Raw genomic sequence first — 83,066 nt, 5'->3', positions numbered from 1 at the left:
CGACCGGAACTGGATCTTCGGGTTGTGCTTCGACAGCACCTTGGTGATCGCCGCCGTGAGCGTCGTCTTGCCGTGGTCGATGTGCCCGATCGTCCCCACGTTCACGTGCGGCTTGCTGCGATCAAATTTTTCTTTGGCCATAACTCAGCTCTTAGCTCCTAGCTCTGCCTGCTAGCTTTCAAATCCCCGACGAAACCAGATCGTCTCCGTCGCTGCCCTCGCCGGACACGTAGTACGCGCCCAGCACAGTTTCGCGTTCGTACAGCTCGGCTGCGTGAATCAACTGGCTGAACCGTGCCAACTTCTCTGCAGCCGAACGGCGAAATAGCTCAAACTCGATATGCGAACTCCAGAAATCGGTTACTCAAAACCGGCGTTCGCGTTGCGATTCACAACGGAGCTTCGTTCCCAGATAGCCATCCACCGATTCCAGGAACTTGCTCCACAACCCCGCTACACCGAAGACGCGATCAAACCCGGCTTCGCGTCCTTTACAAACCCAAAACTCCCGTACGACGGCAAAGCGCGAACTACCTGCTAGCCGCGCTTTTTCCCTGCACCCGGGCAATGATCTCTTCCGAAACCGCCCTGGGTACCTCCTCATAACGCGCGAAGTGCATTGAGTAGGTGGCGCGGCCCTGGGTGGTGGAGCGCATGTGGGTGGCGTAGCCGAACATTTCCGCCAGCGGCACGATCGCCTTGATCACCTGGGAACCGGCGCGGTGCTCCATACCCTCGATGTGTCCGCGGCGCGAATTCAGGTCGCCGATGATGGTGCCCATGAAGTCCTCGGGCACGACGACTTCCACGTGCATCACCGGCTCGAGCAGCACCGGGGTGGCCTTGCGCGCGGCCTCTTTGAACGCCATGGAGCCGGCGATCTTGAAGGCCATTTCGTTCGAGTCCACCTCGTGGTAGCTGCCGTCGTACAGGATCGCCTTGATGTCGACCATGGGGTAGCCGGCGAGCACGCCGCCCTCCATGGCTTCCTGCATGCCCTGGTCCACCGGCTTGATGTACTCCTTGGGCACGGTGCCGCCGACGATAGCGTTCTCGAACTCGTAGCCCTTGCCGGGGTTGGGCTCGAGCTTGATCTTGACGTGACCGTACTGGCCGCGTCCGCCCGTCTGGCGGATGAACTTGCCTTCAGCCTGCGACGGCCGGCGGATGGTTTCGCGATACGCGACCTGCGGCTTGCCGACGTTGGCCTCGACCGAAAACTCGCGCATCATGCGGTCGATGATGATCTCCAGGTGCAGCTCGCCCATGCCGCTGATGATGGTCTGGCCGCTCTCCGGGTCGGTGTGGACCTTGAAGGTCGGGTCTTCCTGCGCCAGCTTCGACAGCGCCACGCCCATCTTTTCCTGGTCGGACTTGGTCTTGGGCTCGACCGCGACGGCGATGACCGGCTCGGGGAACTCGATGGATTCGAGCACCACTGGATGATTCGGATCGCTGATGGTGTCGCCGGTGGTGACGTTCTTCATGCCGACGGCCGCGCAGATGTCGCCAGCGTAAATCTCGCTGATCTCTTCGCGCTTGTTGGCGTGCATCTTGAGCAGGCGGCCGATGCGCTCGGTCTTGCCGGTGCGCGCGTTGAGCACGGCGTCGCCGCTCTTGAGCTGGCCTGAGTAGATGCGGATGAACGTGAGCTGGCCGACGAACGGGTCGGTCATGATCTTGAACGCCAGCGCCGAGAAGGGTTCCTTATCGTCGGCTTTGCGAACCACTTCCTTCTCGGGGTGGTTCAGGTCGGCGCCGGTAACCGGCGGAATGTCGACCGGCGAAGGCAGGTAGTCAACCACCGAGTCGAGCAGCGGCTGAACGCCTTTGTTCTTGAACGCCGTGCCACAGATCACCGGGAACAGCTTCAGAGCGATGGTGGCGGCGCGCAGGCCCTTCTTGAGTTCCTCAGGCGTAATGGTTTCGCCCTCGAGGAATTTGTGCAGAAGCTCGTCGTCGTTTTCGGCGACAGTTTCCACCAGCTGAGCGTGGAAGGCTTCCGCCTTCTTGCGCAGGTTCTCGGGAATTTCCTGGACTTCGTACTCGGCGCCGAGTGTCTCGTCGTTCCAGATGATGGCTTTCATCTGGATCAGATCGACGACGCCTTTGAAGGCAGCTTCCTGGCCGATGGGGATCTGGATGGCGACGGGGCGGGCGTTGAGGCGCTTGCGGATGGTGTCGACGGCGTGCTCGAAATCAGCACCCATTTTGTCCATCTTGTTAATGAAGCAAATTCGCGGCACGCCGTACTTGTCGGCCTGGCGCCAAACCGTTTCCGATTGCGGCTCAACGCCGTGCACGGCGTCGAACACGGCGCAGGCGCCGTCGAGCACGCGGAGCGACCGCTCCACCTCGGCGGTGAAGTCCACGTGGCCGGGCGTATCGATGATGTTGATGCGGATGTCGCGCCACGTGCAGGTCGTCGCGGCAGACGTAATGGTGATGCCGCGCTCCTGCTCCTGCTCCATCCAGTCCATGGTGGCGGTGCCTTCATGGACCTCTCCCAGCCGGTGCAGCCGGCCGGTATAGAACAGGATGCGTTCCGTCGTGGTTGTCTTGCCGGCATCGATGTGCGCCATGATGCCGATGTTGCGACAACGCTCTAATGGGACTTGCCTGGCCACGTGTTTCTCTTTTCCCTGTGTGTTACCGAATTCGCTCCTGGCTCTTGGTTCCTGGCCAAAAGCTAGAGCCCCGCTGGTTCTTACCAGCGGTAATGCGCGAACGCTTTGTTCGCTTCCGCCATTCTGTGTACGTCTTCCTTCTTCTTGATCGCCGAGCCGCGGTTGTTGGCCGCGTCGAGCAGCTCGTTGGCGAGCTTGTCCTGCATGCCCTTCTCGGTCCGCGCGCGGCTGTAGCTGATGAGCCAGCGGATGGCCAGCGAGGTGCGCCGGTCGGGATTGACCTCGACGGGCACCTGGTAGTTGGCGCCGCCCACGCGCCGCGTCTTGACCTCAAGCAGCGGCTTGGCGTTCTCGACCGCCTTCTTGAACAGCTTCAGCGCTTCGTCGCCGCCCTTCTTCTCCAGCTCCTTCATGGCGCCGTAGAAGATGGCCTGCGCGGTGCTCTTCTTGCCGTCCCACATCATGCAGCTGATGAACTTGTTCGCCAGCGGCGAGTCGTAGACCGGGTCAGGAGCGACTTCCTTCTTCGCGATGTGACCTTTTCGAGGCATACAAAAGTTCTCAGTTCTCGGTTCTCAGTTCTCAGTCAAAGCTGGGAACAGGAACGGTCATTTCTGGCGCTTGGCGCCGTATTTCGAGCGCGACTGCTTGCGGCCGGCGACGCCGACCGCGTCGAGCGTGCCGCGCACCACGTGGTAGCGAACGCCGGGCAGGTCCTTTACGCGGCCGCCGCGGATGAGCACGATCGAGTGCTCCTGCAGGTTGTGGCCGACGCCCGGGATGTAGGTGGTGACCTCGATCCCGTTGGTCAGGCGCACGCGGGCAACTTTGCGCAGCGCCGAGTTCGGCTTCTTGGGCGTCTGCGTGTAAACGCGGGTGCAAACGCCGCGCTTCTGCGGGCTCTGCTGCAGGGCCGGCGAGGCCGTCTTGTACTTCGGCCGGGTGCGGCCCAGGCGAACGAGTTGGTTAAATGTCGGCATTCTGAGTTCTCAGTTCTCGATTCTCAGTTCTCAGCCACGACGCCGGCGCGGACATCACGCAAACGTCCTGACAGCCTGCGCATTGCTGCGCGGCGTCTGTCACGCCCTTATCCCGCATGCGGGCCTGGCCGGCGATTGACTGGCCATGCATCTTCGAACGCAGGACACACGTCCGGAGAGATTCACGATTCCTTGATGGGCCTTCGACGGTGGCGCCAAGCCTTGCGGACGCGCTCCGTTTCGTTGGCCTCGGCCTGCATATCCCCCGAAGACCGGCGGCAGCGCAGGCGCGTTTCAGCGAGGACGCCTTTACGGGCGGGTAACTCGACTACAGCTTAACCGCAGACCACACTGGTAAGCCCAAGCTAACTCGCAGAACCTGTCTAATATAGCAACGGTAAGAGGGTTACGTCAATCGCGGAGGGCACCCAGGGCTCGGCCCGTGCAGCCTCAGCGCCGCAAGTGCCGCTGCGCTAAAAGAATAAAGCCGGCGAAACGCGGAAACGTTCGCTCAGGCGCTTGATGTGGTCCTTGTTCAGTTCTCGTTTTCCGTTCAAACCCTCAACCGCTTCCAGCAAAGAAATGTAATGCCCGTTTTGCTCATCGGAACGGACAACGTCGGGCGCGGGGACACATTTTGCGAAGTGTCAATTGGAATCAGCAGCCATTGCCGGCCAACAGCGAGAGATAAAGGTCCGCTCTCACTCGGCCAGTCCCGCCCACCGGATGGCGTTGAACAGCAGCTTGAACGTGCCCTCGGTCTGGCCGCGGTGCTGGGCGCGGAAGCCGATCATGACCACCTTGCCCTTGCCCTGCTGGAAGGCGACGACGGCGGCCTTGCGCTCCAGGCGCTCGGCGCCGCGAATCCAGCCGGAGGCGAGGATGTCTTCGGCATCCTTGGGGTACCACGCCACGACGGAGCGCTCGGTGTCGGCCATGGGGAGCGAGGTCTGGTAGGCAATGCCGGAGTCGACGAAAGCGGCGGCGGTATGCGGCATGCCGTAGGCGACCGGGTGCGACGGGTCGAGTTCGATGTTAAGCAGCGAGCCGGGGGCGAGGAACTCTTCGCTGCGGACGCGGGCGAGCGAGTTGCGGACGGGAAGGTTGAAGTCGTCAATGATCAGGTCGCCGGCGGCGGCAAGAGTAATGATGGTGCCGCCCTTGGCGACAAAGTCCTTGAGCGCGGCGACGCCTTCGCGGCCGAGTCCGTCCTGGAAGTCAGGCGGGAGGTCGGGGCGATAGCGCGGGCCGCCTTCGCTGTCGGCTGCGGCAGCCGGGCGCGCCGCGCCAGGTTGTGGCGGACGCGGGCCGTTGAACATCATGTCGCGCGAGAGTGACGGGAAGACGATAGCATCGAAGGCGGCGTTGAGGTTGCCGGCGCGGACCGTCTTGCTGTCGATGGGCTTGGGCGCGAAGCCGTACTGCTCGAGCACCCAGCGCGTCCATCCTTCATCGATGTTGCCGCCGGGAACGGTGGGCTGATAGATGGCGGTGCGGACGGCGCGGAGCTTGGCGGTGGGGACCTTGGGGGCTTCTGGCGTGGCGAAGATGTCGAGGTGGTGTTTTATGGCCAGCTCGGCAACGTCTTCGCCGCCCTGGACGATCGCGGTTCCGGCGGCGAATGACTGAGGGCCAATCTTGAACGTTTCTCGCGCAATGCTGATGTTCGTATTCGGCTTGGCGGCGAGCTCATTCAGCACGATCGCGGCCTCGTTCGCTTCGGGTTTGAGCAGCTTGAATGCGCCCTTGCCCACAGCTTCGCCCTGCGGCCAGTCCTTCTCTGTGAGCGGGCGCATCTTCGAAACGGGCGCGCTGTTCCGGGCGACGGGCACACCCATCAACAGCGGCAGCGACCAGGCCGTCATGTCGTACGGCGGAATGAAGTTTGACCCGGGCACGAGCTTGGTTTTTGGGTATCGCTGGACGCCCAGCATCTCACTCACAAACTTGCCGTAGGGCTGCCCTGCCGGAATGACGTAATCTCCCCGCTCGTCTACGAACACCTCCACGCCGTGGTCGCTCATCAAGTGCGCCAGTTTGGCGGCGACAACCGGATCCGGTGAAGCCGCTGATATTTCAAAATGATCGGACGGAGATGCAGCCGCCGCGATCGCATCCTGCGCCATGCTGGCCACGCCGCGCAGGTAGTCTTCGCGGTTCGCGGCGGCGCGCTCCAGCAGCGCGTCACTGATCACCCGCTCATAGTCCATCACGTCGCGCAGGCGCCAGCGTCCGCCAGGCCAGGGATTGGGGAAGCTGACCTGCGGGCCGTACTCCACCAGGCCTTTGGGGCCGCCGGCGAGCTCGGTGGCGGGGATGTTGACGGGCGTGGCGATGCGAGCGGAGGCGGTCTCGGTCAGCAGGCCGAAAATGTTCTTCCACCAGCCGGTGTTGCGGGTGCCGCCGGGCCAATAGGCGTCGAAATCGAAGCTGTGGATCACGCCGGACTTGTGCTGCTCTTCGAGGCGAAAAGCCATGGTGGTGCCAATCAGGTTCACGCCGCGGAAGATGAGCGGGTTGATCGAGGGCGAATACGGCTCGGCGTAAGGCGGGACGAAGATGCGCGGGCCGGTCTCGCCCATCTGGTGCTCATCGAGCCAGATGCTCGGATACCACTCGTGGTACACGGCGTGGTTGATCGCCTTGGTCTCTTTCTGCGTGAGCATGTACCAGTCGCGATTGTTGTCGTGCCCAACGTAGTGGTGGTAGAGGTACGGCATGGGTCCGCCCTCGAAGCGCGTGCCCACGTACTTGCGGTACCAGTCGGTGACCATGATCTGCCCGTCGGGATTGATCGACGGCATGAGCAGCAGGATGACGTTGTCGAGGCGCGACTTCGTGGCGGCGTCCTGTGCGGTGGCGAGCGCGTAGGCCCACTCCATGGCCATCTGGCTGGCGCCGATTTCGGTGGCGTGGATGTTGCACGTGACCAGCACGATGGCCTTGCCTTCGTGCACCAGCGCTTCGATCTGCTCTTTGGACTTGCCGCGCGGGTCGGCGAGCTGGCGGGCGATTTCCTGGTAGCGCTTCTTGTTCTTCAGGTTCTCTTCCGACGAGATCACGGCGATGATCAGGTCGTTGCCGAGCGTGGTCGGGCCTAGGTTCTCGATTTCCACGCGCTTCGACGCCGCGGCCAGCGCCTTGAAGTAGCTGACGATCTGCTTGTAGTCGGCCAGCTGGCGGTCGGCGCCGACTTCGAACTTGAGGAACTGCGAGGGCGGCGGCGGAACGTTCTGCGCCGCTGCTGCAGGAACAAACAGCGAGGCAATCAGCAGGAGGCTGGTGACGCGCGCCGGGCGGCGGGACGCGAAGGACATTTTGGGGTTCTCCGAAAAGCCGGGCATTGTACCGCACGTGAGTTGATCGTGGTCGCAACAAGCTTCGGACGGCGAGCAGAAATCCCCGCGCAAGCCGGAGGAAGGCTTGAGCGGGCCGCCCATCCACCCGGCGGATTCGAGACACGGGGCCGCCTTGCCGAAAAATGGCGCAGAAACTACACTGAAAGTTTCCAATGTGCCTGCGTTCCATAGACACCCGCGTCTTCGGCGCGGGTGAGGTTTGTAGGCGGGCGGAACCGTCTGTGTCCCAAACGGCCGGACGGGGAGGAGCGATGACGGGTTTCGGGGAACGAGTTCGCCGCGCGCCGGCCCTGGCCGCCGGCATGGCGCTGCTTTGCCTGTGGACAGCCTGCGGCGGCGGGAGCAGCAGCACCACCGATAACAGTCAGAAGCCAGGCTTCCCCAACCACGTGACACTCACACCGGCCACGGTATCTATCAATAAGGGAGGCGTCACCAGCCTCACGGCCCAGGTCCAGGACATCAACAACAACGTGGTCGCGAACCAGACGATTACTTTCACGTCGAGCAACACAGCCGTGGTGAGCATCGCGAACAGCGGGTTGGTTTGCGGCGGGACGTGGGACTCGCTGACCACTCCGGTGGTATGTACGCCGGGGCCCGCGGGACAGGCACAGGTGACGGCGAAGGCGGGGTCGCTGACCAGTCCGCCGGTGACGGTATTCGTTCACGACCGCGTGGACAACATTACGGTGAGTCCGGCGAACCTGAGCGGCTGCCTGTCGAACGCGCAGACCCAGCAGTTCACGGCGCAAGCTTTCGCCAACGGCCAGGACATCACGTCCAGCGTCGGCTCATTCTTCTGGCAGACCACGAACCAGACGGTGGTGACGGTGAACGCGACGACCGGACTGGCGACGGCGGCGGCGCCGGGACGCGCCGGCATTTTTGCCAGCGTGGGTACGGTCAACAGCGCGCCGGTGAACTTCGACACCTGCGCGGTGCAGGCCATCTCGACGCATGTGCAGAACGGAACGGACACAACCGTGACGCTGGCGGCGGCCGCCACGGCACAGCTGGCTTCCGACGTGACCGACAGCGCAGGCGTGACCATTCCTTCGGCCTCGCTTACCTACAATTCCTCGGCCCCGGCGGTTGCGACGGTGGTGGCGGGCGGGTTGATCAGCGGTATCGCGCCGGGCACGGCGACGGTGATCGCATCGTGCACGCCGCCAAGCTGCAACTCGAACCTCGGGCGGGCGGTGTACGGCAATCCGATCACGATCACCGTAACCGGCACGGCGAACTCGACGACGGTGCTGGCGGCCAGCAGCGCGGGCACATCGATGGTGCCGATCGATACCAGCACGAACACGGCCGGCACGGCAATCACTCTTCCCTCGGCTCCCAATTCGCTGCTGATCAACCCGGCGGGCAATCGCGCCTTCCTGGGCAGCGCCGCGGGGTTGATGACGGTTGACCTGACGACCAACGGCGTATCGCAGGTGCCGCAAGTGCCGGGCAAGGTCCTGGCGATTTCGCCCGACGGAGTGAAGGTAATCGTCTCTGACGTGGCCGGCGGGCGCGTGCGCGTGTTCGACACCGGCTCGAACCTGGTGGAGACGTTCATCATCGGCAACGCGATCTCGGCGGACTTTTCGCCTGACAGCTTCAAGGCATTCATCGCAGCGGGCAACACGCTGTTTGTGTACTCGCCGCAACTGGTGCTCAGCAACGTGCCGCCGCTGCCGGTGGCGCCGCGGAGCGTGGCGTTCCTCGACCAGGGATCGTTCGCATACGTGGCGGGCGGATCGGCGTCGGCGATCACGGTGCGCGCCAACTGCGACAACAGCCAGCGCGACACGCTGGCCACGCCGGGTACGGCGACGCTGATGGCGTCGCTGCCGAACGCAACCCAGATGCTCGCCGTCGACAGCCCCGGGATTGACGTGATTACGCCGGCCATCACCGCTTCCACCAGCGGCCAGCAGTGTTTTCCCAACCTGAACGAGGCCCTCGTCTCGCGCGACTTCGGACAGGGCGGCTTCAACGCGACGCAAATCCTGACCACGCTCGACAGCTCGCGCGCCTTCGTGCTGTCGAACAAGCCAAGCATTCTCGTTTACAAGTCGGCGGACAAGACAACGTCCACGATTCCTCTCGCCAACGGCGCGACGCCGTTGACCGGCGGCCTGCTAGTGGACGGCTCGCAGATGTACGTCGGCGCCAGCGACAGCAACGTGCATCGCATCGACCTCGGCGCCAACACCGACGCGCAGCAGATCTCGGTGGGATTTGTGCCCGATTTGGTGGCCGTGCGCCCGAAGTAAAATCCTCTTCAACGCAAAGACGCAGAGGCGGCAAAAGCTCGGCCTGAGGATGACTTCCGCCAGGAATGGTTCGCTCGGCGTGCTCGGTACTCCGGGGTGAATGGCGCTTACGTCTGCGGGACGCGCTTGAGTTCGCGCGCTACGCTGTCGAGCACGCCGTTGATGAACTGCACCGACTCGGGTGCGGAAAAGCGGCGGGCGATTTCCAGCGCCTCATTGATGATGATCGCGGCAGCCGTCTCGGGATAAGCGAGCATTTCGGCTACGCCGGCGCGAAGAATGTTGCGGTCCACGGCGGACATGCGGTCCACCCGCCAGTTTTCGGCGTGCTGCTCGATGAGCTGATCGATTTCCGCAGCGCGCCCGGTGCCCGCCCCAAAAATGGATTCGGTGAAGCCGCGGACCTCGTCGGTGATGTCGGCGCGCTCGGCCCAGAAGGTCTTGCGGACCTGATCGGGCGACTGCTTCGCCATGTCGGCCTGAAAAAGCATCTGCAGCGCGAGCTCGCGGGATTTGCGGCGGGTGCCCATGCTTTCGATAGTAACAGTGATTGGCGACGAGGGATTTGGTCGTCGGTCGTCGGTCGTCGGTTAAAGGCTAAGCCAAAGAAGCAACTCAATGGCGACGGTGTCTGCGTTTGGCCGCTTTGCCGAGAGCCGACTGCCGAGGGCCGACAATGTCTTTCAGATTCGCCATCTCCACCGCCGAGAGCGCCGCCTCGAATCCCTTGTTGCCGCCCTTGAGGCCGGCGCGGTCGATGGCCTGCTCGAGCGTGTCGCAGGTGAGGACGCCGAAAGCATGGGGCACGCCGGTTTCCTGGGCCGACTGGCCGATGCCGCGGGCGCACTCGTTGGCGATCACGTCGTAGTGCGCGGTGTCGCCGCGGAGCAGGCACCCAAGGCAGATGATGGCGTTGAAGCGGCGCGAGGCCGCGAGCTTGCGGGCGGCAATCGGAATTTCGAAGCTGCCGGGGACGTGCACGACTTCGAGGTCGCCTTTTTTCGCGCCGGAGCGGCGCAGAGCGTCGAGCGCGCCCGCGAGCAGGCGCTCAGTGATGAAGGCGTTGAAGCGCGCCACGACGATGCCGAAGCGTTTGCCGGCGGCGGAGAGCGAGCCGGCGTTGCTTGTTGGCTCGGGCTTGGGCTCGTACGAGAACACGGCAACACGCATGCCGCCGGCGGCCTCGAGAATAAAGAGCCGCGCGCCCCACTCCTGGTCTGAAATTTTCTGAACGATGCGCAGCTTGCGATTCTTCGCCAGCTCGAAGTAGGCGTCGGCGCTATCGACTTCCAGCACCAGTTCGGCGTCTGGGAAGCCGCGGCCGTGTCCGATCTCAATACCGCCGAGGGGCGCGCGCAATTTCGCGCCCCGGCTGCGCTTCTCGTTCCACGCATCGCACTGCTCGAGACCCAGCGATTCGAACAATTCAACGACCGAAGAAAATTCGCGCTCGGAGCGGGCGACGCGGAGATGGTGGAGGGAGAGAATCATCTGTCAATTGCCGATTTGCGGAACTGCGGAACTGCCGAATTGAAAGCCGAATGGAAAACCACTGCCGCCGTTCTTGGCAATTCGGCGCTTTCGCAATTCGGCAGTTCGGCGGTGTTTCACTTCCCCTTGAACTGTGCCGGGCGCTTTTCCAGGAATGCGCTGGTGCCTTCTTTCTTGTCCTCGGTGGCGCAGGCGACCGCGAAGAGTGTTGCTTCCAGGTAGAGCCCTTCTGAAAGTGGCATCTCCATGCCGTGGTTCACGGCTTCAAGCGTGTACTGCACGGCGAGCGGCGCATTGGCGATGATCTTCTGCGCGATGGCTTCGGCGCGCGGGATCAACTCGGCGGGCGCCGTGACTTCATTCACCAGGCCGATGCGGTGCGCTTCCTGGGCGGTGATCATGTCGCCGGAAAGCAGGATCTGGTTCGCCAGGCCCTTGCCAACCAGGCGCGGCAGGCGTTGCGTGCCGCCGTACCCAGGAATGATGCCGAGCTTGACTTCGGGCTGACCCAGCTTCGCATTCTCACTGGCCAGACGAAAGCTGCAGGCCATGGCGATCTCGCATCCGCCCCCGAGGGCGAAACCGTTGATGCAGGCGATGACCGGCTTGCCCAGGTTCTCGATCAGGTCGAGCACGGCCTGGCCGCGATGCGTGTACTCCTTGGCGGAAACCGGATCCTGCTTGGCCAGTTCGCCGATGTCGGCGCCGGCGATGAAGGCCTTCTCGCCCGCGCCGGTGAGCAGGCCGACGCGTATGGCCGCATCTTCTTGAATGTCGCTGAAGGCCTGCCGCAGGTCTTCCATCGTCGCCGCGTTCAGGGCGTTGAGGACCTTCGGTCGGTTGACGGTGACCGTGGCGATGGGCCCTTTTTTCTCGAAAATGATGTTTTCAAAGGTCATAAGCGCCAAGCCTGCTTACCACGGATGAACACGGACTACACCGACCACAACCAAAAACCGTACCGCGGACTGACGCGGAGAATTCTGTTCTGATTTCCCCGAATCCTCACTTCTCCCCGGCTCCGCGCCTCCGCGGTTCGACAAAAACCTCAAAACTCCCCCGGCACCGGGTTCTGCGGGTCCGACCAGTCGTAAAACCCTTTGCCCGTTTTCTTCCCGTACCAGCCGGCCAGCACCAGGCGTTTGAGCAGCGGCGGCGAGGCGAAGCGGCGCTCCTTGAACTCGTCGTACATCACGTGGGTGATGTAGTACGTGGTGTCGAGGCCGACGAAGTCGAGCAGCGTGAACGGGCCCATCGGATATCCGCAGCCGAGCTTCATGGCGTTGTCGATGTCGGGGATCGAACCCACGCCCTCTTCGTAGGCGCGGATGGCGTCGAGCAGGTAGGGCACCAGCAGGCGGTTCACGATGAATCCCGTTTTGTCCGAGGTGCGCACCGGAACTTTGCCCAGCCTTTTGCCGAACTCGACGGCGGTGTCGAGGACCGCCGGATCGGTAGCGATGGTACGCACGACCTCGACCAGCTTCATGAGCGGCACGGGGTTGAAGAAGTGCAGGCCGATGAAGCGCTCGGGGCGCTTGGTCGCCGTCATCAGCTCGGTGATGGAGATGGACGAGGTATTGGAGGCGAAGATGGCATCGCGCTTCACGATGGAGTCCAGCGCCGAGTGCATCTTCTTCTTTTCTTCAACGTTCTCGATGATGGCTTCAATGACGATGTCACAGTCGGCGAGGCCGCTCTTGTCGGTGGTACCCTGCAGACGAGCGCGGATTTCTTTCGCCTTTTCGGGCGTGATGCCGCTCTTGTCGGGCTTCTCGGCCAACTTCGCGAGCGACCTCTCGATGCCGGCGAAGCCTTTGTCGAGAAAGCGCTGCTCGGCCTCGAGCACGGTGACGTCGCAACCCGCAGTGGCTGCGACCTGGGCGATGCCGGAGCCCATGAGACCGCAGCCGAGTACGCCGACCTTTTGAATTGCCATAGAGATCAAAACCTCTTACCGCGGCTTTGCTTTGCTCTTAGATCCCGAGCGAAGCGAGGGACCTATACCCCAAGCAAACACTTCGGGCGAAAGATCACGCCATGACGGATTCGTGCCCACAAATAACGCGATTTTCTTCTCGCGACGGTATGCCTTGATCTGAATTTCACGGCGTCGCGCCGCATATGAATCAGTCATCTTTTCGAAGCACATCAAGCGATTGATCTTGTACCGCTTTGTAAACCCGTCGAACACGCCGTCTTTATGCTCGCGCAAACGGCGCGGCAAATGGTCGGTGAGGCCGACGTACAACATCCCTGAGAGACTAGCGAGAATGTAGACGTAGTAGAACAGCCTGCCCTTCGCAATCGGTCGTGGCAAGGTATGGTTCCCTCGCTTCGCTCGGGATAATCTAAGAAAGAGCCTCCACAATCACTGCAATTCCCTGCCCGCCGCCAATGCACGCCGTTGCGAGTCCGTACTTCTTTCCACGCCTGCGCAATTCGTACAGCAGCGTAATCACCAGCCGCGTGCCGGTCGCGCCCAACGGATGGCCGAGCGCGATGGCGCCGCCGTTCACGTTGGTCTTGTTGCGATCGAGGCCGAGTTGCTTTTCGACAGCGAGGTACTGGCCGGCGAAGGCTTCGTTCACTTCGACCAGGTCAATGTCGTCGAGCTTCAGCCCGGCTTTTTGCAGGGCGATCTTCGAGGCCGGCACCGGGCCCGAGCCCATGATCTTCGGCTCGACGCCGGCGATGCCCCAGCTGACGAGGCGGCCGAGCGGCTTGAGTCCACGCTTCTGCGCGCTTTCGAGCGGCATGAGGACGACGGCGGCGCCGCCATCCACGATGCCGCTGGCGTTGCCGGCGGTGACGCTGCCGTCTTTGCCGAACGCGGGCTTCAGCCTGGCAAGGCCTTCGAGCGTGGTTTGCGGGCGGCGGTGATCATCCTCGGAAAACGACTCGCCGGTGGGCTGGCCTTTGCGATCGACGAGCTGCACGGGGACGAGTTCTTCCTGGATGCGTCCGGCCTTGTAAGCCGCGTCGGCGCGCTGCTGCGAGAGCAGCGCAAACTCGTCCATGTGCTGGCGCGTGATGCCGTGCTGGCTGGCGTAGAGCTCGGCGGTGTTGGCCATGTAGAGGCCGCATTGGGTGTCGAGCAGCGCGACCATCAGCGAGTCTTCCAGCTTGCCTTCGCCCAGGCCCAGCCCCCAGCGCGCGCCGCGGATGACGTGCGGCGCCTGCGACATGCTTTCCATGCCGCCGGCGAGCACGGTCTTTGCTTCGCCGAGCTGGATCAGTTGCGCGCCGCTCACAATGGCCTGCATGCCGGAGCCGCACAGGCGGTTCACGGTAAGCGCCGGCGTTTCGATGGGCAACCCGGCTTTGAGCGCGACGTGGCGGGCGCCGTAGAGCGCGTCGCCCGACGTCTGCTGCGCGTTGCCGAAGACCACATGGTCGAACTCGGCGGGCTCGATGTTGGCGCGCTGAATGGCGCACTTGCCGGCGATCGCGCCGAGTTCCTGCGCGCTGAAGTCGCGCAGTTTGCCGCCGTATCGGCCCATGGGCGTGCGCGCCCCGGCGACGATGGCGATGTCCTGCGGCTGGAACATGGAAGACCCTACAGATGAAGTCCGCTTGCGCGGGGAAACACGTCAGTTTAGCAGAAGAGCGATTCACCGCGGAGGCGCGGAGACACGGAAATATTCCATCTCCAACCCGTTCGTGCAGGGGCGGAATGCATAGGTCCTGGGCCGGCAAGAGGCGCGGGCCCAGAATGACCCATCCACTAGCTTGGACACTTCACCACACTCTGCACGCATTCTGCCGCGCCATGGGCTGGCCGGCTTTGCAACTGAAGGCCTTGGCGAAGTCCTCCGAGTTGCTGATCACGTTGTTCACACGGTACTTGTTGAGCGAATGCGGATTGGTCAGGACGACGGTGCGCATGACCTGCGGGCGCAGCGTGCCGCACCACTGGTTGGCATAAGAAAGGAAGAAGCGCTGGCGCGGCGTCCAACCGTCGGCCCCTTTGTCGTCGAGGCCCTTGCCATCCTGCTTGAGCGCCTCGGTGAGAGCCATGAAGGCGATGCGCAGGCCACCGTTGTCGGCTGTGTCTTCGCCCTGGGTGAGCAGGCCGTTGGTCTTCACCCCCAGTTCAGGGACGTCTTCGGTGTACTGGTCGGCGATGCACTTGCCGCGCTTCTCGTACTCGGCCGCGTCCTTCTCCGTCCACCAGTCCTGGAGATTGCCCTTGGCGTCGAATTTGCGGCCCTGGTCGTCGAAGCCGTGCGTGATCTCGTGGCCGATGACGACGCCAATGGCGCCGTAGTTCACCGCTTCGTCGCGATCGGCATCAAAGAACGGCGGCTGCAGGATGCCCGCAGGAAAGTTGATGGTATTGAGCTGCGGATCGTAGTAGGCGTTGATGGTGGGCGGCGTCATCTGCCACTCGCTCCGGTCCACCGGTTTGCCGATCTTGTTGATGTTGCGGTGGAACTCGAAGGCGGTGGCCTGCGCCACGTTGGCCGGATAGTTTTTCGGAACGACCTTCACGCTGGAGTAGTCGCGCCAGCGGTTCGGGTATCCGATCTTCTCTTCGATGGCCTTGAGCTTTTCCTGGGCGCGCTGCTTGGTGCCGGGCGTCATCCAGTCAATCTCCTGGATGTCGCGGCCGAGGGCGTCTTCGATGCCCTTCACCATGCGCAGCATGCGCTGCTTGCTCTCCGGCGGGAAGGCGCGATCCACGTACGCCTGCCCGAGCGCTTCGCCCAGGTCGCGGTCCACCACCCGCACGCAACGGCGCCACTGCGGCTGGAGCTTCTGTGAGCCGAACAGCGTGCGGGCGAACATGTCGAAGTTTTCGTCGATGATGGGCTTGCTCAGGTAGGGCGCGGCGCCGTGCAGCTCGTGCCACCGCAGATACGTCTTCCAGTGGTCCAGCGGATGCGTCCTGAGTGCCGTTTCCAGTCCGCGGAAGTAGTCGGGCGAGCTGACCAGGTAGTGCTTGGTCGCGGGCGTGTTCAGCGCCTTGAAATAGCGCGGCCAGTCGAACGACGGGGTGAGCGCGCGAAGCTGAGCGAGCGACATCTTGTTGTTCAGGTTCTTCGGGTCGCGGCGCTTCACGTTGTCCATCTGCGCCCTGGCCAGATCGGTTTCGATGGCGAGCACCACGCCGGCGTCGGCCGTGGCCTGCTGCTCAGGCTCACCGGCGAGCACGAACATCTTCTTTACGTGCTCCTGGTACTTGGCGCGGATGTCTTTGGAGCGCTGATCGTCTTTCAGGTAGAAGTCGCGGCCGGGCAGCGCGGGGCCGCCCTGGTCAACCTGCGCGACCACGAGCGAAGCGTCGTCGAGGTCCTGTCCGCCGGAGAAGCCGAACAGCGGCGCGTTGGACTGATTGTTGTCGCCCTGCCATGCGCCGGGATAGCTGGAGTGCAGGCGAACGATCACGTCCACGATGCCGGCCTTGCTCTTGAGAGCGGCCGTCTGCGCCAGACCGGCGGCGATGGGCTTGATGCCGGAGGCGTCGCGGTTCTCCAGGTCCATGCACGCGGCGTAGTAGTCGCCGATCTTCTGTTCCACCGCATTTCGATTGGGATTGCTGGGCGAGTTCTTCTCAAGCGTCTGCCGCAGCACGCTCTCATTCCATATCTGCAGCGGGCTGGCGGTGCTCCACGTGGCCTGGTCCGCCGGGATGGGATTCACGGAGGTCCACTTGCGGCAGGCGTATTCGAAGAAGTCGGTACAGGGGTCGGCCGACTTGTCGGGCTGATTGGGATCGAAGTGGTTCAGGGTTGGAAGTGGATCGGAACCGGACTGCGCCGCCGCCGCGAGCGCCAATGCAAATATGGTGATGAGCAACGCCGTCCTGCGCATAGCAAACGCCTCCGAAAGAGCGCGCACAGTTTAGCAGCGGAACCAAGAAATTGGGCGACTGGCGGCTTTTTGCTGCGCCATTCGTCCCTGGGGCGAGCCGTGATTTCGATTCGTGGTCGCGTGCCGGCGGGCGAGGCCGCCGCTACGTTCTAGCGGACAATCCCGTGGTGCACTGCTCGCGGGCGGGGTCGCCCGCGTCCGCACGGTTCGGGGAAGTTAGGCCACAGCGGCGTTTTCAAAGCTGGCGGCCAGCGACTTGGCGTTGTTGCCGCCGGCGGCGCGCGCCGACTCCAGCGCGCCTTCCACGCGATTGATGAGCTCGGTAACGATGTCGACCGGATCGAAGCGCGCTTGAAGCACGGCTTCGGCGATGCCGATGGTTATGGGCAGCGGATTATCCGTACCGGGCACGCGCATGTTGCCCAGGAGCTTGCGCAGCTTGTCCACCACGAAGAAGGCGTTCTTGTCGTTGGTGTCGGAGAGCAGCAGCGCAATCGTGGAGCGGTCGTAGCGCACGGCTACGTCGTTCTGGCGGACGTGGGAACAAATGGTTTGCCCGGCCTGCTGCAGCATGCTTTCGACGACCGAGTCGTTCAGTTCGCGCAGCAGCGCCGGCGTGCCGAACTGCATGAGCATGAGCGTCATGGGCGAGTTCTGCTGCAGGGAGTGGCGCGTCTCCGAGAGCAGGACGTCGAGATAAGACGAGCGCTTGAGTAGGCCGGAGTTTTCGTCGGTCACGGCGAGCGTCTTCATCAGGCTGCGCAGGCGCGCGTTGCTGACAGCCAGCGCCATCTGGTCGGCGATGGTCTTGAGGACGACGACGTCGGTCTGGCGCCACGATCGCGGGGAGCCGCACTGCTCCATGATGAGGATGCCGGTGTGCTGCTCCGATTCCAGCAGCGGCACGGCGAGCACGGACTCGATGCCCAGCGTCTGTACCGCGTCGGCAATCATGGCCAGCTCGCCGGCCGATTTGACGTTATCGAGCCGCACTGAGCCCTTGGCTACCACCACTGACTGCAGCGTGGCGATCAGCTTCAGGTTGGCCATCACGTCGGAAGGCGCGACGCCGGCGGCGCAGTACTCCAGCGAGGCCGAGGGCGGCTTGCCGGGCGTGCACAGCGCGGCCACGGCGCGGCTGACATTCCAGTGGCGGCCAATGTCGTTCACCGCCGCGAAGAGCACGCCCTTCACATTGCCCTGGCGATAGATGTTGCGCGTGATCTCGGTGACGCGGGCGAAGTTGTCAACCGCGGCTTCGTCGGCGACGGCCTGCGGCACCGGAGTTACGGAAGGCGGCGGAGCGGCAGCAGCGGGCGCAGCCGCGGCGGGACGGGCAGGCGCCGCAGCGGGCAGGCCTCCTTCGTACTTGGGCAGGAAGCCGGCGTTGGTGTAGAGCGTGCGCAACTTCATGTTCTTCTCTTCTTCGCCGGGGAAGAGGCGGCTCACGCGCTCCAGCCGCTCTACCGCTCGCGACCGCATGGAGTACTGCAGGAAGATTTCCGCCTGCAACATGAGGTCTTCGAGCACGGTGGGCTCGGAGTCGACTACTTTCTGGTCTTTTTCGGCATCGCTCTGCTGCACCATGGCGCCGAAGCGGTTGGCGATGGCGTTGAAGCGGTTGGGATCGATTTTGCCGCGCAGCATCTCCATGCGGCGCTGGTGGCCGGCCTCGTAGGGATCGACCTCGGCGGCGCGGTCGAGCGCGTCGCCCGCCCGGAGAAACTGGCCGGCGGCGTAGTAAAGATCGAACAGTTTGATGAGCGTGGAGCAGTAGTCCTGCTCGCGATTGGCGGAGTTGAAGGTCTCGACCAGGTACTCGAGGAAATCGACCTTGAGCGGATGCTGGTCAGACATCTCCTTGATCAGATTGATGTACTCGCGGCGGCGGCCGCGCTTCTGCTCCGACTGCTCGAGCGCGTGGGCGAGGCTGAGCGCCTTGGCGTCCTGGTCGGCGTCGATCAGCGTTCCGATGAGCAGCGCCACGTCTTCCACGCGGCTGGGATCGGCCTGAAAGAGAGCGCGCACGAGCGGCTCGGCCTCTAGCGGGCGCTGCGCGGCCATGAGCGCGCGCGCGTAGGCGTCGCGAATTTCCAGGGAAGCGTTCGGGTCGCGGCCGAACGGCTCGAGCACGTGCAGGGCGTCATCAACGCGCTTCTGCTGGAGATACGCCTGCCCGCAGGCCAGCGCGGCATGCGCGTTCTGGGAATCGAGCCTGTAAGCGCGCTCGTACCAGGAGAGCGCATCCACTCCCGCCTGCTGCTGCAACTGCCCGGCGCGGAAGAACGATTCGGCGGCGCTGGCCCTCTCGCCCAGCGATTCGGCGAGTTCGGCTTCGCGGGTGAGGTGGTCGAACGAGGGATCGAGCGCGACCAGGCGCCGGCGCGCCGCCAGGGCGCGCTTCTTGTCGCCGGCGGCTTCGAAGTCCCGGGCGGAGGCTTCGAAGGCCTCCAGCGCTTCGCGCTTGCTCGACTTCTCGGAGAACTGGGCGAACTGGAAGGTCTGCTCCGTGGTCGGCTTGCCGCTGCGCGCCATCCGCTTATACGTAATGATGGCCCGGGGGCCGTCGCCCACGGCGGCCTCGTGGTCGAACATCTCGCTCAGCAGGCGGAAGGCCTCGTCGGTGCGGCCCAGGGTGATGCACAGGTCGGCAGCTTTGGCGCGGACGGCCTCGTTGCCCGGCTCGCCGCCGAGGATCTCGAAATACTCCTCCAGGGCGGCGTCAGGCTTGCCTTTCTGCAGGTATTTTTCGGCTTTTTCGAGGCGCTTGGCGATGTCCGACATGGGGTCCCGGTTGACGAAAGCGGCGAAAACGGGCTGCTGCGGCGCTGGCTGCCCGCGTATTGTAAGCGCAAGCCAACAAGGCCAGCAATCAGCAAAACCCCCAAAGCGCGCGGAGCGGAACAGGGCAATTCGCGCATGGGAACGCGTGGCGGAGATGGGGCAGCCGCGGGCTAAATCGGCCGCTGCCCGCGGATTAGGGCGCGAGTTAAGGCGCTCCCGATTACAATCTCCTCATGGCTGATGAGCTTCTACGGTTTCGCCCGCAGTTCCCCATCCTGGAACGCACTACATACATGATCAGCAACTCGCTTGGCGCGATGCCGCGCGGCGTGCAAGACGCCATGTCGGAGTTCACGCGCATCTGGGCCGAGCGCGGCGTCTGCGCCTGGGAAGACAAGTGGTGGATGCTGGCCGCCGAGGTCGGCGACCAGATTGGCGCGCTGATCAATGCCGCCCCCGGCACGGTGAACATTCAGCCCAACGTGACCACGTGCCAGGCGACCATCGCCTCGTGCTTCAACTTCAGCGGGCGGCGCAACAAGGTCGTGTACACCGACCTGAACTTCCCTTCAGTGATGTACTTCTGGGAAGCACAGCGCAGGCGCGGCGCGCGCGTGCACATGGTGCAAAACGACGATGGCGTTCACGTCAATACCGAGCGCCTGCTCGCCGCGATTGACGAGGAAACCCTGCTGGTGCCGATTTCGCACGTCATCTTCCGCAGCGCGTTCATTCAGGACGTGCCGGCCATCGTTGAGAAAGCCCACCGGGTGGGCGCGATGGTGGTCCTCGACTCGTTCCAGGCCACCGGCACAGTTCCCTTCGACGTGACGGCGCTGAACGTGGATTTCTGTGTTGGCGGTGTGCTGAAGTGGCTCTGCGGCGGAGCAGGAACCGCGTATCTATACGTGCGTCCCGACCTGGTCAATAAGCTGGAGCCCGGCTTCACCGGCTGGATCGCTCACCAAAACCCGTTCGCCTTCGAGACCGGGCCTACGCGTTACGCGTCAGGCGCGTACCGCTTCATGAACGGCACGCCCAACGTGCCGGCGATGTACGCGGCGCAGCCGGGGCTCAGGGTGGTGGCGGAAGCCGGCATCGGCAACATTCGCGCCAAGAGCAAGCGCCAGGTAGCGCGTTTGATGGCGCTGGCCGATGAGCGCGGCTGGCGCGTGAACACGCCGCGCGATCCGGAGCGGCGCGGCGGAACGGTGAGCATCGATATGCCCAACGCCGCCGAGGTCTGCCGCGAGCTGCTCAAGCGCGACGTGCTGGTGGATTACCGTCCGAAGGCAGGGGTGCGCTTCTCGCCGCACTTCTACAACACGGATGAGGAAATCGAGGTGGCGATCCGCGCAGTGGATGAGATCCTCGCGGAGATGAAGGTTGGGGTGCGGTAGGAGTTTCAAGTTTCGAGTTTCAAGTCCCGGCTGCTCGGGATCTTGTTCGGGGAAAATTATCAGAAAAACAGTTCACCGCGGAGACGCACAGGCCGGCGAGGGTCCCTTCGCTTCCTTTCCTCTGCGGACTCTGCGCCTCTGCGGTGAAGCTTTTACTGCGGGATGTCGAAGCTGGTGACGCTGGTGCTGTTGCCGTGACGCACCATCGTCACGTTGTCGCCGGCGGGCGCGCCGGCCAGCGCGGCGGCGTAGGCAATGCGCTCGCTCACGCGGATCTCGTCGTCCTTGATGCCGGTGATGATCTCGTTGACCGAGTCCGGCGCAAGGCGCGTGGCCAGCACCACGAAAATGCGCCACGCCGCCGTCGAGGGCCAGAAGCCCTTGAGCGCTTCGTTGGGCGAGTCGCTGCTCTTGTCTTTCTCGTAGAGTTCGCCGGCGGTGGCGAAACCGCGGTCAAGCACCTTGCGGGCAGCATCGGGCTCGTTCAGTCGCGCATAGAGGCTGGCGGCGCTCGCCAGGAACTGCACCCGCTCGCGGGCTTCGACGCGGTCAATCTGCTTCATCAGGTCATCGAGGGCTGATTTGGCCGATGCCGGCTCTTTGGCCGAGAACGTCTGCGCCAGTTGCAGCAGCGCCTCGCTGCGCGGATACGAGCCACCCAAGTCCGTAGGCAACGCGGCGGCGCGAGCAATCGCCTGCCTGGGATTGTCGGCCGCGTCCTTCACGATGCGCTCCACCTCGGCGCGGTACTGCATGCGCAGTTGCATGCCGGTGTCGGGCGGGGCAGCGCGATCGCCGCGGTCGCCCAGGCGAACGCCGGTGCTCACGCCGCCGCGCTCGCCGGGTTTCGGCGGCGTATCGCGCATCGTGGGATCGAGCGATTGCATTCCATCCGGATACTTCGCCATCACGGGCTGGAGCGGCTGCGCGTCTTTCAGCAGTTTTTCCGCTTCGCGCTCGTCGAGCTTGCGCAGCGCCGGCAGCACCTGGAAGAGCGCGTACTCGTAGAGCGAATTGAACGACGCGCTGCCGCTGGCCGAAGCCACGGAAACCTGCGCGGGAATGTCGGAGCGGGCCTTCGCCTTGTCGAGCACCAGGTGGATGGCTTCCAGCACGGTGGCCGGAGGCAACACCTGCCAGTAGCGGATCACCAGCGTGGCCATGCTGTCGCCGGCGCGGAATGCGGGCTGGCGCGTGTCTTCCTGGCGATAGTGCGCCAGCGCCTGCATGAAGATGTTCAGCCGGTCGGCGGCGCGCTCGGGCGGAAGCGCCATCATGACGTCGCTGGCGGCGCCGTAGGGGAACTCGCCCGCGTCAGCTGCGGCGGCGTTCAGCATGTCCATGGCGCGGGTGAAATCTTTGCGGCGCGCCGCGGCGCTGATCAGGCCTGCCTGCGCGCTGCGCTTGGCGTTGGGCTCGGCCTGCGGCGCAAGTTCAGCGACGGCGGCTGCGTCCAGCGGCAGCAGCGCACGCAGAATCTGGTTCTGCAGGCTGCCTTTGGTCTGCTGGTCGCGCTCAATGCCGAGCGACGCCGTAAAGGCATCGCGCAAAACAGCCGCTGCATGCGCGCGGTCCATGGGCGCCAAACCATTGGCGACCTGCAGCAGCGACAAGGTGCGCATGGGCGCTTCGAGCGCTCGCGCTTCGCCTTCGGCGACCTCGAGGATCTGCCGGGCGCGCTCCTGGTCTTTTTTGAGCTGTTCGGGTGTTCGGGGATCGGCGGCGGGGCGTCCGCCAACCACGCGCGTCTCCTGCTGCGAAAGCTGCTGCAGTTGCTGGGCAGCAGCTGGTGCGGCGGCAAGCGCGGCTACGAAAATGGCACAGGAAAAGCAACGCAGGGCGACGGGCATGGGCTTCTCTCCGGGCAGTGACTACGCCTCAGACGGACAGGAGGCTACGACGTAAGCAGCCGGATGTCACCCATCTGTTGACATTCGCCTTTTATTCGCTAATACTTTGCCCATGGCTATCACCAAGCGGCAGCGCCAGGTGTACGACTTCATCTCCGAGTTCGTGCAGCGGCACGGGTATTCGCCATCGTTCGAAGAGATCGGCAAGGGGCTGCGCCTCAGTTCGCTCGCCACCGTGCACAAGCACATCAGCAACCTGGAAAGAAAGGGCCTGCTCAAGCGCGACTACAACCGCTCGCGCTCGATTGACGTGCTGCCCATCCGCAGCCGCGCCCGCCAGCGCGTGGCAGAGGCCGCTTCCCTGCCGCTGGTCGGCCGCATTGCCGCCGGGCGTCCGGTGGAGGCGATGGAACAGCCGGAGACGATTTCGCTGGGCGACATCACGCGCTCCAAGGAAGTCTTCTGCTTGCAGGTGACCGGCGCCTCGATGCAGGACGAGCACATTGTGGATGGCGACTACGTCCTGGTTGAGAAGACGAACACGGCGCGGAATGGGGAAATCGTGGTCGCTCTGGTGGAGGGGTCGGAGACGACGCTGAAGCGCTTCTACCACGAGGGCGAGCGCATCCGGCTGCAGCCTTCGAATTCGGCGATGCCGCCGATCCTGGTGCCGGCGCACTCGGTCCAGATACAGGGCAGGGTGATTGGGGTGTTGAGGAAGTACTGAAGGCGCTGCTGGCTGCTGGCTGCTGGCCACAGCAATGACCTGCAGCTAAAGACCCAAAACAAAAAGCCCCTCACCGCGAGGGGCTTTGATTTTGCTGGAAGCCAGTAGCTAGCAGCCGGCAGCGGTCTTACACGTGCTTGTCGAGCGCCTTCTGGATGGCGTCCTTCGGCACAAAGCCGACAATCTGCTCGGCCACCTGGCCGTTCTTGAAGATGAGCAACGTGGGGATGCCCCGGACGCCATAGCGCTGCGGGGTGGCATTGTTCTTGTCCACATCCATCTTGCCGATCTTCACCCGGCCGGCATAAGCGGCGGCAACTTCATCAACCACCGGCGCGAGCGCGCGGCACGGGCCACACCACGCGGCCCAGAAATCCACCATCACCGGCTTCTCGGACTTGAGTACTTCGGAGTCGAAGTTCGCGTCCGTTACTTCCAAAATTCCGTTCACTGCCATTCCCTTGTTCTCCCCTGCATTGATTTGACCGGACCGCCGCAAACTGTCTCGCCTGCGTGCGGCAGGTGGTGCTTGGAAACGCCCCATCCTACCAGATCGTGCCCAGAACATTGGATGCCGATTACAGTCGAAAGTCGCAGCTCCCGTTCCCGGCCGGCGGCTTCTGGCGCCGGGTTGGGCCGTAAAGCGTTACCTGTCTCGGACTTGGAAGGCACGTGATCTATGTTATGACACAGATCTGGCCGGTGGCGGCGGCGTGGACGGCCTCTCCGGCAAGAGAACCGGACTGGCAGGAAGTCGCGTGGAGGCGGCAAGCACAATTAAAAGCGCCGCCAGCCAGTTTCGGCCAGCGGCGCCTCGGCAGCCCTCCCCCAGAACTGCCTTACAACACGGGATTCTAGGCAGGGCAGAAGAGGCGATAAACATCACGTTCGTAATCGGAAAGTAACATCGCGTAACCGCGCGGCTGGTTCCCTGCCCCGGCGAGGCGGTAAAGCCGCACCCAGCACGGGTTTGCGGGGACTGTGCTAGGATTCCGCGCTTCGCCGTTTCGGAGGAGGCGCCGCATGCAAGGGAACATGATGCGGTTCCCGCTCACGCTCAACCATTTGCTGGAGCGCGCCGGGAAGCTGTTCGCGCGCTCCGAGATCGTTTCGCGGCTCGCCGACCGCAGCCTGCACCGCTACAGCTACGCCGACTTCCATGGCCGCTCCCGCGCACTGGGGCAGGCGCTGGCGCGCGCCGGCATACGGCGCGGCGACCGCGTGGGCACGCTGATGTGGAACGGTTACCGCCACCTGGAGTGCTACTTCGGCATTCCCGCCGCGGGCGCGGCGCTGCACACCCTGAATCTTCGCCTCCACGCTGACGAGTTGGCCTACATCGTGAACCACGCCGAAGACCGTTTTCTCATCGTGGACGACGTGCTGGTGCCGCTGCTGGAGACTTTTCGCGACCGCATTAAGGTGGAACGGATTCTCGTGGCCGGTGAAAGCGGCGCCTACGAAAGCTACGAGGAATTCATCGCCGGCTCTGACGGTGACTTCACTTGCGCCGCTGTCGAAGAAGACGACGCCGCCGCTCTCTGCTACACATCAGGCACAACCGGCAAACCCAAGGGCGTGCTCTACTCGCACCGCGCGCTGGTGCTGCACTCGTTCGCCATATGCATGGCTGATACGTTCGCCATCAGTCACCAGGACACGGTCATGCCGGTGATGCCGATGTTCCACGCCAACGCCTGGGGCGTGCCGTTTGCGGCGGTGATGTGCGGGAGCAAGCTCGTCTTCCCCGGCCGGCACGTTGCTCCCGGCCTGCTGCTGGAGCTGGCGGCCAGCGAGCGCGTCACATTCAGCGGCGCGGTGCCAACTGTTTGGCTCGCGGTGGTGATGGCGCTCGACTGCGCGCCGCAGCAGTGGAAGCTTGGCCCGATGCGGGTGGTGATTGCCGGATCGGCGCCGCCCGAGTCGCTGATCCGCCGGCTGAACGACCATGGCATTCGCGTGATCCATCCGTGGGGACTGACGGAAACTTCACCAATCGCAACCGTGTGTTTTCCCAAGCAGCACATGCGCGGGCTCTCGCAGGACGAGCTGTTGCGCCTGACCACGCGCCAAGGCTTGCCGTGCGCGTTCGTCGAAATGCGCGTGATGTCTGACGCGGGCGAGGCGCCCTGGGACGGGCAGAGCATGGCCGAAGTGCAACTCCGCGGGCCGTGGATCGCGGCGAAGTACTTCAAGACCGACGAACAGACGGATAAGTGGACCGACGACGGGTGGTTCCGCACCGGCGACGTGGTCACGGTGGACAGCGAGGGCTACATGAAAATCGCCGACCGCACCAAGGACCTGATCAAGTCGGGCGGCGAGTGGATCAGCTCCGTGGACGTGGAGAACGCGCTTGTCGGCCATCCCGCGGTGGCGGAAGCGGCGGTGATCGCCGTCGCCCACCCGACGTGGCTGGAGCGCCCACTGGCGGTTGTGGTGCTGTGTCCCGGAGCGAAGGTCAGCGCCGAAGAGCTACGCGCGTATCTCGCCGAGCAGCACAGTTTCGCCAAGTGGCAACTGCCGGATGACTTCGTGTTTGTCAGCGAGCTGCCGCACACCTCAACAGGTAAGCTGCTCAAGACGGAACTGCGCCAGCAGTACGCCGAGTGGAAGTGGCCCAGCGGCCGCGATACGTCGCTGTGACCGGGCCCTGCCGGGCCGGGGCCAGCGGCGCGCGTCTTTGGCAACTTTTTTGGTAACTCTCTACCCATCGGAGTCGTCCTCTCCCCTAAGACAATGGCAGAAGGGGCCGGGGTACGGGTGATCGCCGACGAGAGGGAGCTCGTAGCCAGAATCCGCGCTGGGAAGCAGGTTTCCACTCAACGCCGGCTCAAATTGCCGTACTCGCTGTTGTAATGCAGCTTGATCTCGCCGCACTTGCCCTGCTCTTCCGAATACACCACGCAACTGTCGAACGGCCGCGAGTAGACGTGCAGGCTGACCGCGCGCGCAGCGAACTCGGCCGGGTTGTACACCTTGTGCACCGGTTCGTTCGGGTCGACCGCGCAGGGGTTGCGCGGGTCCATCTCTACCACGTCTGAGGGAACGATGTGGCAACTGCCGGCGCTGAGGTCTTGCTGGAGCACGCGGTAGTTCTGAACCAGGAGGCGGCCGATGGGCACCGCCATCCAGCAATTCTGGTCTTTGTGGTTGTGGATCGAGCTGCACTGGCCCACTTCCCAGCAGATAGCGATCAGCTCGTACAGCGGCGTCTTATCAATGAGGTTGCGCGTGTAGTGCTGGCCGTCCCACATTAGATAAGGAGTGAGGGTTTCGGGCGCCACCGGAGCGCGGCGCAACAGTTCGCGGATCTCACCGATGTGCTCGAAGCTCGCGGTGTTACATCGCCGCAGTTCGGCGACCAGGTCGCCAATCGGAACATTCGCTGTCGTAGTAGGCATTTCGCTCCTTCGCTCGTTGACGTGCGCCCCTATTTCTGCGCCGGCGCGAGCTGCTCGATTTTGGCGGCCATGACGAAGTCGCTCTCGGTTAGGCCGTCAATTTTGTGTGTCCACAGCGTGACTTCAACTTTGCCCCAGGCCAGCATGATATCGGGATGATGTCCCTGCTGCTCGGCCAGCTCGCCCACCTTGTTGACGAAGTCGAGCGCCGAGCGGAAGTCGGCAAGCTTGTAGAGCCGGTGCAGATGGTGCCCGTTCACCACCTCCCACTGCGGGAGCTGGCGCGCGAGCTGATTGAGTTCGGCGCCGGCGAGCGGAGGAACACCGCCCCGGCACGGCACGCAATTCTTGGCGGCAAGGTCGGCTGCGCTCATATCCTTATTATTGTGCCACGGCGGAGGACGCCATCAGCCGCCTTCCGCGGCCTTTGCATCTTTGAATCCGTAGGGACAGTGCCTGCATCCGGACTGGCAACAGAAGCCTCGCCGGCGCAGGTAGCCGGCGGTCCAGACGCGGTAGGGGCCTTCGTAGTAGAAGTCATCGCCTTCGCGGGGCTCAGCTTCGTCGGCCAGGGACTGTGGATCCATCGCCACCCACATTACACGCAATTCCCGAGGTGTGCACCGCATGGCCACGCATCAGCGCAGTCAATCCCGGCGCAAGCGGAGCCGGAACGCGGGGACTGAAACGCAACGCATTGCCGGCCAGATGAGGCGGGCATGGAAGGGCCAAGCCTGGCACGGGCCGTCGCTCAGCGAAGTCTTGCGCGGCATCGACGCTCGCGCCGCGGCGGCGCGGCCTCTGCCGGGGGCCCACAGCATCTGGGAGCTGGCGCTCCACATCGCCAGCTGGGACGTCGTGATCCGGCGGCGGCTCGCAGGTGAGGTGTTCGCGGTGACGAAGCAAGAGGATTGGCCCGCCGTGTCCGAACCGGCGACGGCAGCACAGTGGCGAAAGACAGTACGCGCGCTGGACGCGGCGCATGCCAAGCTGATTGCCGCAGCTCGACGCTTCCCGCAGGACCGTTTGCACGATCGGGTACGCGGCAAGAAGTACAGCTTCTACGTTATGCTGCACGGAATTGTGCAGCACGACCTGTACCACGCCGGCCAGATCGCGTTGCTGAAGCGCGCGCTCGTCCCGTGATGGACGGCAGCGCGTGGCATGGCCAGCCGCGCGCGCCTGCGCCTTCACAACCAGTCCATGAGAGGGCCCACGACTCACCCAGACTTATGAATGACGCTGCCAGCTTCGCCCACGTCAGGAAGATCTTCGAAGACGCGCCGTTCCTTTCCGACCTCGGCATCAAGCTGACGAACGCGGGCCGCGGCTGGTGCGAGGCGGAGATGAGACCACAGCCACGGCACCGGCAGCAGCACGGCTTTGTCCATGCCGGCGTGGTCACCACGCTCGCGGACCACACGGCCGGCGGCGCTGCGCGCTCGTCGCTGGACGACACCAACGACGTCATCACCATCGAGTTCAAGATCAACTTCCTGCAGGCGGCATCCGGCGCGCGGCTGCAATCGGTGGGCCGCACGCTGCGCGCAGGCCGGCGCATCGTGGTCGCCGAATCTGAGGTCTACAGCTTGGAGGATGGAGGCAAGCAGCTGGTAGCGAAGTGCGTATCAACGCTCGCGGTTATTCCCGTGAAGGCCGCCGCGGCGAAGGCGGCCGACGCTGTGTAATACTGGAATGGCAGTCTGACCTTTCTGGCGCCGGGATGGCGGAACTGGCAGACGCAGCGGACTCAAAATCCGCCGGGCTTCGGCCCTTGGGGGTTCGATTCCCCCTCCCGGCACCAGCGCTCCGATCCTCACTCCGCAAAGTTCTCGTAAATTGGATTCGTCAGCACCAGCAGCTTGCCGTCCGCCGCGCGGAGGTTGACGCGATACCAATGGCGCACGCCGTCGGTCGTGACCCTGAACTTCAGCGCGGTTTTGTCCGCGCTCACCTGCGGCTGCTCCAGCAATGACGCGGGCTTGCCGTCGCGGATCACCTCCACTTTTGTGCCGGCGCCGCCCTTCACTTCGACGGTGAACGCCACCGTGTCGCCGGCGCGCGTGTGGAGGTTGTCTCCGATGATGGCGGACTGCGCGCCAGCGGCGGCGGTGAACAATACGTTGGGGCCGGAGGGACTCTGCGTCTTGATAAACGCGTGTCCGGCCTTGATTCCGTCGAGCAGGGCCCTACGGCAAAAAATGCGCCCACGCGCCGCCACGCTACTGCGCCGCTCCTTCCCGCACCAGCGTGTCATACAACGGCTGCGCCGGCCGGAGGTCGCTGCCTTCCTCCGAGACGCTGATCGCCAGGATGCGTATGCGCTCGTTGTCGGGCAGCGTCAGCGTGGTTGCGCCCGAAGGGAGCGCAATCGGATAGGCAAACAGGTACGAGTACTGGTACGGCTCGTTGGCGCCGTCGGAGGCATGCCGATGCGACGCGAACCACGCCACCGTCGCTGGCTTGATGAACCCCGGCGTAATCACCCCGTTGAAGACCTGCGCGCGTACCGTCTGCGCGTTGTTTGTACCGGGGAGCGACACTTTCTCGTCTTTGCTCTCCCAGCCGCGGTTGTCCCACTGGCCGATGTAGCCGGTCCAGTCCTGAATGTTCAACTCGATCGGTTGTCCGCCCGCGCGCACAGTCGCGCGCTGGTCGCCTCCCATGGCGGCCGCAAGCAGGACTGCGCGCTTGAAGTTGCCGGCCGGCAACTTGATCTGCTGGCCGCGAGCTGTGACCGCGTTCAGGGTCCCAGCGGGTGCGAGCCGAAAGCGTACGCCGCCCAGATCGATCGTGGCCGGCAGCATCTCCGCGGGCAGCGACTTTCCCTGGCTCGCCGTCGGGCGATTGAGCGAGCAGTCGAAACAGCCCTCGGTGGGGCGGCCGTCGTGCGTGGCGACAGAGACGTCATACGCCAGCGCCACCGGCTGCGAGCGCGGCGGCATAACGCGAGCCGGCGCAGCGGCGAGCTTCACCGCAAACGTGCGCGGCTGATACGGCTTCAGCGGCGTGATCAGCTCGCCGTTTGCCACGGTCGCAGGCCCCACCGCCTGCTCCTGTCCATTCACCTCCCGCGCCGCCTGGATTGCCTTCGGGAATGCGATGCGGAGCTTCCGCTGTTCTTTGCCGTCGACTTCAACGACTCGCACAATGGTTTCGTCTGTCCGCTCCGCTTTCTTCAGCGCCATCACGCGCACGCGGCTGCTGCTCAGCTTCAGCAATGAAAATGTTTTGCCGAGTGCGCCCGGATGCCTGGCGCTTTCAAACGCAAGCAGCGGCTGATTGAGCCGATACGCTTGCCAGTCCGTTTCCGCTTTCTGCCAGTTGCCATCGTGCCCGGCGAGCCCGAAAACGAACTCGTGATGTCCCAGGTCCTGCGTGCCCTGGTCGGTGTAGGAGCCCCGCGTGCCGGGCGTGCGCACCAGCGTGAGGCGCAGGGTATTGTCATTCGGTTTGTCGGAGCCGTTCTTCGCATCGGTGAGCACGGTCACGCCGAACTGACCGCTTTGGTCGGCGAGATCAATCCACTGGTGCGACGCAACCTCGAATTGCCGCTCCTCCGCGTTCGGCCGCTGGATGGTGCCGATGTCCCAGTTGTAGGTCGCCATCTTGTTGACGGCGCTGAGCGGGAACGTGGCTTTCAGGTTCGCCCCTTTTGTAAGCCAGTCGATAGCATTCGCGAACTCTACACGGCTCCCCGCGTCCCCGGCTGACAGGCGCACCGTCTGCTCGAAATGCGAGCCTTCCGTGTCGCGCGTCACCTGGACCGCCACGCGGACCGGCCCGCTCTCCACCACGCGCACCTTCGCAGGGCCGCCAACGTAGGCGCGCGGCGCGCGCTGCTCGTCTTCAAAGTCCATGTTCCACGCCGGCCAGAACTGCGGGTTGTCCGTGGAGATGGCGAGCCGCAGCGGTGAAGCCAGCAGCTCGCGCTTCAACTTCTTGTCGAAGATGCTGGCCACATCGCCGGCTTCATTGAGCTTGATGGCATAGCGCTCGTTTTCAAGGGCCGAGTCGGTGGCGTGCAGGGCCGCCTCGGTAGCGCCGCCGTCACCCGGCTGTACGTTGTAAACCGCGTAGCCGACCGAGGGCACGCGAGCAATAAAGAGGATGCGCGTAAACGTATCGTTCGAGCTGAGCACTTGCGCGGGGACTGGCTTGCCATCCGGCCCAGTGACGCGCACCGCGCTGGCATGCGGCAGCGAAACCGTCGCGTCCACAACATCTTCACGCGGAATGTTGAGCGCGTTGTAGACCACAAGGGCCGTGCCGGGCCCTTGAGTGTCGAGCGCCGAGGCCACGCTCTGCGTGGCATCCGTCAGCACGCTCGCGAACTGGTTGAGGGCGAGCACGTCGTCGTTCCAGGTGAACTCGTATGCCTTGGGCGTGGCCGTGCCTGCCATGTTGTCGTGGAAGTGGCCGCCCATCACCAGCGTCCAGGCATTATTGAGCCGCTCCAGCGGATAGCGCCGGCCGCCCAGCCACTCTGCCACCAGCGAAGCCTTCTCGGCCGCGTCGCCGAGCACCTCGTTCATGCGGTTCCAGCGCTTGTGGTACGCCTGCGAGGTCAGCGACCCGGCCGAGTGATTGATCAGCTCCAGGTCGCCCTTATAGCGCGGCATCTTGTCTGTCGAGCAGCACTTCAAAATGTCGAGGAACATCTGGTCGGCTTTGGTAAACACGGCGCGGACCGGACCGTCGCCAACAGTGACCGGCGGGCCGGGCGGCGGCAGCGGATCGATCGGCTGGTTGCGCACGAAGTTGAAGCGCAGCGCCGGAAGCACAGCCTTGCTGCGCGTCTGGATCGCCTCCATCAGCCTCACCGATGTCTCGCTCGGCGCGCCGCCAATGTCGCCCGTGCCAACGTAGTGATAATCGGCGAAGATGCCGGTGAGCTGCCCGTTGATCTGCAGCCGCTTCGGCCAGTCTTCCAGCGTGCGCTGGCGGAAGTTGGCAGGGGGATTGGCGGGCGGAGGCGGCGCTGCCGGCGGCGTCTTGCTCAGGTCGTAGTCAACTTCGCTGGTGTAGCTGAGCGGATTCAACGCGGCGAGAATGCGCGTGCCGTCCGGACCCTCCCACAGGCCCACGTTGAACGGAATGCCCTCGGGACTTTTCTCCGGCGAATCCGGTCCGCCGACGTGCGGCGCCGGCTGCCAGTTCGACGAAAGCTTCTGCGTGGAGAAGCCCTTCACGCCGGCGTGCGTCAGGATGGTGGGCAGCGACGCCGGAAACCCGAAGCAGTCGGGCAGCATGAACTCGGCGCTGGCGATGCCGAACTCGCGCCGGAACCAGTTGTTGCCGTAAAGCACCTGCCGGATGATGAACTCGGCGTTGGGCGCGTTCACGTCGCCTTCTTCCATCGACGATCCTGCCGGATACCAGCGCCCCGCCGCGACGTACTGCTTCAGCCGCGCGAAATCCTGCGGGTAGTACTCCTTCATGAGCCGATAACGGTTCGCGCCGGTAAAGTTGAAGATGTAGTGCGGATACTTCTCGAAGAGCGCGAAATTACTGCGCATCGTCTTCGGCAGGTACTCGCTGATCGTCTGCGGATACTCCCAGCGCCACTGCGTGTCCAGGTGCGCGTAGGCGACGGCGTACAGCGTCGGTGTCTTGCTCAGGTCCGCGAAGGATGCTGGCCCGCCATTCTGCGCGCGGTTCTTGCCCGCGGCCGCGCTGTTCCCAGACGGGGCCGCTGTAGGGAAAGTCTTCTGTGCCGGGGCTTTCTGTTGAGCAGCGGTGGTCACTGCACACAGAAGCGCGCAGGACGTCAGCAGCCACAGTCTTTTCATGAAAGGAGGTCCTTGTCGCAAATTTTCTGGCCCCGAAGGCCTAGCTGACTTCGACTTGCAACTGCTGATTGAGAAACGCGGCCACGGCGCCGGCTTCCGCGAGACCGGCCAAACCGTTGCGGAATTCTTCCGACATCAGCCTCCGCGCCAGCTGCGAGAACACCTGCATGTGGCGGCGGTTGGCGTCGGCTTCGCGCAAGGCCAGCAGGATGACCACGCTCACCGGCGCATCGTCCACGGTCGTTCCCCAGTTCACCGGCTGGCTGAGTTTCAAAACGCACATCGATCCCGAGCGAACTGAGTTGGTTTTGCAGTGCGGGATCGCAAAACCGTGGCCGAGGCCGGTGGAGTAGGTCGCTTCCCGCGCCCAGAGTGCGTCTTCCAGCGCGTCCGGCTCGTCGGTACGGCCCGCGACGTAGAGCGCCCTGACCAGTTCGCGGATGACTTCTTCCTTGCTCGTGGCCTCGCTGTTGAGGATCACAAGCTCCTGACCCAGCAGCGGCCGGCGCTGGTCACCGGCGGAAACCTGCGCGAGCAGCTCGCTGACCTGCTCAGCATCGGCGCAAGCAATCGCCCGCGCCAGAACGCTCTTGCAGTCCGCTGCCGAAAGCTGGTGAACTCGCTCCTTCAGCAATGGAATCTCGGAGGCCGGCGCGCTGATCTCGTCCAGTCCCAGACCCACCAGCAACGGCAGGTTCGCGGGATCGGCCGCCATTTCACCGCAAACGCCCATCCATTTGCCGTGGCGCTTCACGCCATCGGCAATCTGCTGGAGAAATCGCAGGAAGGCCGGCTGCTGAACGCTCGCGATGCCGCTGACTTTCGCATTGCCGCGATCGGCCGCAAAAAAATACTGCGCCAGGTCGTTCGTGCCCAGGCTGAAGAAGTCGGCCTCGCGGCCGAGCTCGTCGAGCAGAAACGCCGCCGCGGGCACTTCCAGCATGATGCCGGCCGGCATTGCCGGATCGTACGCGACGCCTTCGTCCTGCAATTGCTTCTGGACGTCAGCCACCAGCGCTTTCATCCATCGCACCTCGGCGGCAGACGAAACCATTGGCGCCATCATCTGCACGCGGCCCACCGCCGACGCCCGCAGCAACGCGCGCACCTGCCGGCGAATGAGCGCCTCGTGCTCGGGATAAATGCGCACGCCGCGGAAACCGAGAAACGGGTTCGCTTCCGGCGGCAGGTTCAGGCTGGGCACCGGCTTGTCGCCGCCGATGTCGAGCGTGCGGATGATGACCGGCCGCCCCGCACCTGCCCGCGCGGCCGCGGCGTACGCCGCAAACTGCTCCTCTTCGCCCGGTAACTCATCGCGCCCGACGAAGAGCATCTCCGTGCGAAACACGCCGACCGAATCGGCTCCGGCCTGGAAGGCTGCCACGGCTTCCGCGGCGGACGTGATGTTGGCGGCGACTTCGATCCTCACGCCGTCCGTCGTCACGGCGGGCGCAGCCGCGCTGCGCTCCAGCACCGCTTTTCGCCGCGCCAGCACGCTGATTTCGCGCTCGTAGAAGCGCTCCACCGCGGGCGTGCGCTCGGGCACCACGATGCCGCGGTTCGCGTCGACAATCACCTGCTGCCCTGCTTTGAGGACCTGCGACGCGCCCTTCACCCGCACAATGGCGGGAATGCCCAGCGAGCGGGCCAATATCGCCGTGTGCGACGTGGCGCCTTCCGCCTCGAGCACCAGGGCGGCGAGCCGTCCGCGATCGAGCGCCAGCAACTGCTGCGGCGCCAGCGCACGGCTCACGACGACCGAAGCCGGACCGAGCTCCATGGCCGCGGCGTGGAAGTCCGGGCCGAGGATATCGGCGAGCAGCTGCTGGCAGACCTCCTGCACATCAATGGCGCGCTCGCGAACGTAGGCGCTCTCCGATCTGCTCAGCATTCCCGCGAAGAACTCGCCGGCGTCGGCAATCGCCTGCCCGGCTGAAGCGCCGCTTGCAATGCGCTGGCTCACGCTCTCGGTGAGCGAAACATCGTTCACCAGGGCGAGATGGGCGCGCAGGATGCCGCTCGCAGCCGGCGCGCTCTCGCGAGCAAGCATCTGCCGGATCCTCGCGCGCGCAGCCTGAAGCGCGTGCTCGAACTTCGCCAGCTCCCGCTTGGCGTCCGTGGGTCCGGCTGGGCCAGGTCCGCGTGGCAGCGCGATGCCGCCGGCCACCATCACCGCGCCTTGCGCGATGCCGCCGCTGACGGGAATTCCGGCATAGCAAACCACGCCTGCGTCGCGCAGCGCCCGCGGCAATCTGCCGCCGACCTTTGTCTTGGGCTCGCTCGAAGGCAGCGCCGCCCGCTCGCGTTGCCCCAGGTCGTGATCAACGAATCGCCGCAGCGCTGCCTGGAACTCGGCCTCATCGAGCCCCGTGATACGCACGCTGCACTCGTCACCATCTCTGATATCGGCGCCGATGATGGAGAGCACGCTTTTCGCGTTCGCCTGCGCGCCCGTTCGCAGGTTTGTAATCACGCACTCAGACGAAAATCTCGCGGCAAACTCAGCCAGCGCGCTGGCGGGACGCGCGTGCACCCCGGCTTGCAACCGGCAGGTGAACCTCAGCTCCAGCCCGGCGCTGGCCTTCGATGCCATCGTCAGCCCTGCACCCGCTGGAAGACGCCGTGCGGGTTCTTGATCGCTTCCTGCACCGGCACGCGCACGGTCTTCAGGGACTGAAACCGGTCGCCCTTCTCGATTTCGATGTCGGTCGCGAGAATCGCCGCCTGCGCGCTGCCGATGTCGCTCTCCGAGAGTTCGTTCTCAATTCCCATCGCGCCCTGGGTCTCGACCTTGATTTCATGCCCCAGCGCCCGGGCGGTCTTTTCCAGTTGCTCCGCCGCCATGTAGGTGTGCGCAATCCCGGTGGGACACGCCGTGACCGCCACGATCTTCACCCTGCACTCCTTTTCATCGCCGCTGCCGGTTTTGGCCGCTGGTAGGCCTTCCATGCGTCGATGGCAACGGCGGTCACCAGCGTGCCCGCCGCGATCGCGGCGATGTACGCCAGCCGATGCTCGACCACGGGAAGCACGATCGGTCCGCCGTGCGGCGCGTGGTCCCCGACGCCGGTGAGCATCGCGATCACCGACGCCGTCATGGAGCCGAGCACGATGCATGGAATCACTCGCAGCGGATCGGATGCCGCGAACGGAATCGCGCCCTCGGTGATGCCGATCATTCCCATCGCCAGGCCCGCCATGCCGGCCTCGCGTTCATCCTCGGTCCAGAGCTTGCGGTTCATCAGCGTCGCCAGGCCCACGCCCAGCGGCGGCGTGCAGATGGCGGCGGCGCACGCGCCCATCACGCGGTAGTCGCCCTGCTGAATCATCGCCGCTCCGAAGAAAAATGCCGTCTTGTTCACCGGGCCGCCCATGTCGAAGGCGATCATCGCGCCCAGGATCGCGCCCAGCAGCGCGCTGTTTCCCGCGCTCATGCTCTTCAGGAAGAGGCCGGCCGCCGTCATCAGCGCCGCGATGGGCGCGCCCAGCAGCTTGATCATGACCATGCCCATGATGAGCGACGCCGCGATCGGGATCACCAGGATGGGCATGATCGGCCGCAGGTATTTTGAAACCGGCGCCTTCTTGATGAGTTCGACCACGTATCCGGCGAGCAGCCCGGCCAGCAGTGCGCCGAGAAAACCCGCCTTCACCTGCCCGGAGAGATGGCCGCCCACGAATCCCGGCACCAGGCCGGGCTTTCCGGCGATCGAATAGGCGATGTAGCCGGCCAGCACCGGCAGCATCAGCGAAAACGCGGCCGCCCCGATGTTCAGGATCAGTTGCAGCGCCGGCGCGTTGGAAAGGTCCGGGCCCTGCGCCGTCATGGGAGCAAAGGCGATGGCCGCGGCAGTGAGCACGCCGCCGCAGGCAATGAAAGGGATGGCGTACGAGACGCCGGTTAGAAGGTGCTGCCGCAGTTTTGTGAGTTGCTCCACGCGTCCCCGCTGCCCTTGCCAGTCAACCTGCGGGATAGAGTTTCTTCGGGGAGAGAAAAGAAAGCAAGCCGCTGCTCAGCAACCTTTTGCCGTACGTCACGGGATGCGGATGGCGCGCGTGAACGACAGGCCGTAGCGGTAGTACGGGTCGCCAACGCCCATGTTCGCGCGGTGGTGGCCTGCGAATGCCCGCCGGCGAACTTGTTCTGGCGCAATGAGCGAATCAGCGTTTGGGCCCCGCTCTTTGCGGCTTTCGCGAGCCGTCCGACCTCGACATTCACGACCTCTTCGACGATGAAAGTGTGCTCAAAGCCAAACCCTCATTTCGCTACCTTGAAGCTGGCATCTGCCACCATACGCCATCCCTCACTTTCGTTTTGCCACGGGGGCATTCACGATATAAGGTGTGCGTCTGAATCGTTTCAAGCAGACCTTCGCTCCGGTGACGTCAAGAAAGCAAAAATCCGCCGCGACGGCCATCACCATGCGCGACATTGCCAGGCGCGCGGGTGTCTCCATCGGCACCGTCTCGCACGTCATCAATGAAAACGCGCCGGTGCGCGACAAGCTTCGCCGCCGCGTGCTCGACGCAATCGAGGAGCTAGGCTATCAGCCCAGCGAACTGGCCCGCGGCCTCCGCCGGAACAAGACCAGCATCCTGGGCATGATCATTCCCGACATCACCAACCCATTCTTCCCTGCCGTCGTGCGCGGCGCTGAAGACGTGGCCTACCAGAACTCGTACGAGCTCATGCTGTGCAACACCGACAACGATCCCGCCAAGGAGCGCGCCTACCTGCACGAGCTGCGCTCGTATCGCATGGCCGGGCTCATCCTGATCCCCTCGGTGAACAGCCAGATCAATCCCAGGTCCGACCTGCCGCGCGGCACGCCGATTGTCTGCCTCGACCGCCGCCCACCGCGCTGGGAGGGAGACACAGTCACGGTCGACAACGTGGCCGGCGCCACCGCCGCCACCAACTATCTGCTCGAGATGGGGCACCGTCACATTGCCGCCATCACCGGCAACCTTCAGCTCACCAACGCCAAGGCGCGGCTGGAAGGATTTCGCGCGGCCCTCGCCCGGGCGCGCGTGGAAGTCGATCCCGAGTACATCCAGGAAGGCCGCTTCGACCGCCTGAGCGGCTACGAGAAGACGCGCACGCTGCTGCAACTGCGTCCGCGGCCCACGGCCCTGTTCGCCAGCAACGACCTGATCGCGCTCGGCATGCTGACCGCCCTGCGCGAGGCCGGACTGCACTGCCCCGACGATGTTTCCATTGTCGGCTTCGACGACCAGGAATTCGCCGAGTTCATCCACCCGGCGCTGACCACCGTGGCGCAGCCCGGCTACCAGATGGGCGCAAAGGGCGCGGGCATGCTGCTGAAACGCGTGCAGGGATACGACGGCCCGTGGCAGCACGCCGTGCTCACTACGGAGTTGAAGATCCGGCAGTCAGTGGCCGCCTGCAAGACGCCGCCGCGACGCGCCAGGAGCGGTGGATAGCCATAGTCAATGGACGGAGGTCGTGCTCACCTCGCGTTCACTGTCCACTTTCCACTATTCACTGTTCACTGCTCTACAGTGACGTCGCCGCCAGCGCGCCTTCGTTCTTCGCGGCGAACTCCTCCACTTCCGCGCGCGACGGCACGGCAATCTGCGTCCCCAGCCGCGTCACCGAGAGGGCGGCGGCGTTGTTGGCGAAGCGCGCGGCATCGCGCAGTGACAGGCCCTCGCTGAGGCCGACGGCGAGCGCGCCATTGAAGTTGTCGCCGGCGGCGGTCGTGTCCTTGGCATCCACCCGCGGTGCGGCGATCAGCGTTGCGCCCTGCTTGTCCACCACGACGCATCCCTGATCGCCGAGTTTCACCACAACGGTGCCGGCGCCCTGGTCTTGAAGCTTGCGCGCCACCTGCACCGCCTGCTGCGGCGTGAGCCGGCTGGGCGGAAGTCCGGCAAGAATCGCGGCCTCCGTTTCATTTGGCGTAATGATGGTGCACGCCTGGAACAGCTCCTTCGGCAGCGGTTTCGCCGGCGCGGGCGCGGGGTCGAGGATCACGGTTGCCCCCGCCTTCTGCGCCAGTTGCGCCGCGGCCAGCACCGTTTCGGTGGGGTTTTCCAGCTGGAGCAGCACGACCTTGACGCCGCGGAAGCCGTTGGCGTCGTCCTTCACGTGGTGCGGGCCAAACTCGTCGTTCGCGCCGGGGACGACAATGATCGAATTTTGCCCCGTCTCGGCCACGAAAATGAGCGCCACGCCGCTGGTGCCGGGCACGATCTTGATGCCGCTGGCATCGCAGCCGACCTTCTCCAGGTTGTGCTTCATCTCCTGGCCGAACTCGTCGTCGCCGATGCGCCCCAGCATGGCCACCTTGCCGCCCAGTTGCGCGGCGGCATAAGCCTGGTTCGCTCCCTTGCCGCCCGGCTCGGTGAAGTACTTGTTGCCGATGATGGTTTCACCGGTCACCGGAATGCGCGGCGCCACGGCCACCACATCCATGTTCAGGCTGCCCACTACCACGATGTTCGCCACGATAGCCCCCTTGCGTTCTTGCGCCCGCTGCGTCCGCCCGCTTATTTCGGAGCCGGCGCCGGTGGCGCTGGCGGTTGCGGCGGCGGCTGGTTGAACACCAGCGCGTTCTTCGACTTTGGTGTCGGCGCTGACATGTGCTGCACAAACCACTTTCCGAACTTATCCATGTCCACATCCATCTGCGTGTGGACAACGGGATAGTCCAGTCCCGGCTTCACCCTGTCGTTCCATGTCACCAAATCGCCGTACGCGGCGCCTCGGTCCAGGTTCACGTCCATGTAGTACGGGACCTCGCGCGTGATCAGCGAGGGCTCGAGCCACGCCGCCGCCGCCAGTTCGTCCCACAGCGGCCCGCGTCCCGCGCGCGAGTAGCGCCACATGTACTGCGCCGTCGGGTTCTGCGATTTCACGATCTCCGCCAGCATCTCCTCGCTCATCTTCGTCTGCAGCGAGACGTCCACCGTGGTGCACACGATGCTCGGCCACTTGGCGCGCAACACGATGTGCGTCGCTTCCGGATCGAACCACAGGTTGAACTCGTGCCGCGGATTGGTGGCGAACTCGGCGACATCCGTCTTCGGCGCGATGGCGCCGCCCATGAAGATGAGCCCTTTGGTCAATTCAGCGAATTGCGGATCGAGCGCCAGCGCCAGCGCCAGGTTCGTCATCGGCCCGCCGGCGTAGATCGTCACCTGGTGCGGATACTTGCGCACCATGCGCACCATGAAGTGCGCCGCGTCTTCGTCGGCGACCTTGGTGGTCGGATTGCCTTCGCGCAGGGGCGGCACCTCAAACGGCGGATGGTTGCCGCGCGGCCCCCACGCCCCCTTGTAAACCACCTTGCCGTAGAGCTGCTCCCACAGCTCGGTTCCCTTCTGCGTACGCACCAGCGGGTACGCCGCGCCCAGCAGCACGGGTACATCCGTGCGTCCGACCAGCTCCAGCGTGCGCAGCGTGTGCGCGGCTTCTTCGTCGCGCCAAGCGTCGCCGGTCACCACCGTGATGCCCAGCACTTCCACGTTCGGCGCCTGCAGGAAAACCAGGATCGACTGCTGATCGGTCCCGCCCGGTCCGGCGGCATCCTGGTCGATGATCACGTAGCGCTTCTCCTGCGCGGCGGCGCACGCCGCCAGCGCGAGAAGCAGCACGGCAAGAAGGGTCCTCTTCATGGGTTGAATGGTTTTTCTCCTCATGCGTTGTAGGCCAGCGCGATCGCGCCCACGGCCGACAGATAGAACAGGAACATCAGTGACAGGTACGTCCACGCCTTGCGGTCGGCGCCCGCGAATTCCTTCCACACCACCACGCCCCACAGCGCGGCAATCATCGGCGCCGACTGCCCGATGGCGTACGAGATGGGCACGCCGACAAATCCCGCGGCAATGAAGTTGAACGAACCGCCCAGCCCCCACACGATGCCGCCCAGCACGCCCAGCAGGTGGTCCTTCGGACTCGCCTTGAAGTAGCCGGCAAACGACACCGGCTCGCCCACCAGCGGATGCCGCATGAAGTACGTGTTCACCACGAAGCAGCACAGGAACGCGCCCAGCGCAAACAGGACGGAAACCGTGTAAGGCGTCAGCGTGTGTCCTGACGTCAGCGAGCGCGTCACGAACGGCGCGAACGCGCCCATCAGCAGCCCGGAGATGATGTTGACCACCACGCCCTTCTTCGACAACCCGCCGGCGGCGCTGTTCAGCCGTTTGTATGCGGCCGCATCAAACAGAATGGCGGCGATCGCCAGCCCGAGCCCCAGCGCGAGAAACCCGATGTTGCCCTTCGGTTGCAGCGCGTAGCTGAGCAGCACGCCCTCCACGACAGCGATACCGATCGCGATCGGAAACGCGATCGCCAGTCCGGCAATGGCAATGCCGGCCACCAGCAGCAGATTGGCGATGTTGAAGATGAAGCCCGCGATCATCGCCATCACGATGTTCGAGGTATCGGCGTTTCCCAGGTTCTGCAAAAACGGCTCGCCGGTCGCGCCATTGCTGCCCAGCGTCAGCGCGAAGCCCAGGCTGCACAGCAGCACGCCGATGATGTAGTCCCAGTAGAAGAGATCGAACGAATAGTTCTTCGTGCCTTTGTATGTGTTCGCCCACGACCCCCAGAAAACGGCGCTGAAGATGGTCATGATGAGCGCCACATTGAACGTCGCCGGTGACCACATGTTGGTTCCCCTCCCGCTTTGGTGCTCCACGTTCGCGCGGCTTGGCGCCCCACGTTCACGCCGCGTTCTGTGCGGCGTGAACGTAAGGTAACGGCACTGTCTCTACCCCCGGGCGCCCGACGATACTCTGCCCACCAGCAACTCGAGAAACTTTTCCGTATCGATATCGACCGCTACTTTGGCGTTGGGCTTGAACTCCGCCAGCTCGGGTTTCGCGCTGCCCTCCGCACCCGGCGCCGAGCGCCGGATGGGCGCACGCGAGTAGCCGAGCGTCTCGCCGGCGGTGAACTCGCCCGCCGTCTCTACTTCCACGTAATAGTCCTGCAGTTTGCAGATGGTGGGATCGAGGAACGTCGCCACCGCTACCGAATCGTGCATGGTCGGCCCGCCCGCTCCGGCAAAGCCGCTGCGATGCATGCGGTCCCACGTCGCCCGCATGATCTTGCCCGCCGACTGGCTCACCGCGTCCGGCCCGGCCTCGAGCCGCTGGATGTGCTCTTCGCGCAGTTGCGCCTTGCGCGTCACGTCGAGGCCGACCATCACGATCGGCGCCCCGGCGTGAAACACCTCCTGCGCCGCCTCCGGATCAACGTAGATGTTGAACTCGGCCGCAGGCGTCACGTTTCCGCGCGAGAGCGAGCCGCCCATCAGCACGATGCTCTGCACCATCTTGGGCAGCGCGGGGTCTTCGCGGAAAGCCATCGCCAGGTTGGTCAGCGGGCCAACCGCAACGATCGTGATCTCGCCGTGATTCGCGCGCACCACGCGCCGTATAAGCTGCGACGCGGTCTCCTTTACCGGCTTGATCTTCGGCTCGGGAAAAGGCACGCCCCCCAGCCCGTTGTCGCCGTGCGCGTAGGCGGCGGTGACCAGCTTGCGCGTGAGCGGCTTGGCCGCGCCGGCCGCGACGGGAATGTCGGTGCGTCCGGCAATCTCCACCAGGCGCAGTGCGTTGGGCAGCGTGAAGTCCAGCGGCACGTTGCCGGCCACGGGCGTCACCCCCAGCACCTGAATTTCCGGCGAGCGCAGCGCCAGCCACAGGGCGAGCGCATCGTCCACGCCGGGGTCGGTGTCGAAAATGATCCGCCGCGGCCCCCCGGCAGGCGCTGCTGCCATCCCTTCTACCGCCGACGGCAGCGCGCCCGCCAAAACTCCACCCAGCACCGCGCCTGACGTGGCCGTCAGGAACTCTCGCCGGGTGCGGCTCTCCCCTTTGCTCCCCTGCTTCTCCATGGCGTTCCGCCCTCCGCGTGCGTCGTCGTTAGAACACGTACTTCAGCGCAAACTGGATCTGGCGGTTCGCATGTGACGTGGCCGTGATCTGCCCGAACAGCGCGTTGCCGAGCGCGGTGTTCGGGGTTGAGAACTGCGGATGGTTGAAGATGTTGAAAAACTCCGAGCGGAACTGCACCCGGCTGCTTTCCGTCACCGGGAAGTTCTTGTAGAGCGAAACGTCGAAGTTCGTCTGGTTCGGACCGTAGATCTCGGGCGAGCGCGGTGCATTGCCGAACGTCCCTGCCGCCGGCGCCGAGAAGCACGTCTTGTCGAACCAGTTCGTGACCGTCTGTCCGCTGCTCAACTTCCCGCTGCACGTCATGTTCGGACGATTCGTCAGGTTGGTGCCCGACTGGTTCGTCGCCGTCGTGAAGCCCAGCGGGAATCCGGTCGAGTAGAACGCGATCCAGTTCACCTCCCAGCCGCCGAGCGCCGCGTTGGGAATACGGCCCATGTTGTTGCCCCAGCGCTGGCCCCTGCCGAAGGGCAGCGAGTACAGTGCGCTTACCTTCAACGCATGCCGCTGGTCCGTGCCTGCGTAACCCTTGTCAGCGTCGGAGGGCAGCAACGGATAGAAGTCCACGCCCGGATCGCCGGTGATCTCCTGCCGCAGTCCGTTGCTCAGCGCCTTGCTCCAGGTGTAGGAGCCGAGCAGGTACAGGCCCTTCGCGGCCCGCCGCTCCGCCTTGATCTGGAGCGAGTCGTAGCGCAGCCAGCCGTGACTGTCGGTCACGAACACCGATCCGTAGTTCGGGAACGCGCGCGTGGCGTTGTTGTTGCCCGACCCGAGCTTCGTCGAGTTGAAGTCGAAGCTCTTCTGCATCAGCCGCGTGCCGTACGTGCCCGCGTACGCCACCGTCACCACCGTCGAGTAGGGCAGCTCCCGCTGGATGTTCAGGTTCCACTGCCGGATCAGGCCCATCTCGAATTTCGGGTCCCACGAACGCCACGCGCCGTGGTAGTTGGCCGGATCGGTCGGCGTCTGGTTCGGCGGGAAGCCTGTCGCCAGCGTCCGCACCGGCGTGATGTTGTTGGTTGCGAACGAAAAAAAGTTTGCGTAAGGCGGATTCGTGTATGGGCCCTGCGTGCCGCCCTGCGATGAGACATCGTGGAACAACCCGAATCCGCCGCGGACGACCGTCTTGCCGTTCGGCCACGGCGTCCAGGCGAAGCCGAAGCGCGGCTCCAGGCCGGTGATGTCGGTGTGCACGCCGATGGTGTCGGGGGTGTTGCCTTGTCCGGCCACAAACACCGTGTTGGTTTTCGGATCGAAGCTGCTGAAGCGGTTCGCCGACTCCGACATCGGCGTCGTCAGGTCGTACGCCATGCCCAGGTTCAGCGTCAGGCCCGAGCGCACGTTCCAGTCATCCTGGAAGAAGCCGCGGTATTCCTTCCAGCGGCGTCCGCGTTTGAAACCATTCAACTCGTCGTTGCGCGAGCCCGAAGTCGGCAACCCGATCAGCAGGCTGGCGATGGCGTTGCCCGTCGCGCCGTTCAGCGTCGTGCCGTTCAGCTGCGCGGTGAACAGACGATCGAACGTGAATGCGCCGGCGAACGCGTTATCACCCAGCGTGTTCTCCTGCATCGCGCGGAACACGAAGCCCGCGTGCATGTTGTGGCTGCCGTGCACGATGTCGAGCGTGTCGCTGTAGTGATAGATGTTCGTGCCGCCCTGGAACGGCGAGAACTGCCGGTCGCCCACCGGATTGAAGCCGGTAATGCTGATCTGGGTCATCGAAGAAGTTTCGATCGTGCCCAGGTTCGCGCCAGGAATTCCCAGCTTCTGCGACATGTTGGAGCCGTAGCCGAACGAGGTGATGTAGTTGAACACCCGGTTGTAGCCGGCGGTGAAGGTGTTGATCATCGTCGGCGAAAAGATGTGCGTTTCCGAAATGCCCGTGTTGCGCGCGTGCGTGGTGAACGTCTGGTTGCTGGCGAACGCCGACGCCGCGCCGAAATCGGGCAGCCCGGACGGCGTGAACTGCTTGGCGTTGTCCCACGTAAAGCGCGCAAAAATTCGGTCGTTGGCGTTGAAGGTGTGGTCAATGCGCGCGTTCCACGCGTAGTCATCGAGCCGCTTCACCGGGCTGGCCACGTAGTTGCCGCCCAGCCGGTCAGTGAAAGTTGGATCCGGATAAAGGTTGACGATGGCGCGTCCGATCGGGTCCTGCTGCGCCAGCGGGATGATGCGGCCGGGGAAAATCGGCCGGCCCGCCACGCGCCCGTCGTAGATGTCGACCGAGGGCGCACCGGGGAACGACTCGGTGAAGATGCCCTGCTTCATCAGCGCTGTCGGCACCGTGCTGGTGATCGTCAGGCCCTGGCGAATGCTGTTCACCTGGTAGTCGCCGAAGAAGAACGTCTTGTCCTTCCGGATCGGCCCGCCCAGCGAGAAGCCGTATTCGTTCTGCCGGTACTTTGCCTTGGTGGCGCTGCGGTCGAAGTAGTTGTGCGCGTCGAGCTTGTCGTTGCGCAGGAACTCGTACACGCTGCCATGGAACTTGTTGCTGCCAGACTTGCTGCTCACGATCACCGTCGTGCCGCCGCGGCTGCCGTACTGCGCCGAATAGTTGTAAGTGAGCACCCGGAACTCATGGATCGCGTCCACCGACGGCAGCAGCCCGATGCCGCCCGCCGTCAGCTCGTTGTTGTCGATTCCGTCGTACAGCCAGTCGTTGGAGTTCTCGCGCATGCCCTGCGCCGAGAGCGCCATCGAGCCGCGGAAGCTCACTTCGCTGCTCGCGCCCTGATTCAGGAAGGTTGCCGCGCGTCCCTGCGTCGTCCCCGGACCGAGTAAGGCCAGTTGCACGAAGTTGCGCCCGTTCAGCGGCAGCTCCGATACCTGCTCGGCGTGGATCGTCTGCCCCAGCGTGGCGTCGTTCTTCTGCACTTCGACCTGCGCCACCTGGCTCGAGACCACGACTTCAGTCGTCACCGCCGAAGGCTGCATCCGGAAGTCAATCGAACGGTTCTGCTGCACTTCCAGGTTCACGTCGCGGTTCTGCACCGTCTTGAACCCGGCTGCGCTCGCCGAGATGGTGTACGTGCCGACCGGCAGCTGCACAATTACGTATCGCCCGGAGGCGTCGGTGGTCGCCGTGCGCTGCTGGTTGGTGCCCTGGTTGGTGGCGGTCACAGTGGCGTTGGGAATGTCCGCCCCGGTTGCGTCGGTCACCTCACCGGAGAACGAACCTACGGCTTGGGCCGCCGCCACTCCGGTCATCAATGTGCAGATCAGGAACGACAGTGCGAATGCCGAGCAAGTGCGCTTCATCGCCATCTCCTCCGCCGTGCCGGAGCACGGCCCCTAGCCAAGGCCGGGTTCCGATCGGCCGCCGCCGGTTGAGTACCGCCATGCGGGCCGAATTTGAAACGTTTCAGAAATGGCCCGGTTTATACGCCCGCTCGCAATCCCATGTCAACTGGAAGTTAAAAACCGGACCAGCCGCTGGCGCCAACGTGGGTGGACTAAGGCGCTTCGCCTATGCCTCAGCGGCGGTCGCGCGCAGCATCTGGTGCGAGGTCCCGTCGGCAATGCCGAGGTCGGTCAGATGCGGACCTGGATTGCATGCCAGCGCCGTGCCTTCAATCGCCTTGAAGACGCGATACGGCGGTTGCCACTCGATCACTTCGCCCGCGGCTTCGCGCACGCGGGCAAAGGCGCGCGCAAGCTCCTGCGGCGGCGCTTCGGAGAGCATTCCCGCGAGCGGAAGATCGACCTTGGCGATCATCTTCCCTTCCTTCGCCACGGCCATTCCGCCGCCGGAAGCGATGAGCGCTTCGGCGGCGATGCGCATGTCGCGCGGGTCGCGTCCGAGCACGACGAGGTTGTGCGAGTCGTGCGAGTAGGTGGTCGCCACGGCGCCGCGCAACTCGCCCCAATCTTCCAGGAGCGCGCGCTGCGGGCCTTGCTCGTGGCGTCCGTGACGATGCTGCACGAAGATCACCGAGAACCCGGAAGGAACCACGGCGAAACCATGGGTGATTTCCACTTCAACCTGGCTGATCGAGGTAAAGCGCGCGCCCTTGATGGCGACGATGCGGGCCCGTCCTGAGCGCGCGCCAGGAACGGCCACGCGGAAGTCGTCATCGGTGTAAGGCCCGAGCGGAAGCGGGCCTTGCGGCAGCGCGGGCGCTTTTGCCGGCGCAGGCGCCGCGAGCATTCGTCCGCCGCGTGCGACGACACGGCCGGAAACGACCACGCTGTTCGCCGTGACCTCGCGCAGGTCGCTGAGCACCACGATGTCGGCGATGCGTCCTGCGGCAATGAGTCCTAGGTCGCCGCGGCGCAGGCGCGTCGCGGCGTTGAGCGTGGCGCAGCGGATCGCCTGAACAGGATCAAGGCCGTAGCGGACCAGGCGGCGCAGCACGTCGCACATTCCGCCGCGCTCCACCAGCTGGTCGGGCGGAACGTCGTCGGTGCAGATGGCGAGCGTGGAGGGAATCTGCGGCAGGCGCTTCAGCGCCTCGACGAACGGCGGAAGCACGTAGTCGTGCGAGCCGCGCAGCTCCACGAACAGTCCGGCGCGCAGCTTCTCGATGCCGTCTTCGGCCGACATGATCTCGTGGTCGCTGCTCACGCCTGCTGCGGCATACGCCTGTAGACGTTCGCCGCTGAGCCCGCGCGCGTGGCCTTCGATCAGCTTGCCCGATTCGCGGCCTGCGGCGAGGACCTCCATCGCGCGGCGGCTCTCGCCCAAAACGCCGTTCATGTCCATCATCTCGGCAACGCCGGCGACTTCGGGCCAGGAAAGCATCTCGCGCATCTCATCGCCGCCAAATTCCGCGCCTGACGTTTCCAGCCCTGGCGCGGAAGGCACGCACGATGGCGCGGCGGCGATAAAGCGCAGCGGCAATCCGCGGCTGGCTTCGATCGCCCAGCGGACGCCGGCGAGGCCGAGCGCGTTTCCCAGCTCGTGCGGGTCGCAGAAGATGGTCGTGGTCCCCTGCGGAACGACAACGCTGGCGTAGTTCGTTGGCGTCATGTGCGAGCTTTCGAAGTGGACGTGCGCGTCGATGAAGCCGGGCGCGATCCAGCAGCCGCTCGCGTCGCAGTGCTCAGCGGAATCGCGTCGCGCGCCGCGCGCATGCACGCTGGCGATCAGGTTGCCGACGATCCCGACATCGGCTTGGCGCAGCTCCGACGTCGCGACGTCGACCAACATGCCGTTCGTGATCAGCAGGTCGAAGGGCGCTTTGCCTTGCGCGGCGCGAATGGCGCGCAGGCGAAGCTCGGGTTCGCTCGAGTCCGTCATCTTCAGTGGCGCGTTCCCATCGTCCAGAAGAAGTAGAGCAGCGGAAGGGTGAGCAGGTAAAGCCCGAGCGGCAATTCGCGCGCTTTGCCCGCGAGCACGTGGATGAAAACGTAGCTGAGAATTCCCGCCGCGATTCCGGTCCCGAAGTTGTTGGCGACGAGCGTGACCAGAACGGTGAGGACCGCGGGAAACGCGCCGGTGAAGCGCGCGAGATCAATTTTTCGCAGGTTGGTGAACATCGCCAGGCCCACCAGGATGAGCGCGGCGGCGGTGGCTTCCTTGGGCACCATCAGGATCACCGGCGCGAACAGCAGGCTGAGCGCGAACAGCGCCGCGGTGACCACGCTGGTGAAGCCGGTGCGTCCTCCGGCTTCGGCCCCGGCGGCCGATTCGATGAGCGCGGTCATCGAGGGCACGCCGAAGAACGGGCCGATGCTGGCGGCGCAGGAATCCACCACGAACGGGCCGTTGATGCGCGGCATGTTGCCGCGCTCGTCGACCAGTCCCGCGGCCGCGCCCACGGCGAGCGTGGTGCCCATCGTGGAAAAAAACTCGGCCGCGAAGAACGCGAACAGATACGGCAGCAGCGACGGCCGCAGCGCCGCCAGGAAATCCAGCTGGAACGCGACCGCGCCCACCGAGTGCGGCAGGCCAAACAGCGATGGCGGCAACTTCGTCACGCCGAGCGGAATGCCGGCGAGGGTCGCGATCAGCATCGCGATCAGGATTCCGCCCGGGACCTTGCGCGCGTAGAGCGCGACCGCGGCGGCGAGTCCGATCAGGGCCACCAGCGCTCCGGGCGCAGCCAGGTTGCCCAGCGTAAGCGCGTTGATGCCGGCGTTGGCGACCACCAGCCCGCCGTTGCGGAAGCCCAGCAGCGCGATGAACAGCCCGATGGCCGGCGAAAGCGCCATCTTGACCGGAACCGGCACAATGCGCACCACGACCTCGCGCATGCCGAGCAGCGTGAGCACGAAAAACAGCACGCCCGACCAGAAGGCGATGGCCATGCCCGTCTGCCACGGTATGCCTTCGGTCGAGGCGAGCACGGTGGCAACCAGCGCCGAGCCCCCGATCCCCGGCCCCACGACGAAGGGCAGGTTGGCGTAGAGCGCCATGAACAACGTGCCCAGCACGAACATCACAATCACCGACGTGGTGACCGCGGCGCGATCCATGCCGCCCGAGGCCAGGATGTTCGGGACCACCACCGTCAGGTAGGCGGCGGTGACGAACGTGGTTGCGCCGGCGATGATCTCGGCGCCGAGGCGCGCGCCGCGCGCGCGAAATTCGAAGCGGCGATCGAGAAAACTCGCGGGTTGCGCTTCGATGACCGGCTCGGCGGCGGCGCCCGTTGTTGAAGACATGGGTGCGCGCAATGTGCGACAGCGCAAGCCGGACTGTCAACCTCGCCGGGCCAAGGCCCGCCTCTTTTTTGCCCGACGTTGAACGGCCCGAATGCCGCCGGCTTCGCCAGTTGCGCCCGCTTCCCCACGTTAGCGCCGCGCAATCGGCGGCGCGAGCGCGGGGCGCCATCCGCCAACATTCTCCGTGCGGCAACATATACCCCTCCTTCCCGGCTCTGATTGGAATCATGAACTTGAGGGCGTGATTTGCCCGGCCCCGGCGCGTGTGTTAGCTTCGCGCCAAGCCGGGGAAGACTGAGGAGGAGCCGATGGGCTTCTGGATTCTGCTGGGCGTCATCGTTGTCGCCATCGTGTTCGTGATCTCGGTGTACAACGGGCTGGTGCAGTTGCGCGTGCGGGCGGATTCGTCGTGGTCAGACATTGATGTGCAACTGAAGCGGCGGCACGACCTGATCCCCAACCTGGTGGAGACGGTCAAAGGCTACGCGGCGCACGAAAAAGGCACGTTCGAGAACATTGCCAAGTACCGGTCGGCGGCGATGCAGGCCACCGGGCCGGCCGAGAGGGCGCAGGCGGAGAGCCAGCTGACCACGGCGCTGCGCGGGCTGTTTGCGGTGGCGGAGAATTATCCGCAACTGCGGGCGAGCGAGCAGTTCACGTCGCTGCAAGCGTCGCTGGGCGAGGTGGAGGATTCGATCCAGAACTCGCGACGCTACTACAACGCGGTGGTGCGCGATTTGAACACGCGTATTCAGTCGTTCCCTTCCAACCTGATCGCGCGCATGTTCGGTTTCACGCAGCGGCAGTTCTTCGAGATGGACAGCCCGGCGGACCGGCAGACTCCGCAGGTGAAGTTTTGAACAGCGCTGCTGGCTGCTGGCTTTGAAGCTTGGTTCGCCTTTCACATCCCGAGCGCAGTGAGGGACCCATACCGCTACTGAGGAGCTGGGTAGCTGGATGGGTCCCTCGCTTCGCCCGGAACCTGAAACCAAGGCCATTCGGCGTCTTCCTGCTTCTTCTTCTCCTGTCCACGCTCCCTGCCCAAGCCAAGTCCTGGCGCATCGCGGCGTTTCACTCCGCCATCCGCGTGCATGACGATGGCAGCGCGCTGGTGGAAGAGAACATCGGGCTGGTGTTCATCGGCGAGTGGCACGGGATCCATCGCACGATTCCGATCGAGTATCCCGGGCCGCGCGGCGCCAACTACACGCTGTTCGTTGACCTGGTCGGCGTGAAAGACGGCGAGGGGCACGCTCTGAAGGTGGAGAGCAGCACAGCGCGCGGATATCGCGACTGGAAGATCTACATTCCCGGGGCGACCGACACGTCCAAACGCGTGGTGATCACCTACACGGTGCGCAATGGCACGCGCTTCTTCGACGACCACGACGAGTTCTACTGGAACGTGACCGGCAACGACTGGCCGGCGCCGATCGATCATGCGTCGGCATTCGTAACTTTTCCCGACAACGCGGCGGGGAGCCTGCGCGCGCAGGCGTTCACCGGCGTGTACGGATCGCACGACCAGGAAGCGACCGCCAGGGTGGAGGGCAGCAGGACGGAGTTCGAGACGACCAACCCGCTCCCCATGCGCGGCGGGCTGACGATTGATGTGTACATCCCGAAGGGCATCCTGCATGAGCCGGCCCTTCCGGTGCGCATCGGGTGGTTCGTGGCGAGCAATCCGGTGGCGCTGGTGCCGCTGGTCGCGTTCGTGGTGATGTTCGGGCTGTGGTACGTGAAGGGGCGCGATCCCGATCCGGGGATTTCGGTGGCGCCGCTCTATGAGCCGCCGGCGCAGTTGTCGCCGGCGGAGCTGGGCACGCTGGTGGACGACAAGGTGGACCCGCGCGACATCACGTCAACGCTGATCGACCTGGCCGTGCGCGGCTACCTCCAGATTGAAGAGGTCGCCAACGAGGGCTTCTTCACCAAACACAAGGACTACATCTTCCATCTGCTGAAGCCGATGGAAGAGTGGCCGAAGCTGGCGGCGCACGAGCGCATCATGCTGGAGAAGATTTTTGGCCCGGGCGGGCAGCAGACCAAGCTGTCGGACCTGAAAGAGCACTTCTACACGGCCCTGCCCATGATCCGCGACGAGATCATGCGATCGCTGAAGCGGCGCGGCATGTACACCGTGGACCCGAAATCGGCGGCGGGCTACATGTTCCTGGGCATCCTGGCGATCGTGGGGGTTTCGCTGCTGCTGCAGTACGCGGCGGGGGTGTCGCTGTTCGTGTCGGGAGTGGTGGCGTTCGTCTCGCTGGCGGTGGCGGCGGGGATCGTGCTGATCTTCGGACGGCTGCTGACGGCCAAGAGCCTGCTGGGAATGCGGACGTACGTGGGCGTCCTCGGGTTCCAGGAGTTCATGACGCGCGTGGAGGCCGACCGGCTGAAGCGCATGCCGCCCGACACGTTCGAAAAATTCCTGCCTTACGCGATGGCGCTGGGCGTGGAACAGCGCTGGGCGAAGGCGTTCGCCGGGATCATCCAGGATCCGCCACGGTGGTACACGTCGCCGGGCGGGGCGCCGCCCACCGGCTTCAACCCCATCTTCTTCACCAACTCGATGCGCAGCATGAGCAGCGACGCGCAGAGCGTGTTCGTCTCGGCGCCGAGGGCGTCGTCGAGCGGATCGGGATTCAGCGGCGGCGGATTCAGCTCGGGCGGAGGATTCAGCGGCGGCGGATTCGGCGGCGGCGGCGGGTCGGCGTTTTGACCGCAGTTGCCGGTTGCCAGTTCAGTTCTCAGTTCTCAGCTCTCTCGGTACTTGGCACTGCTGCTGCTCCTCAGGGCTGCTCCTCAATTTCCCTCTAAATCCATCAAACACCGCGTCAGGCGGGGTCATCGAACCAAAGTGGACTCAAGAGGAGAAGCTTATGGCAGAGAGGGTCCCGACGCCCGGCATCCCCGATTCTGATACTCACCCGGCGCAGCGCTCGGCGGGTTTGCGCCCTGAGCGCGAGCTGCCCGAGGGTGAATTCGAGCGGGAACGCGGCGGGATTGCGTCGCTGGCCGAGAGCGTGGGGCAGACGATCGGAAGCGCGTTTTCGGGGTTCCGCAATGCGCCGCTGAGAATGCGCGAGCTGAGGCGCCGCTTCACCCTGCTGCGGGGGCGGGCGCGAATGAATGCCGAGGGCGCGGCCGCCGGCCTGAAGCGCGAGGCCGGCCGGCGGCTGGTAATCACGCGTGAACGTGCGCGGCACATTGCGCGCGAATATCCGCTGCAGGTGATCGCCGTGGCCGCCGTGGTCGGCGTGGCCATCGGGGCGGGTCTGCGGCTGTGGAGGTCGAACCGTGATTGAGAACGCATATCGTGAGAAGTCGCTGGCCGCGCTGGCGGCCGAGATGAAGGCCGAGCTTACCCAGTTCGTGGAAACGCGCTACCGCATGCTGGCCAACGAGATCGGCGAAAAGGTGGCGACGATCAAGGCGTCGGCGCCGTTGCTGGTGGTGGCGCTGGCGCTGGCATGGGCCGGCTTCCTGATGTGGACGGCGGCGCTGGTCACGGTGGTGGCCACGGCGTTCGCGGGCAAGGGCGGATGGGCGCTGGCGCTGGCCATCGTCGGGTTCTGCTACCTGCTGGTCGCGGCGCTCACGGCGTGGTTCGCTTATCGGCAGATCACCAGCGCGGGCCTGAAGCCGGAGCGCACGCTGCGCGTGCTGAGGGCCGACCAGGTGTGGATCCAGCAGGAAGCGAGGTCGCAGCTATGACGGCACGAGTCCCCTTCGAGGTATTGGAAGAGCGCGCCGCCGAGCAGCGGCGGCAGATCCATGAGTCGGTAAGCGAGTTGCGGAGCGCCATTCGGCACAAGATGGACGTGAAGCGCAACGCGCGCGAGCATCTGGCGCCGGTGGCGGCGGTAGCGTCGGTGCTCGGACTGGCGGTGGGGTGGTCGCTCGCGGGGATTTTTGTGAGGGATTAGTAACCGAGTACCAGTTCTCAGTTCTCAGTTCGCAGTTCTCGGTTTTCGGTTCTCAGTTCTCAGTTCTCGGACGACAGCTGGCTACGCCGGCTGCGTGTCTTAACTCGCGCGCGCAAGAAGAGCGCGGGCGCGGGCGCCCGCGTCTCCACAGTTCGTGCTCGCCCTGCCTTCTGTGGTTTGTGCCGGCGGGCGAAGGGCGCCCGTCGCTACCGTGTGAACAGAGGCCCGCCGCCTGGCGGCCGGGCTCCAACGTCCGGATGCGGCGTCTGCGGCCCCTAATCGGGCTCGGTAGTAGTACTTAGAGCGGGCCTCGGTACCAGCTACTCTCTATCCCGCAGCAGCATTCCGTGATAGATATATGGGCGCCCGAACGGGTGTCTCTCCCCCGAAAAAATTCCCTGCGCGTCCCCCAGGACGCGGGGAGGAGCTTGAATTGGAAAGCAGAACGAGCCAGCGGTTTCCGCTGGAATTGCCTATCCAATTACGCGGCGGCGGAGCGGCCAAGACGCTGACAACACGCGACGTTAGCGCCGGCGGAGTGTACATACGCGCCAAGGCAGGGCTGAAGGTGGGCTCGAAGGTGAAGTTCAACCTCACCCTGCCGGGCAAGTTGCTGGGCGCGCCCAGGGACGTGCGGGTGGTGTGCGACGGGCGCGTGGTGCGCGTGGATGCCAGCAAGAGCAAGAACGGCAAGGCGCCGCCGCGCGTGGGCGTGGCGTGCGTGATTGACTCCTACAAGTTTCTGCGCAGTTGAGGTGTGATTTGCTGAAGATCATTCTGGCGGACAACCAGGCCATCTTCCGCGCGGGCGCGGCCAAGGTGCTGGCGGTGGAAGATGACCTGCGCATTGTGGCGCAGGCGCAGACGGCCGAACAAATGATGACGGCGATGGAGAAGTTCCGTCCGGCGGTGCTGCTGTTTTCCGCCGATTTCCATCCCGATGCGAAAACGGTGATCGCCGAGGCGGTGAAGCTGAAGACGCGGCCGGTGGTGATCGCCGAAAACGGGCAGGACCCGAAGAGTTTCATGCAGGCCGGCGCGGCCGGTGTGGTCTACCGCAGCGTGACCGGCACGGACCTGGTGCAGTGCGTGCGCAAGGTCGTAGCGGGCGAGACGTGGGTGGCCTCAGCGCCCGGGGACAAAGAAAGCAGCGAGACCGACCTGGTGGGCGCGCGCGTGCGCGACCGGCTGACGCCGAAAGAGCTGCGCATCGTGGCGCTGATCGTGCAGGGCTACAAGAACAAGGAAATCGCCACGCAGCTGGGCACGACCGAGCAGGTGATCAAGAACTATCTGCGGAACGTTTACGACAAGATTGGCGTGAGCGACCGGCTCGAGCTGGCGCTGTTCACCATCCATCACCGCATCCTTGCGGAAGCAGCCGCGGCCACGGTAGCGGGACAGCAATAGGGCCGTCGCCGGTCGCGGGCCTTTGGTCGTCGGCCAAACCGTTGACAGGCAGCCATTGTCATCCGCAACTCCTAGGAAGTGTCATCCCCAGCGGAGCCAGGGTCTGCGCTAGTGCGCGCACGAGCAGAAGAGGTCGCGTTTGCACTGCGCCGCGAACAGCCCGGCCGGCGGCCAACGACCGGCGACCGGCGACGCTCTTCTAGTCCCCTGCCGTCGGCGAAGCGCTGCGCTCGCTGCTCTTCAGCAGCTCGTTCACGATGGTGACGAGCTCTTCCGGATTCACCGGCTTTTCCAGATAGAGATCGGCGAGCGGCTCGGCGGCCTGGAAGGCTTCGGCCACGTATCCGCTGACGACGACGACGGGAGTCGTGGCGTGCGTCTTGGCGGCCTGCACGACGGCGCGGCCGCTGGCGTCGCCCAACCGCCAGTCGGTGACGACGGCGTCATAGGCGGCGTGCTGCAACTTATCAATGGCGTCACGGGCGGAGCCGGACGGGGTGACTTGGTGTCCCGCGGCTTCCAGAATTGCGCACTTGAGGGTGACTACGTGCGGCTCGTCGTCAACACAGAGGATCCTGGCCATGACGCCAACCTCTCGCGGGGCGGCTGCGTACAGAAGTGCCTAGCCGAGGCTCGGATGACTGCCCCTACTACTATGACTGCCCTACTACTTAGAACGTATTTTGCGGCGGGAAAGATGCCTGCGTCAATTTGTGCCGAAAAGCGCCAACGTCCTGAGCACGCGTGACCCCAGCCCAGGGAAGGCTTGAGCGGGGCACGCGGTACAGCCCGCTCCCCGCGTTAGCGTCGCGCCGGCGGACGTGGGGCGCCGTCAGAATCAGACCAGCTTCTGGCCAATGCTCTTGGCCTGCGAAAACAGGTACAGGTAGTCGGGACCGCCGGCCTTGGAGTCGGTGCCGCTCATGTTGAAGCCGCCGAACGGATGCGCTCCTACCATGGCGCCGGTGCACTTGCGATTCAGGTAGAGGTTGCCGACGTGGAACTCGCGCTTGGCGGCTTCGAGTTTCTCCTGCGACAGGCTGTAGAGCGCGCCGGTAAGCCCGAACTCGGTGTCGTTGGCGATCTGGAGCGCGTGCTCGAAGTTGCGCGACTTGATGACCGCGAGCACGGGACCGAACACCTCTTCGCACTCCAGACGCGCCCGGGGCGGGATGTCGGCAAAGATGGTCGGCTGGAGGTAGTAGCCTTCGCCCAGCTCCGTGGCGCGCCCGCCGCCGGTGAGCAGGCGGCCTTCCTGCCGGCCAATGTCCATGTACCTGAGGATGCCGTTCATGGCGTTTTCGCTCACTACCGGGCCCATCGGGCAGTTCTCGGTGGGATCGCCGAGCGTGATCTTGCGCGTGCGCTCCACCAGGCGCTCGAGGAACGTGTCGTAGATTTCGTCGGCCAGGATGAGGCGGGAGCAGGCGGAGCACTTCTGTCCCTGGAAACCGAAGGCGGAGAGGGTCACGCCTTCGACGGCGGCGTCGAGGTCGGCGTCGGGCTCGACGATGATCGCGTCCTTGCCGCCCATCTCGAGGATGGTGCGCTTGATCCAGATCTGGCCGGGCTTGACCTCGGCGGCGGCGCGATTGATGTGCAGGCCCACTTCCTTCGAGCCGGTGAAGGCGATGAAGCGCGTTTTGGGATGCTCGACCAGGGCGTTGCCGAAGTCGGCGCCGCCGCCGGGGCAGAAGTTCACCACTCCGTCGGGCAGTCCGGCTTCCTGGAAGCACTCGAAGAAGCGCGCGGCGATGGTGGGAGATTCGCTTGAGGGCTTGAGAACGACGGTGTTGCCGCAAACGACGGCGGCCATGGTCATGCCCGCCATGATGGCGCAGGGGAAGTTCCACGGCGGCACCACGGCGCCGACGCCCAGCGGGATGTAGCGCAGGAAGTCGCGCTCACCCGGCATCTGCACGGGCGGCTCGGCGGCGGCGAGCCGCAGCGCCTCGCGCGCGTAGAACTCGCAGAAGTCAATGGTCTCGGCGATGTCGGCGTCGGCCTCCCAGTAGTTCTTGCCGACTTCGAAGACCATCCAGGCGGCCAGCTCGAACTTGCGGGCGCGCAGAATGTCGCCCAGGCGGAACAGCAGCGCGGCGCGCTCTTCGGGGGCGACGCGGCTCCAGCTTTCAAAGGCGGTGAGCGCGGCCTGCATCGCCGGTTCGACGTGCTCGGCGCCGGCGCGCTGGTGCAGCCCAACGAGCTCGGACGGGCGCGCTGGATTGATGCTGCAGATCTTCTTCCCGGTGCGGACGCGGCGTCCGCCGATGATGAGGTCGTACTCGCGGCCGAGCTCGCTGCGCACTTTCTCGATCGCGGCGCGCATCTTGCGCACGTTGGCGTCCTTGGTGAAGTCGACGGCGGGCTCGTTGCGGAAGGGCTGGACGGTGGCGCGGCGGGGAGTAGCTTCTACGGTGGCCATGATCGGGACCTCGTCAAACCCCTATTTTAGCAGTCGCTGGTCGCTGGTCATCGGTCGTTGGCCGAATGCTCGCGGCAGAGTTGACTGGCTGCCGGGGCGGGACTACAACGTCGGGCATGACCGAGATCGGAATCGTCAAAGTGGTGCGGCGGTATCCGGTTAAGAGCATGCGCGGCGAAGACCTGGAGCGCGTGTTGTGACCTACGGCGGCGTGGCCGGCGACCGCGTGTTCGCGTTCGTCGATCCGGCAAAGACCAGCAACTTCCCCTGGGTGACCGCGCGCGAGGTGCCGGAGATGGCGCTGTTTCGTCCGCGCTACCTCGAGCCGGCGAGCGAAGACAAGCACTTTCCCGAGGCGCGCACTTACCGCGTGGAGGTCACCACGCCCGAAGGCACGAGGCCGACGTGGAAGACGCGGCGTTCCTGGCGGCGCTGGAGCGGCGGTGGAAGCGTCCGCTGAAGCTGCGCTTCAGCGAGCGCGGCATGCAGGATGCCGCGCCCGTGTCATTGTTCGGCCTCAAGACGGTGGAGATGCTGGCTGCCGAAATCGGCACGGCAATTGGGCATCGGCGCTTCCGCGCGAACTTCTACGCCGAATGGAAGGAGGGCGGCGCGCAGTTCGAAGATTCCCTGGTCGGAAAGACGATCCAGATCGGGCCGGAACTGCGCGTGCTCATCAAGGAACGCGACCCGCGCTGCGTGATGATCAACCTCGATCCGGAAACCGGCGAGCAGGACCCGGCGGTGCTCAAGACGGTGGCGCAGAAGCATGGCGCGTGCATCGGGGTGTACGGCGTGACGGTGCACGAAGGCGTGGCGAGCGTGGGCGATGCGATCCGCGTGGCGCCTTGAGTGAACTCCAAAGCCAGCCACAAAGGCACAAAGGACACGAAGGGCACGAAAGAATCCCAGCCACGTCCCCTTTGTGCCCGTCGTGGGTCCTTTGTGGTTGGCTTCAGGTCTTCGCGGCGCGGGCGTAGCCGACGGCGGCGGTGCGCTCCAGCTTGTCCCAGGCGAAGTGCTTCCCTTCCAGCGCGCGCTTCAGCGTGCGGAACAACACCACAGAAAACAACTGGCGGTAGATGAAGCGCTGGATCCAGACGTCACCCAGCAGGAGCACGCCCTCGCGGCTCTCCGGCTCGCGGCGCTCCAGGGCGAAGGCGATGGCGCTGGTGATGAAGTCAATGATGAGGAAGGCGAGGAAGAAGAGCAGCAGTTTTTGCAGGCTGCGCGCGTCGGCGGTGAGCGGGTGGAAGGCGCGGTCGAACAGGTAGGCGGCGATGCCGGCGGCGAACATCAGGTCAATGAACGGCGAAACCAGCGGCAGCAGGATCTGGAAGATGAGGATGTTGGGCAGCGCCACAAAGCCCAGCACACCTTTGCGTCCGAAGACGCCGCGGTGCTTCCACAGCGATTGCAGGATGCCGAACGACCAGCGGAAGCGCTGGCGCATGAGTCCGCGCGCGCTGGAGGGCGCTTCGGTGAAGGCGAGCGCGCGGTCTTCGTATTCCACGCGGTAGCCGCGCTGGAGCAGCGCCATGGTGAGGTCGGCGTCTTCGGCCACGGTGTCGGTGTGGTAGCCGCCGGCTTCGCGCACGGCTGCAGTTCGCCAGGCGCCGAGCGCGCCGGGAACGACGCTGACCGCCCCCAAGGTGTTCAGCGCGCGGCGCTCGAAGTTCTGGCTGGTGACGTACTCCAGCGCCTGCCAGCGCGTCCACAGGTTCACACGGTTGCCGACCTTGGCGTTGCCGGCGACGGCAGCGACGCGTTCGTTCACGAAGTGCGGGACCAGACGCGCGATGGCGGCGGGTGAAATGACGGTGTCGGCGTCAATGCCGACGAAGAGTTCTTCCGTCACATGGCGCAAGCCGAAGTTCAGCGCTTCGGCCTTGCCGGCGTTGGCCTGGGAGAGCGCAAGCAGGCGACCGGCGGCAATTTCTGCGCGGAATGCGCGCTGCACAACTTCGAAGGTCGAATCCTTGGAGCCGTCGTCAATCAGGATGACCCTTAAAGCGCCGGCGTATTCGGAATCGAGCGCGGCGCGCACCGTGCGCTCGATGACTTTTTCTTCGTTGTAGGCCGGGATGAGCACGGCGACGGCCGGCAAGTAAGTCGTCGCGCCGGTGGGAAGGGGCGTGCGGCGGCCGCGCAGGCGATCGAACAGCGCCGAAGTTCCGACCAGGAACAGGCGCGCGCTCATGAGCACGTCGCCGAGGAAAAAGACCAGGACGATGCCGTTCTGGAGCGCGCCGAAGATCCAGAAGCCGAAGCTGTCGAGCCACGCCGACCAGCGCTCGCCGGACGCGATGGCGGGCATCACCTCGGCGCGCGTCTTGCCGATGAGGCGCGAGACGGGAACGATCTGGAAGCCGCGGGCGCGCAGGCCCTGAATGATGATGGGCAGGGCGCGCAGGGTTTCGGTGCGGTCGCCGCCGCCGTCGTGCAGCAGGATGATGTTGCCGCAGCGCTGGTCGCCGGGCTCGCAGGGAGGGAGATGGCCGAAGATGCCGTGCGGGCCGTTGACGATGTCTTCGGCGGCCGGCTTTGGGTTCAGTTCCCAGTCGTGCGGGTCGAGCTTGGAGCCGATGGCGATGTAACCGGCCTCCTGCATGATCTCGAGCGGGCGCACCTGGTCGTCGGTGTCGGGCTCCTGGTCAATGCCATAGGGCGGGCGGAAATAGACCGGCTTGACGCCGAGCTTGGATTCGAACAGCCGCTCGGTGGCGTTCATCTCAATGCGCATGGCGGGGCGCGAGATGTCGCTGATGTCGGGATGCGTCCAGGTGTGATTGCCGATTTCGTGGCCTTCGCTGACAATGCGCTTGAGCAGCGCGGGATAACGCTCGGCCTCCGAGCCGATGATGAAAAACGCGGCGGGCGCGTGCTCGCGCTTCAGCACGTCGAGAATCCTGGGCGTCCACTGCGGGTCGGGACCGTCGTCGAAGGTGATGGCGATCTGCTTCTCGTCGCCGCCGCCGTATTCGGCGATCTGGTAGGGCGACGGCAGGCGGGAGAAGCTTTCGGTGGTGATGACGCCGGATGGGTCGAGCGTGATGGCGCGTTGCCCCGGCGTCGGCGCCTGCTGGATGCGGAAAACTTCGCCGCGGCCCTCGAAGTCGACGTCGCGGCCGGGCGGCACCAGCTTCAGCCCTTCGACGCCGGCGGCGTCGGCGGGATTGTCCCAGACCTTCCAGAGCGAGCGATCTTCGCCGCCCAGCCGCCAGAGCGCGAAAGTGTTGATGCCGAGGCGCTGCGCGGCGCGCATCTGGTTGAGCGCGGTGACGGCGTCGAGGAACCAGACGTCGTGGCGGACGTCCTCCTCGTCCATGTAGGCGAAGTGCGGGGTGAGGGAGTCGTCGTCGAACTCGACCTCGGCTTCCGACTCCTGCGCCTCGAGCCAGGCCTCCTGCACGCTCACGCCCTTCACCTCGGGCGCGGGTTTGCCGCGCTTCGGCTGCGGGAAGTTGTAGCCGTAGTTGGCGATGGCGCAAATGATTTTTTCCCGCGGCATCAGCTTCAGGTCGCGCTCCAGGTTCTGCACGAACCAATCCAGCGCGGCGACCGGGCCCGCCGGACCGCCGGGAAAGTGCTGGTCGTAGTTCATGATGACGACGCCGTCGGCGTGCGCCGCCATGAAGGCATAGTCAAAGTCCTCGTTGCGCGGCGGGACGCTGATGTAGAGCTTCAAGCCGCGGCGATGCAGGTCGTCGCAGAGTTCGGCGACCAGCGCGCGATATCCGGGCTGCGCGGCGAAGGGAAAGCCTTCCAGATCGAGCGCGAGGCCTTTGTAGCCGTCGCTGGCGACAAAGGTCATCAGCTCCTGGCGAAAGTGCGCGCGCGCGGCCGGCGCGGAAAGCATGCCGCCGATGTCGCTCACCCAGTCATTGGCGATGGGATCGAAGTTGTTGACCAGCGGGAAAACGTCCATCGGGAGTTTTTCCCGCTTGATCAGGTCCATGACGCGTTCGTCGAACTTGGTGACCTGCCCGGCCGGCTTGAGCACGTCGAACAGGACATTGTCCTGGTTGACGGCCTGCAGGTGGCCGTCGGCGGTGAGCACGTGCAGCCACTCGGGAAAGAGCAGGTCGATCTGGTGGCCGTATTCCTTGAGCGAGGCGAAGCTGCCCGCGTCCCAGGTGACGTAAAAAGCCGCGCGAATGCCTTCCCCGGAGTTGAGGACGACCTGCGAGGGCGCGGCCGTGGTCTTGCGCCGGGTGATGGGGCGGCGGGGGTACCTGCGGCGCTCGGTTTCCTTGATCGGGCGGTAGGGCCGCTTGGGCCCGGGCAGCAGCAGGTCAGGCAACGAAGTTTGCCGATAGAGGCTGAGCGCGAAAAACACGATTAGCAGGGTGGTCAGCACGCCGGCAACGTTGAGGATGAATCGCAGGCGCCTCCAGCGTTTGCGCTCCGGATCAAAGAAAACCTGGGTGGCCATGAACGGGGGTTTGATTTAATCGTAAGCTGCGGCAGAAGAGGCGTCAAACCAGGGTGATTGGTGATTGGTGATTCGCTACTTGTTATCTTGCCTGGGCGGTGAGACCCGGACCAATCGCAAATAACCACCCGACGGCAACAGCATTCGTTTCGTGGCGCCGGATGTAGCTTGAAAACCGGAGCGCCCGCGCGGCTACTCGTTGAGCGGCGAGTCGGTCATGCGGAAGCGAGTGCGGAAGTGCTCGGAGAGCAGCTCGATGGCAGGGCGGTTCACCTGCGGATCTTCCTTGGCCAGATACTTCATGGCCTCGACGAGCAGGCGCTGGCCTTCGAGGTAGCGGGGATCGTCACTGCGAGGCTTGCTGGGCTTACGGCCGGGCCGAACGGGGATGGTGAACACTCGGGCCATGCAAAAACCGGTTCCTTAGGATGCAAAGTACGAAGGGCGCGCCGTCAGTGGCCTAACTTGGCGCAGTATAGCGTTGCTTCTACTCGGGTTCTACGGCAAAGTTTGTCAAAGTGCCGCCAAGCGCAACGGCGAACTGGCAAAAACGGCAGCAAGGTCTTTCTCACTGTGGAGTTACGACCCGCGTCTTGCTCGTGGTCTTGAGCTTGAAAACGTCGCGGGGCAGGTCCTGGTTGAGCCTGATGTTGCTGTAGCGGGCGTCGCGGTAGTCCCCGGAGGGCTCGAGCAGCTGCTGACGCACGGCGATGCCGCGCGTGAGGTCGATCCACAGCAGGATGTGGCTGAACATGCTGCGCGCGCGCTCGCTCCTGGGCGCCAGGTCGAGCCTGGCGGCGCGAATGCCGTCCACGTTTTCCACGCCCGCGAATTTCACCTCAAACGAGTTTCGCAGCTCGTGGCCGCCGCCCCCGAAACCGAGGACGAGGAAGGTCTCGAAGTCGCCGCGATTTTTGGCGGTGCGGTACTGCGTGACCTGGTCGATTTTGGGTTCGTAGATCTGCACTTTATCGCCATCGTAGAGCACGTACTTGGGCGCGGGCGCAGTGATGTCGGAGCCCATCTGGATCTTTTTGCCGCTGCGGCGGAAGTAGATCTTCCCCTTCTGCGTGTCAGTTTCGTTGACCACTTTTTGATACGTGTCCCAGACAAAGTCGGCTTCGGCAGACTTGAACTCCGCGGCGGCCTTGTCCATGGTGGCAAGGACGGATTCCAGGTTGGTGGCGGCCTGGGGCGGAGCGGTTTGAGGTGCAGCCGTTTGCGCGTGTGCCATAAAGAGCGCCAGCGCAGCGACGCCCAAGCAGTGCAGTGTTCTCTTCACTCGAGCAAGCCCCTCAGGGGCTGGAGCCCCGGTTCCTGCGCGGCCGTGACGGCGCCGCGCTCGTTCTTCCCGTCCGGGGCTGCAGCCCGTCCCTGCCGGGCCGTGCCCCTCCGAAATCGAATCCTCAGTGCCGGCTGCTAATAACGCCGGACCCAGACGCGATAGAGCAGCGGATTGTTGCGCGCGTCGCGGACCAGTTCGTAGCGGTCGATCTCGACCTCGCCGGCGATGGGCTCGACGATGCGCAGCAGCTGTTCGCGCAGCGAGGCCTCGTCGGCGGCCTCAACGTCGGCCGCTTCAATCTGATAGATGAATCCGCCTTTTCCGTCGGGAACGACAACTACTCCGCTTTGATGCTCCGGAGCTGCTACAGGTTTGTCTTTGAAATTCACCCAGAGAGGCGTCAGGAAGATGAAGGCCAGGATGAGCGTGACCATGACGTCGTAGTGCAGCGAGCCGCGCTCGTGCGTCCAGAAAATGTAGCTGCGCATTGTGGACCAGAGGCTCAAGCAGTTGCCGGTTGCCAGTTGTCAGCCTTGATGATTGTACCTGTAGCGGCGTGGGCGCTTAGCCATTGGCATTTGGCGGTGAGGGGTCCGTGCCCGGGCGTGAAAAGTCAAAGCGTTCACACCAGGGACGCGAAGGAAATCCGGGCTTGCACGGCCCAAGGCGCCGTGCCAGGCGCCAATTGTGCCCGCTGCGGCGATTACGCCTTCCGCGGCGTGATGCGGTCAGTGCCAAGGTACGGGCGCAGGGCTTCCGGGACCACAACACTGCCGTCGGGCTGCTGGTAGTTCTCGACGATTGCCACCCAGGTGCGTCCGATGGCCAGGCCGCTGCCGTTGAGCGTGTGGACCAGTTCGGCTTTGCCTTTGCCGCCGTCGCGGAAGCGGATGTTGGCGCGGCGCGCCTGGTAGGCCTCGAAGTTCGAGCAGGAAGAGATTTCCTTGAACTGTTGCTGGCCCGGCAGCCAAACCTCGAGGTCGTACGTCTTGGCGGCGCTCGCTCCCAAGTCGCCGGTGGAAAGCGCCACCACGCGATAATGCAGGCCGAGGCGCTGGAGAACGACTTCCGCGTCGCGCGTGAGCTGTTCAAGCTGCTCGTAGGAGTTTTCCGGGCGCGCGAACTTTACCAGCTCCACCTTCTGGAACTGATGATTGCGGATGAGGCCGCGTACGTCCTTGCCGTAAGAGCCGGCTTCGCTGCGGAAGCATGGCGTCCAGGCGGTGAGCGAGACCGGCAGGCGCGAGGCGTCGAGCACCTCGTCGCGGTAAAGGTTGGTGAGCGGGACTTCGGCGGTGGGGACGAGGAACAGGTCGTGTGCCTCGATCTTGAACAGGTCTTCGCGGAATTTCGGAAGCTGACCGGTGCCGTACAGTGACTCCTCTTTGACAAGAAACGGAGGCAGGACCTCGGTGTATCCGTGCTCGCGCGTGTGCAGGTCGAGCATGAAGCCGGCGAGCGCGCGTTCCAGCCGCGCGCCCAGGTCCCAGTAGACGGCGAAACGCGCGCCCGAGAGCTTCGCGGCGCGCTCCATGTCGAGGATGCCGAGTTGTTCGCCGAGGTCCCAGTGCGGCCTGGGCGTAAAAGCGAACTCGGGCGGCGTGCCCCAGCGGCGCACTTCCACGTTCTGCTCGGCCCCGGCGCCGACCGGCACGGAATCATGCGGCAGGTTGGGAATGCCGGCGAGCAGAGCGCGCAGTTCGGCGTCGAGGTCGTTGGCCTGCTTTTCGAGCGCGTCGGATTCCTCGCGAATGCGCTTGGTGCGCTCGATGAGTTCGGAGGCGTCCTGCTTGTTCTTCTTGAGACGCGCCACCTGTTCGGAGGCGCGGTTGCGCTCGGCCTTGAGGGTCTCGGCCCTGGTGATGGCCGCGCGGCGCTCGGCGTCGAGCTGGCGGAAGCGGCCGAGGGCGGCGGGACCGAGCCCGCGCTGGCGGAGCTTGGCTTCCACGACTTCGAGGTGCTCCCGGACGTAAGCGAGGTCGAGCATGGAAATAACTAATGTACAGCATTCGGTGCTGCTAAATTCGCTGCCCGCTTCCCGCTGCCCGCTTCCGGCGGCTTTTCGCTCACCCCGCTCCGCTTCCGTCTTCCGCCTTCGCTGTCCGGTGAAGTGCCGGCCCGGGTTGCGGGCGCGTTACACTAGCCGGCGATGAAACTCCCCTTTTCTCGCGTCTTCATTCTCCTGGCCGCGCTGCTGATAGCGAACGCTACGGCGGCCGCATCGGCGTACAACGCGCGTCCCAAGCTGATTGTGGTGGTGGTGATCGACCAGTTTCGTGGCGATTACCTGGAGCGCTATCACGAGCAGTTCGGCCAGGGCGGCTTCCGCCTGCTGATGGAGCGCGGCGCCTGGTTCACCGACTGCAATTACGACTATCCGGCCACGTTTACCGCGCCCGGCCACGCGACGCTGCTCACCGGAACGTACTCGAGCGGACACGGCATCTTCGCCAACGAGTGGTGGAACCCGGCGAAGAAGAAGATGGTGACCAGCGTGGAAGACGACACGACCACGCTGGTTGGCGCGTCGAAGCCGGGCATTGGCGCTTCGCCGCGGAACCTGCTCGGCTCCACCCTCGGCGACGAATTGAAGCTGGCCACCGGCGGCAAAGCGCGGGTGTTCACCATCTCGCTGAAGGACCGCTCCTCGGTGTTGCCGGCGGGCTTTGCCGCCGACGGCGCGTACTGGATCGATCAGGCGACCGGCGTATTCATCACGTCTTCGTTTTACCGGCAGCAGCTTCCCGAGTGGGTGGCCGCCTTCAACAACGCGAAGCGCGGCGACAAGTACCTGGACCTGGAGTGGAAAGACGCCAAGGGCAATGTGCTGCGCTCCACTCGCGGCAACGGCGATTACTACCACTCGGTCGGCTCCACGCCCTTCGGCAACGACTACGAGCTTGAGTTCGCGCGCGAACTGGTGACGCAGGAGAAGCTGGGCTCCGGACCTGCCACCGACCTGCTGGTGGTGAGCCTTTCGGCGCTCGACATTCTCGGGCACGAAGTTGGGCCCGACTCGCCGCAGGCGGCGGCGATGGCGCTGGCCCTCGACCGGCAACTGGCCGAATTCTTCGCCTTTCTCGGCCGGCAGGTCGGGCTGGCCAACATCTGGATCGCGCTGACCGCCGACCACGGCGTGTCGCCGACGGTGGCGACGACGGAACGATTGCGCATTCCGGCGCCGGTGCTCGGCTTCCAGGCTGCCGACCGGCAGAAGGTGAGCGCGCTGATTGGCGCGCGCCTGGGCAGCACGCGGAACGACTTCGTCCGGCACCTGGAGTGGCCGTTGGTCTACCTGAACGATGAGGCGTTCGCGGGAACGAAGGCGGCGAGCGAGGCTGAAGCGGAGCGTGTGGCGGGCGAAGCGCTGAAGGAGCTGGGCGCGCGGGCGTACTTCACCAAAGTGCAACTGGCGGCCGGCGATGTGCCCAGCACCGACACCGGCCGCCGCTTCGCGCACGGTTACTCCCCGTACGGCGGCTGGTATCTGCTGGCGCAGATGCCGCCGTTCACGCTTCCCTGGCGCAGCGGCACCACGCACGGCTCGCCGTACAGCTACGACACGCACGTCCCGCTGCTGTTCTACGGCCTGCCCTTCCGCAGCGGGATTTATCGCACGCACGCGGAGCCGGCCGACATGGCCCCGACACTGGCGTCGCTGCTGGGAATCAATCAGCCCTCGAACGCCACCGGGCGCGTGCTCACCGAAGGCTTGGTGCCGCAGCCGGTGGCGGCGGGTGACCGCTGATGGCCGGCTTTTCTTCTTCAAGACCGCAAAGCGGCGCGGGCCAGGCCACGAGCCGGAACAGCTCCGCGCGTTCGCCGCAGGGGCCGCCCGACCTGACGGTGCGCTTCTGCGGCATCGAACTGAAGAACCCGGTGATCGCGGCCAGCGGGACGTTCGGCTACGGCGTGGAGTTCGAGGACGTGGTCGCGTTCGACAAGCTGGGCGGCTTCGTGACCAAGGGCCTGTCGCGCGAGCCGATGACCGGCAATCCGCCGCCGCGCCTGTTCGAGACCGCGGCGGGCATGCTGAATTCCATCGGCCTGCAGAACGTGGGCGTGCGCGCCTTCGTGCAGGAGAAGCTGCCGCTGCTGCGCAAGCTGAAGAACGTGGTCGCGATTGCCAACGTGTTCGGCTATACGCGCGAAGATTACGAAGAAGTGATCCGCGTGCTGAATGACGGCGAGGGCGTGGCGGCGTACGAGCTGAACGTTTCGTGTCCCAATACGAAGCGCGGCGGGATCCATTTCGGCTCCGATCCGGTGCTGCTGGAGGAGCTGGTGTCGGCGGCGAAGAGCGCGGCGCGGCGTCCGCTGATCGTGAAGCTCTCGCCCAACGTGACCAGCATTCCGCAGATGGCGCGCGCGGCGGAGAACGCCGGCGCCGACGCCATCTCGCTGGTGAACACGTTCGTCGCGCTGGCGATTGATCCCGAGACGCGCAAGCCGAGGATTTCGAACGTCACGGCCGGGCTTTCCGGTCCGGCGATCAAGCCCATCGCCGTCCGCATGGTGTACGAGGCGGCGCACGCGGTGGAAATTCCCGTGATCGGCATGGGCGGGATCACCACGGCGGAAGACGTCGTGGAATTCATGCTCGCCGGAGCGGCGGCCGTGGAAGTGGGAACGGCGAACTACTGGGACCCCGCTGCGACCGAGCGCATCGTGGAGCAGCTGGAGCGCTGGTGCGTGGCGCATCGGGTGGAGCGGGTGACGGATTTGATGGGCGGGATGGTGACCGAGTAGGTCACGTGCAAGCCGCCGAGGACGCGGCGGACGCACAGCTTCGCCGTAGCGGCATCGAGCACGGCGGCCCTGGAATAGTGCTTTACGAGGCAGGTGGCTGGGTTTCGCCGATGCGGACCTTGATCTCTTCCGGCAGGCGCTCGCGGACGGCCTCGGGAAGTCTTTCGTGGACGCGGCGCGCGCCGATGAGCGCGGCGTCGGCCATGACGGTGGGGGCGGGCGTGGCAATGGCCACCAGCACCCACACGACAGCGGAGACCAGGAAACCGGCCAGGGCCGCCAGCTGCAGCACGAAGGCGTGGCGAGGCAGGTAGTAGCGCAGCGCGCCGTAGGCCACCAGGAACATGACGGCGGAGAGCGACGCCAGCACGATCAGGCCGATATCGATCTGGCGATGCAGGCGGCGGCGCGAGCGGCAGCGCTCGCACTCGGCGAAGTGCTGTTCGTAGTCGCCGCGCATGTCGGGCGCAAGGCCGGAGATGTCATAGCGCCATCCCGCCAGGATGCCGCCGATGACGCCGTCTGTGCAGGGCTTACTCAAGCGTTGCTGCCGCTCCAGAACTCCATGGTCGAATTGCGGAACTGCCGAAGTGCCGAATTGCTCCACTCAGAATTGTACGGGCTGTTCAATCCGGCAGTTCCGCAGTTCGGCAATTCCGCAATCTCTATAAGGTGATCGGCGCCAGGGCCGCGGCTTGCGACGCCAGCACCACGCGGTTGCGGACCAGGTTCTGGCGCGGGCCCAGAGCCTGCTCGGCGGCGCGCCGGGCGATCTCCGGGTGATTGTTCTGCTCTGATAGATGCGCCAGCACCACAAACGTTGCGCTTCCATCATATTCGGCGGAGAAGAAATCGGCGAGCGCCGAGTTGGAGAGGTGGCCCACGCGGCTCATCACCCGCTGCTTCACCGACCACGGGTAGGGGCCGCCGCGCAGCATTTCAATGTCGTGGTTGGATTCGATCATGAGCAGGTCGCAGCGCTGGAGCTGCTGCGCCACGCTGGCCGGGAGATATCCGAGGTCGGTGACGATGGCCACCTTCACTCCCTCGGCGCGGAAGGTGAAGCCCACCGGGTCGGCGGCGTCGTGCGGCAGGGTGAAGCTGAAGACCTGGATGTCGCCCACCGAAAAGCCGCGGCCGGCGTGGAAGAACTCGCGCTTCTCCAGAACGGGCGAGGGGTCCTGCGCGTCTTTCAGCGTGCGCTCCCACTCGCGGCAGGTGGGCTCGGTCATGTAAACCGGCACGCCCAGCTTGCGGGCAAGCACGGCGAGGCCGTCCACGTGGTCGGAGTGCTCGTGCGAGATGACGATGGCGCTGAGCCGGTGCGGATCGAGGCCGACCGAGCGCATGCGCTTGAAGGTCTCACGGCAGGAGATGCCGGCGTCCACCAAAATGGCGGTGCGCGAGCTGGAAACCACCGCGCAGTTGCCGCGGCTGCCCGAAGCCAGCACTGTGACGCTTACCGCCATTGCAGGGAGAATAGCCGCTGAAGACCGAGGAAAACCAGTAACTAGATAGTGAATGTGAATGCGGGCGTTGACGTCCCGCGCGCTGCGGCATTAGCCTCTCGCGAGAATAAACACCGGGGAGGAACAATGCAACGAACCATGGTGGCGATTGCGGTGGCAGCGCTGGCGCTCAGCGCGCTCGCGCAGGAAGCGAAGCAGCCTGAGGGCAAGCCTGGCAAGCCGGCGGCGGCATCGGCCAGCGCAGCGTCAGCCGTGGAAGCCAAAATCCGTCAATCCTGGGAGGATTTCAAGGCTAAGAAGAAGGACGCCTACGGGGCAACGCTCACCGACGATCACACCGCGATCTGGATTGACGGCAAGGCGCGTGACAAGCAGGCAGCACTGCGCGGCGTGGACGAGTTCACGCTCACCAGCTACAAGATTGCCGGCATGAAGGTCACGCCGCTGGGCGCGAGCGCGGCGCAGGCGACCTATAGCAATCAGGTGGCCGGCGCGGCGGGAGGGCAGAACTTCTCCGCCAACCTGGGCGTCACCGAGGTGTGGGTGAAGCGCGGCGGCGAGTGGAAGTGCCTGCGCTATCATGAATCGGAGCTGAAGTAGGCTGCGGCTATCCCGCCTTTCTGGGTGGGTTTTTAATTCGGCGCTTCGGCAATTCCGCAGTTGGCTCACCTGTCTCCAGCCGCGGCCATGACCGCGCGATGTTTGAGGTCGTACTTCTGCCCGGCGGTGAGGAAGTAGAACTTCTTCCCTTCATGCTCCCTGCCGTCGTGGATTGCGACCTTGCTCTTGCCGATGACCTCGAAGCTCTCGCCGTGCACCACGATAGCGGTGCCCTCGTCGATGCCGATGCCGAGCAGCCTGGGAAATTTTTCGACGACCGGGTCGAGGTCGGCTTCGCGGTGGCGCGTGATGATGTGCTGGTCGATGGCCGAGTCGGTCAGCAGCGCGAACCCGGCTTCGTGCCCGGGCGACATCATGATGGTGTTGCCCTCGACGGCGCCGCGCACCAGGTATGAGCCCTGAATCGTTGCGCCGGCCGAGCTGCCGCCCACCACGCCGCCGCGCTTGAGCACGTTCTTGATTTCCTTTTCCGTGCGCGTGTTCAGGTAGGAGTCGGCCAGCCGCCACTGCCGCCCGCCGGGAATCCAGACGGCGCTGGCGTGGCGCAGCGGCTCGGTGAACTGCTTCGAGTCGGCGACCTTGCGGTCCTTGGTGTGGAGGACGGTAACGTTCGTCACGCCGAACTGCTTCGCAAAGCGCTCCTTCGTCTTCTCCAGGTCAATCGTGGGCTCTTCCGACGCGGTCGGGATGACGACGAAGTTAGCGTCCTTGCCGCCGGCCAGTTGCACGAAGCGCTGAATGATCTCCGGGCCGAGCTGGCCGCCGCCGACGATGACCAGAGTCCCCTGCTTTGGGCCGCGGGTGGCGGCGTTGGAGGCGATGGCGAACAAGAAGGCTGCGGCGCACAGGCCAGGACGTAAATGAGAGCGGATTCGCATCGGCGAAATCTAACACGCGAGTGGCTGAAATGTCGCGGGCGTACCCAGAGAACCTGTGGTCGGGTAAGGATGCTTCGACTCCGGCCCGCTGCGCGGGCCTCGGCTCAGCACGACGTCAGAATCAGTACTGGTAGAAGCCGCGGCCGCTCTTTCGGCCGAGCCAGCCGGCGTCCACCATCTTGATCAGCAGCGGGCAGGGGCGGTACTTGGGGTCGCCCAGGCCGGAGTGCAGCACGCGCATGATGTCGAGGCACACGTCCAGCCCGATGAAGTCGGCCAGCGTCAGCGGGCCCATGGGATGCGCCATGCCGAGCTTGAAGACTTCGTCCACCGCTTCCGGCGTGGCCACGCCTTCCATCACCGCGTACATGGCTTCGTTGAGCAGCGGCATGAGCACCCGGTTGGAGACGAAGCCGGGCGAGTCGTTGACCTCGACCGGCGTCTTCTCCAGTTTTTCCGAAAGCGCCTTCACCGTGGCGAAGGTCTCGTCGGCCGTCGCCAGGCCGCGGATGATCTCCACCAGCTTCATCACCGGCACGGGATTGAAGAAGTGCATGCCGATCACGCGCTCGGGCCGGCCGGTGAGCGCGGCAAGCTTGGTGATCGAGATGGAAGACGTGTTCGAGGCCAGGATCACGCCCGGCCTCGCGATCTGATCGAGCGCGCGAAACAGTTCCGACTTGATGTCGAACTTCTCGGTCGCGGCCTCGACAATGAAGTCGCAGGCGGCAAGCGCGGCGCGGTCCGTGGTGGAGCGGATGCGGCCCAGGGCGGCGTCGCGCTCGGCGGAGCTGAGCTTGCTCTTGGCCACCTCGCGCTCCAGGTTCTTGCCGATCGTAGCAACTGCGCGGTCGAGGAATTCCCGCTTCACGTCGCAGAGCAGCACGCTGAAGCCCGAGCGCGCGAAAACGTGCGCGATGCCGTTGCCCATGGCGCCGGCGCCCACCACGCCGGCGGTCTTGATGTCGCTGACTTGCAATGTGCCTCCCGAAGACGCGGCAGTTTAGCAGAGCGAGGGCCCTCGACGCAGAGGACGCGGAGGCGGCAGAGGAACGCTGAATCAGGCAGGGCCGAACGGCAGATCAATCACGTAGCGCCACGTGCCGTCGGGCTGGCGGCGGACGACTTCAAGGCTGGCGCCGGCACTTGTGAATGGCTTGCCGTCGGCGCCGGCGCCGCTGTAGGTCCACTCGCCGCGCAGCAGGGCGATGTCGCCGGCGGGGATGACACATGTTGTGCGCAGTTCCATGCGGCCGTTCTGCTCAAGATGGCCGCGCAGCAGTTCGCCAATTGCATCGCGGCCAGTGACGGCAGGCTGGCCGGGGCGAATGAAGACGGCTTCCTCTTCATAAAGGGAGGTCAGCGACTCGAGGTCGCGGGCATGGAGATACTCGCGCCACAGGGAGTGGCACTCGGCTGGAGTGCGGGCGGGCACGGCGCGCCTATTCGTTGAACGAGAACGTGCCCTTGATGCCGGCGACTTGCACGATGTCGCCGTCGCCGAGCTCGTGCTGGCCGCTGATCTCGGCCTCGTTGACCTTGACCTTGATGTCTTTCTCCGAGGCAGCGATGAAGTACTTGTTGTCGCGCCGGTTGATGACGGCGGCGACCTTGGGCGCGAACCAGCCTTTCAGCTTGATGCTGGCCATGTCGCTCTTGCCGATGACGCTGAGCTTGCCGGCCAGCACGTAGCTGGACTGGTCGGTCTTGCCCGACATGATGGTCAGCGTGCCGATGCGCTCCTTGCCGGTGGTGGCGATGGTGACGCCTCTTTCGGCGGCGGCCGCGACTTCGGCGGCCGCGCCAGGCGCGCTCTTCGCCGCCGCGGCGGCGGCCATCATCTCCTTCGCCTTCTTGGTGTCGAGCATCATGGTCGCTTCCATCTTGGGGACCGGCGGCGTGACGGCCTGCGTGGTGTGCGCCGGCTTTTCCTCTTCCATGCTGCCGCGGAAGACGAGGGTGTGCTTGCCGACCAGGATCTGGTCGCCGTCGTTGAGCGTCGCCTTCATCACGCGGCGATTGTTCACGTACGTGCCGTTGGTGCTGTTGTTGTCTTCGAGCACGTAGTGATCGGTCTCCCACTGGATCCTGGCGTGGTGCCCGCTGACGGCGGGATTATCAATGTGCACCAGGTTGTCGGGCAGGCGCCCAATCGTCACCAGCCCCTGGGAGAGCGGGATTTCCTTCAGGACGGCGGCTTCGAACTTCAGAAAGAGTTTTGCCATTGCGGTCCTCCGGCGTGCCGGAACCCTCTGAATAGTTGCTTGTACCACGGCAGGCGCTCAAGACGCACCAGCATGCAGGTAACGTTGTCGTCACCTCCGGCGTCCTTGGCGGCCTGAATGAGCTGTTCCACGGCGGCGTTGAGCGACGGCGCCAGCTTGATGATCTCCAGGATCTTGTCGTCGCTCACCAGCTTGGTAAGCCCGTCGGTGGCGAGCAGCAGCAGGTCGCCCTGCTGGGCGATCTGGTCGTCGAGATCGGGCTCGTGTTCTTCCGATCCGAGCGCCCGCAAAATGATGTTCTGCGCCTCGCTCTTCTCCGCCTCTTCGCGGGTGAGCAGCCCGCGGCGCACCTGCTCCATGACCAGCGAGTGGTCCTGGGTGAGCTGCTGCATCTCGCCGTGGCGGACCAGGTAGATGCGGCTGTCGCCCACATGCGCGACCGAAAAAAAGCCGTCTTCAACGAACACGCTCACGATGGTCGAGCCCATGCCGCGCTTGGCGGCGTGCTCCTGCGCGGCCGCCCGGATGGCTTCGTTGGCCAGATGGATGGCGCTGGCCAGTTTCTTGGCCCGGTCGCTCACGCCTTCCACTTCCTTGCCGATGATCGGGAACGTTCCGTTTTTTGCCGACTGCTTGAAGTAGGTGAGCACGGTTTCGACGGCCATCTTGCTGGCCACTTCGCCGGCCGCCTGCCCGCCCATGCCGTCGCACACGACGAAGATGCCGTAGCGCGTGTCGTAGCCGAAGTTGTCCTCGTTGTTGGTGCGATGGCAGCCAACATCGGTCTTGCCTGCGACTTCGACGGAGAAACTCATATTGAATATCGGGCCTTCGGGTTATCGGGCCATTGGGCCCAGCTTACCCGATATCTCTCAATCGCCGGTTGCGCCACGTGACGACGTTCTGCGACTCGCGGCGAAGATCTTGGTCAGCTCGCACGCTTCGTTGAGCAAGGGGACTAGCCGCTTGGCAGGCAACAGTCCGGATTCCATCAAGAGTTCGATCCAAAACACCGTCTCGTCTGCTTCCTCCAGTAGTGCTTCCGGAATGCTCTCCAGCCTACCCTCCGGTCCAATGACCCGATGGCCCGATGACCCGATATTCAATCATGCGCCCGCGGCGCGTGCCATCAGGTTCCTGATGTCCCTCGCCATGTCCGCGCCTCTGGCGTAGCGCTCGTCCGGCTTCTTCTTCAGCGCCTTGTCGATCACTTCGCCGCAGCCGGCGGGCAGGTCGGCGCGAATCTTCATGATCGGCTGGTGCGGCTCGTTGGCAATGCGGAACATCAGCGTGGCCACGCTCTCGCCGGTGAAGGGCTTCTCGCCGGTGAGCAACTCGTAGAGCGTTACGCCGAGCGAGAACAGGTCGGCGCGGCCATCCACTTTCGCGCCGGCCAACTGCTCGGGCGCCATGTAGGACGGCGTGCCCATCACGGTGCCGGTCGCGGTCTTCGATTGCGACGTGATGCGCGCGATGCCGAAGTCGGTGACCTTGATGGTGCCGTCCTTAAGCCGCATGATGTTCGCCGGTTTGATGTCGCGATGCACCACCCCCTGGCCGTGGGCGTAGTCGAGCGCGTCGGCCACGCGCGCGATGGCGTCCAGCGTTTCGTTCGTCGGCAGCAGCTTTTCTTTCGCCGTGAAGTCTTTCAGGTCGGTGCCGCTGAGCAGCTCCATGGCGATGTAGCTGATGTCGCCATCGTCGCCGGCGTCGTAGATGGTCACGATGTTGGGGTGCACGAGCCGCCCGGCCGATTCGGCTTCGCGGAAGAAGCGCTCCTTCATCGCCTTCATGTCGGCGGCGTCGAATTCGTCTTCGAAGCGCAGCGTCTTGATGGCGACCTCGCGGTTGATCTTCGGGTCTTTGCCCAGGTAGACCACGCCCATGGCGCCCTTGCCGAGTTCGCGCAGCACTTCGTAGCGGCCGAGCGTGGGCTTGGCCAGCTCGCCCACGCCGCCCTGCACCAGCACCGTGGACTCGCCGCCGCCCTTCTTCAGGCCGGCCGTGCCGAAGACCATGGTTTCGCCGGCGGCGCGCAGCTTTTCCATGCGCGGGGCGATGTCTTTGTACTTCTTGTCCTTGGTGGCGATGTGCTCGAAGACGGAAACGGCCTTGTTGAACTGGCGCTTGCGTTCGAAGTCGAGCGCCAGGTTGTACAGCGTCTCCTTCATCGAGTCGTCGACCGGGCACTTGCGGAATTTCTCGAAGGCCATGTCGAGCATGCCCTGGCCCTGGAAGCTGAGGCCGAGCATCTTGTTGGTTTCGACCGACTCGCCCTCCAGCACTTCCTTGCGCTTTTCGGTCACCAGGTAGCGCTTGGAGACGACAATGGTGTATCCGGCGACCAGCATGAGCGCGGGATAGAAGATCTTGATCCAGTAGCCGTGCGCGGTGAACAGCCACACGCCTCCGGCGAGCGTCGCGACGAGCAGCACGGCCGCGATGATGGCGCTCTTACCGGCGCTCAGGTGCGGGATGGCGAGCGAAACGAAGAGCGCGAACAGCAGCATGAGGCCGAGTTCAGCCTTGCGCGCCCAGTCCGGCCGGATGAGGAACGAATTCCCGAGCACGTTCTGAATCACGTTGGCGTGCAGCTCCACGCCGGGGAACAGATCGCCCACCGGAGTCACGTAGGCGTCGCCGCCGCCAGTGGCCATCATGCCGATGAGCACGATCTTGTCCTTGAAGGCCTCCATGTTGGTGACCTTCTTGCCACGCAGGTCGGAAAACGACACGGTGGGGAACGTCTTGAAGGGCGGGCCAATGTAGTTCACCAGCATCTGGCCCTTCTCGTCCACCGGGATGTGCGCGCGGCCGAGAACGAGTTCGCGCCCGGGCGTGAAGCGGTAGTCGTTCGATTCCAGGTTGTAGTAGGCGCGCAGGACTTGCAGTCCGAACGACGGGAACAGGTTGCCGTTGTACTCCATCACCAGGGGCACGGCGCGCTGCACGCCATCAGGCGACGGGGTGAGATTGGCCTGGCCGATGGCCTTGGCGCTCTTGGCGAAGGCTTCGTAGGGCGCGACGAAGTCCACCGCCGAGGTCACCGGGCCTTCGGCCTTGGCGTTGGCGATGAAGTTCTTCTGCACTTCTTCCGGAATGGCCTTGCTGTTCTTGCCGATCGCCTGCCCTTCCTTGAAGTACATGGGCAGGACGGCGTTCTGCGAGAGCGCGAGCGAATCGGAGAGGCGCGCGTCGTTGTCCAGGCGCTTTTCGGCTTCGTCGAGCGCGGCGACAAAAGTTGCGGTGGCAGCGGTGCCCTTCGGGTCGGTGACCTTGAGCTTGGGATCGGCAGCCCTGGCGGCGAAGGTCTGCTTCAGCGCGCGCACCTCGGCCAGGCCGGGATTGAGTTCGGGATCGGAGAAGAAGACGTCGAGCCCGATGACCTTGGCGCCCGCCTCCGAGAGCTGGTCAATGGCCTCGGCCATGTAGGCGCGCGGCCACGGCCAGCGTCCGATGGCCTGAATGCTGGGATCGTCGATGGCGACCAGGATCACGTTGTCGTTGGCGGCCGAATGCGCGCGCAGTTTGGCGCGCAGGTCGTAGAGTTTCAGCTCGATCGGATCGGCCCATTGCATGGCCGAAGCCAGCAGCACGACGGCGCTGACCACCACTCCGATAGCCACGTCGGCCCAGGCAATCTTCGGCTTCGCCATTACGCTCTCCGTGGAACGCCGGGAAGCGATGTGCAGGCTTCCTCGGTGTCCCGTAAAGTCATACGCCGCACATAGTTGCGAGGCGACGCACGTTTCCCAAGGCAGGGCGGGAAGCTGGCGGATTCTACTGAGAGAAATTGCTGATTGGCAAGGGAAAAGGGGACGTGGACGGGCGGATGTGAAAGGCTGATTTGCCACGAAGGCACGAAGACGCGAAGCCTATGCGCCAACGTTCAGTCCCGACGGTCTTTGCGTCTTCATGACTTCGTGGCAAACCCGCCGTGCACTCCGGAGCGGAGCTATAATTTCGGCGTTCGGGAGGAGGAGTTTTATGCGCTTTAGGAACCTCGCCCTGCTGACCGCCTGCATGCTGGTGCTCGCCGGCGCGGTTGTGGCGGCCGGCAAACCGGCGACGGCATCGGCCGCTCCGCAGGTGGCCGCGCCCAGCACGCCGCCCGAGTATGACTCGCGGCAGGAGCGCGATCTCCAGATCACCCAGCCCGCGGCCAACTTCCGCATGCCCGCCGCCGCCGACCTGGACCGGCTGCGCCGGACCAATCCCGAGGCCTACCGTCAGTTCATGAAGCGGCGGTGGAAGCTCATGTTCAGCAACGACAACACCTGCTACACCATGCACACCTTCTACTATGACCGCGTGAACGGCGGCGATGCCATGCAGCGCGTCGGGGAGACGACCTGCACGCCGTCGAACCGGTTCCAGCTGCATGAAGCCGGACCGCAGTGAGAGAACCATTCGCCTGAAAGACGCCGAGACCGCGGAGGGGAACCTGCTTAAGAGCCTCTGCGGTCTCTGCGTCTCTGCGGTAAAGCTTGTCTACTCGTACCTCGACGTTTCTACCGGATCGAGATTCGCGGCCCGCCGCGCCGGCGCGTAGCCGGCCGGCAGCGCTCGCTTCCGCGACTCGGCGGTGATGAACTACTTCTTGCTTGCCACCTGGAGCCGGACCTGGGCGCGCTCCAGGGACTCCTGCGAGCGTTGCACGTCCAGTTCGTCGGTGGGCTTGGCGAGGCGTTGTTCGGCGCGCTGCTTGGATTTTTCCGCGCGGGCGACGTCGATCTCCGCAGCCCGCTCGGCGGTCTCGGCCAGGATGGTCACCTTGTCAGGCAGGACTTCGGCGAAGCCCCAGGCCACGGCAATGTGCTGCGCGTCGCCGCCGGCCGCGGGCCGGTAGGTGATTTCGCCCACGGCGAGTTCGGTGATGAGCGGCGCGTGTCCCGGCAGGATGCCCAGGTATCCGTTCTTGCCCGGAACCTGGATCTCGGACGCCGTGTCGGCCAGCACCTGGCGCTCGGGGGTGACGATCTCGAGTTGGAGAGCTTCGGCCATTAGCAATCAGCAGTCAGCATTCAGCCCGCGAACGGTTTGGTGTTCTCAGTCAGCGATTAGCGCTCAGGGGCTGAATGCTGAGCGCTGAATGCTGATTGCTGCTTCTACGCTGCCGCCTTCATCTTCTGCGCCTCTTCCAGCACTTCGGCGATGGCGCCCTTCATGTAGAAGGCCTGCTCGGGCACGTCGTCGTGCATGCCCTCGATGATCTGCTTGAAGCCCTCGATGGTGTCGGCCACCTTCACGTAGCGGCCGGCCTTGCCGGTGAACTGCTCGGCCACGTGGAAGGGCTGCGAGAGGAACTTCTGGATCTTGCGGGCGCGCGCGACGGTGAGCTTGTCGTCGTCGCTGAGCTCGTCAATGCCCAGAATGGCGATGATGTCCTGCAAGTCTTTGTAGCGCTGGAGCACGCGCTTCACGCCCTGCGCAACATCGTAGTGCTCCTGACCGACCACGTGCGGATCGAGAATGCGCGAGGTCGAAGCCAGCGGATCAACCGCCGGGTAGATGCCCAGCTCGACGATCTGGCGCGAAAGGACGGTGGTCGCGTCCAGGTGCGCGAAGGTGGTGGCCGGAGCGGGATCGGTGAGGTCGTCGGCGGGAACGTAAATCGCCTGCACCGACGTGACCGAGCCCTTCTTGGTCGAGGTGATGCGCTCCTGCAGTTCGCCCATCTCCGTGGCTAGGTTCGGCTGGTAGCCGACCGCCGAGGGCATGCGGCCCAGCAGCGTGGAAACCTCAGAGCCGGCCTGCGTGAAGCGGAAGATGTTGTCGATGAACAGCAGCGTGTCTTTGCCTTCTTCGTCGCGGAAGTACTCGGCCACGGTCAGGCCGGTGAGCGCCACGCGCAGGCGCGCTCCGGGCGGCTCGGTCATCTGGCCGTAAACCAGCGCCGCCTTGGAGTGCTCGTAGTCGCCGGGCTTGATCACGCCCGACTCGGACATCTCCAGCCACAGATCGTTGCCTTCGCGGGTGCGCTCGCCCACGCCGGCGAACACGGAGTATCCGCCGTGCTGCTTGGCGATGTTGTTGATCAGCTCCTGGATGATGACGGTCTTGCCCACGCCGGCGCCGCCGAACAGGCCGATCTTGCCGCCCTTCAAAAATGGCTGGATCAGGTCAACGACCTTGATGCCGGTCTCGAACATCTCCGCGCTGGTGGACTGCTCGTCGAACGCGGGCGCGGGACGGTGAATGGGCGCGGTCTTCTTGGCGCCGATCGGGCCGAGCTGATCCACCGGCTCGCCGATCACGTTGATCACGCGGCCCAGCGTCTCCTTGCCCACCGGCACTCGGATGGGCCCGCCCATATCAATCGCCTTCATGCCGCGCACCATGCCGTCGGTGGGTTGCATGGCGACGCAGCGCACCCGCGCCTCGCCCAGGTGCTGCTCGACCTCGAGGACCACATTGATGGGCTGGGGGACGTTGAAGCCGTCGCTCACTACGCGAATGGCCTGGTAAATGGGCGGAAGCGCCCCCTCGGCGAACTGCACATCCACCGCGGGGCCGGCGACTTGGATGACTTTACCTACGTTTTCTGCCATAAGTCCTCAACAAGAAAGATCCCGAGCAAAGCGAGGGACCCATACCGAACCTGTGCCGTCCCTCCGCAAACACTTACTTCCTATCGCGATCCCTCGCTGCGCTCGGGACGTAAATCAAAGAGCCGCAGCACCCGACACGATCTCGATAATCTCCTTGGTAATGCTCGCCTGGCGCGCGCGGTTCATGGTGAGCGTGAGCGCGTCAATCATGTCGCTGGCGTTGTTGGTGGCCGAATCCATGGCGGTCATGCGCGCGGCGTGCTCGGCCGCGACCGACTCGATCATGGCGCGGTACATCTGCACGGAAATGTACTTGGGCAGCAGCGCGCGGAACATCTCCGCCGCCGGCTGCTCGTAGATGTAGTCCACCGGCGCAGCGCCGAAGGCGGCGGCGCGCTCGTCCATGGCAGCGGTATCGGCCTTGCGCGGGCTCACGCCGCTGGTGGCGGCCACCTGCGCCGCGCGATGCCGCTCTTCTTCGCCCATCTCTTCCGCATAACGGATGTCGGCCGCGCCGATCTGCTCGATGGGAAGAATCTCGTCCACCACCAGCCGCTGCGAGACCACCGACTTGAACTCGTTGTAAAGCACGTACACCGAGTCCACCTGGCCGGAGGTGTAGCGCTCGATGACGTTTTCGGCGAGGGCATTCGCGTCGGCGAAGGTCAGCTTGCCGAGCATGCCTGCGTGTTCGCCGGTGACACGAATGCGTGCGGCACGTTCCGGGCCCGCCTGTCCGGCGGGATATCGCCGGCGGAAGAAGTCGCGCGCTTTGCGGCCGACGGCTTCGATATCAATGGCCTGCTCGGGCTTGGAGGCGATGAAGCGCGTGGCCGCTTTCAGGATGTTGGTGTTGAATGCGCCCGCCAGGCCGCGGTCGCCGGTCACGACGACCAGCAGGATGGCCTTCTCCGGTCGGCGCGCCAGCAGCGGATGCCGCGGCTCGCCGGTCTCCGGGTCGTACACCTCGGCGCGCGAGACCAGCGACTTGAGCACGTTGGTCAGCATCTGCGCGTACGGGCGCGCGCTCAGCGCCCGCTCCTGCGCCTTGCGCAGCCGCGCGGCGGAGATCATTTTCATCGCCTTGGTGATCTGCCGCGTGTTCTTCACGCTGCGGATGCGGCGACGGATATCGAGGACATTGGCCATTGAAAATTCGCTGCTCGCTGCTGGCTGCTCGCTGCTCGCAAGTCGTTGCCGGCCTCGGCCTTTGGCCGGCGGCCAGCAGCTGGGAGCCAGCAGCGGTCTATTTCTTCTTCCCTTTTCCCGCCGCGGCGGCCTTGGCCGCGGGCCGGGCGCCCCCGGCCAGCATTCCGTTCATGATCACCAGTTGCCGCGCAATCTCGATCACCGCGATGGCCATGTGATGACCAACGCGGTCGTCAACCCGCGCCAGCCGCCGGGTGTCTTCCTGTAACTGGTCCAGTTCTTCGAGGGTCATGTTCGCTCCCCAGTCTTCTGTCCCGCCCCTCCGGGGCTCGCTCATTGTCTCGGCCCGGCCCCGGGCTTACGCCCCGGGCCAACTCGAATTCCGCCCTGACGGGCTCAAACGTTTCTGCTGTTCCGATGCCGCGGTTTCGTGAAACGTGAAACCTCGACTTCGAAACCTGCCCTTACGACGCTTTCGCCGCGAGCTTCTCGCCGGCGAAGCGTTCCTTGAATTCCCGGACCGCTTTGGTCATCTCGGCCTTGAGCGCGTCGTCGAGCTGTCCCTGTTTCTCGATCGAGGCCGGCAGGCCGGGATTGATCGTGTCGATGTACTGATACAGGCCGCGCTCGAAATCGCGGATCTGCTCCACCGGCAGATCGTCCAGGAGTCCGCTGGTGCCGGCAAAGATGATCAGGATCTGCTTGCCGAAGCCGAGTGGCTGGTACTGGTCCTGCTTGAGGACTTCGGTGAGGCGCTGGCCGCGATTGAGCTGCGCCTGCGTGGCCTTGTCCAGGTCGGAGCCGAACTGCGCGAACGCAGCGAGCTCGCGGAACTGCGCGAGGTCCAGTCGCAGCGAGCCGGCGACCTGGCGCATGGCCTTGATCTGCGCGTTGCCGCCTACGCGGCTCACCGAGAGGCCCACGTTCACCGCCGGGCGAATGCCGGAGTTGAACAGGTCAGTTTCCAGATAAATCTGGCCGTCGGTGATGGAAATGACGTTGGTCGGGATGTACGCGGAAACGTCGCCCGCCTGCGTCTCAATGATGGGCAGCGCGGTGAGCGAGCCTTTGCCGTTCTTGTCGCTCAGCTTGGCGGCGCGCTCCAGCAGGCGCGAGTGCAGATAAAAAACGTCGCCCGGGTACGCTTCGCGTCCCGGCGGGCGGCGCAGCAGCAGCGAAATCTCACGATAGGCGGCGGCGTGCTTGGAGAGATCGTCGTAGAAGCACACGGCGTGGCGGCCGCTGTCGCGGAAGTATTCGCCAATCGCGCACGCCGCATACGGCGCCAGGTACTGCATGGGCGCGGGTTCCGACGCGGTGGCCGAAACCACGATGGTGTAGTCCATGCAGCCGTAGTCGCTAAGGACTTTGACCACCTGCGCCACCGACGAGCGCTTCTGCCCGATGGCGCAGTAGATGCAGATCAGGTCCTTGCCCTTGCTGTTGATAATGGTATCGATGGCGACGGCGGTCTTTCCCGTCTGGCGGTCGCCGATGATCAGCTCACGCTGTCCGCGCCCGATGGGGATCATCGAGTCGATGGCCTTCAGGCCGGTGGCCATGGGCTCGCGCACGGGCTGGCGGTCAATGACGCCCGGCGCCAGCCGCTCGACGGGATTGAACCGGTCGGTGGCGATGGAGCCCTTGTCGTCAATGGGCTGGCCGAGCGCGTTCACCACGCGCCCGATCATGGCTTCGCCCACCGGCACGCTCATGATGCGTCCGGTGCGCTTCACCTCGTCGCCTTCCTTGATCTCGGTGTAGTCGCCCAGCAGCACCGAGCCCACCTGGTCTTCTTCCAGGTTCATGGCGATGCCGGCCACCGAGTGCGGAAACGAGAGCAGCTCGCCGGCCATGACCTTGTCGAGGCCGTACACGCGCGCGATACCGTCGCCCAGCGAGATGACCGTGCCCACTTCGTCCACCGCGATCTTGGATTCGTAGTGCTCGATCTGATCGCGGATCAGTTTTGTGATTTCGTCTGCCTTGATGCCAGCCATAGCGTTGTTAGCTCAACCTTCGTGGTGCTCGGGTACTTAGCACTTAGCATTTAGCACTCAGCCTTTGGCCCTGAAGCATTCCGGCACTGGACTGCTAAATGCTGATTGCCAAGTGCTAAATGCCGCGTTATCCCGCTGTCAGCCTCTCCTTAATCTTCTGCAACTGCCCTCTTACCGAGCCGTCGTAAATCGTGCTGCCCACGCGGACGACGGCGCCGCCCAGCAGGTCGGCGTTCACGCGATAGGTGGCGCGCACGCGCGTGCCGGTTTCGCCGGCGATGTTCAGCTCCAGCACCATGCGCTCGTCTTCGCCCAGCTCGCGCGCGGTGACCACTTCGGCCTCGGTGATGCCGGAGCGGCGGTCGAGTTCGGCGCGCAGCTCACGCTCGATGTCGGGCAGCAGTGAAATGCGGCGATGACCGATGATCACGGCGACGAAGTTGCGCACCGGCTTCGATAGCGTAATCCGCGAGGCAATGGCATCGAGCAGCGCAACCTTCTGCTGCGCCGGAATCGCCGGGTTCTGCCAGATGCGGCGCAGTTCCACGCTCTGGTCGAGCAGCTCGGCCACGGCGGCGATCTCGCGCTGCACCGAATCGCCATCGAGGCGCATGCCGCCGACCACGTCGGCGAATGCGCGCGCGTAGCGCTGGCTGACGGCCGCCACTATTGCCCGTCCTTTCCGAAGCGCTCGGCGAAGTTGTGCACCAGGGCGCGGTCGGTGTGCGCGTCCACGTTGATGCTGCGCGCGGCCAGGTCAACCGCCAGCTGGGCGGCGTAAGACTTCAGCTCCTGGCGGGCGGCGCGGGTGGCGCCGGCAATCTCCTGCCGCGCCGCGGCCACGATGCGCTTCTTGTCTTCCTCGGCGGCGGCGGCGCTCTGCTCTTCCTGCTTCTTCGC

General features: G+C 64.8%; 73 protein-coding genes and 1 tRNA gene (1 of these 74 cut by a window edge). 21 read left to right on the top strand and 53 right to left on the bottom strand.

The genetic code is table 11. From position 1 onward, the window contains the following. The 6 genes from VFA60_03840 to VFA60_03815 form a co-directional block, all read right to left on the bottom strand. On the bottom strand, positions 1 to 141 hold a 141-nt coding region (locus tag VFA60_03840), incomplete at its 3' end, for a GTP-binding protein (GenBank protein ID HZQ90904.1). Positions 142 to 178: 37 nt separating this feature from the next. Continuing rightward, complete coding sequence (locus tag VFA60_03835; protein ID HZQ90903.1) at positions 179 to 301, bottom strand: hypothetical protein; 123 nt, start codon at positions 299 to 301, stop codon at positions 179 to 181. A 229-nt stretch (positions 302 to 530) separates the two neighbouring features. Continuing rightward, entirely contained in the window at positions 531 to 2,627 is a 2,097-nt protein-coding gene (gene fusA, locus VFA60_03830; GenBank protein ID HZQ90902.1) for an elongation factor G, read from the bottom strand. 80 nt (positions 2,628 to 2,707) lie between these two features. Beyond that, complete coding sequence (gene rpsG / locus VFA60_03825) at positions 2,708 to 3,178, bottom strand: 30S ribosomal protein S7 (protein ID HZQ90901.1); 471 nt, start codon at positions 3,176 to 3,178, stop codon at positions 2,708 to 2,710. Positions 3,179 to 3,235: 57 nt separating this feature from the next. Continuing rightward, a complete protein-coding gene (gene rpsL, locus VFA60_03820; GenBank protein HZQ90900.1) occupies positions 3,236 to 3,607 on the bottom strand; it encodes a 30S ribosomal protein S12 in 372 nt (123 codons plus the stop codon). 701 nt (positions 3,608 to 4,308) lie between these two features. After that, the gene (locus VFA60_03815) at positions 4,309 to 6,924 is read right to left on the bottom strand and encodes a M14 family metallopeptidase (protein ID HZQ90899.1); all 2,616 of its coding nucleotides are present in this window, start codon (positions 6,922 to 6,924) and stop codon (positions 4,309 to 4,311) included. A gap of 293 nt (positions 6,925 to 7,217) precedes the next feature. Here VFA60_03815 and VFA60_03810 point away from each other — a divergent pair, with 293 nt between their 5' ends. Next, positions 7,218 to 9,236 carry an Ig-like domain-containing protein gene (locus VFA60_03810; protein HZQ90898.1) on the top strand — a complete coding sequence of 673 codons (2,019 nt, stop codon included), beginning with the start codon at positions 7,218 to 7,220 and terminating at the stop codon, positions 9,234 to 9,236. Positions 9,237 to 9,343: 107 nt separating this feature from the next. Here VFA60_03810 and nusB read toward each other — a convergent pair whose 3' ends face one another. The 8 genes from nusB to VFA60_03770 form a co-directional block, all read right to left on the bottom strand. Next, positions 9,344 to 9,766 (bottom strand): transcription antitermination factor NusB, encoded by a 423-nt coding sequence (gene nusB / locus VFA60_03805; protein HZQ90897.1) that lies wholly within the window; start codon positions 9,764 to 9,766, stop codon positions 9,344 to 9,346. Between the two features lie 85 nt (positions 9,767 to 9,851). After that, entirely contained in the window at positions 9,852 to 10,727 is an 876-nt protein-coding gene (gene ribH / locus VFA60_03800; protein HZQ90896.1) for a 6,7-dimethyl-8-ribityllumazine synthase, read from the bottom strand. 116 nt (positions 10,728 to 10,843) lie between these two features. After that, positions 10,844 to 11,626: an enoyl-CoA hydratase-related protein gene (locus tag VFA60_03795; protein HZQ90895.1), complete on the bottom strand. Its 783-nt coding sequence runs from the start codon at positions 11,624 to 11,626 to the stop codon at positions 10,844 to 10,846. Between the two features lie 149 nt (positions 11,627 to 11,775). Then, positions 11,776 to 12,666 carry a 3-hydroxyacyl-CoA dehydrogenase family protein gene (locus VFA60_03790; GenBank protein ID HZQ90894.1) on the bottom strand — a complete coding sequence of 297 codons (891 nt, stop codon included), beginning with the start codon at positions 12,664 to 12,666 and terminating at the stop codon, positions 11,776 to 11,778. 15 nt (positions 12,667 to 12,681) lie between these two features. Continuing rightward, positions 12,682 to 13,047 (bottom strand): GIY-YIG nuclease family protein, encoded by a 366-nt coding sequence (locus VFA60_03785; GenBank protein HZQ90893.1) that lies wholly within the window; start codon positions 13,045 to 13,047, stop codon positions 12,682 to 12,684. Between the two features lie 31 nt (positions 13,048 to 13,078). Continuing rightward, positions 13,079 to 14,278 carry an acetyl-CoA C-acetyltransferase gene (locus VFA60_03780; GenBank protein HZQ90892.1) on the bottom strand — a complete coding sequence of 400 codons (1,200 nt, stop codon included), beginning with the start codon at positions 14,276 to 14,278 and terminating at the stop codon, positions 13,079 to 13,081. Positions 14,279 to 14,468: 190 nt separating this feature from the next. Next, positions 14,469 to 16,544, bottom strand: coding sequence for a M13 family metallopeptidase (locus VFA60_03775; GenBank protein ID HZQ90891.1), 2,076 nt, complete (start codon positions 16,542 to 16,544; stop codon positions 14,469 to 14,471). A 216-nt stretch (positions 16,545 to 16,760) separates the two neighbouring features. After that, complete coding sequence (locus VFA60_03770) at positions 16,761 to 19,328, bottom strand: tetratricopeptide repeat protein (GenBank protein ID HZQ90890.1); 2,568 nt, start codon at positions 19,326 to 19,328, stop codon at positions 16,761 to 16,763. Between the two features lie 233 nt (positions 19,329 to 19,561). Here VFA60_03770 and VFA60_03765 point away from each other — a divergent pair, with 233 nt between their 5' ends. Further along, positions 19,562 to 20,728: an aminotransferase class V-fold PLP-dependent enzyme gene (locus VFA60_03765; protein ID HZQ90889.1), complete on the top strand. Its 1,167-nt coding sequence runs from the start codon at positions 19,562 to 19,564 to the stop codon at positions 20,726 to 20,728. 152 nt (positions 20,729 to 20,880) lie between these two features. Here VFA60_03765 and VFA60_03760 read toward each other — a convergent pair whose 3' ends face one another. Then, positions 20,881 to 22,578 carry a hypothetical protein gene (locus VFA60_03760; GenBank protein ID HZQ90888.1) on the bottom strand — a complete coding sequence of 566 codons (1,698 nt, stop codon included), beginning with the start codon at positions 22,576 to 22,578 and terminating at the stop codon, positions 20,881 to 20,883. 112 nt (positions 22,579 to 22,690) lie between these two features. Here VFA60_03760 and lexA point away from each other — a divergent pair, with 112 nt between their 5' ends. Beyond that, complete coding sequence (gene lexA / locus VFA60_03755) at positions 22,691 to 23,305, top strand: transcriptional repressor LexA (GenBank protein HZQ90887.1); 615 nt, start codon at positions 22,691 to 22,693, stop codon at positions 23,303 to 23,305. 127 nt (positions 23,306 to 23,432) lie between these two features. On the opposite strand, the gene trxA is transcribed toward lexA, so the two are convergent. Further along, positions 23,433 to 23,762, bottom strand: a complete 330-nt coding sequence (gene trxA, locus VFA60_03750; protein HZQ90886.1) for a thioredoxin — start codon at positions 23,760 to 23,762, stop codon at positions 23,433 to 23,435. Between the two features lie 566 nt (positions 23,763 to 24,328). On the opposite strand from trxA, the gene VFA60_03745 reads away from it, so the two are divergent. Next, positions 24,329 to 25,951: a long-chain fatty acid--CoA ligase gene (locus tag VFA60_03745; protein HZQ90885.1), complete on the top strand. Its 1,623-nt coding sequence runs from the start codon at positions 24,329 to 24,331 to the stop codon at positions 25,949 to 25,951. Positions 25,952 to 26,127: 176 nt separating this feature from the next. On the opposite strand, the gene VFA60_03740 is transcribed toward VFA60_03745, so the two are convergent. The 3 genes from VFA60_03740 to VFA60_03730 are packed head-to-tail and all read right to left on the bottom strand — an operon-like array spanning position 26,128 to position 27,296. Next, positions 26,128 to 26,709, bottom strand: a complete 582-nt coding sequence (locus VFA60_03740; GenBank protein ID HZQ90884.1) for a cysteine dioxygenase family protein — start codon at positions 26,707 to 26,709, stop codon at positions 26,128 to 26,130. Positions 26,710 to 26,738: 29 nt separating this feature from the next. Next, positions 26,739 to 27,083 carry a 4a-hydroxytetrahydrobiopterin dehydratase gene (locus VFA60_03735; GenBank protein HZQ90883.1) on the bottom strand — a complete coding sequence of 115 codons (345 nt, stop codon included), beginning with the start codon at positions 27,081 to 27,083 and terminating at the stop codon, positions 26,739 to 26,741. Positions 27,084 to 27,116: 33 nt separating this feature from the next. Beyond that, on the bottom strand, positions 27,117 to 27,296 hold the full coding sequence (locus VFA60_03730) for a DUF5522 domain-containing protein (GenBank protein HZQ90882.1): 180 nt from the start codon (positions 27,294 to 27,296) through the stop codon (positions 27,117 to 27,119). A gap of 40 nt (positions 27,297 to 27,336) precedes the next feature. Between VFA60_03730 and VFA60_03725 the strand changes: the two genes are divergently transcribed. The 3 genes from VFA60_03725 (at position 27,337) to VFA60_03715 (ending at position 28,513) form a co-directional block, all read left to right on the top strand. Further along, complete coding sequence (locus VFA60_03725) at positions 27,337 to 27,855, top strand: DinB family protein (protein HZQ90881.1); 519 nt, start codon at positions 27,337 to 27,339, stop codon at positions 27,853 to 27,855. An 86-nt stretch (positions 27,856 to 27,941) separates the two neighbouring features. Further along, positions 27,942 to 28,397: a PaaI family thioesterase gene (locus VFA60_03720; protein ID HZQ90880.1), complete on the top strand. Its 456-nt coding sequence runs from the start codon at positions 27,942 to 27,944 to the stop codon at positions 28,395 to 28,397. A 29-nt stretch (positions 28,398 to 28,426) separates the two neighbouring features. Continuing rightward, positions 28,427 to 28,513, top strand: a tRNA-Leu gene (locus VFA60_03715). Between the two features lie 12 nt (positions 28,514 to 28,525). On the opposite strand, the gene VFA60_03710 is transcribed toward VFA60_03715, so the two are convergent. The 5 genes from VFA60_03710 to VFA60_03690 form a co-directional block, all read right to left on the bottom strand. After that, positions 28,526 to 28,930, bottom strand: coding sequence for a hypothetical protein (locus VFA60_03710; protein HZQ90879.1), 405 nt, complete (start codon positions 28,928 to 28,930; stop codon positions 28,526 to 28,528). A 1-nt stretch (position 28,931) separates the two neighbouring features. Continuing rightward, positions 28,932 to 32,456, bottom strand: coding sequence for a glycoside hydrolase family 38 C-terminal domain-containing protein (locus tag VFA60_03705; protein HZQ90878.1), 3,525 nt, complete (start codon positions 32,454 to 32,456; stop codon positions 28,932 to 28,934). Positions 32,457 to 32,541: 85 nt separating this feature from the next. Continuing rightward, positions 32,542 to 35,094: a phosphoenolpyruvate--protein phosphotransferase gene (gene ptsP / locus VFA60_03700; GenBank protein ID HZQ90877.1), complete on the bottom strand. Its 2,553-nt coding sequence runs from the start codon at positions 35,092 to 35,094 to the stop codon at positions 32,542 to 32,544. Between the two features lie 2 nt (positions 35,095 to 35,096). Beyond that, on the bottom strand, positions 35,097 to 35,396 hold the full coding sequence (locus VFA60_03695; protein ID HZQ90876.1) for a PTS fructose transporter subunit IIB: 300 nt from the start codon (positions 35,394 to 35,396) through the stop codon (positions 35,097 to 35,099). Beyond that, positions 35,393 to 36,439 (bottom strand): PTS fructose transporter subunit IIC, encoded by a 1,047-nt coding sequence (locus tag VFA60_03690; GenBank protein HZQ90875.1) that lies wholly within the window; start codon positions 36,437 to 36,439, stop codon positions 35,393 to 35,395. The genes VFA60_03695 and VFA60_03690 overlap by 4 nt, the downstream gene beginning before the upstream one ends. A 406-nt stretch (positions 36,440 to 36,845) precedes the next feature. On the opposite strand from VFA60_03690, the gene VFA60_03685 reads away from it, so the two are divergent. Further along, on the top strand, positions 36,846 to 37,946 hold the full coding sequence (locus VFA60_03685; protein ID HZQ90874.1) for a LacI family DNA-binding transcriptional regulator: 1,101 nt from the start codon (positions 36,846 to 36,848) through the stop codon (positions 37,944 to 37,946). A gap of 73 nt (positions 37,947 to 38,019) precedes the next feature. Here VFA60_03685 and rbsK read toward each other — a convergent pair whose 3' ends face one another. From rbsK to VFA60_03650, 7 genes are all read right to left on the bottom strand, one after another. After that, positions 38,020 to 38,973: a ribokinase gene (gene rbsK / locus VFA60_03680; protein HZQ90873.1), complete on the bottom strand. Its 954-nt coding sequence runs from the start codon at positions 38,971 to 38,973 to the stop codon at positions 38,020 to 38,022. 41 nt (positions 38,974 to 39,014) lie between these two features. Then, positions 39,015 to 40,142, bottom strand: coding sequence for a nucleoside hydrolase (locus VFA60_03675; protein ID HZQ90872.1), 1,128 nt, complete (start codon positions 40,140 to 40,142; stop codon positions 39,015 to 39,017). 20 nt (positions 40,143 to 40,162) lie between these two features. Then, positions 40,163 to 41,143 carry an AcrB/AcrD/AcrF family protein gene (locus VFA60_03670; protein HZQ90871.1) on the bottom strand — a complete coding sequence of 327 codons (981 nt, stop codon included), beginning with the start codon at positions 41,141 to 41,143 and terminating at the stop codon, positions 40,163 to 40,165. 102 nt (positions 41,144 to 41,245) lie between these two features. Next, complete coding sequence (locus VFA60_03665; protein ID HZQ90870.1) at positions 41,246 to 42,376, bottom strand: nucleoside hydrolase; 1,131 nt, start codon at positions 42,374 to 42,376, stop codon at positions 41,246 to 41,248. Positions 42,377 to 42,404: 28 nt separating this feature from the next. Next, entirely contained in the window at positions 42,405 to 45,692 is a 3,288-nt protein-coding gene (locus VFA60_03660) for a carboxypeptidase-like regulatory domain-containing protein (GenBank protein ID HZQ90869.1), read from the bottom strand. 208 nt (positions 45,693 to 45,900) lie between these two features. Continuing rightward, positions 45,901 to 47,673 carry an adenine deaminase C-terminal domain-containing protein gene (locus VFA60_03655; protein HZQ90868.1) on the bottom strand — a complete coding sequence of 591 codons (1,773 nt, stop codon included), beginning with the start codon at positions 47,671 to 47,673 and terminating at the stop codon, positions 45,901 to 45,903. 2 nt (positions 47,674 to 47,675) lie between these two features. Next, positions 47,676 to 49,040, bottom strand: coding sequence for an NCS2 family permease (locus VFA60_03650; GenBank protein ID HZQ90867.1), 1,365 nt, complete (start codon positions 49,038 to 49,040; stop codon positions 47,676 to 47,678). Between the two features lie 308 nt (positions 49,041 to 49,348). Between VFA60_03650 and VFA60_03645 the strand changes: the two genes are divergently transcribed. From VFA60_03645 to VFA60_03615, 7 genes are all read left to right on the top strand, one after another. Next, entirely contained in the window at positions 49,349 to 49,900 is a 552-nt protein-coding gene (locus VFA60_03645) for a LemA family protein (GenBank protein ID HZQ90866.1), read from the top strand. A 29-nt stretch (positions 49,901 to 49,929) separates the two neighbouring features. Next, positions 49,930 to 51,762: a DUF2207 domain-containing protein gene (locus VFA60_03640; protein HZQ90865.1), complete on the top strand. Its 1,833-nt coding sequence runs from the start codon at positions 49,930 to 49,932 to the stop codon at positions 51,760 to 51,762. A gap of 160 nt (positions 51,763 to 51,922) precedes the next feature. Then, positions 51,923 to 52,348 carry a hypothetical protein gene (locus tag VFA60_03635; protein HZQ90864.1) on the top strand — a complete coding sequence of 142 codons (426 nt, stop codon included), beginning with the start codon at positions 51,923 to 51,925 and terminating at the stop codon, positions 52,346 to 52,348. Then, positions 52,341 to 52,757: a phage holin family protein gene (locus tag VFA60_03630; protein ID HZQ90863.1), complete on the top strand. Its 417-nt coding sequence runs from the start codon at positions 52,341 to 52,343 to the stop codon at positions 52,755 to 52,757. The genes VFA60_03635 and VFA60_03630 overlap by 8 nt, the downstream gene beginning before the upstream one ends. After that, a complete protein-coding gene (locus VFA60_03625; GenBank protein ID HZQ90862.1) occupies positions 52,754 to 52,969 on the top strand; it encodes a hypothetical protein in 216 nt (71 codons plus the stop codon). Before VFA60_03630 ends, VFA60_03625 begins: the two co-directional genes overlap by 4 nt. Before the next feature lie 358 nt (positions 52,970 to 53,327). Further along, positions 53,328 to 53,723, top strand: coding sequence for a PilZ domain-containing protein (locus VFA60_03620; GenBank protein ID HZQ90861.1), 396 nt, complete (start codon positions 53,328 to 53,330; stop codon positions 53,721 to 53,723). Between the two features lie 8 nt (positions 53,724 to 53,731). Next, entirely contained in the window at positions 53,732 to 54,379 is a 648-nt protein-coding gene (locus tag VFA60_03615) for a response regulator transcription factor (GenBank protein HZQ90860.1), read from the top strand. A 199-nt stretch (positions 54,380 to 54,578) separates the two neighbouring features. Here VFA60_03615 and VFA60_03610 read toward each other — a convergent pair whose 3' ends face one another. Further along, positions 54,579 to 54,962, bottom strand: a complete 384-nt coding sequence (locus VFA60_03610; GenBank protein ID HZQ90859.1) for a response regulator — start codon at positions 54,960 to 54,962, stop codon at positions 54,579 to 54,581. A gap of 255 nt (positions 54,963 to 55,217) precedes the next feature. Beyond that, positions 55,218 to 56,804: an L-glutamate gamma-semialdehyde dehydrogenase gene (gene pruA, locus VFA60_03605; GenBank protein ID HZQ90858.1), complete on the bottom strand. Its 1,587-nt coding sequence runs from the start codon at positions 56,802 to 56,804 to the stop codon at positions 55,218 to 55,220. A gap of 196 nt (positions 56,805 to 57,000) precedes the next feature. Here pruA and VFA60_03600 point away from each other — a divergent pair, with 196 nt between their 5' ends. Both VFA60_03600 and VFA60_03595 read left to right on the top strand, forming a co-directional pair. Next, positions 57,001 to 57,264 (top strand): hypothetical protein, encoded by a 264-nt coding sequence (locus tag VFA60_03600; GenBank protein HZQ90857.1) that lies wholly within the window; start codon positions 57,001 to 57,003, stop codon positions 57,262 to 57,264. Next, on the top strand, positions 57,210 to 57,656 hold the full coding sequence (locus tag VFA60_03595) for an MOSC domain-containing protein (protein ID HZQ90856.1): 447 nt from the start codon (positions 57,210 to 57,212) through the stop codon (positions 57,654 to 57,656). The genes VFA60_03600 and VFA60_03595 overlap by 55 nt, the downstream gene beginning before the upstream one ends. 103 nt (positions 57,657 to 57,759) lie before the next feature. On the opposite strand, the gene VFA60_03590 is transcribed toward VFA60_03595, so the two are convergent. The 5 genes from VFA60_03590 to serS form a co-directional block, all read right to left on the bottom strand. Continuing rightward, positions 57,760 to 61,239 (bottom strand): polysaccharide deacetylase family protein, encoded by a 3,480-nt coding sequence (locus VFA60_03590; protein HZQ90855.1) that lies wholly within the window; start codon positions 61,237 to 61,239, stop codon positions 57,760 to 57,762. Positions 61,240 to 61,431: 192 nt separating this feature from the next. Then, positions 61,432 to 61,647: a hypothetical protein gene (locus VFA60_03585; GenBank protein ID HZQ90854.1), complete on the bottom strand. Its 216-nt coding sequence runs from the start codon at positions 61,645 to 61,647 to the stop codon at positions 61,432 to 61,434. Positions 61,648 to 61,807: 160 nt separating this feature from the next. Then, complete coding sequence (locus tag VFA60_03580) at positions 61,808 to 62,473, bottom strand: outer membrane lipoprotein carrier protein LolA (protein HZQ90853.1); 666 nt, start codon at positions 62,471 to 62,473, stop codon at positions 61,808 to 61,810. 185 nt (positions 62,474 to 62,658) lie between these two features. Beyond that, a complete protein-coding gene (locus tag VFA60_03575) occupies positions 62,659 to 63,012 on the bottom strand; it encodes a hypothetical protein (protein HZQ90852.1) in 354 nt (117 codons plus the stop codon). 215 nt (positions 63,013 to 63,227) lie between these two features. Continuing rightward, a complete protein-coding gene (serS, locus tag VFA60_03570) occupies positions 63,228 to 64,511 on the bottom strand; it encodes a serine--tRNA ligase (protein ID HZQ90851.1) in 1,284 nt (427 codons plus the stop codon). A 162-nt stretch (positions 64,512 to 64,673) separates the two neighbouring features. Here serS and VFA60_03565 point away from each other — a divergent pair, with 162 nt between their 5' ends. Both VFA60_03565 and VFA60_03560 read left to right on the top strand, forming a co-directional pair. Next, a complete protein-coding gene (locus VFA60_03565; GenBank protein ID HZQ90850.1) occupies positions 64,674 to 66,272 on the top strand; it encodes an alkaline phosphatase family protein in 1,599 nt (532 codons plus the stop codon). Continuing rightward, complete coding sequence (locus VFA60_03560; GenBank protein HZQ90849.1) at positions 66,272 to 67,273, top strand: dihydroorotate dehydrogenase; 1,002 nt, start codon at positions 66,272 to 66,274, stop codon at positions 67,271 to 67,273. Before VFA60_03565 ends, VFA60_03560 begins: the two co-directional genes overlap by 1 nt. 82 nt (positions 67,274 to 67,355) lie before the next feature. On the opposite strand, the gene VFA60_03555 is transcribed toward VFA60_03560, so the two are convergent. Both VFA60_03555 and VFA60_03550 read right to left on the bottom strand, forming a co-directional pair. Beyond that, positions 67,356 to 67,814 (bottom strand): hypothetical protein, encoded by a 459-nt coding sequence (locus tag VFA60_03555; GenBank protein HZQ90848.1) that lies wholly within the window; start codon positions 67,812 to 67,814, stop codon positions 67,356 to 67,358. Positions 67,815 to 67,938: 124 nt separating this feature from the next. Continuing rightward, positions 67,939 to 68,742, bottom strand: a complete 804-nt coding sequence (locus VFA60_03550) for an MBL fold metallo-hydrolase (GenBank protein ID HZQ90847.1) — start codon at positions 68,740 to 68,742, stop codon at positions 67,939 to 67,941. A 126-nt stretch (positions 68,743 to 68,868) separates the two neighbouring features. On the opposite strand from VFA60_03550, the gene VFA60_03545 reads away from it, so the two are divergent. Continuing rightward, on the top strand, positions 68,869 to 69,342 hold the full coding sequence (locus VFA60_03545; GenBank protein HZQ90846.1) for a nuclear transport factor 2 family protein: 474 nt from the start codon (positions 68,869 to 68,871) through the stop codon (positions 69,340 to 69,342). Positions 69,343 to 69,407: 65 nt separating this feature from the next. Here VFA60_03545 and VFA60_03540 read toward each other — a convergent pair whose 3' ends face one another. From VFA60_03540 to VFA60_03515, 6 genes are all read right to left on the bottom strand, one after another. Further along, positions 69,408 to 70,193, bottom strand: a complete 786-nt coding sequence (locus tag VFA60_03540; protein HZQ90845.1) for a cyanophycinase — start codon at positions 70,191 to 70,193, stop codon at positions 69,408 to 69,410. A gap of 169 nt (positions 70,194 to 70,362) precedes the next feature. After that, positions 70,363 to 71,220 (bottom strand): 3-hydroxybutyryl-CoA dehydrogenase, encoded by an 858-nt coding sequence (locus VFA60_03535; protein HZQ90844.1) that lies wholly within the window; start codon positions 71,218 to 71,220, stop codon positions 70,363 to 70,365. An 81-nt stretch (positions 71,221 to 71,301) separates the two neighbouring features. Next, positions 71,302 to 71,676, bottom strand: a complete 375-nt coding sequence (locus VFA60_03530; protein ID HZQ90843.1) for a DUF4440 domain-containing protein — start codon at positions 71,674 to 71,676, stop codon at positions 71,302 to 71,304. A 7-nt stretch (positions 71,677 to 71,683) separates the two neighbouring features. Then, positions 71,684 to 72,466 (bottom strand): FHA domain-containing protein, encoded by a 783-nt coding sequence (locus VFA60_03525; protein ID HZQ90842.1) that lies wholly within the window; start codon positions 72,464 to 72,466, stop codon positions 71,684 to 71,686. Beyond that, entirely contained in the window at positions 72,448 to 73,281 is an 834-nt protein-coding gene (locus tag VFA60_03520) for a Stp1/IreP family PP2C-type Ser/Thr phosphatase (protein HZQ90841.1), read from the bottom strand. The genes VFA60_03525 and VFA60_03520 overlap by 19 nt, the downstream gene beginning before the upstream one ends. Before the next feature lie 291 nt (positions 73,282 to 73,572). Further along, positions 73,573 to 76,122 carry a serine/threonine-protein kinase gene (locus tag VFA60_03515; GenBank protein ID HZQ90840.1) on the bottom strand — a complete coding sequence of 850 codons (2,550 nt, stop codon included), beginning with the start codon at positions 76,120 to 76,122 and terminating at the stop codon, positions 73,573 to 73,575. 331 nt (positions 76,123 to 76,453) lie between these two features. Here VFA60_03515 and VFA60_03510 point away from each other — a divergent pair, with 331 nt between their 5' ends. Then, positions 76,454 to 76,867, top strand: a complete 414-nt coding sequence (locus VFA60_03510; protein ID HZQ90839.1) for a hypothetical protein — start codon at positions 76,454 to 76,456, stop codon at positions 76,865 to 76,867. 192 nt (positions 76,868 to 77,059) lie between these two features. Here VFA60_03510 and VFA60_03505 read toward each other — a convergent pair whose 3' ends face one another. From VFA60_03505 to VFA60_03475, 7 genes are all read right to left on the bottom strand, one after another. Continuing rightward, positions 77,060 to 77,470, bottom strand: coding sequence for a F0F1 ATP synthase subunit epsilon (locus VFA60_03505; protein ID HZQ90838.1), 411 nt, complete (start codon positions 77,468 to 77,470; stop codon positions 77,060 to 77,062). Between the two features lie 104 nt (positions 77,471 to 77,574). After that, positions 77,575 to 79,017: a F0F1 ATP synthase subunit beta gene (gene atpD / locus VFA60_03500; GenBank protein HZQ90837.1), complete on the bottom strand. Its 1,443-nt coding sequence runs from the start codon at positions 79,015 to 79,017 to the stop codon at positions 77,575 to 77,577. 114 nt (positions 79,018 to 79,131) lie between these two features. After that, positions 79,132 to 80,166 (bottom strand): ATP synthase F1 subunit gamma, encoded by a 1,035-nt coding sequence (gene atpG, locus VFA60_03495; GenBank protein HZQ90836.1) that lies wholly within the window; start codon positions 80,164 to 80,166, stop codon positions 79,132 to 79,134. A 97-nt stretch (positions 80,167 to 80,263) separates the two neighbouring features. After that, positions 80,264 to 80,458 carry a hypothetical protein gene (locus VFA60_03490; protein ID HZQ90835.1) on the bottom strand — a complete coding sequence of 65 codons (195 nt, stop codon included), beginning with the start codon at positions 80,456 to 80,458 and terminating at the stop codon, positions 80,264 to 80,266. A gap of 172 nt (positions 80,459 to 80,630) precedes the next feature. After that, on the bottom strand, positions 80,631 to 82,166 hold the full coding sequence (gene atpA / locus VFA60_03485) for a F0F1 ATP synthase subunit alpha (protein ID HZQ90834.1): 1,536 nt from the start codon (positions 82,164 to 82,166) through the stop codon (positions 80,631 to 80,633). Between the two features lie 127 nt (positions 82,167 to 82,293). Continuing rightward, the gene (gene atpH / locus VFA60_03480; GenBank protein ID HZQ90833.1) at positions 82,294 to 82,833 is read right to left on the bottom strand and encodes an ATP synthase F1 subunit delta; all 540 of its coding nucleotides are present in this window, start codon (positions 82,831 to 82,833) and stop codon (positions 82,294 to 82,296) included. Next, on the bottom strand, positions 82,833 to 83,066 hold the end of the coding sequence (locus VFA60_03475; GenBank protein ID HZQ90832.1) for an ATP synthase F0 subunit B. 591 nt of this gene lie beyond the right edge of the window; the window shows 234 of its 825 coding nt (coding positions 592-825); its start codon lies beyond the right edge, outside the window; the stop codon is at positions 82,833 to 82,835. The genes atpH and VFA60_03475 overlap by 1 nt, the downstream gene beginning before the upstream one ends.

The sequence above is a fragment of the Terriglobales bacterium genome, from assembly GCA_035651995.1.
GTDB lineage: Bacteria > Acidobacteriota > Terriglobia > Terriglobales > Acidobacteriaceae > DASRER01.
This window is presented reverse-complemented; position numbering and strand designations above follow the sequence as displayed.

Excerpts from the sequence above, each read along its gene's own strand:
- rpsG (HZQ90901.1), bottom strand. The coding sequence starts at position 3,178 with ATGCCTCGAAAAGGTCACATCGCGAAGAAGGAAGTCGCTCCTGACCCG.
- rpsL (HZQ90900.1), bottom strand. The coding sequence starts at position 3,607 with ATGCCGACATTTAACCAACTCGTTCGCCTGGGCCGCACCCGGCCGAAG.
- VFA60_03815 (HZQ90899.1), bottom strand. The coding sequence starts at position 6,924 with ATGTCCTTCGCGTCCCGCCGCCCGGCGCGCGTCACCAGCCTCCTGCTG.
- VFA60_03810 (HZQ90898.1), top strand. The coding sequence starts at position 7,218 with ATGACGGGTTTCGGGGAACGAGTTCGCCGCGCGCCGGCCCTGGCCGCC.
- nusB (HZQ90897.1), bottom strand. The coding sequence starts at position 9,766 with ATGGGCACCCGCCGCAAATCCCGCGAGCTCGCGCTGCAGATGCTTTTT.
- ribH (HZQ90896.1), bottom strand. The coding sequence starts at position 10,727 with ATGATTCTCTCCCTCCACCATCTCCGCGTCGCCCGCTCCGAGCGCGAA.
- VFA60_03795 (HZQ90895.1), bottom strand. The coding sequence starts at position 11,626 with ATGACCTTTGAAAACATCATTTTCGAGAAAAAAGGGCCCATCGCCACG.
- VFA60_03790 (HZQ90894.1), bottom strand. The coding sequence starts at position 12,666 with ATGGCAATTCAAAAGGTCGGCGTACTCGGCTGCGGTCTCATGGGCTCC.
- VFA60_03780 (HZQ90892.1), bottom strand. The coding sequence starts at position 14,278 with ATGTTCCAGCCGCAGGACATCGCCATCGTCGCCGGGGCGCGCACGCCC.
- VFA60_03775 (HZQ90891.1), bottom strand. The coding sequence starts at position 16,544 with ATGCGCAGGACGGCGTTGCTCATCACCATATTTGCATTGGCGCTCGCG.
- VFA60_03770 (HZQ90890.1), bottom strand. The coding sequence starts at position 19,328 with ATGTCGGACATCGCCAAGCGCCTCGAAAAAGCCGAAAAATACCTGCAG.
- VFA60_03765 (HZQ90889.1), top strand. The coding sequence starts at position 19,562 with ATGGCTGATGAGCTTCTACGGTTTCGCCCGCAGTTCCCCATCCTGGAA.
- VFA60_03760 (HZQ90888.1), bottom strand. The coding sequence starts at position 22,578 with ATGCCCGTCGCCCTGCGTTGCTTTTCCTGTGCCATTTTCGTAGCCGCG.
- lexA (HZQ90887.1), top strand. The coding sequence starts at position 22,691 with ATGGCTATCACCAAGCGGCAGCGCCAGGTGTACGACTTCATCTCCGAG.
- trxA (HZQ90886.1), bottom strand. The coding sequence starts at position 23,762 with ATGGCAGTGAACGGAATTTTGGAAGTAACGGACGCGAACTTCGACTCC.
- VFA60_03745 (HZQ90885.1), top strand. The coding sequence starts at position 24,329 with ATGCAAGGGAACATGATGCGGTTCCCGCTCACGCTCAACCATTTGCTG.
- VFA60_03740 (HZQ90884.1), bottom strand. The coding sequence starts at position 26,709 with ATGCCTACTACGACAGCGAATGTTCCGATTGGCGACCTGGTCGCCGAA.
- VFA60_03735 (HZQ90883.1), bottom strand. The coding sequence starts at position 27,083 with ATGAGCGCAGCCGACCTTGCCGCCAAGAATTGCGTGCCGTGCCGGGGC.
- VFA60_03730 (HZQ90882.1), bottom strand. The coding sequence starts at position 27,296 with ATGGATCCACAGTCCCTGGCCGACGAAGCTGAGCCCCGCGAAGGCGAT.
- VFA60_03725 (HZQ90881.1), top strand. The coding sequence starts at position 27,337 with ATGGCCACGCATCAGCGCAGTCAATCCCGGCGCAAGCGGAGCCGGAAC.
- VFA60_03720 (HZQ90880.1), top strand. The coding sequence starts at position 27,942 with ATGAATGACGCTGCCAGCTTCGCCCACGTCAGGAAGATCTTCGAAGAC.
- ptsP (HZQ90877.1), bottom strand. The coding sequence starts at position 35,094 with ATGGCATCGAAGGCCAGCGCCGGGCTGGAGCTGAGGTTCACCTGCCGG.
- VFA60_03675 (HZQ90872.1), bottom strand. The coding sequence starts at position 40,142 with ATGAAGAGGACCCTTCTTGCCGTGCTGCTTCTCGCGCTGGCGGCGTGC.
- VFA60_03670 (HZQ90871.1), bottom strand. The coding sequence starts at position 41,143 with ATGTGGTCACCGGCGACGTTCAATGTGGCGCTCATCATGACCATCTTC.
- VFA60_03665 (HZQ90870.1), bottom strand. The coding sequence starts at position 42,376 with ATGGAGAAGCAGGGGAGCAAAGGGGAGAGCCGCACCCGGCGAGAGTTC.
- VFA60_03660 (HZQ90869.1), bottom strand. The coding sequence starts at position 45,692 with ATGAAGCGCACTTGCTCGGCATTCGCACTGTCGTTCCTGATCTGCACA.
- VFA60_03655 (HZQ90868.1), bottom strand. The coding sequence starts at position 47,673 with ATGACGGACTCGAGCGAACCCGAGCTTCGCCTGCGCGCCATTCGCGCC.
- VFA60_03650 (HZQ90867.1), bottom strand. The coding sequence starts at position 49,040 with ATGTCTTCAACAACGGGCGCCGCCGCCGAGCCGGTCATCGAAGCGCAA.
- VFA60_03645 (HZQ90866.1), top strand. The coding sequence starts at position 49,349 with ATGGGCTTCTGGATTCTGCTGGGCGTCATCGTTGTCGCCATCGTGTTC.
- VFA60_03635 (HZQ90864.1), top strand. The coding sequence starts at position 51,923 with ATGGCAGAGAGGGTCCCGACGCCCGGCATCCCCGATTCTGATACTCAC.
- VFA60_03625 (HZQ90862.1), top strand. The coding sequence starts at position 52,754 with ATGACGGCACGAGTCCCCTTCGAGGTATTGGAAGAGCGCGCCGCCGAG.
- VFA60_03620 (HZQ90861.1), top strand. The coding sequence starts at position 53,328 with ATGGGCGCCCGAACGGGTGTCTCTCCCCCGAAAAAATTCCCTGCGCGT.
- VFA60_03610 (HZQ90859.1), bottom strand. The coding sequence starts at position 54,962 with ATGGCCAGGATCCTCTGTGTTGACGACGAGCCGCACGTAGTCACCCTC.
- pruA (HZQ90858.1), bottom strand. The coding sequence starts at position 56,804 with ATGGCCACCGTAGAAGCTACTCCCCGCCGCGCCACCGTCCAGCCCTTC.
- VFA60_03590 (HZQ90855.1), bottom strand. The coding sequence starts at position 61,239 with ATGGCCACCCAGGTTTTCTTTGATCCGGAGCGCAAACGCTGGAGGCGC.
- VFA60_03585 (HZQ90854.1), bottom strand. The coding sequence starts at position 61,647 with ATGGCCCGAGTGTTCACCATCCCCGTTCGGCCCGGCCGTAAGCCCAGC.
- VFA60_03580 (HZQ90853.1), bottom strand. The coding sequence starts at position 62,473 with ATGGCACACGCGCAAACGGCTGCACCTCAAACCGCTCCGCCCCAGGCC.
- VFA60_03575 (HZQ90852.1), bottom strand. The coding sequence starts at position 63,012 with ATGCGCAGCTACATTTTCTGGACGCACGAGCGCGGCTCGCTGCACTAC.
- serS (HZQ90851.1), bottom strand. The coding sequence starts at position 64,511 with ATGCTCGACCTCGCTTACGTCCGGGAGCACCTCGAAGTCGTGGAAGCC.
- VFA60_03565 (HZQ90850.1), top strand. The coding sequence starts at position 64,674 with ATGAAACTCCCCTTTTCTCGCGTCTTCATTCTCCTGGCCGCGCTGCTG.
- VFA60_03560 (HZQ90849.1), top strand. The coding sequence starts at position 66,272 with ATGGCCGGCTTTTCTTCTTCAAGACCGCAAAGCGGCGCGGGCCAGGCC.
- VFA60_03550 (HZQ90847.1), bottom strand. The coding sequence starts at position 68,742 with ATGGCGGTAAGCGTCACAGTGCTGGCTTCGGGCAGCCGCGGCAACTGC.
- VFA60_03545 (HZQ90846.1), top strand. The coding sequence starts at position 68,869 with ATGCAACGAACCATGGTGGCGATTGCGGTGGCAGCGCTGGCGCTCAGC.
- VFA60_03525 (HZQ90842.1), bottom strand. The coding sequence starts at position 72,466 with ATGGCAAAACTCTTTCTGAAGTTCGAAGCCGCCGTCCTGAAGGAAATC.
- VFA60_03520 (HZQ90841.1), bottom strand. The coding sequence starts at position 73,281 with ATGAGTTTCTCCGTCGAAGTCGCAGGCAAGACCGATGTTGGCTGCCAT.
- VFA60_03515 (HZQ90840.1), bottom strand. The coding sequence starts at position 76,122 with ATGGCGAAGCCGAAGATTGCCTGGGCCGACGTGGCTATCGGAGTGGTG.
- VFA60_03510 (HZQ90839.1), top strand. The coding sequence starts at position 76,454 with ATGCGCTTTAGGAACCTCGCCCTGCTGACCGCCTGCATGCTGGTGCTC.
- VFA60_03505 (HZQ90838.1), bottom strand. The coding sequence starts at position 77,470 with ATGGCCGAAGCTCTCCAACTCGAGATCGTCACCCCCGAGCGCCAGGTG.
- atpD (HZQ90837.1), bottom strand. The coding sequence starts at position 79,017 with ATGGCAGAAAACGTAGGTAAAGTCATCCAAGTCGCCGGCCCCGCGGTG.
- atpG (HZQ90836.1), bottom strand. The coding sequence starts at position 80,166 with ATGGCCAATGTCCTCGATATCCGTCGCCGCATCCGCAGCGTGAAGAAC.
- VFA60_03490 (HZQ90835.1), bottom strand. The coding sequence starts at position 80,458 with ATGACCCTCGAAGAACTGGACCAGTTACAGGAAGACACCCGGCGGCTG.
- atpA (HZQ90834.1), bottom strand. The coding sequence starts at position 82,166 with ATGGCTGGCATCAAGGCAGACGAAATCACAAAACTGATCCGCGATCAG.